The 115,088-nt window shown below is 72.2% G+C and carries 98 protein-coding genes, 4 tRNA genes, 1 rRNA gene and 1 pseudogene; 33 read left to right on the top strand and 71 right to left on the bottom strand.

Going from position 1 to position 115,088, the window contains the following annotated elements:
• Positions 1–130: 130 nt before the first annotated feature.
• From ACZ5OX_RS06535 to sigJ, 14 genes are all read right to left on the bottom strand, one after another.
• Positions 131–721, bottom strand: coding sequence for a hypothetical protein (locus ACZ5OX_RS06535; RefSeq protein WP_465629012.1), 591 nt, complete (start codon positions 719–721; stop codon positions 131–133).
• A 167-nt stretch (positions 722–888) separates the two neighbouring features.
• The gene (locus ACZ5OX_RS06540; RefSeq protein ID WP_449787963.1) at positions 889–1,941 is read right to left on the bottom strand and encodes a PstS family phosphate ABC transporter substrate-binding protein; all 1,053 of its coding nucleotides are present in this window, start codon (positions 1,939–1,941) and stop codon (positions 889–891) included.
• Positions 1,942–2,392: 451 nt separating this feature from the next.
• The gene (locus tag ACZ5OX_RS06545; protein ID WP_392881564.1) at positions 2,393–2,797 is read right to left on the bottom strand and encodes a hypothetical protein; all 405 of its coding nucleotides are present in this window, start codon (positions 2,795–2,797) and stop codon (positions 2,393–2,395) included.
• Positions 2,787–3,200, bottom strand: a complete 414-nt coding sequence (locus ACZ5OX_RS06550) for a YegP family protein (RefSeq protein WP_465629013.1) — start codon at positions 3,198–3,200, stop codon at positions 2,787–2,789. The genes ACZ5OX_RS06545 and ACZ5OX_RS06550 overlap by 11 nt, the downstream gene beginning before the upstream one ends.
• 190 nt (positions 3,201–3,390) lie before the next feature.
• Entirely contained in the window at positions 3,391–5,064 is a 1,674-nt protein-coding gene (locus tag ACZ5OX_RS06555) for a GAF domain-containing sensor histidine kinase (RefSeq protein ID WP_465629601.1), read from the bottom strand.
• Between the two features lie 258 nt (positions 5,065–5,322).
• On the bottom strand, positions 5,323–8,814 hold the full coding sequence (gene cydD, locus ACZ5OX_RS06560; RefSeq protein WP_465629014.1) for a thiol reductant ABC exporter subunit CydD: 3,492 nt from the start codon (positions 8,812–8,814) through the stop codon (positions 5,323–5,325).
• A 4-nt stretch (positions 8,815–8,818) separates the two neighbouring features.
• The gene (cydB, locus tag ACZ5OX_RS06565; RefSeq protein ID WP_465629015.1) at positions 8,819–9,844 is read right to left on the bottom strand and encodes a cytochrome d ubiquinol oxidase subunit II; all 1,026 of its coding nucleotides are present in this window, start codon (positions 9,842–9,844) and stop codon (positions 8,819–8,821) included.
• A gap of 34 nt (positions 9,845–9,878) precedes the next feature.
• Entirely contained in the window at positions 9,879–11,423 is a 1,545-nt protein-coding gene (locus ACZ5OX_RS06570) for a cytochrome ubiquinol oxidase subunit I (protein WP_465629016.1), read from the bottom strand.
• Positions 11,424–11,861: 438 nt separating this feature from the next.
• Positions 11,862–13,220 (bottom strand): oxygenase MpaB family protein, encoded by a 1,359-nt coding sequence (locus ACZ5OX_RS06575; protein ID WP_465629017.1) that lies wholly within the window; start codon positions 13,218–13,220, stop codon positions 11,862–11,864.
• A complete protein-coding gene (locus ACZ5OX_RS06580) occupies positions 13,213–13,827 on the bottom strand; it encodes a Uma2 family endonuclease (RefSeq protein WP_465629018.1) in 615 nt (204 codons plus the stop codon). The genes ACZ5OX_RS06575 and ACZ5OX_RS06580 overlap by 8 nt, the downstream gene beginning before the upstream one ends.
• A gap of 223 nt (positions 13,828–14,050) precedes the next feature.
• Entirely contained in the window at positions 14,051–14,962 is a 912-nt protein-coding gene (locus tag ACZ5OX_RS06585; RefSeq protein ID WP_465629019.1) for a hypothetical protein, read from the bottom strand.
• 181 nt (positions 14,963–15,143) lie between these two features.
• The gene (locus ACZ5OX_RS06590) at positions 15,144–16,643 is read right to left on the bottom strand and encodes a sensor histidine kinase (RefSeq protein WP_449787955.1); all 1,500 of its coding nucleotides are present in this window, start codon (positions 16,641–16,643) and stop codon (positions 15,144–15,146) included.
• Positions 16,644–16,654: 11 nt separating this feature from the next.
• Positions 16,655–17,443, bottom strand: coding sequence for a response regulator transcription factor (locus ACZ5OX_RS06595; protein ID WP_465629020.1), 789 nt, complete (start codon positions 17,441–17,443; stop codon positions 16,655–16,657).
• Positions 17,444–17,634: 191 nt separating this feature from the next.
• On the bottom strand, positions 17,635–18,609 hold the full coding sequence (sigJ, locus tag ACZ5OX_RS06600) for an RNA polymerase sigma factor SigJ (RefSeq protein WP_465629021.1): 975 nt from the start codon (positions 18,607–18,609) through the stop codon (positions 17,635–17,637).
• Between the two features lie 262 nt (positions 18,610–18,871).
• On the opposite strand from sigJ, the gene ACZ5OX_RS06605 reads away from it, so the two are divergent.
• From ACZ5OX_RS06605 to ACZ5OX_RS06615, 3 genes are all read left to right on the top strand, one after another.
• Positions 18,872–19,963, top strand: coding sequence for a nuclear transport factor 2 family protein (locus tag ACZ5OX_RS06605; protein ID WP_465629022.1), 1,092 nt, complete (start codon positions 18,872–18,874; stop codon positions 19,961–19,963).
• A gap of 84 nt (positions 19,964–20,047) precedes the next feature.
• Positions 20,048–20,164: ribosomal RNA gene (rrf, locus tag ACZ5OX_RS06610) — 5S ribosomal RNA — on the top strand.
• Between the two features lie 233 nt (positions 20,165–20,397).
• Complete coding sequence (locus ACZ5OX_RS06615; protein ID WP_030246527.1) at positions 20,398–21,111, top strand: IclR family transcriptional regulator; 714 nt, start codon at positions 20,398–20,400, stop codon at positions 21,109–21,111.
• A gap of 99 nt (positions 21,112–21,210) precedes the next feature.
• On the opposite strand, the gene aspS is transcribed toward ACZ5OX_RS06615, so the two are convergent.
• The 4 genes from aspS to ACZ5OX_RS06635 form a co-directional block, all read right to left on the bottom strand.
• Positions 21,211–22,518 (bottom strand): aspartate--tRNA(Asn) ligase, encoded by a 1,308-nt coding sequence (aspS, locus tag ACZ5OX_RS06620; protein WP_465629023.1) that lies wholly within the window; start codon positions 22,516–22,518, stop codon positions 21,211–21,213.
• A 127-nt stretch (positions 22,519–22,645) separates the two neighbouring features.
• Positions 22,646–22,945 carry a helix-turn-helix domain-containing protein gene (locus tag ACZ5OX_RS06625; protein WP_465629024.1) on the bottom strand — a complete coding sequence of 100 codons (300 nt, stop codon included), beginning with the start codon at positions 22,943–22,945 and terminating at the stop codon, positions 22,646–22,648.
• A gap of 56 nt (positions 22,946–23,001) precedes the next feature.
• A complete protein-coding gene (locus ACZ5OX_RS06630; protein ID WP_465629025.1) occupies positions 23,002–23,571 on the bottom strand; it encodes a hypothetical protein in 570 nt (189 codons plus the stop codon).
• Between the two features lie 136 nt (positions 23,572–23,707).
• Positions 23,708–24,061 carry a UBP-type zinc finger domain-containing protein gene (locus ACZ5OX_RS06635; protein ID WP_465629026.1) on the bottom strand — a complete coding sequence of 118 codons (354 nt, stop codon included), beginning with the start codon at positions 24,059–24,061 and terminating at the stop codon, positions 23,708–23,710.
• A gap of 156 nt (positions 24,062–24,217) precedes the next feature.
• Between ACZ5OX_RS06635 and ACZ5OX_RS06640 the strand changes: the two genes are divergently transcribed.
• Positions 24,218–24,802 carry a YceI family protein gene (locus tag ACZ5OX_RS06640; protein WP_465629027.1) on the top strand — a complete coding sequence of 195 codons (585 nt, stop codon included), beginning with the start codon at positions 24,218–24,220 and terminating at the stop codon, positions 24,800–24,802.
• Between the two features lie 58 nt (positions 24,803–24,860).
• Here the strand turns inward: ACZ5OX_RS06640 and ACZ5OX_RS06645 are convergent, their stop codons facing one another.
• The 4 genes and pseudogenes from ACZ5OX_RS06645 to ACZ5OX_RS06660 form a co-directional block, all read right to left on the bottom strand.
• Entirely contained in the window at positions 24,861–26,999 is a 2,139-nt protein-coding gene (locus tag ACZ5OX_RS06645) for an alkyl/aryl-sulfatase (RefSeq protein ID WP_465629028.1), read from the bottom strand.
• Between the two features lie 238 nt (positions 27,000–27,237).
• Positions 27,238–27,441, bottom strand: a complete 204-nt coding sequence (locus ACZ5OX_RS06650) for an EF-hand domain-containing protein (protein ID WP_449787945.1) — start codon at positions 27,439–27,441, stop codon at positions 27,238–27,240.
• A gap of 115 nt (positions 27,442–27,556) precedes the next feature.
• Positions 27,557–28,036, bottom strand: coding sequence for a ricin-type beta-trefoil lectin domain protein (locus ACZ5OX_RS06655; protein ID WP_465629029.1), 480 nt, complete (start codon positions 28,034–28,036; stop codon positions 27,557–27,559).
• A 191-nt stretch (positions 28,037–28,227) separates the two neighbouring features.
• Positions 28,228–28,434, bottom strand: a pseudogene (locus tag ACZ5OX_RS06660) (SAM-dependent methyltransferase); the annotation flags it as partial.
• A gap of 195 nt (positions 28,435–28,629) precedes the next feature.
• Here ACZ5OX_RS06660 and ACZ5OX_RS06665 point away from each other — a divergent pair.
• Positions 28,630–29,268, top strand: coding sequence for a nucleotidyltransferase domain-containing protein (locus ACZ5OX_RS06665; protein WP_465629030.1), 639 nt, complete (start codon positions 28,630–28,632; stop codon positions 29,266–29,268).
• A 62-nt stretch (positions 29,269–29,330) separates the two neighbouring features.
• On the opposite strand, the gene ACZ5OX_RS06670 is transcribed toward ACZ5OX_RS06665, so the two are convergent.
• Positions 29,331–29,840 (bottom strand): RICIN domain-containing protein, encoded by a 510-nt coding sequence (locus ACZ5OX_RS06670; RefSeq protein WP_465629031.1) that lies wholly within the window; start codon positions 29,838–29,840, stop codon positions 29,331–29,333.
• A 232-nt stretch (positions 29,841–30,072) separates the two neighbouring features.
• On the opposite strand from ACZ5OX_RS06670, the gene ACZ5OX_RS06675 reads away from it, so the two are divergent.
• Positions 30,073–30,618, top strand: a complete 546-nt coding sequence (locus tag ACZ5OX_RS06675; RefSeq protein ID WP_465629032.1) for a hypothetical protein — start codon at positions 30,073–30,075, stop codon at positions 30,616–30,618.
• A 51-nt stretch (positions 30,619–30,669) separates the two neighbouring features.
• Here the strand turns inward: ACZ5OX_RS06675 and ACZ5OX_RS06680 are convergent, their stop codons facing one another.
• Both ACZ5OX_RS06680 and ACZ5OX_RS06685 read right to left on the bottom strand, forming a co-directional pair.
• Positions 30,670–30,873 carry a DUF397 domain-containing protein gene (locus ACZ5OX_RS06680; RefSeq protein ID WP_465629033.1) on the bottom strand — a complete coding sequence of 68 codons (204 nt, stop codon included), beginning with the start codon at positions 30,871–30,873 and terminating at the stop codon, positions 30,670–30,672.
• A complete protein-coding gene (locus tag ACZ5OX_RS06685; protein WP_465629034.1) occupies positions 30,866–31,732 on the bottom strand; it encodes a helix-turn-helix domain-containing protein in 867 nt (288 codons plus the stop codon). The genes ACZ5OX_RS06680 and ACZ5OX_RS06685 overlap by 8 nt, the downstream gene beginning before the upstream one ends.
• Positions 31,733–31,964: 232 nt before the next feature.
• Here ACZ5OX_RS06685 and ACZ5OX_RS06690 point away from each other — a divergent pair, with 232 nt between their 5' ends.
• Both ACZ5OX_RS06690 and ACZ5OX_RS06695 read left to right on the top strand, forming a co-directional pair.
• Entirely contained in the window at positions 31,965–32,327 is a 363-nt protein-coding gene (locus tag ACZ5OX_RS06690) for an ATP-binding protein (protein ID WP_465629035.1), read from the top strand.
• Positions 32,324–32,575: a hypothetical protein gene (locus ACZ5OX_RS06695; RefSeq protein WP_465629036.1), complete on the top strand. Its 252-nt coding sequence runs from the start codon at positions 32,324–32,326 to the stop codon at positions 32,573–32,575. The genes ACZ5OX_RS06690 and ACZ5OX_RS06695 overlap by 4 nt, the downstream gene beginning before the upstream one ends.
• A gap of 99 nt (positions 32,576–32,674) precedes the next feature.
• On the opposite strand, the gene ACZ5OX_RS06700 is transcribed toward ACZ5OX_RS06695, so the two are convergent.
• The 5 genes from ACZ5OX_RS06700 to hisC form a co-directional block, all read right to left on the bottom strand.
• Complete coding sequence (locus ACZ5OX_RS06700; protein WP_465629037.1) at positions 32,675–33,334, bottom strand: DUF5666 domain-containing protein; 660 nt, start codon at positions 33,332–33,334, stop codon at positions 32,675–32,677.
• Between the two features lie 10 nt (positions 33,335–33,344).
• Complete coding sequence (locus ACZ5OX_RS06705) at positions 33,345–34,556, bottom strand: ABC transporter permease (RefSeq protein WP_465629038.1); 1,212 nt, start codon at positions 34,554–34,556, stop codon at positions 33,345–33,347.
• Entirely contained in the window at positions 34,553–35,392 is an 840-nt protein-coding gene (locus ACZ5OX_RS06710) for an ABC transporter ATP-binding protein (RefSeq protein WP_465629039.1), read from the bottom strand. Before ACZ5OX_RS06710 ends, ACZ5OX_RS06705 begins: the two co-directional genes overlap by 4 nt.
• Positions 35,393–35,401: 9 nt before the next feature.
• Complete coding sequence (locus ACZ5OX_RS06715; protein WP_465629040.1) at positions 35,402–36,796, bottom strand: efflux RND transporter periplasmic adaptor subunit; 1,395 nt, start codon at positions 36,794–36,796, stop codon at positions 35,402–35,404.
• Between the two features lie 296 nt (positions 36,797–37,092).
• Positions 37,093–38,172 carry a histidinol-phosphate transaminase gene (hisC, locus tag ACZ5OX_RS06720; RefSeq protein ID WP_465629041.1) on the bottom strand — a complete coding sequence of 360 codons (1,080 nt, stop codon included), beginning with the start codon at positions 38,170–38,172 and terminating at the stop codon, positions 37,093–37,095.
• A 343-nt stretch (positions 38,173–38,515) separates the two neighbouring features.
• Between hisC and ACZ5OX_RS06725 the strand changes: the two genes are divergently transcribed.
• From ACZ5OX_RS06725 to ACZ5OX_RS06740, 4 genes are all read left to right on the top strand, one after another.
• A complete protein-coding gene (locus tag ACZ5OX_RS06725) occupies positions 38,516–39,673 on the top strand; it encodes a LacI family DNA-binding transcriptional regulator (protein WP_188296553.1) in 1,158 nt (385 codons plus the stop codon).
• Between the two features lie 640 nt (positions 39,674–40,313).
• On the top strand, positions 40,314–41,252 hold the full coding sequence (locus ACZ5OX_RS06730; RefSeq protein ID WP_465629602.1) for a metallophosphoesterase: 939 nt from the start codon (positions 40,314–40,316) through the stop codon (positions 41,250–41,252).
• Positions 41,253–41,541: 289 nt separating this feature from the next.
• Positions 41,542–42,402 carry a hypothetical protein gene (locus ACZ5OX_RS06735; protein WP_465629042.1) on the top strand — a complete coding sequence of 287 codons (861 nt, stop codon included), beginning with the start codon at positions 41,542–41,544 and terminating at the stop codon, positions 42,400–42,402.
• Positions 42,403–42,546: 144 nt separating this feature from the next.
• The gene (locus ACZ5OX_RS06740) at positions 42,547–43,110 is read left to right on the top strand and encodes a hypothetical protein (RefSeq protein WP_465629043.1); all 564 of its coding nucleotides are present in this window, start codon (positions 42,547–42,549) and stop codon (positions 43,108–43,110) included.
• 23 nt (positions 43,111–43,133) lie between these two features.
• Here ACZ5OX_RS06740 and ACZ5OX_RS06745 read toward each other — a convergent pair whose 3' ends face one another.
• The gene (locus tag ACZ5OX_RS06745; RefSeq protein WP_465629044.1) at positions 43,134–44,063 is read right to left on the bottom strand and encodes a LysR family transcriptional regulator; all 930 of its coding nucleotides are present in this window, start codon (positions 44,061–44,063) and stop codon (positions 43,134–43,136) included.
• 130 nt (positions 44,064–44,193) lie between these two features.
• Here ACZ5OX_RS06745 and ACZ5OX_RS06750 point away from each other — a divergent pair, with 130 nt between their 5' ends.
• On the top strand, positions 44,194–44,580 hold the full coding sequence (locus tag ACZ5OX_RS06750) for a VOC family protein (protein WP_449787930.1): 387 nt from the start codon (positions 44,194–44,196) through the stop codon (positions 44,578–44,580).
• Between the two features lie 63 nt (positions 44,581–44,643).
• Here ACZ5OX_RS06750 and ACZ5OX_RS06755 read toward each other — a convergent pair whose 3' ends face one another.
• From ACZ5OX_RS06755 to ACZ5OX_RS06780, 6 genes are all read right to left on the bottom strand, one after another.
• Positions 44,644–45,081 carry an SRPBCC family protein gene (locus tag ACZ5OX_RS06755; RefSeq protein WP_465629045.1) on the bottom strand — a complete coding sequence of 146 codons (438 nt, stop codon included), beginning with the start codon at positions 45,079–45,081 and terminating at the stop codon, positions 44,644–44,646.
• 149 nt (positions 45,082–45,230) lie between these two features.
• A complete protein-coding gene (locus ACZ5OX_RS06760) occupies positions 45,231–45,653 on the bottom strand; it encodes an LppU/SCO3897 family protein (protein ID WP_449787928.1) in 423 nt (140 codons plus the stop codon).
• Positions 45,654–45,853: 200 nt separating this feature from the next.
• Complete coding sequence (gene thiC / locus ACZ5OX_RS06765) at positions 45,854–47,668, bottom strand: phosphomethylpyrimidine synthase ThiC (protein WP_465629046.1); 1,815 nt, start codon at positions 47,666–47,668, stop codon at positions 45,854–45,856.
• A gap of 310 nt (positions 47,669–47,978) precedes the next feature.
• Positions 47,979–48,179, bottom strand: a complete 201-nt coding sequence (locus ACZ5OX_RS06770; RefSeq protein ID WP_049653234.1) for a DUF5326 family protein — start codon at positions 48,177–48,179, stop codon at positions 47,979–47,981.
• Positions 48,180–48,403: 224 nt separating this feature from the next.
• Entirely contained in the window at positions 48,404–49,075 is a 672-nt protein-coding gene (gene tenA / locus ACZ5OX_RS06775) for a thiaminase II (RefSeq protein WP_465629047.1), read from the bottom strand.
• A 44-nt stretch (positions 49,076–49,119) separates the two neighbouring features.
• On the bottom strand, positions 49,120–49,437 hold the full coding sequence (locus ACZ5OX_RS06780) for a cupin domain-containing protein (protein ID WP_224279738.1): 318 nt from the start codon (positions 49,435–49,437) through the stop codon (positions 49,120–49,122).
• A gap of 120 nt (positions 49,438–49,557) precedes the next feature.
• Here ACZ5OX_RS06780 and ACZ5OX_RS06785 point away from each other — a divergent pair, with 120 nt between their 5' ends.
• Positions 49,558–49,938, top strand: coding sequence for a phage holin family protein (locus tag ACZ5OX_RS06785; RefSeq protein WP_449787924.1), 381 nt, complete (start codon positions 49,558–49,560; stop codon positions 49,936–49,938).
• An 83-nt stretch (positions 49,939–50,021) separates the two neighbouring features.
• Here the strand turns inward: ACZ5OX_RS06785 and ACZ5OX_RS06790 are convergent, their stop codons facing one another.
• Together ACZ5OX_RS06790 and ACZ5OX_RS06795 are read right to left on the bottom strand one after the other, a co-directional pair.
• On the bottom strand, positions 50,022–50,447 hold the full coding sequence (locus ACZ5OX_RS06790; protein WP_449787923.1) for an SsgA family sporulation/cell division regulator: 426 nt from the start codon (positions 50,445–50,447) through the stop codon (positions 50,022–50,024).
• Between the two features lie 196 nt (positions 50,448–50,643).
• Entirely contained in the window at positions 50,644–51,405 is a 762-nt protein-coding gene (locus ACZ5OX_RS06795) for an IclR family transcriptional regulator (RefSeq protein WP_465629048.1), read from the bottom strand.
• Positions 51,406–51,688: 283 nt separating this feature from the next.
• Here ACZ5OX_RS06795 and ACZ5OX_RS06800 point away from each other — a divergent pair, with 283 nt between their 5' ends.
• On the top strand, positions 51,689–52,267 hold the full coding sequence (locus ACZ5OX_RS06800) for an NUDIX domain-containing protein (RefSeq protein WP_465629049.1): 579 nt from the start codon (positions 51,689–51,691) through the stop codon (positions 52,265–52,267).
• Here ACZ5OX_RS06800 and ACZ5OX_RS06805 read toward each other — a convergent pair whose 3' ends face one another.
• The 4 genes from ACZ5OX_RS06805 to pdhA form a co-directional block, all read right to left on the bottom strand.
• The gene (locus ACZ5OX_RS06805) at positions 52,268–53,863 is read right to left on the bottom strand and encodes a globin domain-containing protein (protein WP_465629050.1); all 1,596 of its coding nucleotides are present in this window, start codon (positions 53,861–53,863) and stop codon (positions 52,268–52,270) included. It abuts the gene before it with no gap.
• A 231-nt stretch (positions 53,864–54,094) separates the two neighbouring features.
• Entirely contained in the window at positions 54,095–55,435 is a 1,341-nt protein-coding gene (locus ACZ5OX_RS06810; protein WP_465629603.1) for a dihydrolipoamide acetyltransferase family protein, read from the bottom strand.
• Positions 55,435–56,403, bottom strand: a complete 969-nt coding sequence (locus ACZ5OX_RS06815; RefSeq protein ID WP_392881923.1) for an alpha-ketoacid dehydrogenase subunit beta — start codon at positions 56,401–56,403, stop codon at positions 55,435–55,437. The genes ACZ5OX_RS06810 and ACZ5OX_RS06815 overlap by 1 nt, the downstream gene beginning before the upstream one ends.
• A gap of 29 nt (positions 56,404–56,432) precedes the next feature.
• Entirely contained in the window at positions 56,433–57,575 is a 1,143-nt protein-coding gene (gene pdhA / locus ACZ5OX_RS06820; RefSeq protein WP_449787919.1) for a pyruvate dehydrogenase (acetyl-transferring) E1 component subunit alpha, read from the bottom strand.
• A 164-nt stretch (positions 57,576–57,739) separates the two neighbouring features.
• Here pdhA and ACZ5OX_RS06825 point away from each other — a divergent pair, with 164 nt between their 5' ends.
• The gene (locus tag ACZ5OX_RS06825) at positions 57,740–58,186 is read left to right on the top strand and encodes an Lrp/AsnC family transcriptional regulator (RefSeq protein ID WP_449787918.1); all 447 of its coding nucleotides are present in this window, start codon (positions 57,740–57,742) and stop codon (positions 58,184–58,186) included.
• 7 nt (positions 58,187–58,193) lie between these two features.
• On the opposite strand, the gene ACZ5OX_RS06830 is transcribed toward ACZ5OX_RS06825, so the two are convergent.
• Complete coding sequence (locus tag ACZ5OX_RS06830) at positions 58,194–58,778, bottom strand: TetR/AcrR family transcriptional regulator (RefSeq protein WP_359823956.1); 585 nt, start codon at positions 58,776–58,778, stop codon at positions 58,194–58,196.
• 139 nt (positions 58,779–58,917) lie between these two features.
• Here ACZ5OX_RS06830 and ACZ5OX_RS06835 point away from each other — a divergent pair, with 139 nt between their 5' ends.
• The 6 genes from ACZ5OX_RS06835 to ACZ5OX_RS06860 all read left to right on the top strand — a co-directional run bounded on the left by ACZ5OX_RS06835 (position 58,918) and on the right by ACZ5OX_RS06860 (position 69,159).
• On the top strand, positions 58,918–60,186 hold the full coding sequence (locus tag ACZ5OX_RS06835) for a hypothetical protein (protein WP_465629051.1): 1,269 nt from the start codon (positions 58,918–58,920) through the stop codon (positions 60,184–60,186).
• 161 nt (positions 60,187–60,347) lie between these two features.
• A complete protein-coding gene (gene paaN, locus ACZ5OX_RS06840; protein WP_465629052.1) occupies positions 60,348–62,048 on the top strand; it encodes a phenylacetic acid degradation protein PaaN in 1,701 nt (566 codons plus the stop codon).
• Between the two features lie 146 nt (positions 62,049–62,194).
• Positions 62,195–63,685 carry an FAD-dependent monooxygenase gene (locus ACZ5OX_RS06845; protein ID WP_465629053.1) on the top strand — a complete coding sequence of 497 codons (1,491 nt, stop codon included), beginning with the start codon at positions 62,195–62,197 and terminating at the stop codon, positions 63,683–63,685.
• Between the two features lie 433 nt (positions 63,686–64,118).
• Positions 64,119–66,275: a S53 family peptidase gene (locus ACZ5OX_RS06850; protein ID WP_465629054.1), complete on the top strand. Its 2,157-nt coding sequence runs from the start codon at positions 64,119–64,121 to the stop codon at positions 66,273–66,275.
• A 300-nt stretch (positions 66,276–66,575) separates the two neighbouring features.
• A complete protein-coding gene (locus ACZ5OX_RS06855; protein WP_392881404.1) occupies positions 66,576–67,583 on the top strand; it encodes an XRE family transcriptional regulator in 1,008 nt (335 codons plus the stop codon).
• Positions 67,584–67,851: 268 nt separating this feature from the next.
• A complete protein-coding gene (locus tag ACZ5OX_RS06860; RefSeq protein ID WP_465629055.1) occupies positions 67,852–69,159 on the top strand; it encodes a peptidoglycan-binding protein in 1,308 nt (435 codons plus the stop codon).
• 40 nt (positions 69,160–69,199) lie between these two features.
• Here the strand turns inward: ACZ5OX_RS06860 and ACZ5OX_RS06865 are convergent, their stop codons facing one another.
• The 5 genes from ACZ5OX_RS06865 to ACZ5OX_RS06885 form a co-directional block, all read right to left on the bottom strand.
• Positions 69,200–69,946 carry a TrmH family RNA methyltransferase gene (locus tag ACZ5OX_RS06865; protein WP_465629056.1) on the bottom strand — a complete coding sequence of 249 codons (747 nt, stop codon included), beginning with the start codon at positions 69,944–69,946 and terminating at the stop codon, positions 69,200–69,202.
• A 384-nt stretch (positions 69,947–70,330) separates the two neighbouring features.
• Positions 70,331–72,520: an FUSC family protein gene (locus ACZ5OX_RS06870; RefSeq protein ID WP_465629057.1), complete on the bottom strand. Its 2,190-nt coding sequence runs from the start codon at positions 72,518–72,520 to the stop codon at positions 70,331–70,333.
• Positions 72,521–72,529: 9 nt separating this feature from the next.
• Positions 72,530–73,765, bottom strand: coding sequence for an HTTM domain-containing protein (locus tag ACZ5OX_RS06875; RefSeq protein WP_465629058.1), 1,236 nt, complete (start codon positions 73,763–73,765; stop codon positions 72,530–72,532).
• Entirely contained in the window at positions 73,762–74,424 is a 663-nt protein-coding gene (locus ACZ5OX_RS06880) for a DUF5819 family protein (RefSeq protein ID WP_465629059.1), read from the bottom strand. The genes ACZ5OX_RS06875 and ACZ5OX_RS06880 overlap by 4 nt, the downstream gene beginning before the upstream one ends.
• A 119-nt stretch (positions 74,425–74,543) precedes the next feature.
• Positions 74,544–75,746: a rhodanese-like domain-containing protein gene (locus ACZ5OX_RS06885; protein WP_465629060.1), complete on the bottom strand. Its 1,203-nt coding sequence runs from the start codon at positions 75,744–75,746 to the stop codon at positions 74,544–74,546.
• 278 nt (positions 75,747–76,024) lie between these two features.
• Here ACZ5OX_RS06885 and ACZ5OX_RS06890 point away from each other — a divergent pair, with 278 nt between their 5' ends.
• Entirely contained in the window at positions 76,025–78,769 is a 2,745-nt protein-coding gene (locus ACZ5OX_RS06890) for an ATP-binding SpoIIE family protein phosphatase (protein ID WP_465629061.1), read from the top strand.
• A gap of 77 nt (positions 78,770–78,846) precedes the next feature.
• On the opposite strand, the gene ACZ5OX_RS06895 is transcribed toward ACZ5OX_RS06890, so the two are convergent.
• Both ACZ5OX_RS06895 and ACZ5OX_RS06900 read right to left on the bottom strand, forming a co-directional pair.
• Complete coding sequence (locus tag ACZ5OX_RS06895; RefSeq protein WP_392868717.1) at positions 78,847–79,560, bottom strand: hypothetical protein; 714 nt, start codon at positions 79,558–79,560, stop codon at positions 78,847–78,849.
• Positions 79,561–79,816: 256 nt separating this feature from the next.
• Positions 79,817–81,586, bottom strand: a complete 1,770-nt coding sequence (locus ACZ5OX_RS06900) for a phosphatidylglycerol lysyltransferase domain-containing protein (RefSeq protein ID WP_465629062.1) — start codon at positions 81,584–81,586, stop codon at positions 79,817–79,819.
• 397 nt (positions 81,587–81,983) lie between these two features.
• Here ACZ5OX_RS06900 and ACZ5OX_RS06905 point away from each other — a divergent pair, with 397 nt between their 5' ends.
• Both ACZ5OX_RS06905 and ACZ5OX_RS06910 read left to right on the top strand, forming a co-directional pair.
• On the top strand, positions 81,984–82,637 hold the full coding sequence (locus ACZ5OX_RS06905; RefSeq protein WP_234348583.1) for a response regulator: 654 nt from the start codon (positions 81,984–81,986) through the stop codon (positions 82,635–82,637).
• A complete protein-coding gene (locus ACZ5OX_RS06910; RefSeq protein WP_449787905.1) occupies positions 82,634–83,779 on the top strand; it encodes a sensor histidine kinase in 1,146 nt (381 codons plus the stop codon). Before ACZ5OX_RS06905 ends, ACZ5OX_RS06910 begins: the two co-directional genes overlap by 4 nt.
• A 95-nt stretch (positions 83,780–83,874) precedes the next feature.
• Here ACZ5OX_RS06910 and ACZ5OX_RS06915 read toward each other — a convergent pair.
• A tRNA-Leu gene (locus ACZ5OX_RS06915) sits at positions 83,875–83,958 on the bottom strand.
• Between the two features lie 421 nt (positions 83,959–84,379).
• Here ACZ5OX_RS06915 and ACZ5OX_RS06920 point away from each other — a divergent pair.
• The 6 genes from ACZ5OX_RS06920 (at position 84,380) to pknB (ending at position 92,859) form a co-directional block, all read left to right on the top strand.
• Entirely contained in the window at positions 84,380–85,240 is an 861-nt protein-coding gene (locus tag ACZ5OX_RS06920) for an FhaA domain-containing protein (RefSeq protein WP_392868713.1), read from the top strand.
• A gap of 46 nt (positions 85,241–85,286) precedes the next feature.
• Positions 85,287–85,832 (top strand): FHA domain-containing protein FhaB/FipA, encoded by a 546-nt coding sequence (locus ACZ5OX_RS06925; protein ID WP_449787904.1) that lies wholly within the window; start codon positions 85,287–85,289, stop codon positions 85,830–85,832.
• A gap of 53 nt (positions 85,833–85,885) precedes the next feature.
• Positions 85,886–87,493, top strand: a complete 1,608-nt coding sequence (locus ACZ5OX_RS06930; RefSeq protein ID WP_449787903.1) for a PP2C family protein-serine/threonine phosphatase — start codon at positions 85,886–85,888, stop codon at positions 87,491–87,493.
• Between the two features lie 160 nt (positions 87,494–87,653).
• Entirely contained in the window at positions 87,654–89,030 is a 1,377-nt protein-coding gene (locus tag ACZ5OX_RS06935) for an FtsW/RodA/SpoVE family cell cycle protein (protein WP_449788099.1), read from the top strand.
• Positions 89,027–90,484 carry a peptidoglycan D,D-transpeptidase FtsI family protein gene (locus ACZ5OX_RS06940; protein WP_449787902.1) on the top strand — a complete coding sequence of 486 codons (1,458 nt, stop codon included), beginning with the start codon at positions 89,027–89,029 and terminating at the stop codon, positions 90,482–90,484. Before ACZ5OX_RS06935 ends, ACZ5OX_RS06940 begins: the two co-directional genes overlap by 4 nt.
• Positions 90,485–90,744: 260 nt before the next feature.
• The gene (gene pknB / locus ACZ5OX_RS06945; RefSeq protein WP_465629063.1) at positions 90,745–92,859 is read left to right on the top strand and encodes a Stk1 family PASTA domain-containing Ser/Thr kinase; all 2,115 of its coding nucleotides are present in this window, start codon (positions 90,745–90,747) and stop codon (positions 92,857–92,859) included.
• Positions 92,860–93,002: 143 nt separating this feature from the next.
• On the opposite strand, the gene ACZ5OX_RS06950 is transcribed toward pknB, so the two are convergent.
• The 5 genes from ACZ5OX_RS06950 to ACZ5OX_RS06970 all read right to left on the bottom strand — a co-directional run bounded on the left by ACZ5OX_RS06950 (position 93,003) and on the right by ACZ5OX_RS06970 (position 96,662).
• On the bottom strand, positions 93,003–93,851 hold the full coding sequence (locus ACZ5OX_RS06950; protein WP_465629064.1) for a class E sortase: 849 nt from the start codon (positions 93,849–93,851) through the stop codon (positions 93,003–93,005).
• 37 nt (positions 93,852–93,888) lie between these two features.
• A complete protein-coding gene (locus ACZ5OX_RS06955; RefSeq protein ID WP_465629065.1) occupies positions 93,889–94,923 on the bottom strand; it encodes a class E sortase in 1,035 nt (344 codons plus the stop codon).
• Between the two features lie 5 nt (positions 94,924–94,928).
• Positions 94,929–95,594, bottom strand: a complete 666-nt coding sequence (locus ACZ5OX_RS06960) for an aminodeoxychorismate/anthranilate synthase component II (protein ID WP_449787898.1) — start codon at positions 95,592–95,594, stop codon at positions 94,929–94,931.
• Between the two features lie 54 nt (positions 95,595–95,648).
• On the bottom strand, positions 95,649–95,828 hold the full coding sequence (locus tag ACZ5OX_RS06965; protein ID WP_392925213.1) for a hypothetical protein: 180 nt from the start codon (positions 95,826–95,828) through the stop codon (positions 95,649–95,651).
• Positions 95,829–95,897: 69 nt separating this feature from the next.
• Positions 95,898–96,662 carry a DUF881 domain-containing protein gene (locus ACZ5OX_RS06970; protein WP_465629066.1) on the bottom strand — a complete coding sequence of 255 codons (765 nt, stop codon included), beginning with the start codon at positions 96,660–96,662 and terminating at the stop codon, positions 95,898–95,900.
• A gap of 167 nt (positions 96,663–96,829) precedes the next feature.
• Here ACZ5OX_RS06970 and crgA point away from each other — a divergent pair, with 167 nt between their 5' ends.
• On the top strand, positions 96,830–97,078 hold the full coding sequence (gene crgA, locus ACZ5OX_RS06975) for a cell division protein CrgA (RefSeq protein WP_049656797.1): 249 nt from the start codon (positions 96,830–96,832) through the stop codon (positions 97,076–97,078).
• 337 nt (positions 97,079–97,415) lie between these two features.
• Here the strand turns inward: crgA and ACZ5OX_RS06980 are convergent, their stop codons facing one another.
• Positions 97,416–98,309: a rhomboid family intramembrane serine protease gene (locus ACZ5OX_RS06980; RefSeq protein WP_465629067.1), complete on the bottom strand. Its 894-nt coding sequence runs from the start codon at positions 98,307–98,309 to the stop codon at positions 97,416–97,418.
• A gap of 373 nt (positions 98,310–98,682) precedes the next feature.
• Here ACZ5OX_RS06980 and ACZ5OX_RS06985 point away from each other — a divergent pair, with 373 nt between their 5' ends.
• Complete coding sequence (locus ACZ5OX_RS06985) at positions 98,683–99,420, top strand: DUF5324 family protein (protein ID WP_465629068.1); 738 nt, start codon at positions 98,683–98,685, stop codon at positions 99,418–99,420.
• A gap of 96 nt (positions 99,421–99,516) precedes the next feature.
• On the opposite strand, the gene ACZ5OX_RS06990 is transcribed toward ACZ5OX_RS06985, so the two are convergent.
• From ACZ5OX_RS06990 to dnaA, 13 genes are all read right to left on the bottom strand, one after another.
• Positions 99,517–99,589 (bottom strand) — tRNA-Ala (locus ACZ5OX_RS06990).
• Positions 99,590–99,773: 184 nt separating this feature from the next.
• Positions 99,774–99,902 (bottom strand): DLW-39 family protein, encoded by a 129-nt coding sequence (locus tag ACZ5OX_RS06995; RefSeq protein WP_014137031.1) that lies wholly within the window; start codon positions 99,900–99,902, stop codon positions 99,774–99,776.
• 414 nt (positions 99,903–100,316) lie between these two features.
• Positions 100,317–100,390 (bottom strand) — tRNA-Ile (locus tag ACZ5OX_RS07000).
• 110 nt (positions 100,391–100,500) lie between these two features.
• Positions 100,501–100,577, bottom strand: a tRNA-Ile gene (locus ACZ5OX_RS07005).
• Positions 100,578–100,593: 16 nt separating this feature from the next.
• A complete protein-coding gene (locus ACZ5OX_RS07010) occupies positions 100,594–101,988 on the bottom strand; it encodes a class I SAM-dependent methyltransferase (protein WP_465629069.1) in 1,395 nt (464 codons plus the stop codon).
• Positions 101,989–102,249: 261 nt separating this feature from the next.
• Positions 102,250–103,059 (bottom strand): DUF3566 domain-containing protein, encoded by an 810-nt coding sequence (locus tag ACZ5OX_RS07015; protein WP_465629070.1) that lies wholly within the window; start codon positions 103,057–103,059, stop codon positions 102,250–102,252.
• 99 nt (positions 103,060–103,158) lie between these two features.
• A complete protein-coding gene (gyrA, locus tag ACZ5OX_RS07020; RefSeq protein WP_465629604.1) occupies positions 103,159–105,696 on the bottom strand; it encodes a DNA gyrase subunit A in 2,538 nt (845 codons plus the stop codon).
• Between the two features lie 131 nt (positions 105,697–105,827).
• Positions 105,828–107,843: a DNA topoisomerase (ATP-hydrolyzing) subunit B gene (gene gyrB, locus ACZ5OX_RS07025; RefSeq protein ID WP_465629071.1), complete on the bottom strand. Its 2,016-nt coding sequence runs from the start codon at positions 107,841–107,843 to the stop codon at positions 105,828–105,830.
• A 269-nt stretch (positions 107,844–108,112) separates the two neighbouring features.
• Positions 108,113–108,682 (bottom strand): DciA family protein, encoded by a 570-nt coding sequence (locus tag ACZ5OX_RS07030; RefSeq protein ID WP_392868693.1) that lies wholly within the window; start codon positions 108,680–108,682, stop codon positions 108,113–108,115.
• A gap of 175 nt (positions 108,683–108,857) precedes the next feature.
• The gene (gene recF / locus ACZ5OX_RS07035; RefSeq protein WP_392868691.1) at positions 108,858–109,991 is read right to left on the bottom strand and encodes a DNA replication/repair protein RecF; all 1,134 of its coding nucleotides are present in this window, start codon (positions 109,989–109,991) and stop codon (positions 108,858–108,860) included.
• 41 nt (positions 109,992–110,032) lie between these two features.
• Positions 110,033–110,908, bottom strand: a complete 876-nt coding sequence (gnd, locus tag ACZ5OX_RS07040; protein WP_392868689.1) for a phosphogluconate dehydrogenase (NAD(+)-dependent, decarboxylating) — start codon at positions 110,906–110,908, stop codon at positions 110,033–110,035.
• Between the two features lie 171 nt (positions 110,909–111,079).
• Complete coding sequence (dnaN, locus tag ACZ5OX_RS07045) at positions 111,080–112,210, bottom strand: DNA polymerase III subunit beta (RefSeq protein WP_392868688.1); 1,131 nt, start codon at positions 112,208–112,210, stop codon at positions 111,080–111,082.
• 945 nt (positions 112,211–113,155) lie between these two features.
• Entirely contained in the window at positions 113,156–114,991 is a 1,836-nt protein-coding gene (gene dnaA, locus ACZ5OX_RS07050) for a chromosomal replication initiator protein DnaA (RefSeq protein WP_465629072.1), read from the bottom strand.
• Positions 114,992–115,088: the final 97 nt, after the last annotated feature.

Raw genomic sequence — 115,088 nt, forward strand, 5'->3', positions numbered from 1 at the left:
TGGGGATCTGTTTAGCCAGGGTGCAAGAAACCAAACCCATCCGCCCCCGCACGGGGGGGAAAAACCCCCGGTGCGGCCGGCCCCCCCCGGCGCCCCGCCCCCGCCGGACTGCGGCGACGCGGTGCCCGGATCAGGCGGCCGGGGTGAAGGTCAGCGCCAGCGAGCCCACCTTCTGGCCGCCCGTGAAGTACGTGGTGCCGAGGGTGGTGTCCAGGTAGTTCGCGCCGGCCGGGTCCACCTGGAAGCTGTCGGACTTCAGGTTCTGGACGGCACCGTTGCGGTTAATCACGCTGCTGCGCGGGTCCAGCAGCGGCACCGGGGCGTCCGAGCCGTTCGGGACGCCGGTGAAGTAGCCCTTGGAGACCGAGAAGTCGATCTGCTTGAAGGTCACGCTCTTGCCGGTCTTGAGGTTCAGGAACAGCAGGCCGCCGCCGAACTGCACGTGGCCGTAGAAGGACGGGATGTTCGCGGCGCCGCCGGTGACCGGGAGCGTCACGGTGAGACCGGTGGCCGGGTCGGCGTTCGGGTCGGCCGGCTGCAGCGGGATGACCAGGACGCCGTTCAGCGCGGCGTTCGTCAGGAAGTCCAGGTCGGCGGTGATCACGGCCTGGCCGCCGGCGGGGGTGGGGGTGGTGTCGGCGACGGCCGCCCCGCTCGCGGCGGTCACGGCGAGGACGACGGCGGCACCGGTCGAGGCCAGGCGGGCACTGATGCGGGACATGCCGAACTCCTTGGGAGAGGGAGAGGGAGAGGGGTCGTGCGGTTCGAAGAAGCTCATGCGTGGGTGACACCGCCACAGGCGGGCACGGCCGGCCGGACGCGGGCTCGGGCGGCCGACGGCCGCAGGGACGGAGGGCCCCTGCGGCCGCCGGGATGGTGCGGGGTGGGTCAGGAGGTGGTGACGCTGCCGCAGCCGAAGTCGAGCGGCAGGAAGCCGAAGCTCTTGATGTCGGCGGTGCCGTTGGTGCAGAACCAGCCACCGTCACCGAAGATGCCGCGCAGGGTGGCGGCGCGGGTGGTGTCGACCGCGGGGGCCCAGTCGTCCTTGCGGAAGACGTTGTAGACCACGCGGCCGTACAGGGTGTCGGCGTAGTTGCTGTTGATGACCTTGTTGGTGGTGTCCACCGGGCCGCCGACGACGCCGTCGATGTTGCGGATGGTCAGCGGGCCCTGGACGTCGGCGCCGCTGCCCTTGCCGAAGTACACCTGGCCGATGTAGTGGGCGACGGAGTAGGGGACCACCGCGTTGACGTCGTTCAGCAGGGCGTCGCTGCCCTGGTTCTCCTGGACGCTGCTGTTGACGCAGGCGCCCGGGGTCAGGGCGGTGACGCCACCGTTGATGGCGGTCAGGAAGAAGGAGCGGGTGCCGGAACCGGTCTGCGGCAGGAAGGGCTTGATCGTGGCGTTCGGGAGCGACGCGTTGATCTGGTTCCACTTGGTGACGGTGCAGGTGTAGATGTCCTTCAGGTTCGCCGTGGTGAGGTTCGCCGGCGCGTTGCCACCGCTCTTGGCGGCCCAGGCCACCGCGTCCTTCGCCAGGGCGACGAAGTTGTCGGTGGTCGGGTCGGTCGCGACCGGGCCGCGCGAGGAGCGGGCGAAGTCCACGGTGGCGTTGGTGTTGGCGTTCAGCGCGTTGATGCCGGCGCCGGAGCCGTTCGGGCGGGTGATCGCGGTGGCACCGGTCTTGGTGGTGATGGTGCCGGTGGGGATCGCGTCCCAGCTGTAGACGCGCGGGGCGGTGGAGCTGGTCAGCGACGCGTTGTAGTCGGTGGCGAGCTGGTTCAGGAGCGCCTGGGTCGTGTCGGAGCCGACACCGACGAAGTCGATGGCGCGGGGGGTGACACCGGCGGCCGGGTCGGCGACGGCGGTGCCGCCGGCGACGGTCGCGACGGAGGTCGCCAGCGCGGCGACGGTGAGCAGCTTGGCAGCGGTCTTGCGCATGTTCCTCTTCCTCCGGGGGAGAGACGTACATCGCGTGAACCCGTACTCCGTCCGGGAGTTCGGGGCCGTGTGGCCGCGTCCGCTGCGGCCTCGCCGGCAGTGCCGATCCTGTCCGGCGGGGAGGTTCCGCCGGAAGAGAGGTCGACTCCGGCCGGGGAATGTCGACTCATCGGTTCGGCGAGGTTTAGTCACTGGTCAGCGCGCACGTGGCAGGGGCACCACCGGGCCTCGACACCCGGTCGACGTTCTTCTGCAGGAGGCTGCTCGGGGTGTTGCCGGAAACCTCCCCTTCACCGGAACAGCACGCGGGGAGATCCGATGCGGGGGGATCGCTTCCGGCACCGCGCCCGGCGGCCGCCCCCGGGATCGCCTCCGGGACGCTTCCGGGAACGCCTCCGGGAACGCCGACATGACGGTCCGTCGAACGACCGACCGTCATGGATCCGGACACCTACAGCGGCCGGCGGCCGTCCCGCCCGGAGCGCCGCAACTCCTGCCCCACCCACTGCAGTCCGGCCAGGAACCCGTCGATCCCCGCCTGGCACTGGTCCCGCCGCAGGTACCCGCGCGCGCTGCGGGCGACCGGAACGGCGTCGGCCGCCCCCGGCCGGGTGCTGCGCACCGGCAGGTAGGCGGCCCAGACCCACTGACGCCCTTCGGACTGGCCGACCGAACATCGAAGCGCGGCCCGTTCGATCAGCAACTCCCGTACGGAATCGGCGAGTTCCTCCTCGCTGCGATAGGTCCGCACGCCGACCCCGAGCGGCCGCCCGTTGGCGGCCCGCAACGCCCAGCCGAGGCAGCGGTCGCCCGCCGGCACGATCAGCAGCCGCGGACCGCGCCGCTCAGCGGCCATCGGTGCGTCTCGACGTCACGGCGGGCTCCGGCAGTTCGCGCGGCGGCTGCTTGGAGAGCAGCACCACGAACCTCCGGAAGGCGTTCTGGCAGGTCGCGTACCGCTCGTACGCGCGGCTGGACCGCACCTCGGGGAGAGCGCGCGAGCCCGGGACGACCCAGATCCAGCCGATGCCCTCCCGTACGTGGGTGATCCGCGCGGTGAGTCCGGTCGCCGTGGCGCGCAGGCCGTCGAAGCCCCGCTCGGCGTCGCCCGCCGTCTCGAACGCGGCCGGGGTGATCGCGACCACCCGGCCGTTGGGCGCCTTCAGTTGCCAGCGGTAGCGCCCGTCCGCCGCCCGTTCGGCGCGGAACCCCCCTCGACTTGCCCCTGCTGCGGTGTGACCGCGGCCGGCAGCGTTCACTGCCCCCTCCGTCCGGTTGCCCTCCGGATTCCCCTCCGAGCGGGAGCAAAGCTATGTGTGCACACGGAGGCCCCGAAAGCCCAGAACGTTCACAACTTGCGCTGTTGGCCGGGAAGTTCTCCCTCGTTTAACTTTCACTTGTTCCGCTCGGAAGCGGTCCGGAAATGGGGCGGAAAGCGGCCTGGAACCGTCAGAGCCGGGCCGTCCAGCGCACCATCGTCCCCTTCCGGTACGGCCCGCTCTCGTGCCACGCGTCACCGCCGAGCGCCTCGGCGCGCCGGGTGAGGTTGAGCAGGCCGCTGCGCCGCCCGCCCCTCGGGATGCCCACCCCGTCATCGGTCACCGTGAGCAGCACACCGGGCCGCCCGCCCCGGTCCAGCGACTCCGGGTCACCGCCCATCGGGCGGCCGTCCTCGTCCAGGTGGACGGTCGCGTCGATCTCCACGCCGACCCGGGAGGCGCGTGCGTGCCGGGCCGTGTTGGAGAGCATCTCGCGCAGGGCGGCCAGCAGTTGGCGTCCGGTCTTCTCCCCCACCAGGCTCTCCACCGGCCCGACGAAGCTCACCGAGGGTTTGAAGCCGAGCGCCGCCGAGGCCTGGCTGGCCTCCCGCAGCACCCGGGTGCGCAGGGTGTCCGGGGCGTCGCCGTGGTTGTCGTGCTGGAGGGCGTAGATGGTGGTGCGGACCTCCTGGATGGTGGCGTCCAGCTCGTCCACCGCCTTGCCGATGCCGACCCTCACCTCGGGGACGACCGCCCGGCGGGCGGCGCTCTCCAGCATCATCCCGGTGGCGAACAGCCGTTGGATCACCAGGTCGTGCAGGTCGCGGGCGATCCGGTCGCGGTCCTGGAAGACGGCCAGCCGCTGCTGGTCGCGCTGCCCCTCGGCGAGCCGCAGGGCCAGCGCGGCCTGCGAGGCGAAGGTCTCGGCGAGCTGCTTCTCGCTGTCGGTGAACGGCACCGCGCCGCAGGGGCGCCAGACGCAGAGCCCGCCGAGCACCCGGCCCGCGGCGACCATCGGTACGGCCATGGACGGGCCGAAGCGGCGGGCGAGCCGGATCACCACGGTCGGGTCGCTGGACATGTCGTCCAGGTAGACGCTCTCCCCCGCGAGCAGCCGGGCCGCGAAGCTCTCCCTGGGCAGCAGTTCGCCGCGGACGTACTCGGCCAGCTCGCCGGAGGCGTGCGCGACCCGCATCTGCCCGTCCTCCTCGCCGCCGTCCTCGGGGCCGGTGGGCAGCAGGATCATGCCGAGCGCGGCGCCCGCCAGCTCCCGCACCTGCTCGGCCGCGACGGTCAGCGCGGTCTCCGCCTGCTCGGCGGAGAGCAGGGCGGTGGCGACGGCGGCGGCGCCGGCGATCCAGCGTTCCCGGCGGCGGCCCTCCTCGTACAGCCGGGAGTTCTCGATGGCCACGCCGGCCGCGGCGGCGAGGGCGTGCACCACCTGCTCGTCCTCGGGGGTGAAGGCGCCGCCGCCCTTCTTCTCGGTGAGGTAGAGGTTGCCGAACACCTCCGCGCGGACCCGGATCGGCACGCCCAGGAAGGTCCTCATCTGCGGGTGTCGCGGAGGGAACCCGGAGGAGCGCGGGTCGGCGCCGAGGTCGGTCAGCCGCAGCGGCTCGGGACGGTCGATGAGCGCGCCGAGGACGCCCCGGCCGGTGGGCAGTTCGCCGATCTCGGTGGCGGTCTCGTCGTCGACCCCGACGTGGATGAAGTCGGCCAGGCCGGTGCCGCCGGGGGCGATCACTCCGAGCGCCGCGTACCGGGCGTCGACCAGTTCGGCCGCCCCCATGGCGATCCGGTGCAGGGTGGCGTGCAGGTCCAGCCCGGCCCCGATGGAGACCACCGCCTCCAGCAGCCGCTGCATCCGGTCGGTGACCGCGGCGGCCGACTGCAGGCGCTCGGCGACCTCGGTGACCAGGGTGTCCAGCCCGAGCGAGGCGATCTCGGGCACCCGATGGGGCGTCGGCTCGGCAGTGGCCTCGGGAAGGTCCGGCGTGGGGTCCATGGAGAAAGCCTAGTTTGTACGCTTTTCAGCCGAAGGACGGCGTGAGGGCCGGGCGGACGAGCGGTGCGACGGCCGGGCGGACGGGCTGGCCGTCGGGCGGCGCGACGACCGGCCCGACTAACGGTACGAGGGGACGGCCTCCAGCAGCCCGTCCGCCTCCCGCTCCCGCCGCCACATCGCGTGCAGCCGCCCGTGCGGGTCGGCGACCAGCTCCGACCAGCGGCCCCGCTCGGCCACCCGTCCCCCGTCCAGCACCAGTACCTCGTCCACCGTGGCGTCGTCCAGCCCGGCCAGCCGGTGGGTGATCAGCACCGTGGTGCGGCCCGCGGTGGCGGCCAGCAGGTCGGCGGTGAGCGCGTCGGCGGTGGGCAGGTCGAGGTGCTCGGCCGGCTCGTCCAGGACCAGTACGGGGAAGTCCGCGAGCAGCGCGCGGGCGAGCGCCAGCCGCTGGCGCTGGCCGCCGGAGAGCCGGGCGCCGTGTTCGCCGACCATGGTGTCCAGGCCGTCGGGCAGGCTCTCGGTCCACTCCAGCAGCCGGGCGGCGGCCAGCGCGGCGCGCAGTTCCTCCTCCCGCGCCTGCGGCCGGGCGAGCCGCAGGTTCTCCCGCAGCGAGCTGTCGAAGACGTGGGCGTCCTGGGCGCAGAGCCCGATCACCCGGCGGACGGACTCGCCCGCCAGCGCTCGGGCGTCCACGGCCCGGGGGCCGCCGTCGGCGAACCGCACCGTCCCCGCGCTCGGCTCCAGGAAGCGCAGCAGCGCCTGGGCGAGGGTGGTCTTGCCGGAGCCGGACGGGCCGACCACGGCGATCCGCCGCCCGGCCGTGAGGTCGAGGTCGACCCCGGTGAGCGCGTCCACCGACTGCCCGGGGTGCCGGACGGTCAGTCCGCGCACCGCGACGGGCAGCGGCTGCTCGGGCAGCGCCGCCGGCTCGGCGGGCTCGGTGACCGGGGGTTCCGCGGAGAGCACCTCGTCCAGCCGGGCCCGGGCGGCGCGGCTGCGCTGGCGGGCCTGGACGGCGAGCGGCATCCCGGTGACGGCCTCGAAGGCGGCCAGCGGGGTCAGCACCACCACCGCCAGGCAGACCGGCGCCAGCGCCCCGTCGCGCACCCCCTGGACGCCGACGGCGGCCGCGGCGGCCACGGTCAGCCCGGTGAGCAGGGCGATCAGTCCGGTGCCGAGCGCCGTGGTGGCGGCCGAGCGGGCGGCCAGCCGGGTCAGCGCGGCGTCGGCGGTGCGGACGGCGGCCAGCCGGCCCGGCAGCGCGTCGGCCACGGTCAGCTCGGCGGTGCCGGTGAAGGCGTCCACCACGGTGGTGGCCAGCCGTCCGCGCGCCGGGGCCTGGCGCCGCTCGGCGCCGGCCGACCAGCGGGCGGCCAGCGCGGGCACCAGCACGCCCGCGAGCAGCAGTCCGAGGCCGAGCACCAGCCCGGCGGCGGGCAGGAAGGCGGCCATCGCCACCGTCGAGGCCAGGGCGACCACCCCGGCCACCGCGGCCGGCAGCCGCCAGCGCAGGTAGTGGTCCTGGATCGCGTCCACGTCGGCGACCAGTCGGGAGAGCAGGTCGCCGCGCCGGAAGGCGGGCAGCCCGGCCGGGGCGAGCGCGCTCAGCCGCCGGTAGACGGCGGCCCGCAGGGTGCCGAGGGTGCGCAGCACCGCGTCGTGCGAGACCAGCCGCTCGGCGTAGCGGAAGACGCTGCGGCCGATGCCGAAGGCCCGGACGGAGGTGACGGCCATCATCAGGTAGAGCACCGGCGGCATCTCGGAGGCCCGGGAGATCAGATAGCCGGAGGTGGCCATCAGCGCGACGGCGCAGCCGAGGGCGAGCGCGCCGAGCAGGATCGAGAGTGCCAGTCGGGGGGTGCTGCCGCCCTCTGCCCCGGGCTCCTCCGCGGCGGCGGGGGCGGGGGTCGGGCGGCCGCTGTGGGCGAGCGGGGTGACCGGCTCCGCGGGTGCGGACGGGGGCCCCGCCAGCCGTACCCGCCGGTCCGCGACGGCGAGCAGCGCCGGTCGGTGCGCGACCACCAGCACGGTGCGCGCCGGGTCGGCGGCGAGCGCCCGGACGGCGTCCACCACGGCCTCCTCGGAGGCGCCGTCCAGGTTGGCGGTCGGCTCGTCCAGCAGCACCAGCGGCCGGTCGTCGGCGAGCAGCACCCGGGCGAGGGCGAGGCGCTGGCGCTGTCCGGCGGAGAGCCCGGCACCGTCCTCGCCCAGGACGGCCGCCAGGTCGGTCACGAAGTCGAGCGCGTGCGCGGCCCGCAGCGCCGTCCACAGCTGCTCGTCGGTGGCGTCGGGCCGGTAGAGCCGCAGGTTCTCGGCGACCGTGCCGGCGAACAGGTGCGGGTGCTGCGGCACCCAGGCGATCTGCCGCCGCCAGCTCTCCGGCTCCAGTTCGGCCAGGTCGTACGGACGGCCGTCGGCGGCGGTGATCCGGACGGTGCCGGCGGTGGGGGCGGTGAGGCCGAGCAGCACGGCCAGCAGGGTGGACTTGCCGGCGCCGCTGGGGCCTGTGAGCGCCGTGCTGGAGCCCGGGCGCAGGGTCAGTGCGGCGCCGTCCAGGGCGGGCTCGGTGCGCCCGGGGTGCCGGACGACCAGGCCGTCGGCGGCGATCACGGCGCCGGCGAGGTCCGGCGCCGGGGTGGTGCCGGCGGCGGGCAGCGGGGTCTCCAGCACCCGGAACAGCTCGTCGGCGGCGGTCAGCCCCTCGACGCTGGAGTGGTAGAGCGCGCCGACCTGGCGGATCGGGAAGTACACCTCGGGGGCGAGCACCAGGATCAGCAGCCCGGTTTCCAGCGCGAGCGTGCCGTCCACCAGCCGGAACCCGACGGTGACGGCGACCAGCGCGACGGACAGGGTGGAGAGCAGCTCCAGGGTGAAGGAGGAGACGAAGGCGATCCGCAGGGTGCGCAGGGTGGCCCGGCGGTAGTCGGCGGTGATCCGGGCGATGGTGGCGGCCTGGGTGCGGGCCCGGTTGAACACCTTGAGGGTGGGCAGTCCGGCGACCACGTCGAGGAAGTGGTGGGACAGCCGGGACAGGGTGTTCCACTGCCGGTCCATCCGGGACTGGGTGGCCATCCCGATCAGCACCATGAACAGCGGGATCAGCGGCAGCGTCCCGGCGATGATCGCGGCCGAGGTGAAGTCGGCGCCGACGATCCGCAGCAGCACGATCACCGGGACGACCACGGCCAGCGCCAGCTGCGGCAGGTAGCGGGCGAAGTAGTCGTCCAGCGCGTCGATGCCGCGGGTGGCGAGGGTGGTGAGTTCGCCGGTGCGCCGGCCCGCCAGGTAGGACGGGCCGAGCGCGGTGGCGTGGTCGAGCAGCCGGCGCCGCAGGGTGGACTTCACCCGGGCGACGCTCCGGTGCGCGGTGAGTTCGGTGAGCCAGCCGACCAGCCCGCGCCCGACCGCCGTCAGGACGAGCAGCAGCAGCGGCGTGGTCAGCTCGCCGAGCGTGGCCCCGCGCTGGAAGGCGCGGACGACGATCTCGGCGATCAGACTCGCCTGGGCGACCACCAGGGCCGCGCCGACCGCGCCGAGCAGCACGGATCCGGCGAGGAAGGCCCTGGTGGTGCGGGCGTACCCGAGGAGTCGGGGGTCGACGGGCTTCACGGCGTCAGCCCTGGTCGAGCTGGGCGGCCGCGTCGTGCCCGGGGATGTGCTGGACGCCGATCCGCTTGCGGAACACCCAGTACGTCCAGCCCTGGTAGAGCAGCACCAGCGGGGTGAAGATCGCCGCGACGACGGTCATCACCTTCAGCGTGTACGCCGAGGACGACGCGTTGCTGACGGTCAGGCTCCACTCCGGGTTCAGGGTGGAGGGCATGACGTCCGGGAAGAGCGCCAGGAAGAGCATCGCGACCGCGGCCACGACGGTCACCCCGGAGAGCGAGAACGCCCAGCCCTCGCGCCGCAGTTGGTTGGCCGCGAGGGCACCGACCAGGGCGACCACCGCGACGATCATCGCGGCGAGGCTGCGGCCGTTGCCGTGGTCGGCCTGGGTCCAGATCAGGAAGACCAGCGCCAGCACCGCGGTGGCCAGCCCGGACAGCAGCGCGGCCTTGCGGGCCCGCTCCCGGATCTCGCCGACCGTCTTGAGCACCGCGAACACCGAGCCGTGGAAGGTGAACAGGGCGAGCGTCACCAGGCCGCCGAGCAGCGCGTACGGGTTCAGCAGGTCCCAGAGGGTGCCGGCGAAGTTCTTCTGCGCGTCGATGTCCACGCCGCGCACGATGTTGGCGAAGGCCACGCCCCAGAGGAAGGCCGGGAGGAGGGAGGTCCAGAAGAGGGCCTCCTCCCAGTTCCGCTGCCAGCGGGCGCCGTCGTGCTTGTGCCGGTACTCGAAGGCCACGCCGCGGATGATCAGGCAGACCAGGATGACCAGCAGCGGGATGTAGAAGCCGCTGAAGAGCGTCGCGTACCAGTCTGGGAAGGCCGCGAAGGTGGCGCCGCCGGCGGTCAGCAACCAGACCTCGTTGCCGTCCCAGACCGGGCCGATGGTGTTGATCAGCACCCGCCGCTCGGCGGTGTTGCGGGCCAGCGGCTTGAGCAGTACGCCGATCCCGAAGTCGAAGCCCTCCAGGAAGAAGTAGCCGATCCACAGGACCGCGATCAGCACGAACCAGACGTCGTGGAGTTGCATGTCAGATCCTCAGTTCCCCGGTGGTCCCGGCGCCTCAGTAGGCGAAGGCGAGCGGCTTGTCGGCGTCCTCGTCCGAGGACGGCCCGCGCAGCGACGGGTCCTTGGTGGGCGGCTGTTCGGTCACCACCGGGCCGGCCTTGGCGTACTTGACCAGGAGCTTGACCTCGACGACGGCGAGGATCGCGTACAGCGTGGTGAAGGTGGCCAGCGCCCCGATCTGGGTGCCGATGCCGACGGTGGGGGAGACCGCGCTGGCCGTGGTCATCAGGCCGAAGACGGCCCAGGGCTGGCGGCCCATCTCGGTGAAGATCCAGCCGAAGCTGTTGGCGATCAGCGGGAAGCCCATGGTCAGGATGCCGATCCGCCAGCTCCACTTGGTCAGCGTCGGCCCCAGCTCGCGCCTGGGGGTGAGCATCAGCCGGGGCACCTCGGTCTCGCCGGTGCGGAAGTCGGGGTGCAGGAAGAGCTTCTTCCGGGTGGTCCACAGGCCGATCAGGCCGGCCAGGAAGGAGGTCATCCCGAAGCCGATCATGAGGCGGAAGCCCCAGTACGTGACGAAGATGCTCGGGATGTAGTCCCTGGGGTTGCCGCCGTGCTGGGCGGCCTCGGCCGCGGCGGTGTCATTGATGCCGGGGACGGTGGAGCTGAAGTCGTTGTGGGCGAGGAAGGACAGTACCCCGGGGACCTCCAGGGCGACCGAGTTGTGGCCCTTGCTGACGTCGCCGACCGCGAAGACCGAGAACGGCGCCGGCGACTGGGTCTCCCACAGCGCCTCGGCGGCGGCCATCTTCATCGGCTGCTGCTCGAACATGACCTTGCCCAGGGTGTCGCCGCTGAGCGCGGTGCCGAGGCCGAAGACCACCGCGAGCACCAGGCCGAGCCGCAGCGAGGTGCGCATCGCGGCGGTCCGCTTCGGGTCGGCGGTCTCGGGCTTGCGCTTGGCCTTCCAGAGGTGGAAGGAGGCGATGCCGACGACGAAGGCCGCGCCGGTGAGGAAGGCGGCGGTCAGGGTGTGGAAGACGACCACGAGGGTGGTGTTCTGGAACAGCACGCGGACGACGTCGGTGAGCTGGGCCTTGCCGGTGACCGGGTCGATCGCGTAGCCGACCGGGTGCTGCATCCAGGAGTTGGCGGCCAGGATGAAGTAGCCCGAGAGCACGGTGCCCAGCGACACCATCCACATGCAGGCGCAGTGGATCTTCCTGGGCAGCTTGTCCCAGCCGAAGATCCACAGGCCGATGAAGGTGGACTCGAAGAAGAAGGCGATCAGCGCCTCCATCGCGAGCGGGGCGCCGAAGACGTCACCGACGAAGCGGGAGTAGTCGGACCAGTTCATGCCGAACTGGAATTCCTGGACGATGCCGGTGACCACGCCCATCGCGATGTTGATGAGGAAGAGCTTTCCCCAGAACTTGGTCGCGTGGAAGTACTTCTCCTTGTTCGTCCGGACCCAGGCGGTCTCCAGACCGGCCACGATCGCGGCCAGGCTGATCGTGAGCGGGACGAAGAGGAAGTGGTAGACGGTGGTGATGCCGAATTGCCATCGCGCGATGGTCTCGTGAGCGATTGCCAGTTCCACGTCGCCCTCTCTCCCAACCTGCCCGAGTGATGACGGGCATCTTCCGGACAAACTTCATCCATAGCCGTAGACCGTTGCGCAACCACGCAAGCTTGTCTGCTTGTGAACGTGAACACGTTCACAAGGCCCAGTATCCATCATCCTTACGGAGGAACTGCAGGTGGGGTGGGGTTGACAGCCGGTTGACGGCCCCGTGCGGTGCGTCACGGCCCGCGGTGCGGTCCGCACAGTCTGCGGACCGACCGCGGGCCGGGGCAACGAACGACCGGGCGGATGGCCGGAAGTTGTTGGCCGAACCGGCGCTTGACAGGCTCCCGAGCCGGTCGCGCCGGCTCGATCTGCGTGCTAGGCGCGCGCGCCGGCCGCACCGCTCTCCGTTCCAGCGCTCTACGCCCCGGCGATTGACGCCCTACGCCCTGGCGCTTGACGCCCTACGCCCTACGCCCGGCCGAGGAGCTCGGTGCCCGGGACGGAGTCGGCGCGGGCGGTGAAGAAGCCGGTGAAACCGGCCAGGAACTCCTCGCGGGTGATCCGCCCGTCCCCGTCGGTGTCCAGTTGGCGGAAACCGTGCGACAGCTCCGCCGGGTGCACCCGCGGCCCGCCGAACACCGCGCGGTACTCGTCGAGCTCCAGGAAGCCGCTGCCGTCGGTGTCGGCCGCCGCGAACACCGCCCGCAGCGCGGGCAGCAGCCCGCGCTCCAGGTAGGCCTCGTCCCGGTCGCATCCGGCCAGGGTGGCCGCCACGAACTCCTCCCGGCTGACCCTCCCGTCCCCGTCGGCGTCCATCACCGCGCGCAGCTGCTCCCACCAGCTGTCGAAGGCCTCGTACACCCGGGCCTCGCCGGCCTCGTCCAGTTCCAGCTGCCAGCACACGTTGTGCGCCATCGCCCGCAGGTCGTGCACGGTGATCGAGCCGTCGCCGGTCTGGTCCAGCACCTCGCGGAAGAAGCGGTCCAGCCGGGGCCCGCGGCCGTCCCGGTGCGGGCGGCGGCGCTTCGGCCGGGACGGCTCCGGGGAGCGGTAGCGCAACCGGTCCGGGAGGCGGGGGACGACGGCGCCGGCGCCGCGGTGCAGCACGGCGGACAGCAGCGCGGCCCGCCGGGTGCGGACCAGCCCGAGCCGCTCCCGCACCGCCGGCGGCAGGTCCGCCACCGTCAGCTCGCGGATCACCGCGGCGACCACCAGCCGCACCGCCCGCCACCCCGCGTCGCCGAGGAACCGGAGCCGGCGCGGCCGCGGCGCCTCGCGCAGCAGATCGCCCAGCAGGTAGCGGGCCGCCTCGGTGAACTCCAGCCGCTCCCGGGCGTACCGGGCGAAGTAGGCCGGCAACTCCCCCGCGGTGCCGGGGATCTCGTCCTCGGGCAAGCCGAAGGCGGCGACCGCCCCGCGGAACTCCGCGTACGCCAGCTCCATCTCCCGCGCGTCGTACGGGTCCCCGCCCAGCCGTCGCATCGCGACCACGCACTCGAAGAGCGTCAGCAGCACCCACGCCCTGGTCGCCGCGTCCCCGGCGTCGTACGGCCGCCCGTCCGGCCCCGTCCCCCGGATCCGCTTGTGCGCCCGCTCCAGCCGCGCGATCTCCCGGCGCAGCGTCTCCTCGTCCTGGTAGAACAGCCGCCGCCCGCTGCCCAGCGTGTGCTCCACCCGCCGCCACGGGTGCGCCCGGTACGTCGAGTGCTCCGCCATCCCCGCCGACACCACCGGGTCCGCCGCCTGCAGCACCAGCAGCCGCCAGGCGACCAGCGCGATCCGCCACTCCGACAGGTCCCGCCGGAACGAGGCGCCGCGGTCAGCCACGGTGCTCTCCGGTGATGTCGGGGCCGATCACGAAGCCCTTGGCGGGGCCCTCCGGGATCACGGCCTCCTTGCCGTGGGCGACCCGGGTCGAGCAGGCGTAGTCACGGTTCTCGGGATCGGGATCGGTGAGAACGATCACCGCGCCGCCCTCGTCCTGGTCGTCGATGATCACGTACACCGGGATGCCGGCGGCGGCGTAGGCACGGCGCTTCAGGACGTGGTCACGACGCCGGTTCTCGGCGCCGGGGGAGACGGTCTCGGCGACCAGTGGGATTCCCGAGGCGAGCAGGCCCAGGCCCTCGGGGTGCTCTATCTCGTCGATGTCGTCGGGCGCCACGAAGACGTGGGGAATGAGCACCTTGAGACCGGCGATGACGTTCCCGTCCTGCGCCGGCCCGTAGCCGCTACCGCTCAGGTAGTCGTGCAGGGCCCGCCCTAGCCGCCTGTTGACAGTGAAATGGCGAGTTCCGCCAGTGGGTGACACCGCGAGGTTCTCCTCAATGATCTCCACGCGATAGCCCTCGGGCACATCTGCGGACTTCCCCACCTCCCACAGCACCTGATCCAGGTTCACGGCGACGGTCCTCTCGGCGACGAGCGCGCTCATTGAGACACCCCATTTCCCGTCCAGTGATCAGCCCGCGCGAGTCCGCACAAGCAATGGCTGGACGGTCGCACACGGCCGAGGGGGCCGACCGGGTGAACGGGGCAGGTTCACTCGATCGGGGAGTTCGGGGGCCGGGAACGGCGGAACCGCAGGACGGGCCGGGGCCTGTCCTGCGGTTCCGGGGTGGTCGCGCCCTCCTCCCGAGTGGGCGCGAACGGGTGGGTCAGGAGGTGGTTCGGGTGGCCGGCTTGCGGCGGGAGACGTAGAGGGCGGCGGCGCCGAGGCTGAGGGCGAGGCCGGAGCCGAGGGCGAGGTAGGTGGTGGCCGGGCCGGAGCCGGTGTCGGCGAGTTCGGTGGCCGAGCCGGTGGTGGCCCGGGTGGTCGAAGTCGCCGAAGTGGCCGAGGAGGTCGACGTCTTCGACGTGGTGGACCTGCCACTGGTCGGGACGCTCGTCGTCGGGACGGTTTCCACCACCGGGGTCACCACTCCGGGCTGTTCAGCAGCCTTAACGGCCTGCTCGGCCTCCCGCTCGGCCCGCTCGGCCTCCCGCCGGGCATAGTCCTGCGCCTGCGCGTAGGCGTTCGCCTTGTTGGCGATCTCGTAGGCCTTCTTCGCCGCCGTCAGGCTCTCCTCCGCCTGGATGACCTTGGCGTACTCGGTGGCCACGGCGTCGTTCAGTGCCTTCTCGGCGTCGGTCACGGCGGCCTCGGCCTTGGTGTTGGCAGCACGTGCCTCGTTGGCTGCCTTGATCGCTGCCAGCATCCGCTCCCGCGCCCTGTCCAGTTCCTCCGGCTTGGCGGACCCGTACGCCAGCGAAGCCGCCTCGGCCTCCTTGTCGGCGGCGGCCGCCACCTCGGCCGTCTTCTCCGCCGTGGCCTTGGCCCGCTGCACCCGCATGAGGTACGGCTGCGGGTTGTTCTTGAAGGTCTGGTAGTTGGCCGTCGCGGAGGCCACCATGCCATGGGCCGTCTGAACGGCCTCGAAGGCGTCGTGCTCGGCCTTCTCCAGCGCGGCGAGCGAGTCGCTGTCGTTCTGGGCCGACTCCGCGAAGGCCGGCGCCGCGGACAGCACGGCTGCGGGCGAGATCACGGCGGCGACGAGGGCGGCCGAAACCAGCGTGCGACGGAGGTTCAATCTGACCCCTTTCGGGACGAATCAGGAAAACAAAGTTCGTTTCACCGAGGGTTCTTGCCCATTCGGCGGCAGCTGATCATAGGCGCGCAAACCCTTCGCATTCATCCGGTTTTCGGAATCGGTGCAGGAATTGATGAATCGACAAAGCCCCGCAAGAAAGCCACGGGTGCGGGAAATCCGGTCAGCGCTGGCGGGGGAGTTCGACGCGGAAGGTGGCGCCCTCCCCCGGGGCGGTGTGCAGGGTGAGGGTGCCGCCGTGGGCGCGGGTGAGGGCGGTGGCGATGGCGAGGCCGAGGCCGGCGCCGCCGCCGTTGTCGCGGCTGCGGGAGGGGTCGACCCGGAAGAAGCGGTCGAAGACCCGCTGGGCCTGCTCCTCGGTGAGGCCAGGCCCGGAGTCCGCGACCTCCAGCAGGCAGATGCCGCCGGGGCCCGCGCCCACCCCGATCCGGACCGGGGTGCCGGCCGGGGTGTGCTTGACCGCGTTGCCGACCAGGTTGGTGACCACCTGCCGCAGCCGCGCCTCGTCACCGATGACGGGCGCGGCGCCGGGTGCGCCGGTGCCGGCCGGGCCGGTGAGCGCGACCGGGCGGCTGGGGTCGAGGGCGGTGAGGTCGTGCAGCGCGTCGGCGGCGAGGGTGCGCAGGTCCATCGGGGCGAGGTCGAGCGGGCGCTCCTCGTCCAGCCGGGCGAGCACCAGCAGGTCCTCGACCAGGGCGCCCATCCGGTCGGCCTCGCTCTCGATCCGGGTCATGGTCCGCTTGACGTCGGCCTCGGTGGGCAGCGCGCCCATCCGGTAGAGCTCGGCGAAGCCGCGGATCCCGGCCAGCGGGGTGCGCAGCTCGTGCGAGGCGTCCGCGACGAAGCGCCGCATCCGGGCCTCGGATTCGGCGCGGGCCGCGAAGGCCGCCTCGATCTGGGTGAGCATCCCGTTGAGCGCGATCGCCAGCCGGCCGACCTCGGTGCCCGGGGAGAGCTCCGGCATCCGGTGCGACAGCTCGCCGGCCGCGATCCGTTCGGCGCCCTCCTCGATCCGGCGCAGCGGCCGCAGTCCGGCCCGCACCGCGAAGAAGCCGAGCGCGGCGATCAGCACCAGGACGCCGCCGCCGATGGCCAGGAAGGAGGTGTTCAGCTTGTCGAGGGTGGCGTCGATGTCCTCGCGGGAGACGGCCACCATGACGTGGGTCGGGGTGACCGCCGGCGCGGCGTACGCGCTGGGGGCGGCGGCCTGCCCGCGGGGCGGCTGGAGCGGCAGCACCAGCACCCGCCAGCGGTGGTGGCCGCGCTGGTCGGGCAGGTCGAAGGGGACGTCGGGGGCGGTCCTGGCCGGGTCCAGCCCGGCCAGCTGGGGCGCCGGGTCGCTGTCCGAGACGGGCTGGCGCATCAGCGCCTGGACCTTGCCGTCCGAGGAGAGGTACTGCACCAGGTACTGGCTGGGCAGGCTGACCCGCCGGCCGGCGACGGCGGGCTTTCCGGCGGCCGGCGCGGTCAGCTGGCCCGGTGGCTTGCGGGAGAGCGGCGGCCCGTACCGCTGGAGCTGCTCGTCCAGCTGCTGCACCAGCTGGCTCCGTACGGTGCCGAGCACGAAGGTGTCGCTGACCACGAGCCCGGTGGTGACCAGCGCGAGCGCCAGCACCAGCAGCCGGGCGCGCAGCGACAGCCGGGAGGAGAACCGGGCGAGCACGGGCGGGCCGGTCAGCCCTGCGGGGGGCGGCGCAGGGCGTAGCCGATGCCGCGCACGGTGTGGATCAGCTTGGGGCCGTGCGTGGGGCCGGAGTCGAGCTTGCGGCGCAGGTAGGAGATGTACGACTCGACGATGGAGAGGTCCCCGCCGAAGTCGTAGGCCCAGACGTGGTCGAGGATCTGCGACTTGGAGACCACCCGGCCGACGTTGGCCATCAGGTAGTGCAGCAGCTTGAACTCGGTCGGGGAGAGCGAGACGGGGGTGCCGCCCCGGGTGACCTCGTGGGCGATCGGGTCGAGGCTGAGGTCGGCGACGACCAGCCGGCCGTCCTCGGCGGGCCCGCCGGCCCGGCGCAGGATGGCGCGGATCCGGGCGATCAGCTCCTCCAGGCTGAACGGCTTGGTGACGTAGTCGTCCGCACCGGCGGCCAGGCCCTGCACCTTGTCGCCGACGCCGTCCTTGGCGGTGAGGAAGAGCACCGGCAGGTGGTCGCCGGGGTGCCCGTGGGCCGGTCCGGCTATCTGTCCGCGGCTGGTGCGCTCGCGCAGCTTCTCGACGACGGTGAAGCCGTCGAGGTCGGGGAGCATCACGTCGAGGACGACCAGGTCGGGGCGCTCGGCGGCGACCAGTTCCAGCGCCTCGGTGCCGCTGGCGGCGGAGGCGACGCGGAAGCCGGAGAAGCGCAGCGAGGCGGAGAGCAGTTCGCGGATGTTGGGCTCGTCGTCCACGACGAGCAGGAACGCTTCGCCCTGGCCCCCGGCCACCGTGGAGCCGCCTGGTGTGGTGACAGTGCCTTGCACGGGGCTTTCGCCTCCCGGTCGGACGATGACGTTCAGCATGAGGCTAGCCCCCGGAGGCTATGCGGCATGGATGAATGTTGGATTAACACCTTATCGGTCGGTTTTTGGGCGAGAGGCGCGCAGGGGTGGGCTCGGTGGTGTGCGTACGGGCGTGAACACGCCCAGCAGGCGCGTGCCGGGCATGACGCGCCTCACTTCTGCGCCCCGCTCCCGCTCGGCCGCAGCCCGCTCCCGCTCGAACGCCCCTCCGTCCAGGGCCGGAGCTTCTCCGGGTTGCGCACCGCCCAGATGTGGGTGATCAGCCCGTCGGCGATCCGGAACGCGAACACCGTGACGGTGACGCCGTCCACCTGGGCGACCAGGCCGGGCCCGCCGTTGACGGTGCACTCCAGCAGCGTGATCCCGGGCGCGAAGCGGTCGGAGTCCAGGTGGGCGGCGGCGATCCGTTCCCGCCCGGTCAGCGGGTGCGGCAGCGCGCCGACCAGACCGCCGCCGTCGGCGATCACGGTGGCCTCCGGGTCCAGGACGCCCATCAGCGACCTGAGGTCCTTCGCCTCCCAGGCCCGCTTGAACTCCCGGACGACGCCGGCCTGCGCGCCCGTCGGCGCCGCCGGGGCCCGCCCGGCCCGGATCCGGCGGCGGGCGGAGGTGGCCAGCTGACGGCAGGCCGCCGGGGTGCGGCCGACGATCGCGGCCACCTCGGCGAAGGGGTAGCGGAAGACGTCGTGGAGGACGAAGGCGACGCGCTCGGCCGGGGTCATGGCCTCCAGGACCACCAGGAACGCCATGCTCACCGACTCGTCCAGGGTGATCCGGTCCGCCGGATCCGTCCCCGGGCCGCCGGCGGGATCCGTCCACTCCCGGCTGTCCGGCAGCGGCTCGGGGATCCACTCGCCCACGTAGCGCTCCCGCCGCACCCGGGCCGAGCCGAGCAGGTTGAGGCAGATCCGGCTGGCCACCGTGGTCAGCCAGCCGCCGGGCGAGACGATCGCCTCCCGCTCGCGCCTGGGCAGCGCGTACCAGCGGGCGTAGGCCTCCTGCACCACGTCCTCGGCGTCGGCCAGCGAACCGAGCATCCGGTACGCCAGGTTGGTCAGCCGGCGCTGCTCGCCCAGGATCGCGCCCGGGCCCGGCTCGGTCGTGGTGCCGCCCTCTGCTTCCCGCACCGTGTCCCACCCCTTCGCCTCGTTCGACTCGTTCGACTCGACGGTTCCCCGCTCCCCTTGTGACAGGGCGGGGGCCCGGAATGTGACGCCTCCCCCACGCCCTTTCCCCGCCACCTCACGATCCGAGCGGCTGTCCTGTCGTACCCGTCGCACCGGTCGTACGGACGCACCGGTCATACGCACGCACCGGTCATACGCACGCACCGGTCATACGCACGCACCGGTCGTACGCACGCGCCGGTCACACGGAACGGAGAACCCGATGAACGACTTCCAGGCGATCGCCGACCGCGTCGAGATCACGGCCCTGCAGGCCGAGTTCACCGACGCGGTGATGATGCGCGACCGCGCCCGCCTCGCCGCGCTGTTCACCCCGGACGGCGTGCTGCGGATGCCCGACGTCCCCGTCGAGCTGACCGGCCCGGAGCAGATCCGCGTCGGCGGCGAGAAGCTCCAGGAGCAGTGGGACTTCTTCATCCAGAACACCCACCCGGGCGCGATCCGGATCGACGGCGACACCGCGACCGGCCGCGCCCACATGCATGAGATCGCCCGCCTGAAGAACGGCTTCCAGGGGCTCAACTACGCCGTCTACCACGACCGTTACCGGCGTACGGCGGACGGCTGGCGGTTCACCGAGCGGGTCTACGAGACCCGGTGCCTGGACCGCAGCCCGCTGACCGGCTCGGCGCCGGGCTCGACCGGTTCGGCGCCCGGCTCGACCCGTCCGTCCGCGCCCACCGACCCGACGTACACCGACCCGGCGCCCGCCGACCACCTGGAACGGGCGGCCGCCGCGCTGGCGGCGAACGGCTTCACCGTCGAGCTGCTGGACGACGCCGCCGCCGCGCGCACCCGGGTCGCGGAGCTGATCCCGGCCGGCGCCGCCGTCTTCACCGGGGCCAGTGAGACCCTCCGGCTCTCCGGCATCGAGGAGGACGTCAACGGCGGCGACCGCTACCGGGCCGTGAAGCCCCGCGCGCTGGCCATGGACCGGGCCACCGAGGGCGACGACATCCGCCGGACGGTCGCCACTCCCGATGTCGCGCTCGGCAGCGTCGCCGCCGTCACCGAGACCGGTGCCCTGGTCGTCGCCTCGGCCACCGGCAGCCAGCTGCCCGGCTACGCCGGTGGCGCCGGGCGGGCGATCTGGGTCGTCGGGGCCCAGAAGGTCGTCCCGGACCTCCCCGCCGCCCTGCGCCGCCTGGAGCACCACGTCCTCCCGCTGGAGTCCGACCGCGCCCGCGCCGCGTACGGCGGGCCGAGCGCCGTGAACCAGCTCCTGGTGCTCAACGCCCCGGCCCGGCTCACCCCGGGGACCGTGATCCTGCTGCGCGAGGCCATCGGCTTCTGAGGGGCGGAATCCCTCCGTTTCCCCCTGCTATGATTTGCGTCGAGGCGAAGGCAGTGCTTTCGAGCAATTGCCCGGCCCGATCATTTCGGTGGTCATAGCGTGAGGGAAACGCCCGGTCACATTCCGAACCCGGAAGCTAAGCCTTACAGCGCCGATGGTACTGCAGGGGGGACCCTGTGGGAGAGTAGGACGCCGCCGAATTCTTCTTACGGCCCCTGCCGTGTCCGACAGAGACACGGCAGGGGCTTTTTTCATTTCCCGGCATTTCCTCCGCCATTTCGCTTTCCCGCTGCCCCTCGCGCCGCGGCGCACGCTCCGGCGCATCCGGCATGTGAGACGTCGGGTCCCGGAAGAGCCGCTTTGCGGGGATCTGAGAGGATGGCGAACATCGAAACAGACTTGCGTCTCGCCAACTGAGACTGCAATATCATGGTATGGACAACACTAGCGGCGTCGGCGTTCTCGACAAGGCCGCTCTGGTGCTCAGCGCACTGGAGTCGGGCCCCGCCACGCTGGCGGGGCTGGTCGCCGCCACCGGTCTGGCGCGCCCCACCGCCCACAGACTCGCCGTCGCACTCGAACACCACCGCCTGGTCACCCGTGACATGCAGGGCCGGTTCATCCTCGGCCCCCGCCTGTCCGAACTCTCCGCCGCCGCCGGCGAGGACCGACTGCTCGCCACCGCGGGCCCCGTCCTCACCCACCTGCGCGACGTCACCGGAGAAAGCGCGCAGCTCTACCGCCGCCAAGGCGAGATGCGCATCTGCGTCGCCGCGGCCGAACGACTCTCCGGCCTGCGCGACACCGTCCCCGTCGGCAGCACCCTGCCGATGAAGGCCGGCTCCGCCGCCCAGGTCCTCCTCGCCTGGGAAGAACCCGAGCGCCTCCACCGAGGCCTCCAGGGCGCCCGCTTCACCGCCACCGCACTCAGCGGCGTCCGCCGCCGCGGCTGGGCCCAGTCCATCGGGGAACGCGAGCCGGGCGTCGCGTCCGTCTCCGCCCCCGTCCGTGGGCCCTCCAACCGCGTGGTGGCCGCCGTCTCCGTCTCCGGCCCCATCGAGCGACTGACCCGCCACCCGGGCCGGCTGCACGCCCAGGCCATCATCGAAGCCGCCAACCGGCTCACCGAGGCCCTCCGCCGCAGCTGACGGAACCCGGCTTGACGGAGCACGACGGAAAAGGGCCGCGTCCGAGGATCCGATCTCCTCGCACGCGGCCCTTTCCGTCTTCCCGGCCGTCCGTTCCTCCTACGGTTCGAGGCGGTGCGGGCCCCGGAAGAGGAAAGTCGCCTCGCGGATCGACGGCAGGCCGAGGGCGAGCATCAGCAGCCGGCCGAGTCCGAGCCCGAAACCGCCGTGCGGCGGAGTGCCGTAGCGGAAGCAGTCGAGGTACCCGGAGAGCGGCGCGGTGTCCATGCCCTTCTCCCCGGCCTGGGCGACGAGGCGGTCGTACCGGTGCTCGCGCTGGGCGCCGGTGGTGATCTCCACGCCCTTCCACAGCAGGTCGAAGGACTCCGTGACGGTCGGGTCGTCCTCCGGCCGCAGGTGGTAGAACGGCCGCACGGCGGCCGGGAAGCGGGTGACGAAGACGAACTCGTGCCCGGTCTCCTCGGCGATCAGGGCGCACAGCCTGCGCTCGCCGTCGGGGTCGAGGTCGTCCTTGACGCCCTCCGGGTCCCAGCCGGTGGCGCGGAGCCGGGCCAGCGCGTCGGCCATCGTGATCCGGGGGAACGGCAGTTCGGGAACCGTCACCGGGGTGCCGAAATGCTCGGCGATCGCCGAGCCGTGCCGCTCGGCCACGGCGGCGAGGACGCGGTGCAGCATCCGCTCCTCGAAGGCCATCACGTCCTCGACCCCGTCGATCCAGGCGATCTCGGCGTCGACCCCGGTGAACTCGGTGGCGTGCCGCGAGGTGAACGACGGCTCGGCGCGGAACACCGGCCCGATCTCGAAGACCTTGTCGATGCCGCCCGCGATGGCCATCTGCTTGTAGAACTGCGGGGACTGGGCCAGGTAGGCGGTCCGGCCGAAGTAGCCCACCTCGAACACCTCGGCGCCCGACTCGGAGGCCGTCCCCATCAGCTTCGGCGTGTGCAGCTCGGTGAACCCCTCCTCGCCCGCCACCTCGCGCATCGCGCGCTCGACGGTGGTCTGGACGTCGAAGACCAGGTGCTGGGAGGGGCGCCGGATGTCGAGGAACCGCCAGTCCAGGCGCTGGTCGATGCCGGTCTTCTCGTCGATCGGCAGCTTCGGCTCGGCCGGCGAGACGATCTCCACCCGGGACGGAACGATCTCCAGCCCGCCCAGCTTCACCTGCGGGTTGGCGACCACCTTCCCGGTGATCTTCACGGCGGACTCGACCGTCACGCCCTCGAAGGCCGCCTCGACGGCGTCGCCCTCCCCACCACGGAGGTGGGTGACCTGCACGAGCCCGGTGTGGTCCCGGACCAGCACGAACTGGATGCGCCGCTGGAGCCGGAGCGTGTTGACCCACCCGTAGACGGTGACCGTCTCCTCGAGGTGCTCGGGCAGCTCGGCGACAAGGGTGCGCGTCATGACAGGGAACTCCCTGGGTTTGCGGGCGCGTTGGTCGCGCCACGTCGACGGGCGGTAAACGGCCGCCCTGGGCGAGATCACCGTAGGGGATCAAGCCCGTACGAGTCGCCCCGTTTTCCCCCGTGTGTCAGAGACCCCACCTGCTCCGCGTGCCGTCCGGCGCCGTGCAGCCGACGAACTGGCCCTCCGGCCCGGCCTCCACGGTGAACCACTCCCGGCGGGGCCGGTTCCCGACAGTGGGCGACACCTTGCTGCTCTCGATCTCGCTCAGCTTGCCGGGAGACATGACGGCCCTGCGGGCTACGGCCTTCGCTTCCTTACCGGAAGCCTGCCGAAGTTCCCGCAGCGCCGCCCCGAGCTGGGTTCTGTTCACTCGCCGGCGGCCCCTTGCGAGGCGCAAGGGGCCGCCGGAACGAAGGCGGTCCACAAATCGGGCCGCTCCCTGAGGGCCGATGGAAGACGAGAGCCCCGCCCTCGGCCGGGTCAAACGGAACAGCTGACGCCGAGCCGGTCGGCGGCCTGCTGGGCGTTCTGCCAGTGTGAAACGGCGCCGCCGAGGTCGGAATTCGCTGCCGCAACCGCCAGAATCACGCTGTCCAGATCGGCCACATTGGCGGAGCCGAGGTCCGCAGAGGCCTTGTAAACGCTCTGCGAGCCAGCCGCCTGCTCATTGATGACCGCATCCACATTCGACTTGTCACTTCCCGGGCGAGGTATCGCCTGGAGGTCGCCCACGAGCTTCTGCTGGTCCCCCGCAAGAGAGTTGACCGCGTCTACGAGGTTGTTGAAATCGCCCTGCGGGACCAACCCCGTTTGGGCGTCCTGAGCCACCACTGCGATCACTTCCTGCGTACTTCTCAGGTCCTTGTTGACGTCTCTGGCGTCCACGTTGCACACACTTGTAGCTTTTGACGTCCATTCACCGATCGAAGGCGGTTTCGGCCACAGCGTGAAATAGAGGGTCAGGGCCGCCGCGATCGCCGCCACGATTCCGGCCAGCCATCCTATCTTCCCTGACAGGCCGCTCTTCTTGGTCGCTTGGTTCTCGCTCATCCTGCACCATCACACAGAGGAGTAGCACCCCTGAAAAGGCGCTCGCGAAAACGGATGGCACGTGCCCTCGAGTCCCATTTCCTTCTCAGTGAAATCGAGAGCACCGCGGGTGCCTTCCGAACGCGGACACGGGGCGTCAGTGGAGCTGGGACTGCCAGTCGGCGGGGACCTTGCCGGCGGGGCCCGGGGCGGGTTGGCTGGTGGGGTGGGCGGTCGGGGGTGCCAGGGACGGGCCTTCGTAGTAGGCGCCGGTGTCGAGGTTCCAGAACCAGTCCTCGCCGGGTTCGAAGCTGACCAGGAAGGGGTGGCCGGCCTGGCGGGCGTGCTTGGTCGCGTGCTGGGCGGGGGAGGAGTCGCAGCAGCCGATGTGGCCGCAGGCCGCACAGCGGCGCAGGTGGAACCACCAGCCGCCGCCGGCCAGGCACTCCGCGCAGCCGTCACCGCTGGGCACCGCGGTGGGGTCGATTCCGGGGATCGGGTCGCCGGTCATGCCTGCCTCCTCGGCTGGGCGGTCCGTCCCCACCAGCGTGGCCCCGCCGTGGTGGTGCTGCCAGTCCGGCGTGGTCCTACGCTGGCTGAGGGGGCTCGGGGCACCACCGGCATCACCGGCAGCCGGCACCGACCGGCACCACCTCACGGAGTCGCCATGGCCACCACGAAATGGTTCTTCGAGCCCAGCCACACCGGCGCGGAGTTCCGCGCCCGGCACATGATGGTCACCTACGTGCGTGGCCAGCTGAAGAACGTGCAGGGCTTCCTGGAGGTCGATCCGGACGCCCCGGAGAAGGCCCGGGTCGAGGCGACCATCGACGCGACCCAGGTGTACACGGGCGCGCCCGAGCGGGACGCGCACCTGCGCAGCGCCGACTTCTTCGACGTCGAGCACCACCCGACCTGGACGTTCGTCGGGTCGAAGGTCCACCAGGTGAGCGCGAGCTGCTTCGAGGTCACGGGGGAGCTCACCATCCGCGGTGTGACCCGCCCGGTCACCTTCGACGTGACGTACCTCGGGCAGTGGGACACCCCGTGGTGGGAGGACGGGCGCGACCTGGGCCCGCGGCGGCGCGCCGGCTTCACCGCGACCACCCGGGTCAACCGGCAGGACTTCGGCGTGAGTTGGAACGACGTGGTGGACCGGGGCGGTGTGGTGGTCGGCGACATGGTCGACGTCGAGGTCGACGTCGAGGCGGTCCTGGAGTCCGCCTCCGACGTCGCCGGCCGAGCCGTCTGAACGGGCCCCGGCCGGCGGCTCCCCGGGGGAGCGGGGAGCCGCCGGCGGGTGCGGGCCGCTACGGGGTGACGATCGGGAACTGCGGGTCGGGGAGGGTCAGCGTGCCGAAGACCCGGTCCGCCGCCTCCTGGGCGTGGTCGCCCTCCAGCAGGATCACCTTGTCCGCGACCGCCTGGTCGAAGTTGTGCTTGAACCCGGGGCGCTCGGCCAGCTCGTTGAGGCTCTCGCGGGTCAGCCTGATGACGGCGTCCGGCACGTCGACGAGCCGGTCGCCGCCGTCGACGAACACCAGCACGCCGTTGCGGAGCGTCGTGGTGCACCTGACCCCGGTCTCGACGCCGGTCTCGTCGGTGAAGACCCAGTCGAGCGTGATCGGCACGCGGTACTGCTCGGCGGCCGTCGGCCCGTCCACGCTGCGGGCGAGGGCGGAGAAGTACTGCTCCAGGGTGGTGCTGCGGATGAGGTCCGCCGAGGACTGGCTGACGATCAGCGGCTGCGGGCCGTTGACCACCTCCTGGGCGCCGACCAGGTAGGCGTTGCGCCAGGTGCCGTTCTCGGCGCCGTAGCCGAGCTGGGTGAGCACCCTGGCCTGGAGTTCCTTGGCCTGCCGGAGCGCCTCGGCGGAGATCCCGCTGTCCTCCGCCGCCGCGCCGAAGACCACGTGGTTCAGGAGCTCGGCCGCCCAGCGGAAGCCCTCCGGGGTGTCCTTGCCGTACGCCTCGGACGCCTTGGCCACCACCGCCTCCGCGCCGCCCATCGCCGCCACGTAGTCCGCGCCCGCCTGGACCGGCGGCAGCTGCCACAGGTGGGCGGGGTTGCCGTCGTACCAGCCCATGTACCGCTGGTAGACCGCCTTGAGGTTGTGACTCACCGAGCCGTAGTAGCCCCGGTTGTACCAGTGGTCCCCCAGGCCCGGCGGGAGCGTCTTCAGCTCCTCGGCGATCTCGATCCCGGTCTGGCCGGCGTTGATGAGACGCAACGTCTGGTCGTTGAGGTAGCCGTACATGTCGCGCTGCTTGTTGAGGAATTCGAGGATGCGCAGGTTGGTCGGCTGACCGGTCTTCTCGTCCTCCTCGCTCCACATCGGCCAGTGGTGCGAGGCGAACAGGACGTCGGTGTCCTTGCCGAAGGTCTGGATCGCCTCGGTGAGGTACTTCGACCAGGCGTGCGCGTCCCGCACCTGCGCGCCGCGCAGGCTGAGGATGTTGTGCATGGTGTGGGTGGCGTTCTCGGCGATGCACAGGGTCCGGGCGGCGGGGAGGTAGATGTTCATCTCCGCGGGGGCCTCGGTGCCCGGGGTGAGCTGGAACAGCATCTGGACGCCGGCCAGCTTGAACTCGTACAGCCCCGGCCGCCAGGGGATGACGTACGAGCTCTGCCAGTTCGCCTTCGGCACCGGCTGGTGCTCCGGCCCGCCGATGTAGACGGTCGGGGGGACGAGGGTCACCTCGCCGGTGGAGATCGTCAGGCCGAGGCCCGCACCGACCTGGCCCGAGGGGCTCTTGTCCAGCTGGGCCGCGTACATGTACTGGGCGCGCCGGGCCATCGCCGGGCCCGCGTAGATGTTCTCGCTGACGGCGTGTTCGAGGAAACCTTCCGGCGCGACGACGGGGACCCCCGGCTCCAGCGGGTCGCCCTGCTCGGCGAACAGGCCGCGGGAGCCGCCGAAGTGGTCGACGTGGCAGTGGGTGTAGAGGACGCCCTTGACGGGCCGCTGCTCCTTGGTGAGCTCGGTCTTGTCCCGGAACAGCTGGAGCGCGGCCTGCGCGGTCTCGTAGCAGGCCAGCGGGTCGATGACGATCAGGCCCTCGCCGTTCTCGATGATCGTCATGTTGGACAGGTCGTAGCCGCGCACCTGGTAGATCCGGTACTCGGGACAGCTGGTGACCTGGAACAGCCCGGCGAAGGCGGTCAGTTCGCCCTGCCGGTGCAGACTGCCGTTGACCGTCGGCATCTCGGAGCGCAGCTCCGGGTCGAGGAAGGCGTACGCGGTGAAGTCCCAGACCACCTTCTCCGGGTCCTTGCGGGACACGATGACCGGGACGTCCGGCGGGGCGATGAGGGACCTGCCGGCGTCGGCGAAGTCCCGGCCGTGCTGATCGTCGGCGGCCCCGGCCGCCTCGGCGGCCTTCCGGTTGGCCTCGGCGACGGCGGGGGTGGGCTCGATCGGTTCGGTGGGCTCGGTCTGGACGGACACGGCTGATCGCCTCCACGTCTCGGTGAGGGAGTGGTGCCACGAGGGTGATGACGCCATGCACACGCGCCGTCACTCACAAGGGGCCCGATCGAGCCAATAATCGGACTGGCGCGGCCGAATTCCGGTACCCCATCCACGCACCGGCGGCCCCTTGCGGAGAGCAGGGGGCCGCCGAAATGCGCGAGAAGTCGGGCCGGTCGACTTCCCACGGAGCGAGGCGACCGGCCGACAAGTCTGATTACCTGACGAACTCGGCGTATTCCTTGAAGCTGATCTGGCCGTCGCTGTTGTCGTCCGCCCACTTGAAGATCGCCTCGGCGTTGGCGTCGCTCACCTTGGGGTCCTGCTGGACGTGGGCCTTGAGCTCGGCGGCGCTGATGAATCCGTCGCCGTCGGTGTCGATCTGGTCGAATGCGGCCTTCTTCTCGGCTTCGCTGGTCATGATCTTCCTTTCAGGGGAGGTGGTTTCGCGCCCGGACCACCCCGTAACGGCGTCCACTGCTACGGGGTGACGCTCGGGAGCGGCGGGTCGGGAGGGTCGGGAGGGTCGGCGGGTATCAGGCGAGCGCCAGGCTGATCTGCTCGTTGAAGACCACCCAGTGCTGGCCCGGGTCCTTGGCGTCGCACGGCTTGGTGGAGATGTTCGGGGTGCCCCAGGCGTTGGCCAGGCAGTAGGCCGGGGCGAAGGTCAGCGAGATCTGCTGGCCGTTGACCGTCCAGTACTGCCCCTGGTCGTTGGGGTTGCAGGCCTTCGTGGAGACGTCCGGGGCGTTCCAGGTGTTGGCGAAACAGTAGGCCGGCGCCTTGGCGAGGGAGATCTGCTCGCCCGAGAGCTTCCAGTGCTGGCCGTTGTCGTTGGCGTCGCACGGCTTCGTGGAGACGTTCGGGGTGCCCCAGGCGTTGGCGAGGCAGTAGTGCCCGGGGGTGCGCGGGGCGCGGTGGGTGGTGTCGGCGGCCCCGGCCCCGCCGGCCGGCAGGAAGGAGGCCGTCAGGGCCAGCGTGGCGACGGCGAGCGTCTTGCGGAGCGCGATAACCATGAGGCAGATTCCGTTCTCGCTGGCGGCCATGCGGTTCGCGCACGGCCATGTGGGTTCTTTCCCTGCTCGGGCCCGAGCGCAAGGAAAGTGATAGCAGCGATCGAGGACGAACCACTGCTGACGTGCACCGTGTTCATCCGAACGAGTAACCCGGCGCGCCGGCGCTGACGGGACGATCGGCTGCGGCTGACCTACACGGCCTTGACGGTGACGATCAGAGTGCCGATGTGCCCCTCGGCCGGGGCGTCGAGAACCGCAGCTTCCGCCGACTCGAATCCACTTCGCAGGAGCAGGCTGACCCACCTACGAGGTGTGGAGGAGTAGCGGTACGTATAGAGCGCCCTCCCGGCGAAACCACCCTTGTACATGCCCTGTGGCCCGTAGGCACCGGGAATGGACAAGGCATCGTCCGATCTTTCGGCGGCCCCTTGCGGAGAGCAAGGGGCCGCCGGAACGCACCACGCCGGCGTCCACGCATGGCGGCGCGGGAAGTCGGCCCGGCCGACCTCCCGCGCGGGGAGCCTTCGGAGCGGCCCCGAGCCGTGGCAGCCGGGCCGGCGCGCTTCGGCTGGTGCGGCACGTAGGTTGGCATGGTGACCGACTCATTGCCGCCCGGCGGCGTCGTACTCGATGCGAACGAACTGGCAGCCCTGTGGGCGAGCCCGTGGCGGCCGGAACAGGTCGCGGAGCGGTTGGCCGGCGTGAGCACCACCTGGTGCGTCGCGGCGGGGTGGGCGCTCGACCTGTTCCTCGGGCGACAGTCGCGGTCACACGGCGACCTGGAGATCGCGGTGCCCACGGCGGGATTCCCGGAGGTCCGGAGCCGCTTCCCGGAGTACGTGTTCGACGCGGCCGGCTCGGGACGGGTCTGGCCGGCGGCCGGTGCGGAGGCCCTGGCGGCCACCCACCAGACCTGGCTGCGGGACCCGGACAGCGGCCGGTTCCTGCTCGACGTCTTCCGCGAGCCGCACGACGGCGGGACCTGGGTCTGCCGACGGGACGAACGGTTGCGGCTGCCGTACGAGGACATCATCGAGCGGACGCCCGACGGGATTCCTTACCTGGCACCGGAGTTGGTGCTGCTGTTCAAGGCGAAGGCGACACGGCCCAAGGACCGGGCGGACTTCGACACCGTGCTGCCGCTGCTGAGCCGGGCGAGGCGGGAAGCCCTCGGAGGGTGGCTGGAGCAGATCCACCCCGGGCATCCGTGGCTGGTGGAGCTGGCGGGGTAGCGGACACCTCGAACGACTTCGCCCCGTCGAGCGGTTGCTCGACGGGGCGAAGTGCTGCGGGCCTAGAAGTAGATGAGGGTCCAGAGCTGGTTGAGTGAGGGTTTGCCGTACGTCTGGACGAGCTTGACGTTCTTGCCGACACCTTCCGCCGTCAGGACCTCGTTCAGGTTCTTCCTGCTCGCGATCGTGGTGTGTTCCTGGCCGGTGTCCACGACCCACTGCTGCGACAGCTTCCCCGGCTCGCAGGCTTCCAGCCGGACGTCCTGCTCGGTCCCCTTGTCCGTGATGCAGTTCTTGCTGTTGTCTCCCTCGATCGTGTAGATCCCAGTCCCTTCGGCGGTTTCATCGACCTTCGTGAAGTACCAGCCGTCCATGGAGTTGGCCCCCGGCTTCTGAGTCACGACTGCCCAGGTACTGGTGTAGGCGAGGTTGGTGTCGTCCGCCTCGTTCTGGGATCGCGCCCAGAAGCCCACCGTGTCTGCGGCGGCCGCCACGGACGAGGTGCCGACCACGGCACCCGAGAGCATTACTGCCCCCATCGCGGCTACGGCGATCTTCCTGGTGATGCTCACTCGTTCTCTCCTTGACATTTCCCGCACCCACGGCCATGGGCGCCGACGGGAACGTAGCAGCACAAGGTTCGTACAGAGTCTTTCCGGACATGAGATCGTCGACGAACAACTCGGATGACCTAGCCGGTTGATTCAATCGGGTCATTACCGGGCGAGAACATGCGATCGCAGCCCACCACGGGAACCATTCGATGGCATGAGGTCGCACAACTGAACACCCAGGGAGAAAGCAGTGGCCATGACCAGGAGAGTTTCCGTCGCAGCCGCAGGAGCGGCCCTGATTTCGGCCGTCATGGCCGCCACTGCGGTACCGGCCGCAGCCGACTGCGAGGATCCGCCGACTGCCGCCCGGGCGAGATTCTTCGCCAACGTCCGGAACGAGGGGGACGGGACATATCTCTACCACCCCATTGGCAACTACGTCCAAACCTTGGACTCGATTTCGACCGCCCACCCGTTGGATGTGACCTGGGACTTCCAATACGTCGGAGAAACGGATGGAGGGACCGGGATCTATGAAATCAGGTCACGTGGAACCATGTCGTGCATCACGAACAACGGTCTCGGCAGCCGCGCCATCCTGGCACCTTGCGACAAGGCCGACCTAGCTCAGCAATGGGCGGTGACAACGGCCCAGGAGCACACCGCGATCGTGAACATGAAGTTCAAGAACACCGCACTGCGATCGAATGGGACCGGCAACGATGTCACGCTCGTCTCGACCGTCGGCCCGCCCACCAGCACTCAGCTGTGGATCTTCAGCTACGTGGGACAGTGAGCCTCACGCTTTGGCCTGTCGCGCAGGAGCGACAGGCCAAAGCACGGGCTGCTAGGCGGCGGCGGTGGTCAGATGGTCGAAGTCGCCGGCCTTCGCGCCCTGGAGGAAGGCGGCGAACGTGGGGGCAGTCGTGCGGACGATGACGTCGCCCTCGTCGGACTCGCGGAGTTCGATCGCGGCGTCAAGCGCACGGACCTCAACGCAGTCGGCGTTCGAACCGGAGTAACTTGACTTCTGCCAGGTAGAGTTAGGCATATTTACTTTCCATGTCTTTCTTGATGGATCGAATGAACTCTCGGGATTCCTCCTCCGAGAGAGCAGCCGAACCGATCTGGGCGAGCAGTGACCGAAATCTGGCCGTGTGGGCTGGTGCGTCGAAGAGCAGGTTGCCTACACCCGAGTCCGCCTGGACTGCATCGAGCTCCCGAACTGGTCCTTCGGCATACGTGAAGTTCTCGTTGGGAAGCGGGAGCGTATCGGCGTCGAACAGTACGACTCGAATCGAGATGTTGGGCCGTTCGGAGGCTTCGACAAGGGCGCCGAGCTGCTCCGCTTGGGCCCTGGCCCCGCTGAACTGCATGCGCAACGCTGCCTCATGGATGTATGCGGTGAACGGGGTCGATTCGACTTGGACGATGTGCTGACGCCGCAAGCGAAAGGCCGTCCTCAAGTCGACCTCGTGACCCGGAAGATGCGGATAGGAGCGAGCAAAGATGGCAGAGGCGTAGTCGTTTGTCTGAAGCAACCCATGGATGAAGGCCATCGTGTAGGCCGAGAGCCGTCGTGCGTGACCTTCGATCTCGGCGATCTCAAGGAAGTCCTGCGAGAGGCGCCCGCGGTACTCCTCCCACCAACCGCCCTTGTCACGGTCCGTGATGATGTCCGCCAGCGCATCGATCAAGGGCTCGTTCACGCACATGCACAACGCGGCGATCGTCCGCAGGCGTTCGACGCTGATGCCGGTCTTCCCGCTCTCCATCTGGGTCACGTGGGCGGGGTTGATACCAAGAGCGCGAGCGAGTTGGCTGCCGCCGAGACCGGCCTGCTCCCGCATCCTGCGCAGCTCGGCGCCCAACCGCAGCTGACGGAGGGTCGGGTTCGATCGTAGGGCCATGGGATCAGTCTGCCTCAGAGCGGTAGCCACGTCCGGGTGAACTTCTTGCGGATCGCCACAAGTTTGTGGCGATCCGCGCTATCGTCATTCCCAGATCGATCCGACGGATCGTCAGCATCCCATGGTTTCCGGGCAGTAGGCGCCTGCCGCCCTCCCGCCGAAGAGCAACCGCATCCCGGCCTGGCTCACGGCTCCCCTCTCCTCCCCACACCACAGCCTCGCGGAGGTTCCCGTGTGCACCCGTAACACCCCCTCGATCACCCTCACCCGGCAGGCCCTGCGGGACGTCCTGACCCGCGCCGCCTGGGACTCCGAGACCATCATCGCCGCCGAGTTGGCCCTCGACGAGCTGATCGTCAACGCCTGGCGGCACGCCGACACCGCCTCGCCCGTCGTCTACTTCTCCCTCCTCGGCCACACCCTCCGGGTCTGCGTCGCGGACGAGAGCTCCATGCTCCCCGACGAGCAGTCCCGCAACCTCCTCGCCGAGTCCGGCCGGGGCCTCCAGCTCGTCGCCGGGCTCACCCACCGCTGGGGCGTCGACCCCCAGAAGCGCGGCAAATCGGTCTGGTACGAGCTGGACTCGGCCGCGTGACCCGCGAGCCGATCGCGCCGGACGACCCCCGGATGCGGGACTTCACCCCCTCCCACATCACCGCCCTCCTCGGCGAACTCCACCGGCGCGGTCTCCCGTACGGGCTCCTCTGGGGCTCCGCCTCGGCCGGCGAGACCATCCTCGACGGCCGCCTCCTCGTCGATTTCGGCAACGCGCCCGTCTCCACCCTCCTCAACCTCCTCCACCTGCTCCGGGACCTGGACCGGGAGGCGGCGTGGGAGCGGTGACCTTCCTCCGACCGCGCTGACGTCGACCGCGCTGGGCACATGCGGAGGCCCTCGCCCGGGGAAGGGGCGAGGGCCTCGCGGTCGTCCGTCGGCTCCGGGTCAGCCGCCGGACGGGTTCCTGGGCGCGCCACCGCCACCGCCACCGAAGCCACCGCCACCGAAGCCGCCACCGCCGAAGCCGCCCGCGCCGGCAGACCCTTCGACGAGCTGGCTGGCGGTGTAGCCACCGTTGGCGTCGGGGGTGCCGACGACGGTCACGCTCTGGCCGGGCTGGAGGTCGGCGACCTTGCCCTCCTTGTTGAGCTGGACCTTCGTCGCGTCGCCGGTGGTGACCTTGATGGTGTTGCCGTTGGTGTCCGTCAGGTAGACGGTGTTGCCGTCCACCGCCTTGACCGTGCCCCGGGCGAAACCGCCCTGACCCTGGCCCTGTCCGCCCTGCCCCTGGCCCCTACGGCCGGAGCCGCTCTGCCCGTAACCGCCGGCAGCAGCCTGAGCCGCAGCCGGCCGGGAGGCGGAGGACTTCCCACCCCCCGAGGAGGACCCCTGGTTCTGCTGGAACCAGACCCCGCCCGCGAACGCGCCGGTGGCGATCACGCCACCCGCCAGCACCAGGCTGAGCCAGGGCAGCTTCCTCCTCGGCGGCGCGGCCAGTTCGGCGCTCACGTCCCGCGCGTCCGGCGGGGTGGCCAGCAGGGCGACCTGCTCGGCCGGCGTACCGGCCTCGGTCGTGGCGACCGTGGCGATCTCTTTGCTGCTCATGGATGGATTCCTACTCGTGCCGGAGGGCGTCGATCGGCCGCAGCGAGGCGGCCCGGTTGGCGGGGTAGCTGCCGAAGAACAGCCCGATGGCGACGGCGATGGCGAAGGCGCCCAGCACCGACTCGGGGATCACCACCGGCTTGATGCCGACGATGCTGAAGTGCGAGCCGGCGATCCCGGCCGCCACCCCCAGCCCCGCGCCGATCACCGACAGCAGGGTCGACTCGGTGAGGAACTGCCCGAGGATCACCGCGCGCGGCGCGCCGAGCGCCTTGCGGATGCCGATCTCGCGCGTCCGCTCGGTGACCGTCACCAGCATGATGTTGGTGATCCCGATCCCGCCGACCAGCAGCGAGATCGCCGCCACCGCGCCGAGCAGCACGGTGAAGGTCTTCGTCGTGCTCTCCCTCGCCGTGAGCAGCGAGGCCTGGCTGGTGATCCGGAAGTCCGCCTTGGCCGGGTCGGCGATCGCGTGCGTCCCGAGCAGGACCCGGGTGATCTCCGACTGGGCCGCCGTGGTGCTGTCCGCGGACGAGGCCTGGACCAGGATCTGGTTGACGGAGCCGAAGCCGGTGAAGGCGTTCTGCACCGTCGGAAGCGGGGCGATCACCACGTCGTCCGGGTCGGTGAAGCCGCTGCCGCCCTTGGCCTGGAGCACGCCGACCACGGTGAACGGGGTGCCGCCCAGGACCACCGACTTGCCGACCGGGTCCTCGGTGTCGAACAGCTGCTTGGCCGTCGTCGCGCCGAGCACCGCGACCTTGCGCGAGGCGAGGACGTCGTCGTCGGTGAAGTACTCGCCGTGCGCGACCTTCTGGTTGGCGGTCTCGAAGTACGACGGGTAGGTGCCGACGACCGAGCCCGGGTTGTACGAGATGTTCCCGTAGAGCGCCGTCGCGCTGGTGATGACCACCGGGGCGACGGACCTGATCGCCCCGCTGGAGGAGTCGCTCGCCAGCGCCTTGGCGTCGGCGACCGTGAGCTTCTTGACCGAGGAGGTGGCCCGGGAGCCGCCGTTCGCCGAACCGGAGCTGACCGTCAGCGCGTTGGTGCCGAGCGAGGTGATCGACTCCTTCACCGCCACCGACGAGCCGTTGCCGACGGCCAGCAGCAGGATCACCGAGGCCACGCCGATCAGCACCCCGAGCATGGTGAGCGCCGAGCGCACCTTGTTGGCCGCCAGGCCGCCGACCGCGAAGCGGAGCGTCTGCCAGAGGATCACGCCGACACCCCCGCCCCGTACGACGCCCCTGCCTCGTACGACATCCCCGCCTCGTCGAGGAAGGGCGGCGGGCCCTCCACGGGCGCCTGCCGGAGGTCGCTCACGATCTGCCCGTCCACCAGCCGCAGCACCCGCTTGGCGTGCCGCGCGACCTCGTCCTCGTGGGTGATCAGCACGACCGTGCGGCCGGTGGCGTTGAGCCCGTCGATCAGGGCCAGCACCTCCTCCGTCGAACGGCTGTCGAGGTTGCCGGTCGGCTCGTCGGCGAGCAGCATCGCGGGCGCCGTCACCAGCGCCCGCGCCACCGCGACGCGCTGCTGCTGGCCGCCGGACAGCTCGTTGGGCTTGTGGCCGGCCCGCTCGGCGAGCCCGACCAGGGAGAGCGCGGCCATCGCCCGGCGGCGCCGTTCGGCGGTGCGGACGCCCGCGTAGGCGAGCGGCAGCTCGACCTGGGCGAGGGCGGTGGTGCGGGGCACCAGGTTGAAGGACTGGAAGACGAAGCCGATCTTGCGGTTGCGCACCAGCGCGAGCTGGTGTTCGTCCAGGTGGCCGACGTCGGTGCCGTCCAGCAGGTACTGGCCGGAGGTCGGGACGTCCAGGCAGCCGAGGATGTTCATCAGGGTGGACTTGCCGGAGCCGGAGCTGCCCATCACGGCGACGTAGTCGCCCTGCTCGATGTCCAGGCTGACGCCCTGCGGTTCGCCGCTCCGCGGGTCGGACGGGCCGCGCAGCGCGTGCACGGTGGCGTCGCCGTGCCCGTACGCCTTGGCGAGTCGGCGGAGCCGGATCACCGGGACGGGGTGCGCCGGGACGCGCTTGTCGATGACGTGACGCATGACCTGGTCTCAGCCCCTGCCGCCGCGGCCGGTGCCGCCACCGGCCCCACCGGCCCCGCTCGCCCCGCCGCTGCCGCCCGGGAAGACCTGGCCGCCGCTGCCGCCGCGGTTGCCGCCGATCCCCGGGAAGGAGGCGTTCGGGAAGCCGTTCCCGCCGCTGGTGGTGGGGAGTTCGACCTTGTCGCCCTCCTTCAGCCCGGAGACCACCTGCACCGTGCTGTCGCCCTCGACCCCGACGGTGACGGTGATCCGCTCGGAGGCACCGTCCGGCCGCACCAGGGTCGCGGTGCGCGACGCGCCGGTGCCCGAGAGCGCGGAGGTGGGCAGCGAGAGCGCGTTGTCGGCCTCGCCGGTGATCACCTGGACGGTGGCGCTGAGGCCGGTGCGCAGCGTGCTGGTGTCGCCGGAGAGCTGGAGCGTGGCCGCGTACTGGACGGCGGCGGAGCCCGCCGCACCGCCGGAGCCGCTGCTGCTGGGCAGCGAACTGACCGACAGGACGGTCGCGTTGAGCTTGGTGTCGGACTGGGCGTTCAGAGTGACGGTGGCCGCCTCGCCCTTCTTCAGCTTGAGCGAGTCCAGCTCGGAGAAGTTGGCGGTGACCTGCATCCCGGTCGGGTTGGTGAGCACGATGAAGCCGCTCGGGGCGGCCGTCGAACTCGCGCCCGTCCCCGTGGACTTGCCGGAGGAGGAGGTCCCGGAGCCGGAGCCGGTGGCCCCGACGGTGTCGCCGACCTTGCCGGAGATCGAGGCGACGGTGCCGTCCACCGAGGCGGTCAGGGTGGTCCCGGCCAGCGCCGCCCGGGCGTTGGCGAGGTTGGTCTGGGCGGTGGTGACCTGCTGCTGGGCCTGGGCCACGGCCGCGTCGTCGACCTTGGTGGTGGTGATGGTGGTGGTCTGCGGGGCGGGCGTACTGCTCCCGCCCGCCCCGCGGCCGCCACCACCGCCGCCGGCACCGGCGCCGGGAGAGGCGTCGGAGGTGGCACCCGGCAGCGGCTCGGTGGTCGTGGTGGTGACACCCGCCTGAGCCTTGGCGAGGTTGGCCTGGGCCGTGGTGAGGGACGCCTGGGCGGCGTCCACCTGCTGCTGGGCCGCCGTGGTGTCGACGGTGGCGAGCACCTGCCCCTTCTTCACGGCGTCCCCCACCGCCACCTTCAGCGCGGTGAGCCGGCCGCCGGTGGTGAAGTCCTGGGCGGCGTCGGTCGGTGAGACCAGGGTGCCGGTTCCGGACACGGTGGCCAGGACGGTGCCCTTGGACACCGTCGCGGTACGGGCCGCGGGCTTGGCGGAGGCCGGGCCTGAGCTGCCGCTGACCGTGGCGTACACCAGGGCGGCCCCGCCCAGCAGGGCCACGCCGAGCGCGGAGTTGACGAGGACGGCGCCTCGCCGCCGTGGGAGCACCTTCATGCCGGACAGCTTCCCGGTGCGCTCTTGCGCTGCCCTGGGCACCGACTGGGAGAAGACTGACCGACCGGATCCGGGCATTCCGGACAGATGCCCCGGCCTCCGTCGGCGCCTTGGCCGCTCCCTGGCCAGCCGTTGGCCGAACTCCCAGCGGGCTCCCAGCGACCCACAGCCTTCCGGGAGGAGACTCGGCGGACGTCGAGGGCCGAGGGGGCCTGTCGAGCACCCGGGCGGAACGCCGCAGGGGCGCACCGGAGAACCGGCGCGCCCCTGCGATCAACAGCAGGACGTCAGAAACGTCAGAGCGACTTGCGGAAGGCCTCCGCCACCGACAGGAAGATCGAGTTGCCCTCGGCCTCGCCGATCGACACCCGCACGCCCTCCGGGAACGGCCGCACGACCACGCCGGCCTCGGCGCACGCGGCGGCGAACTCGAACGAGCGCTCACCGAGCCAGAGCCAGACGAAGTTGGCCTGCGAGTCCGGGATCTCCCAGCCCTGGGCGCGCAGCCCGGCCACCACCCGGGTGCGCTCCGCGACCAGCGCCTCCACCCGCTCCAGCAGCGCCTCCTCGGCGCGCAGCGAGGCGACGGCGGCGTTCTGGGCGAGCTGGCTCACGCCGAACGGGGTGGCGACCTTGCGCAGCGCGGCGGCCACCGGCTCGTGCGCGATCGCGAAGCCGACCCGCAGGCCCGCCAGGCCGTACGCCTTGGAGAAGGTGCGCAGCACGCAGACGTTCGGGCGGTCCCGGTAGAGGTCGATGCCGTTGGGCACCTCGGGGTCGCGGATGAACTCGATGTAGGCCTCGTCCACCACGACCAGGACGTCGCTCGGGACGGCGTCCAGGAAGGTCTCCAGCTCGGCGCGGTGGATCACGTTGCCGGTGGGGTTGTTGGGGTTGCAGACGAAGACCAGCCGGGTGTTCGGGGTGATCGCGGCGAGCATCGCGTCCAGGTCGTGGTCGCCGTTCGCCTTGAGCGGCACCGGGACGGGGGTGGCACCGGAGACGGTGGCGACGATCGGGTACGCCTCGAAGGAGCGCCAGGCGAAGACCACCTCGTCGCCCGGGCCGGCCGTGACGAGCACCAGCGACTGGGCGATGCCGACCGAGCCGGTGCCGGTGGCGATGTGCTCGGCGGGCACGCCGAAGCGCTCGGCCAGCACCGAGGTCAGCTCGGTGACGCCCATGTCGGGGTAGCGGTTGAACGAACCGGCCGCCTGGACGGCCGTCTCCAGCACGCCGGGCAGCGGCTCGTAGGGGTTCTCGTTCGAGGACAGCTTGTAGGCGTCGGCGCCGGCCGGCTTGCCGGGCTTGTAGGTGGGGATGCCGTCGAGGGTCGGCCGCAGCCGCGGGCCCTGCGCTGACGTACCACTGCTCACGGTCGTACTCCGTTTCCAGTTGCGGAACTCTCCGGTGCGCTCGCCCGCCACGGACGGGTTCGCCTCCGTGCCCGGGACCTCGTGTCGCACGCGGACCACCCCGGTCGGGTGTCTTGCACGATACCGATCGCCCCTCACCCGTAGGAGTGAGATGCCCGGTCGGGTTACAGGCGCAGATCAGCCATTCTGCCGCGTTCCTTGGGCACATGTCAGAGGTAAGAGGACCGGTTCCAGGTGGGTATCGAAGGGGCGCACCCCGGCTCACTCTTGGAGAAACGTATCTCCGAGGGCTCCCGATGCGCCGGTCACAGACCCTTGTCAGGAGCCATACGATCGGTCCGCCATGACAGCAGCAGCCAACCAGAGCGGTCGGCGTCCCACCACCTCGCGGCGTCTGGAGCGGGCCGGCATCCGGGATGTGGCAGCAGCCGCCGGAGTGTCGATCACCACTGTCTCCGACGCGCTGAACGGAAAGGGCCGCCTGCCCGACGAGACCCGCAGCCGGGTGCGCGAGGTCGCCGAGCGCCTCGGCTACCGCCCCTCCGCGGCCGCCCGCACCCTGCGCACCGGCCGGTCCGGCCTGATCGGGCTGACCGTCACGACCTACGGCGAGGAGCCGTTCACCTTCACCGAGTTCGCGTACTTCGCCGAGATGGCCAGGGCCGCCACCAGCGCCGCCCTGGGCCGCGGTTACGCGCTGGTGGTGCTGCCCGCCTCCTCCCGCCACGACGTCTGGGGCAACATCGCCCTGGACGGCACCGTGGTGATCGACCCGCCCGACCAGGACCCCCTGGTGAGCGAGCTGTACCGGTCCGGCGTCCCGGTGGTCAGCGACGGCAAACCCGGCAACTGCCCGGTCACCGCCTGGGTCGACAACGACCACGAGGCCGCCGTGCTCGGCATCCTCGACCACCTCTCCGAAGCCGGCGCCCGCCGGATCGGCCTGCTCACCGGCACCAGCACCGACACCTACACCCGGCTGTCCACCGAGGCCTACCTCGGCTGGTGCGCCAAGGTCGGGCAGGAGCCGGTGTACGAGACCTACCCGGCGCACGACCCGGCCGCCGGCGCCGTCGCCGCCGACCGGCTGCTCGCCCGCCCCGACCGACCGGACGCGGTCTACGGACTGTTCGACCCCAACGGCACCGACCTGCTGGCCGCCGCCCGCCGCTACGGCCTGCGGGTGCCGGACGACCTGCTGCTGGTCTGCTGCAGCGAGAGCGACGTCTACGCGACCACCGAACCGCCGATCACCACGCTCTCGCTCAAGCCGCGCAAGATCGGCACCACCGTGGTCAACCTGCTCATCGACGCGATCGAGGGCGTGGACTCCGGGACGGGCGTCGACATCGCCAGGCTCTTCCCACCGCGGTTCCGCACCGCCGGCACCGGGCCGCCGCCGGGCACCCTGATGCCGACCGAGCTGATCGTCCGCGCGTCCTCCCAGCGCCGGAGTCCGCGCACCACCGTCAGCCCGCCCCGCCCCCCGGGCGAGGTTTAGACCACCGCGCAGCAGCAGCCCCGACGCCGGAGCACGGTACCCGGCCGGGGCCGACGAGACCGTACCGAGCCGGGACAAAACGGACCCTGCGGGTCCGCCCGGCTGACGCTCCGGAGGATTGGATACCCACCAGGTGACGACGCCGGGAGAGTGGTCTTCCTATGATGGGCGAATGACACCCGAGGACCGCTTCCCCGGGCCCGAGCACCCCCACCCGGGCCCCCGCCACCAGCCGGACCTCGACGTGCTGCCGTACGGCACCTATTACGAACCCGACCCCGCCCCCGGCTACCAGGCCGCCCCCTACGAGGGGGAGGGCTACGACGGGGAGACCTACAGCGGCTACGGCGGAGCCCGCTACCTGGAGCAGCACTGGCCCGCCGACGGCCAGGGGCATACCGTGCACGCCCAGGGGATCGGCATGGACCACAACCCGAACTTCTCGCACCCGGGCAGCGGGTACGAGGGGCGGGAACAGGGCGGCTACGAAGGCCAGGAGCAGAGCGGCTACGACAGCCAGGACCAGAGCGGCTACGAAGGCCAGGAGCAGAGCGGGTACGACGGCCAGGACCAGAGCGGCTACGAAGGCCAGGAGCAGAGCGGGTACGACGGCCGCGAGCAGAGCGGCTACGAGCCCACCCTGCCCGACCAGCCCTCCCCGGCGCTCCAGCTCGCCGGCCGCGACGACCCGCCGACCATCGAACTCGGCCCGCCGCTGCCCGACCCCGCCGCACCGACCTACCCGTACCCGGCCCCCGGCCCCGGTGAGCCGCCCGGCCCGGTCTACGTCGTCGGCGACGTGCACGGCTACCTGGAGGAGCTGCGCGCCGAACTGCGCCACCAGGGCCTGATCGACGACGACGGCCACTGGTCCGCCGGCCGCGCCCGGATCTGGTTCCTCGGCGACTTCACCGACCGCGGCCCCGACGGCATCGGCGTCATCGACCTGGTCATGCAGCTCGCCGCCGAGGCCGCCGCGGCCGGCGGCTACTGCCGCGCCCTGATGGGCAACCACGAACTGCTCTTCCTGGGCGCCGCCAAGTACGGCGACGAGCCCGTCCAGTCCACCGCCGGCACCGCCTCCTTCCTCGCCGCCTGGCGGCTCAACGGCGGCCAGCAGAACGACCTGGACCGGCTGGAGGCGCACCACATCAGCTGGCTCTCCCGGCTGCCCGCGATCGCGCTGGAGGACGGCCACCTGCTGCTGCACTCCGACACCACCGCGTACCTGGAGTACGGCGAGTCCATCCCCGACGTCAACGACGCCGTGCACGGCCTGCTCGCCGACGGCAGCGTGGACGACTGGTGGGACTGCTTCCGCCGTTTCACCAAGCGCTTCGCCTTCCGCGGCGACGCCGGGCCGATGGCCGTCCACGAGCTGCTGGACACCTACGGCGGCACCCGGATCGTGCACGGGCACAGCCCGATCCCGTACCTCACCGGCGCGGTGCACAACGACGACGGCCAGCCGCCGCACATCCCCGGGCCGTACGTGTACGCGGACGACCTCGCGGTGGCGATGGACGGCGGCGTCACCATGGAGGGGCGGCTGCTGGTCGCCCGGCTGCCGATCGGCTGAGCGGCGGCGCGTGGGCCGGGCGGCCGCCGAACCGGACACGTCCACCGACCGGTCGTCAACCCACCGTCGCCGCAGAACAGTTGTTCCCGGCGCTCGGGCCGTCGCACGCGCGCGTCCCGGGGCGCGAAATTCCGGAAACCGACTGTCAGCCCAGGCGCGCCCGCCCCTACCATGAGGCACACCACACCCGGCCGCCCGTCCGGCGGCCCGCCTCCGCGCCCGTTCCGGCGCCCTGAGGGCCGCGCGCCCCCGGGGCGCGGCGAACGGGGTCCGCACGAACGGGGTCCCCATGTCCAACCCCCCGCCACTGCTCGCCGAGGACCGCGCGGAGTACGAGCGCCTCCTCACGGAAGCCCTGCGCGACCGCACCGTCCTCACCGCCCTGCGCGCGCCCGGCGCGCTCACCACCGACCAGCTGCGCATCAGCGCCCTGCGCGACGCCGACCGGATCAACGCCGCGGCCGCCACCGAGTACACCCACTACACCCGGCTGCGCGAGAGCCTGCACAGCGCGCCCCCGCCGACGCCCGGCAGCGACAGCGCGGCACCCGGGCTGCTCAGCCAACTGCGCTCCGGGGGCGGCGCCGGACTGTTCCCCGCCCTCACCGTGCTCACCCCGATCCTGGCCTGGGCCGCCGCCCTGTTCCTACTGCTGATCGGCTACCTGCTGCGCGCCACCAGCCCGAACCTCGCGCTCGCCCACTCCCTGGTCACGGCCGGCTGGGTGGCGCTCGCCGCCGGCGTCGCCGCGATGGCCATCGGCATCGTCGGGCTGCTGCTCACCGCCCTGCGCGAGGGCGCCGCGACCGCCCCGGCCGGCACCGACCCGGAACTCGCCGCCGAACTCGGCGACGCCCACCGCGAGTGGCGCACCGCGCTGCGCGAACGCGGACTCGTCCCGTACCTGCTCGACGCGCTGCCGCCGGTGCCCGGCTCGGCGGCCCGGACCGCGGCGGGCACCGGGCCCGACTTCAGCAGCCCCGACTTCAGCAGGCCCGGCTACACCTCCCCCGGGTTCACCAGCCCCGGCCCCGAGGGGCTGACCGACCCCCACGGCCGTACGCCCCGCCCTGCCGCCTTCACCCCGCCCGACTTCACCGGGCCCGGGTACACGCCGCCCGACTTCACCGGGCCCGACGAGGTCGGCTGAGCCTTCTCCCGCAAGGGGGGCGTCCCGCTCCCCCGCCCGGGGGAGCGGGTTCAGCCCGGGTGAGGACGCCCCCGCCGGCGGATTCCGGGAACGTCGAAGCCGGTGGCGGACGGACGGCGTCCGCCCGGGGCGGGAGGCGGAACCATGGGCGCACGGACGATCGGGGCACGACTGCACGGCACACCCGCCCCGGGCGTGCCCCGCTGGGCGGTCCGCACCGGGTACGCGATCACCCTGGCCGTCCTGCCCTCCTGCCTCTGGCGGATCGGCGGCTTCATCCTCGGGCTGCCGCTGTTCGAACCCGGCCCGACGCCCCCGGAGCAGGACCCGACCTCCTTCGACGGCGGCTGGGCGTACATCCTCGCGCTCAGCGTGGTCAGCGAGGCGCTGGCCCTCCTCTGCTTCGGCCTGGTCGCCCGCTGGGGCGAGGTGTGGCCGCGCTGGATCCCCGTCCTCGGCGGCAGGCCGGTCCCGGTGCTCGCCGCCGTGCTCCCGGCCGGGCTGGGCTCGGCGGCGCTGATGGTCTTCCCGTACTCGATGGTGATGTTCGCGTTCGGCCTGACCCTCCGGGGCGACCGGGCCTCGGGGCTGATCACCCACGGCTGGCAGACCGTCGCGTTCTGGGCCGGCTACCTGCCGCTGGCCGCCTGGGGCCCGCTGCTCGCCGTGCTCACCGTGCACTACTACCGTCGCCGCAGGGTGAGTTGAGCCGCTTCCCCGGGAGCTTCCGGTCAGTCCGTCGCCGCCACCACGCACAGCGGCGCCGCCTCGGCGGTCGCCTCCGGGACCACGTCCGCCGCCGCCCTGACGAAGGCGCGGACCCGGGCGGTGGTGTTGCTCTCCAGCCAGACCGGGCCGCGCTCGATCGGCGGCGCGTCGTGGATCGGCACGTACGCGACGTCCGGGCGCGGGTAGTAGCGGCGGGAGTGCTCGCCGACCGGGAGGACGCCGCGGCCCAGCGCCACCAGGCTCAGCAGCTCGGAGAAGGTCGCGCCGGACGGCCCCTTGGGCACCGGACGGCCGGACGGGGTGCGCTCGGGCGTGCGGTCGCGCTTGAAGGCCGCCGAGGTGACGGCCGGGTACTGCACCACCGGGTGGTCGCCCAGCACTTCGAGCGACACCGACCGCTCCGCGGCCAGCGGATGCCCGGCGGCCACCGCGAGGACCCGCCGCTCGGTCAGCAGCACCGGGCCGCGGGCCATGCCGTCGAACGGGTAGGAGGCGATCAGGACGTCGACCGAGCCGTCCTCCAGACTCGAACGGGAGTTGGCGAGCTGCACCTCGCGCACGTCCACCCGGCACTCCGGGTGCCGCTCGCCGAACAGCGCGACCGCCCTGAGCAGCACCGGCGCCGTCCACTCGCCGAGGAACGCCACCCGGAGCTCCCCGGTGACGCCCCGGCCGGCGTCCTCCGCCCGGCGCAGCGCCGCCTCCATCGCCGCCACCACCGGGACCAGGTCGTCGGCCAACTGCCGCCCCACCGCGGTGAGTCGGACCGAACGGCTGGTGCGGTCGAACAGCTTGCCGCCGATCCTGCGCTCCAGCTTCCGCACCACCTGGCTGACCCGCCCGGTGGTCAGGTGCAGCCGCTCGGCCGTCCGGCCGAAGTGCAGCTCCTCGGCGAGCGCGAGGAAGACCTCGACCTCCAGCCGTTCCAGCATCCCGACCCCGCCCCTCGATCGTTGAATCCGGCTCAACGATCGTACGGCGATCCGGCATTGTTCACGCGTGCGGCCCGGAGGATCGTGGAACCCGTCCCCAGCAGTCGCACCCGAGCGGAGCCGGTCACCCATGCGCGTCGTAGCCTTCGACCACCTCGTCCTGAACGTCGCCGACGTCGAGCGTTCGCTGGCCTTCTACTCCGGCCTCCTCGGCCTGGCCCCCGTGCGGGTCGACGAGTGGCGGGCCGGACAGGTGTCGTTCCCGTCCGTCCGGATCACCCCCGAGACGATCATCGACCTGGTCCACGGCCCCCGGCACGCGTCCAACGTCGACCACATCTGCCTCACCGTCGAGCCCCTCGACTGGCAGGAGGTCATCGACGCGGGCACCTTCGACGTCCTCGAAGGCCCGGTACCCCGCTTCGGCGCCCGCGGCACCGCCACCTCGGTCTACGTCCGGGACCCGGACGGCAACACGGTCGAGCTCCGCTGGTACCCGCAGGACGCCACCGCCTGAACGGGTGCCGTCCCGGACCCACGGGGGTGGACCGGGACGGCACCGAAACGCCCTGCCCGCCGGTCAGTTCCGGCCGGCGAGGTGCTCGACCAGCCGGTCGAAGCTGGAGTTGAGCCCGGCCTCGGCCTCCGGGCCGCGGAACATCTCCGGCACCTCGGTCTGGTGCAGCACCACCTGGGTGCGGCCCCCGCCGAGCTCGGTGAAGGTGAGCGTGGAGCGCATGCCCGAGCCCTCCTCCACCATCGTGAAGGACTCGCCGGCCCGGAACTCGGCGATCTCCGCCTTCACCGGGTACTGCTCGCCGGTCTCGTCGACCACCATGGTGCTGTCGTAGCGACCGCCCACCCTGGCCTCGACGGTCACGCTCTCCAGCGGCACGTGGGTACCGACCGGACCCCAGAAGCAGACGAACCGCTCCGGCTCGAAGTACGCCTCGAACGCGTCCGCCGGGGTGCCGGGCAGCTCGCGGGTGATGGTCAGCTCGCCCAGGTTCTCGGTCATCTCGGTGTCTCCTGCGTGTCGGGTGATCGCTTGCACAGGGGTAGACCGGGACGGCGGCGAGAACTCATCGCTCCCCGCGAAACTTTTTCGACGGCCCGCTCCCGAGAGGCCCGCCCGGGGCGACCCCGGGCGGGCCTCTCGGCGTCAGGTCACTTCTTCGGGGTCAGGCAGAGCACGAACTTCTCGCTGTCCATCTGCTGGGCGAGCGCGTCGAAGTCGCCGCCGCAGGCGTTCACGTCGAAGGTGTCGTCGACGACCTTCGACACCGTGTGGGTGGCCTTGCTGTCACCGCAGCCGACCGTGTCGACCTTCGGGTGGTTCTCGCTCCCGGTGACCTGCACGCAGTCGCCGACCTTGGCGCGCACCGGCCCGTCGGCCGCGTCGAGGACGGCGACCTTGACGATCGCCACGATGACGATCACCACGAGCGTGCCGAGCACGGAGAGCACCTTCTTGCGCTTGCTCTTCGTGGGCGCGGGCGCCGGCGCCTGCGCGGCCTCGGCGTACGGGGACGGAGCCGCGGCAACCGCCTCGGGGGACGACGGGGCCTGGGGGGTCTGCGGGGTGGTCATGAAATCCTCTGATGTGCGCAACGTAGCTGGTGGGGACGCCGCACACTATCGGCGCCCGACCTGCGCGTTTCCGGCATTCACGGTGATACCAACCCGCGCGTGACCCAAGTGAGATGCAAAGACTCGGCAATGCGCCGAGGCGTCGACCAACACCTGAGCGCCGCCCCGGTTCGATCGGGGCGGCGCTCAGATGGGGTACGTCAGTCAGCGAGCGGGAGGTAGACCCGGTTGCCCTGGGCGGCGAACTCGGCCGACTTCTCGGCCATTCCGGCCAGGGCCTCGGCGTCGAACTCGGTGTTCACGGCGGTGGATCCGGCGCCGTGCTCGTCGCGGATCTTCTGGGAGATCTTCATCGAGCAGAACTTCGGACCGCACATCGAGCAGAAGTGGGCGGTCTTGGCGGGCTCGGCGGGGAGGGTCTCGTCGTGGAACTCGCGGGCGGTCTCCGGGTCGAGGGCCAGGTTGAACTGGTCCTCCCAGCGGAACTCGAAGCGGGCGTCGGAGAGGGCGTCGTCCCAGGCCTGGGCTCCGGGGTGGCCCTTGGCGAGGTCGGCGGCGTGGGCGGCGATCTTGTAGGTGATCACGCCGGTCTTGACGTCGTCGCGGTTGGGCAGGCCCAGGTGCTCCTTGGGAGTCACGTAGCAGAGCATCGCGGTGCCCCACCAGGCGATCATCGCGGCGCCGATGCCCGAGGTGATGTGGTCGTAGCCGGGCGCGACGTCCGTGGTGAGGGGGCCGAGGGTGTAGAACGGCGCCTCGTCGCAGATCTCCTTCTGGAGATCCATGTTCTCCCTGATCTTGTTCATCGGGACGTGCCCCGGGCCCTCGATCATCACCTGGACGTCCCGCTCGCGGGCGATCCGGCCGAGTTCGCCGAGGGTCTGCAGCTCGGCGAACTGCGCCTCGTCGTTGGCGTCCGCGATCGAGCCGGGCCGCAGACCGTCACCCAGGGAGAAGGTGACGTCGTAGGAGGCGAGGATGTCGCAGAGCTCCTCGAAGTTGGTGTAGAGGAAGTTCTCCTGGTGGTGGGCCAGGCACCAGGCCGCCATGATCGAGCCGCCGCGGGAGACGATGCCGGTCTTGCGGCGGGCGGTGAGCGGGACGTAGCGCAGCAGCACGCCGGCGTGGACGGTCATGTAGTCGACGCCCTGCTCGCACTGCTCGACGATGGTGTCCCGGTAGACCTCCCAGCTCAGCTCCTCGGCCTTGCCGTCCACCTTCTCCAGCGCCTGGTAGAGCGGCACGGTGCCGATCGGCACCGGCGAGTTGCGCAGGATCCACTCACGGGTGGTGTGGATGTTGCGGCCGGTGGAGAGGTCCATGACGGTGTCGGCGCCCCAGCGGGTGGCCCAGGTCATCTTCTCCACCTCCTCCTCGATCGAGGAGGTGACGGCCGAGTTGCCGATGTTGGCGTTGATCTTCACCAGGAAGTTGGTGCCGATGATCGCCGGCTCCACCTCCGGGTGGTTCACGTTGACCGGGATGACGGCCCGGCCGCGGGCCACCTCGGCGCGCACGAACTCGGGCGCCAGGCCCTCGCGCAGCGCCGTGAACTCCATCTCCGGCGTCACCACGCCCCGCTTGGCGTAGGCGAGTTGGGTGACGGCGGCGCCACCGCGGGCGCGCAGCGGGCGGCGCGGCCGGCCGGGGAAGACGGCGTCCAGGTTGCGCAGGTTCCCGCCGCGCGGCGAGGTGTGCTTGATCCCGTCGTCCTCGGGGCGCGGCTCGCGGCCGTCGTACTCCTCGACGTCGCCGCGCTGGCGGATCCAGGCGTCCCGCAGCGCGGGCAGGCCGCGCCGCACGTCGGGCTCGTAGGACGGGTCGGTGTACGGACCGGAGGTGTCGTACAGCGGGACGGACTTGCCGTTGGTGAGCCGCACCTCGCGGTACGGGACGCGCAGGTCGGGGCGCGATCCCTCGCGGTACGCCTTGCGCCAGGCCGGAGTCGGGTAGCCGGTGCGCTCGCTGCTGGGGGCGCCCTGGGCAGACTGCGGCTGTGCTTCGAACGTGGTCATCTGACCTCTACTCCCTACGCCGGCATTACCCGGTCAGGTTCCTGCGGTCGACGCAGCCGTCGGTCCGTCCGTCGACGTCCCGGTCAGCGTCCTCTCAGCCCGGTGCTCCGAGCTCCCGCGTCGCAGGCGGTGTTGCCTGCACACGACGCCCAACACCGTAGCGAGCCGATCGCCGCAGGTCCAGAGCGCAACGGCCGGGCCGGCCGGCCTCCCCGGGGGATCGGACCCCCGCGAGGTGCGGGAACGGCCGAGGCCCGGCCCCCCGTCTCGCGGGGGGCCGGGCCTCAGGGCGGCGGTACGGGGCGAACGGTCAGCTCTTGGCGGCCTTCTTCACCAGGACCACCACGGCGGCCGCGATGCCGACCACCACCAGCAGCTTGATCACGATCGAGAGCAGTGCGCCGACGACGCCGAACACGAAGGCGACGATGTTCCAGGCCAGCACCAGGACCAGCACCGGGATGACGATGTTGCGCACCCAGGAGGGCAGCGACTTCCAGAGCTCAGCCATGTCGGTTCCTCTTCTCCCCTCGGGTCGGCCGCCGTCCGGTGCCGCATCCCGCTTGCTTTCGTACTTCGATCGTACGGTGGCGCGAGTGCCGGAACGAGGCCCGACGGCCCGGAGAGAACCCCGAGATCACCCCGAGCCCGGACCCCCGGGTGACCCCCGAGAATCCGCCCGGCCCGCGGCCCGAACCACCCCGGACGGCCGGGACGACGGGGCTCCCGTGCAGTTCAGACCGGCCAGCGCTCACCGCGCCAGGCGGCGTCCCAGAACATCCACTCGTAGCGCGAGGTGGTGACGAAGTGCTCGACCACCTTGCGGCGTTCGGCCACGGACAGCTCCTCGCCCAGCCGGTCGGTGAGCGCCAGCACCCGGCGGACCACCGCCTGGAAGGCCTCGTCCCCGTAGGTGGCGATCCACTTGGCGTACAGCGGGTCGGGCGAGCCCTGGGCGAGCAGCGTCTCGCCGACCCGGGCGTAGATCCAGTAGCAGGGCAGCACCGCGCCGACCGCCTCGGCGAAGGAGCCGCCGTAGACGGTGGCCAGCAGGTAGCTGGTGTACGCCCGGGTGGTGGGCAGCACCGGCTCGGCGGCGGCCTGCTCGGCGCTGCCGCCGAAGGCGGTGAGGAACTCGGCGTGCATGCCCTGCTCGGCGGCCAGCGCGCCGACCGCGTCGTCGGCGAAGGCCCGGACGTCCTCCTCGCCGGGTGCCTTGGCGGCGCAGACGGCGAGGGCGCGGGCGTAGTCGCGCAGGTAGTGCGAGTCCTGGACGACGAAGTGGCGGAAGGCCTCGCGCGGCAGGGTGCCGTCGGTGAGCCCGGCCAGGAAGGGGTGGGCGAGGATCTCGGCGTACACCGGCTCGATGGCCGCCCAGAGTTCTTCGGTCAGCGTCTTGGTGCTCATGACGCGACCCTAACCGCCGGGGTTCTCGGCGAGCGCCGGAGCTCTCAGTCCTCGGGCGGGGAGAAGACCACCAGGACCCGCAGTTCCTCGGTGATGTGGTGGAACCGGTGCGGGGTGCCGGCCGGCACGTACACCACGGTGCCCCGCCCGACCGTCGCGGTCTCGGCGCCGACGGTCAGCTCGGCCCGGCCGCTGATCACCTGGTAGATCTCGTCCTGGTCGTGCGCGGTCTGGGTGTCGGTGTCGCCGGGGGCGAGCGCGTACAGCCCGGCGGACATCCGGGGTTCGCGCAGGAACCGCAGGTAGGCACCGTCGTTGGCCGCCCGTTCGGCGTCCAGTTCGTCCAGCCGGAAGAGCTTCACCGCCGCCGTCCTCCCTCGTCCTCGGAGCCGTCCGTCCACCTCGCGGACCAGGGGCATTCAACACCACCCCGCCGTCCGGTGGTTCCGCCGGGACCGTGGTTCCTGTCAGGCTTGGGCGGCATGAAGGGTTTCGTCATCAAGACACTGATCAACGCGGCGGCCATCTGGGTCGCCGCCTGGATCGTCAGCGGCATCCGACTCGCCCAGGGGGACGCCGACTGGCAGCACAAGACGCTGACGGTGCTCGGCGTCGCCGTCGTCTTCGGCGTGGTGAACTGGCTGATCAAGCCGGTGGTCAAGCTGTTCTCGTTCCCGCTGTTCATCCTCACGCTGGGCCTGATCACCTTCGTGATCAACGCCCTGATGCTGATGCTCACCTCCTGGGCCTCCGGGAAGCTGAACCTGGACTTCCACGTGGTCAACTTCGGTGCCGCGCTGGTGGGTTCACTGATCATCAGCCTGGTCGCGTGGGGTCTGCACCTGGCCCTGGACGACGACTGACCGGTGTCGTGAGGACGACAGGAAGGGGCCCGCACCCGGGTGTTCCACCGGGTACGGGCCCCTTCGACGTTCCCGTGCAGCGTTCAACCCGCGTTCTCACGCCCTCTGAGCAGGTCCGCGAGCTGGGCGTCGATGTCCCGCCCGGAGAACTCCTGCCCCATCGGCACCAGCCGGTCGGTGCGCGCCAGGAAGGCGATCAGCGGCGCGGACGGGGCCCGCAGCAGGGCGTCGCCGTCGGGGGAGCGCAGCACGATGGAGACCTCCGAGAGCTCCTCGCCGACCGGGCGGACGTGCACGTCACCCTCGCCGGCCGGTCCGCTGATCCCGTCGAGCAGCAGCTCCCTCGCGAAGTACCAGGTGACCGGGGCGTCGCCGGGCAGGTGAAAGGTGAGCCGGACGGCGTACGGGTCGTCGGCCTCGTACGCCAGGTCCACCGGGAGACGGAAGGAGAGCTCGTGCGAGACCACGAGGTTCATCACCAGGTGACCCTGGACTGTGCTGTGCTGCATGGCGCCAGTACCTCTCGTTCTGCCCGCGCCGTCGGTCCCTGGTCCGATGGCGGCCGGACATCCTTTCGACGGTTTTTGTGACGGTTTATGCAACCAATCCACGTTCGATCATCATCGTCCCCGTTTGGGGATGTAGTGGACAAGGTGTGCTTTTTCAAATGGTGAACGAGCCGCAGCAGGTCCAGACCAAGTGGCGTCAGAAGATGAATGTCGGGCTCATCGCCCCCACCCCGCAGCGAAGTTGACGGGCCGCCGGTCCCAACCGGTCGGCCTGTTCGACCGGCAGCGACAGGGCCATGGTGGCGACCACCGGGCCGATGGTGATCGGGACCGCCGCGCAGACCGTGCCGAGCGCGTACTCCTGCCGCTCCAGCACGGGCATGGTCGGCCGCAGCGAGGCGAGCCGGCGCAGCACGGCGCTCTCGCCGGTGAGGGTGGACGGGGTGAGCCCGGCCGGCGGGTGGCGGGCGAGGTGGTCACGGCGCGCCTCCTCGGGCAGCTGGCCGAGCAGGCACTGGCCGATGGCGTGGGCGTGGGCGGTGGCCCGGAAGTCGGCCCAGGGCTCGACGGCGGGGCGGTTCGGGTCCTCGACCACGTCCACCACCTGGACCTCGCCGTCCCGGTAGAGCGCGAAGTAGACGGCGGCGCCGAGTTCGTCCCGCAAGCACTGCATCCGGGCCCGGAGGTCGGGATCGCCGGACCGGGCGCGGGGGCCGGCGATGCCGTCGAGCGCTTTTTCGCCGTGGAAAAAGCGCCCCTCGGAGCGCCGCAGGTAGCCCTCGTGGGCCAGGGTGCGCAGCAGGTGGTAGGCGGTACCGAGAGGAAGCTCGGCGGCGCGGGCCAGCTGCTTGGCGGTGGCGCCCTGCCGGAAGTCCCCGACGGCCTCCAGCAGCCGCAGCGCCCGCCGGACGGAACCGATCAGGGTGGGTCCGCGCTCCGCCGCCGGCCGCTGTGGCACGGCCCCCCGCGTGATCTCGAACTGTTGTGCGATCCGATCCATGTCACCCGACCCCCAGCAGCCCGAGTCCCTCGTGCAGGTCCGTGCCCAGAGCGGGCAGGCGGAACGAAACCTCCCATTTGCCCGATGGCTGCTCATTGCAGCACAGCGGACCCCCGAACGGATGCACCTGCCCGGATCGGCGTTTCGACCCGATCCCGGCGTGTTTCGACCCGTTCCCCTGGTTTCGCCCGCTCCCCGGCGCGGGAGACTCACGCACAACGCGCCAGCCCCGGAGGTCGCCATGGGCCCCGAGAAGCACACCCCGCCACCGAAGCACACCCCGCCGCCGAAGCACACCCCGTCGCCGCGCCCGGTCGTGAAGCGCACCGCGCGGGCGATCCTGCTGGAACTGGATCCGGACGATCCGTACGGCCCGGCCTCGATCGTGCTGATCCGGCGGGTCCGGCCGGGCGCGCCGCACCCGTACTGGATCACCCCCGGCGGCGGGGTCGAGCGCGAGGACCGCACGGTGGTCGAGGCGCTGCACCGCGAGGTGGACGAGGAGCTCGGCGGCAAGGTCGTGGACGTGGTGCCCGCCTTCGTCGACACCATCAGCCACACCGACCATGACGACGGCACCCCGCCGCACCCGCACGGGGTCAAGGTGCAGCACTTCTTCGTCTGCCGGCTCGCCTCGATGGACCTCAGCCGGCGGCACGGGCCCGAGGTGACCGACCCCAACGGCGAGTACGAGGTGGTCCGGCTGCCGTTCACGCGCGAGGGGGTCACCTCGGTCAACCTGGTCCCGCCCCGGCTGCGGGCGTACCTGGCGGCCAACATCGAGGGCATCCGCGCGCTCCTCGCCCCCGACCTCGGGTGATCAGCCGACGGCCGGCTCGCCGACCGGGTCGTGCCGGATCCGCCCGGCCGGCACCCCGGCGCGCAACAGCACGCCCACGCCCCGGCGCACCATCGCGGGCGGCCCGCTGAGCACCGCCTCGCGGCCGCCCCACGGGCCGAACCGGCCCACCACCTCGGGCAGTTCACCGGTCAGCAGGCCCCCGGTCGCGCCGAGGGCGACACCGGACAGCACCGGACGGACTGTCAGCCACGGGTGCCGAAGGGCCAGTTCGCGCAGCCCTTCCAGCTCGTAGAGCTCCTCGGCCCGGCGGGCCCCGTAGAACACCTCGACCCGGCGGCCGGACGCGCCGTACACGACGGCCTCCTCGACCAGGGCGCGGATCGGCGCGATGCCGGTACCGCCGCCCAGGCAGAGCAGGTCGGGGCCGGCGGCGTGGTCGACGGTCATCGAGCCGGCCGCCGGGCCCAGCCGCAGCACGTCCCCCGGCACGGCCCGGTGGACCAGCGCGTTGCTCACCCAGCCTGCCTGGACGGCCTTGACGTGGAAGGTGAGCAGCCCGTCCGGGCGGGGCGCCCCGGCGAAGGAGTAGTGCCGCCAGACCCGCGGCCACCAGGGCGTCTCCAGGGCGGCGTACTGCCCGGCCCGGAACGGGTACACCTGGTCCGGGCGGACGGTGATCGCCGCGACGTCCCGGGTCCGGCGCTCGTGCCGGACGATCTCGCCCTGCCACCAGGGCGGTGAGGTGCGGGCGTCCTCCTCGGCGGCCTCGATCATGACCGAGGAGATCATCCGGCAGGCGCGGAGCCAGGCCGACTCGGCCTCGGCGTCCCAGCAGCCGGCCGCGTACCGGGCCAGCGTCCGCACCAGGCACTCCTCCACCGCGGCGCAGTGGCCGGCCGGTGGGCCGTACCGGCGGTGGCCGCGGCCGAGTTCGGCCAGCGTGGCGCGCAGGGCCGCCGGCCGGTCCAGCTCGCGCACGACGGCCAGCAGGGTGCGGAACAGCCGGTCGCGGTGGACGTCCATGGCGGCGGGGAAGAGCGCGCGGAGCTCGGGGTGGCGCAGGAAGAGCAGCGCGTAGAAGTGCGCGGTGGCCCGGTCCGCGACCGGCTGCAGAGCGGCGACGCCGGCCCGGACCAGCTCGACCTCCCGGGCGGTGAGCGGCGCCTGCTCGGCGGCCCGACCCGGCCCGGCGGTCGGCAGCGCGGCGGACGGGGGCGTCGCCGGGAGCTGCCCGACCGGGGTCGGCACGCCCCAGGCCTCGCTCCACCGGTCGCCCGGGCCGGCCCAGTTGCGGCCGGGCGTGTCCGCGAACGGCGGGCGGAAGGCGTGGCCGGGGAGAGGAACGGGAGCGGGGGCGGGAGCGGGCGCGGGGGCGGGAGCGGGCGAGTGGACCGGGACGGTCGGCGGCTGGGTCGGCCGGGCCGGGATCACCGGACGGACCGGCTCCAGCAGCGACACCGGGCGCACCGACGCCACCGGAGGCACCGACACCACCGGAGGCAGCACCGCCGTCGGCTCGTCCGCCTCGGGTGCGGCCGTCGACAGGCCCGGGACGGAGGCGACCCCCGCCGAGCCGTGCCCGGCGCGGACCAGGACTGTCCCGCGGGACTTCACCGCTACGTTTCGAGTACCCAAGTGAATCGTTTCGCCTCCGGCCGGCTGCGCCACCACCTGGCTTGTCCCTGTTGGCGCCAGGGCAGCGTGGCACGGCCGGACCGCCCGTCCGACGAATCACACGAAGCCCTGACAGCCGGGCCCGGAACGCGCTACTCTCCCCGGCCGCGGTCGCCCTGGGCGCCTCTCCGCGCACCCAGGGCGACCAGGCCCGGCGGTCGACGGCCTGGCTCAGAGCTGCCGCAGCAGCATCCCCGGCTGCTCCACGCAGTCCGCGACGAACCGCAGGAAACCGCCGGCCGTCCCGCCGTCGCAGACCCGGTGGTCGAAGGTGAAGGACAGCTGGGTCACCTCGCGCACCGCCAACTCCCCCTGGTGGACCCAGGGTTTGGCGACGATCCGGCCGACCCCGAGCATCGCCGCCTCCGGGTGGTTGAGGATCGGGGTGGATCCGTCCACGCCGAACACGCCGTAGTTGTTCAACGTGAAGGTGCCGCCGGTCAGTTCGGCCGGGGTGAGCGCACCGCTGCGCGCCGTCTCGGTCAACCGGCCCAACTCCTCGCCGAGTTGCTCGGTGCTACGGCTCTGCGCGTCCCGCACCACCGGGACGACCAGCCCGCGCTCGCCCTGCGCGGCGAAGCCCAGGTGCACCGCCGCATGCCGGACGATTCCCGAACCGTCCTCGGTCACCGAGGAGTTGAGCTCGGGGAAGCGGGCCAGCGCGACCGTACAGATCCGCGCCAGCAGCGCCAGCACGCTCACCTTCGGCCCCGGCGTCGCGTTCAACTGCCGCCGCAGGGCCATGAGTTCGGTGGCGTCCGCATCCACCCAGCAGGTCGCCGCCGGGATCTCCCGGTGGCTGCGGCTCAGCTTCTCGGCCACCGCCTTGCGCAGCCCTCGCAGCGGGACGACACCGTCCTGCGCGGCGGGCCCGGCGGGCGCCGGAGCCGCCACCTTGGCCGCGACCGCCCGTTCGACGTCCGCACGCATGATCAGCCCGTCCGGCCCGCTCCCGGTGAGCGAGGACAGGTCGACCCCCTGCTCCCGGGCCAGCCGCCGCACCAGCGGCGAGATCACCGGCACCACCACCGGAGCCCGCACCGTCGGAGCCTGCACGGCCACGGCACCGCCAACCGCACCGGCCACCGCCGCAGCCGAGGCCGAGACCGGCTCCGCAGCCGCAGCCGGGGCCGAAGCCGGCACCCCGACCCGGCGACGCCGCCCGCCCCGGCCCGGCTCGGCGACCCCGAACCCGACCAGCGGCCGCTCCACCTCGGCGGTCACGACGCCCGGCTCGGCCGGAGCCTGCCCGGCGCTCCCCTCCGCCGGCGCCACCGCGACCGTCACCAGCGGAGCGCCGACGGCGATCTCCTCGCCCTCCTCGCCGTACCGCGCGGTGACCACCCCGCCGTACGGGCACGGCACCTCCACCACGGCCTTGGCGGTCTCCACCTCCACCACCGGCTGGTCGACCGCGATCACCTCGCCGACCTCGACCATCCAGCGCACCACCTCCGCCCCGGTGAGTCCCTCACCGAGGTCGGGCAGCCGGAACTCCCGCACGACGGGCATCATCCTCGGTCCTCCCACTGGAGCCGGGCGACCGCGTCCAGGATCCGGTCCACCCCGGGCAGGTGGTGGTGCTCCAGCATCGGCGGCGGGTACGGGACGTCGAAGCCGGTGACCCGCAGCACGGGCGCGGCCAGGTGGTGGAAGCAGCGCTCGGTGACCCGGGCCGCGATCTCCGCGCCGGTGCCGCCGAAACCGCTCGCCTCGTGCACCACCACGGCCCGGCCGAGCGAGCGCACCACCCGGCAGACCGTCTCGTCGTCGAACGGCACCAGGGTGCGCAGGTCCAGCACCGCGAGGTCCCAGCCCTCGGCCCGCGCCGCCTCCGCCGCCTGCAGGCAGACCGGCAGCGAGGGGCCGTAGGTGATCAGCACGGCGGAGGTGCCGGTGCGCCGCAGCACCGCCCGGCCGATCGGCTCGACCGGCGCCGCCGGGTCGAAGTCGGCCTTGCCCCAGTAGAGCCGCTTGGGCTCCAGGAAGACCACCGGGTCGTCGGAGGCGATCGAGGCGCGCAGCAGCCCGTACGCGTCGGCCACCGTCCCCGGGGTGACCACGTGCAGGCCGGGGGTGCTGGTGTAGTACGCCTCGGAGGCGTCGCTGTGGTGCTCGACGCCGCCGATGCCGCCGCCGTACGGGATGCGGACGGTGATCGGCAGCGGGAGCCGGCCCGCCGTGCGGTTGCGCATCTTGGCGACGTGCGAGAACAACTGCTCCAGTGCCGGGTAGGCGAAGGCGTCGAACTGCATCTCGACCACCGGGCGCAGCCCGTACATCGCCATGCCGATCGCGGTGCCGAGGATGCCCGCCTCGGCCAGCGGGGTGTCCAGGCAGCGCTCCGGGCCGAACTCGGCGGTGAGCCCGTCGGTGATCCGGAAGACACCGCCGAGCGCGCCGACGTCCTCGCCCAGCACGTGCACCGACGGGTCCTCGCGCATCGCGTCCCGCAGCGCGGAGTTGAGCGCCTGCGCCATGGAGGCGGTGTTCGACAGAACTGCGGGGCTCACCGGTCCGCCACCTCCGCCTCGGCGGCCAGCTCGGCGGCCAACTGGGCGGCCTGCTCCCGCAGTTGCGGGGTCGGCTCGGCGAAGACGTGGGCGAACAGCGACATCGGGTCCAGGTCCGGGTCGGCGTGGAACTCGGCCCGCATCCGGGCGGCCAGCGCCTCCGCCTCCTCGGCCGCGTCCCGCACCAGCCCGTCGTCCAGCACGCCGAGTCCGCGCAGCGCCCGCTCCATCAGCAGGATCGGGTCGTGCTCGCGCCAGGCGGCCACCTCGGGTTCGGTGCGGTAGCGGGTGGCGTCGTCGGCGTTGGTGTGGGCGTCGATCCGGTAGGTCAGCGCCTCGACCAGGGTCGGGCCCTCGCCCGCCCGGGCCCGCTCGACCGCCTCGGTCAGCACCGAGTGCACGGCGGGCGCGTCGTTGCCGTCCACCAGCCGGCCCGGCATGCCGTAGCCGACGGCCTTGTGGGCCAGGCTCGGGGCGGCGGACTGGGCACTGAGCGGGACGGAGATCGCGTAGCCGTTGTTCTGCACCAGGAAGACCACCGGGGCGCTCAGCACGGCCGCGAAGTTCAGCGCCTCGTGGAAGTCGCCCTCGCTGGTGCCGCCGTCGCCGAGCATCGCCAGCGCGACCACCGGCTCGCCGCGCAGCCGGGCGGCGTGCGCCAGCCCGACGGCGTGCGGGGCCTGGGTGGCGAGCGGGGTGCAGAGCGGGGCGGTGCGGCTGGCCCGCGGGTCGTAGCCGGTGTGGGCGCTGCCGCGCAGCAGGGTCAGCGCCTCCAGCGGGTCGACGCCCCGGGAGACCACCGCGAGGGTGTCGCGGTAGCTGGGGAAGAGCCAGTCGTGCTCGTCGAGCACCAGCGCGGCGGCGACCTGGCAGGCCTCCTGGCCGGTGGACGCCGGGTAGACGGCGAGTCTGCCCTGCTTGGTCAGGGTGGTGGCCTGCTGGTTGTACCGGCGGCCGACGACCAGGCGGCGGTACAGCTCGCGCAGCAGGGCCGGATCGTACTTCTCCAGCGCGGGGGTGCCGAACGTCCGGACCGGGGAGGGGTCCGGGAGGAGGGGTGCCGGATCGGTGCGCGGGGCGGTGGCCCCGGGCATCCAACCGGGCACGCCCGTGTGGTGTCTGTGGTCGAGAACGGTCATCTCGGGGCACCTCCAGGGGTGGCGGGGGCTCCCTACCGATTGTTCGGTCGTCTGTTCATCTTGACCAGAAGCGTGACAAGGTGGTGGACATTCGGCCCGTTCGGCGGTCGACTGGTGGCAGTGCGTCCAATCGGTGGGGGTGGGGGGTCATGTCGGCTGAACAGATGTCCAGACTCGACCGGGTCGACCGGTCGATCCTGCGGCTGCTGCAGCAGGACGGTCGCGCCTCCATCCGCTCGGTGGCCGAGCGGGTGCACGTGTCCCGGGCGAACGCGTACGCCCGGATCTCCAGGATGGTCGAGGACGGTGTCATCCGCGGCTTCACTGCCAGGGTGGACCACGAACGGGCGGGCCAGACCGCGTCCGCGTACGTCACCCTGAAAATCGTCCAGAACTCCTGGCGGACGGTGCGCGAGCAGCTGCTGGCGCTGCCCGGGGTGGCGCACATCGCGCTGGTCGGCGGGGACTTCGACGTCCTGCTGCTGGTGCACACCGCCGACAACCAGGCGCTGCGGGAGCTGGTGCTGGGCAGCATCCAGTCCATCCCCCAGGTGCTCGGCACCCGGACGATGCTGGTCTTCGAGGAGACGGACCAGGTGCCGCCGCTCTAGAGCCGGCTCAGCGCGCCCGCAGCCCGTCGAAGGCCAGGTGGACGACCGCGTCCGCGACCCCGTCGGCGGCCTTGAGCCCCGGCCGGTACCACTCCACGATCGAGTTGATCATCCCGAACAGCAGCCGGGTGGCCAGCCGCGGCTCCACGTCCGCGCGCAGCGCGCCGTCCGCGACCGCCGCCCGCAGCAGCTCGGCGACCTGGTGGTCGAAGTCCCGCCGGCGCTCCAGCGCCCACTGCTCGGTGGCCGTGTTGCCGCGCACCCGCAGCAGCAGCGTCACGTACGGCAGCTCGTCCAGCAGCACCTCGGCGGTACGCCGCACCACGTGCTCCAGCCGCTCCACCGCCGGGCCCTCGACCGCGGCCGGCTCGGCCAGGATCCCGAACAGCCCGTCCAGCGCCCGCCCGACCGCCAGCCGCAGCAACTCCTCCTTGCCGCGCACGTGGTGGTAGATGGAGGACTTGGAGATCCCGGCCGCCCGGGACAGGTCCTCCATGGAGGTGCCGTCGTAGCCGCGCTCGTTGAAGACGTCGACGGTCACCGCGAGCAGTGACTCCACGGTGTAGGCGGTGCGCGTGGTGTGATCGGCCATCCTCCGAGTATCCCCGGCCGTACGCGGCGGTACGCGATCGGGTCCGACTGGTCCGGACCAACCAGGGGTGCCGGACGGGGGCAGGCCCTAGACTCTCCGGACGATCCGTCCACGTCCAGAGCACTGGGGTCCACGGCTGATGAACGCAATACCGGCAGTCGCCTCCGACGTGCCAGAGCAGCGCAGCGAGGATCCCGAGGGGACCTCACGCACCTGGCAGGAGCGCGGCCGCGCCCTGGTGGTCCGGTTCGGACCGGCCGTGTGGTGCTACGCCGTGCTGAAGCTGGTGGGCTTCACCGTCTTCATGAAGCTGCTCGCCTTCGCCGGGGAGTACGCCAAGAAGCCGGCCCGGTTCGGAGGCGGCGCCAACCCCTGGGACGTGGTGGCCAGCTGGGACGGCTGGTGGTACCAGCAGGTGGCCCAGTACGGCTACCACCCGGCACTCGTCCCGATCCCGAACGGCCCGGTCGGCTTCAGCATCGAGCAGAACTCGGCCGCCTTCTTCCCGCTCTACCCGGGCCTGATGCGGCTGACCTCGGACGTCACCGGCCTCGGCCTGTACGGCGCCGGGATGCTGGTCTCGGTGGTGGCCTCGCTGTTCGCCGCGGCCGGCATCTACGCCGTGGTGGAGAAGCTGACCGGCGACGTGCGCTCGGGCGTGATCGCGGCCGGCATCTGGGCGATCGCCCCGGGTTCCGGCGCCGAGTGGGCCGTCTACTCGGACTCCCTCTTCGTCGCGCTGGCCGCCTGGGCCTGCTACTGCGTGATGACCAAGCAGTGGATCGCGGCCGGGGTGGTCACCCTGGTCGCCGGGCTCAACCGGCCGACCTCGGCGGCGCTGATAGGCGCCGTCGGCCTGGCCGCGCTGGTCGAGCTGTACCGCCGGGAGAGCGGTGTCCTGCGCCCGCTGGCCGCGATGCTGATGGCCCCGCTCGGCCTGCTCGGCTACGTCGGCTGGGTGGGCTGGCGGACGGGCGAGTGGGGCGGCTACTTCCGGCTCCAGCACGACGCCTGGCTGCACTACTTCGACTGGGGCCAGGGCACCTGGCACGCGATCCGCGGGGTCCTGCTGGGCCGCAGCGACTACCCCTTCGCCTTCCCGCTGCCGGACCTGTTCGCCACCCTGATCGTGCTCAGCCTGCCGATGCTGATCGTGCTGCTGGTCCGGCTGCGCCCGCCGCTGGTGCTGACCGCCTACACGGTGGCGACGATCGTCTCGGTGCTCGGCAGCCTCGGCATCTTCGGCAACGTCTCCCGCTACCTGCTGCCCGCGTTCCCGCTGTTCATCGCGCTGGCGGTGGGGATGCGCAAGCTGAGCCTGCCGGTGCTGGCCACCGTCCTGGGCACCGGCGCCATCGCCTCCGGCTGGTACGCCGGGTACGTGATCTTCGAACTGGGCGTGCCGTAACCCCGGACCACCCGAGCCCGCGGGGGCGCGTCCGACCCGGACGCGCCCCCGTTCCGTCTCCCCGGATTCCCCTCGCCACACCCTCTTGAGCCGACCGATCGTTCGGTTACCCTGTGACGTGTCCCGTCCTGCTTTTCGAGGCCCTCCCAGGAGCGCACAAGATGTCCGCAGCGGTCACCCACCCCCTCGTCAGCGAGCTGGTCGAGCGCCACCAGGCCACCCTGGACGCCGCGCTCGCCGCCGCCGCCAAGCGCGACTACTGGTCGCCCTACCCCGAGTTCCCGAAGGCGTACGGCGAGAGCGGCCCGGCGGACGGCAAGGCCGCCTTCGACGCCCTGCTCGGCAAGCCCTTCACCCTCGACGGCCACCCCACCGACGGCGACCAGGTCGGCGGCGAGGCCTCCCCGTACGGCGTCGAGCTCGGCATCACCTACCCGCACGCCGGCCCGGACGCGCTGATCGCCGCGCTCACCGCCGCCCGCCCCGGCTGGGCCGCCGCCACCCCGCTGGAGCGCGCCGCCGTCTGCCTGGAGATCCTGCACCGGATCAACGCCCGCTCCCACGAGTTCGCCCAGGCCGTCATGCACACCACCGGCCAGGCCTACGGCATGGCCTTCCAGGCCGGCGGCCCGCACGCCCAGGACCGCGGGCTGGAGGCCGTCACCTACGCGTACGCCGAGCAGACCCGGCTGCCCCGGCAGGCCGGCTGGACCAAGCCGCAGGGCAAGCGCGACCCGCTGGTGATGACCAAGGACTTCACCGTCGTCCCGCGCGGCCTCGCGCTGCTGATCGGCTGCAACACCTTCCCCACCTGGAACGGCTACCCGGGCCTGTTCGCCTCGCTGGCCACCGGCAACCCGGTGCTGGTCAAGCCGCACCCGCGGGCCGTGCTGCCGCTCGCGCTGACCGTACGGATCGCCCGCGAGGTGCTCGCCGAGGCCGGCTTCGACCCCAACCTGGTCTGCCTGGCCGCCGAGCACGAGGGCGGCACCGTCGCCGCGACCCTCGCGGTCCGCCCCGAGATCAAGCTGATCGACTACACCGGCTCCACCGCCTTCGGCGACTGGCTCGAGGAGCACGCCAAGCAGGCGCAGGTGTACACCGAGAAGGCCGGCGTCAACACGGTGGTGATCGACTCCACCGACGACTACAAGGGCATGCTGGGCAACCTCGCCTTCGCGCTGTCCCTCTACAGCGGCCAGATGTGCACCACCCCGCAGAACGTGCTGATCCCGCGCGGCGGCATCGCCACCGACCAGGGCGACAAGTCCTACGACCAGGTGGTCGACGACCTGGCCGGCGCCATCGAGGGCCTGCTCTCCGACGACACCCGCGCCGCGGCGATCCTCGGCGCCGTGGTCAACCCCGGGGTGCTCCAGCGCTCGGCCGCCGCCGCAGGCGGCGAGTACGGCGAACTCGCCCTCGCCCCGCGCGCGGTGACCTCGCCGGACTTCCCCGGCGCGACCGTCCGCACCCCCGCGCTGGTCAGGCTGGACGCCGACAAGCCGGACGACCGCGCGCTCTTCCGCAGCGAGTGCTTCGGCCCGGTCTCCTTCGCCGTCGCCGTCGAATCCACCCCCGCCGCGGTCGAGTTGCTGCGCACCACGGTCCGCGAGAAGGGCGCCATGACGGCCTCCGGCTACACCACCTCGCCCGAGGTGGAGGCGCTGCTGGTCGAGGCCGCCCTGGACTCCGGCGTCTCGCTCTCGCTCAACCTGACCGGCGGGGTCTACCCCAACCAGACCGCCGCCTTCTCCGACCTGCACGGCACCGGCGCCAACCCGGCCGCCAACTCGGCCTACTGCGACGGCGCGTTCGTCGCCAACCGGTTCCGCACGGTGGAGATCCGCCGGCACTCCTGAGCCCCGTGGCGGCATCTCCCGGGCCCCGACGGTCACCCACCGCCGGGGCCCGGCGGTTCACAGCCCCGACGGCGCCCGCGATGATGGAGGCTGGGAGAACGCCGGGAACGGCGTACGACCGCCCTCCGAACAACGGGAGCTGATACATGGCCGTGAAGCCGACGAGCGAAACCGACGTCCTGATCGTCGGCGCCGGACCGACCGGACTGCTGCTGGCCGGCGATCTCGCCGCCGCCGGAGTCGGCGTCACCGTACTGGAGAAGCGGGCCGCCGAGTCCAACCTCACCCGGGCCTTCGCCGTGCACGCCCGCAGCCTGGAGCTGCTGGACGCCCGGGGCCTGGCGGAGGAACTGATCGCCACCGGCCGGCCGCTCTCCGAGCTGCGGATGTTCGACCGCTTCGGGATCGACCTCGGTTCGCTGCCCACCCGCTTCCCGTTCGTCCTGATCACCCCGCAGTACAACGTCGAACGGCTGCTGCTGGAACGCGCGGAGCAGGCCGGCGCCACCGTGCTGCGCGGCGCCGAGGTCACCGGGCTGCGCCAGGACGCCGAGGGCGTGACCCTGGAGACCCGCGACGGGCAGAGCCACCGCGCCGCCTACGCGGTCGCCACCGACGGCGTCCACTCCACCGTCCGCGACCTGCTGGGCATCCCGTTCCCCGGGGAGTCGGTGGTCGACTCGGTGGTACTGGCCGACGTCCGGCTGGACCGCGAGCCCGCCCAGGCGATCACCGTCGGCGCCAACCAGGCCGGCTTCGCCTTCATCGCCCCGTTCGGCGACGGCTGGTTCCGGGTCATCGCCTGGGACCGCGAGGAGCGGTACCCGGACGGCACCACCCCCTCGGCCGAGCAGCTCACCGCCCTCGTCCGGGCCATCCTCGGCGAGGACTACGGCCTGCACGAGGTGCGCTGGAGCTCCACCTTCCACAGCGACGAACGGCAGGCCCCCAACTACCGCTCCGGCCGGGTCTTCCTGGCCGGCGACGCCGCGCACTGCCACTCCCCGGCCGGCGGCCAGGGCATGAACACCGGCCTCCAGGACGCCGCCAACCTCTCCTGGAAGCTCGCCGCGGCGGTCCGGGGCCACGCCACCGACGCCCTGCTGGACACGTACCAGACCGAGCGGCACCCGGTCGGCAAGACGGTGCTGCGCACCTCCGGCGCGCTGATCCGGCTGGCGCTCGCCGAGTCCGCCCCCACCCGCGCCCTGCGCGGGGCGCTCACCGCGCTGGGCGGCCACCTCGACCCGGTCACCGAGCGCGGCGCCAGGCTGGTCTCCGGCATCGGCATCTCCTACCCCGCGCCCAAGGACAGCCACCCGCAGGTCGGCAAGCGCGTCCCGGACCTGCGGCTGACCGCGCTGAGCAAGCCCGCCGAGGGCGCCCCGGCCGGCCCCGACCGGCTCTACGAGGCGCTGCGCGCCGGGAAGTTCGTCCTGGTCAGCAATGACGAGCTGGCCGCCGCCGAACCCTGGGTCGACCGGATGGTCTCCGCCGCCCCCGCCGACCCGCACGGCAAGCTGCGCGACACCGTCCTGCTGATCCGCCCGGACGGCTACGTCGCCTGGGCCGCCGTCGACCCGGGCCAGGGCGAACTGCGCACCGCCCTCACCGACTGGCTCGGCACCCCGGCCTGACCGTCCCCGGGGCGGGCGCCCGGTCCACCGCGCGCCCGCCCGCCGAGGGCCCCTCGCCGCAACTCCGGCCCGCCGAGGCGCCTCGCCCCAACTCCGGCCCGCCGCAGGCCCGTCGGCCGAGCCTTCCCGCCGGTCAGCGGCCGCCGGCCCCGCGGGTCCTGCCGCGCGTCAGTCAGCGCTCTCCCCCGGTGCGGTCCGATTCCACGCCCGCTCCCAGCAGCCCGAACCGGTCTGGACCGGCTCCGGAATCACCGTCATTCACTGTATGGAACCGCCGAGTTCCCCACCTTCCACAGTTGACTGTTTTTTAGCAACGAATTGCTCGACCATGAGCCACTTCGCACACGGGTTCTGTCATGTTCGAGCCAGCGTTCTCGACCCCCTGAACGCCTGGTCCCTTGCCGGCCCCCACAGCCGGCCAGAGGAGGATCCGTTGCGCCCCCGCTCCCTTGCCCTCGCCGCGGCGATAGCCGTGCTGCCGCTGACCGCCGTCTCGCTCGGTGTCTCCACCGCGCAGGCCGCCACTCCCAACGCCACCCCGCGCGTCGCCCTGCCGAACACCGTGAACCCGGCGGTGGCCCACTCGGAGAAGAAGGGCGACGTCCCGGCCGCGCAGCAGATCGCGGTGTCCGTCAGCCTGAAGCTGCGCGACGCCGACGCCCTGGACCGCTTCCTCACCGCCGTCGCCACCCCTGGCACCCCGGAGTACGGCCACTACCTGACGCCGGAGCAGTTCACCGCGCGGTTCGGCCCGACCCAGGCCGCCGTCGACCAGGTCAGGACGTACCTGGCCCAGCAGGGCCTGACCGTCACCGACGTGAGCGCCAACCGCCAGGTCGTCAACGCCCACGGCACCGCCGCCCAGGTCTCCCAGGCCTTCGGCACCCACGAGAGCTCGTACCTGGACCCGCAGCTCCAGCGCGCCTTCTTCGCCAACGACGCCGCCGCCTCGATCCCCTCCGACCTCGCCGCCGTGGTCCAGGGCGTCAGCGGCCTGGACAACCACGCGGTGCGCAAGAACCGCCTGGCCACGCCGAAGGCCGTCACCCCGAACACCGCGAGCGCCACCCCGAGCGGCATGGCCCCGGCCCAGTACACCGGTGCGTACAACCTCAACAAGACCGGCGCGGACGGCACCGGCACCACGGTCGCGCTGTGGGAGTTCGACGGCTACCAGTCCTCGAACCTGACCACCTACGACTCCCAGTACGGCCTGTCCGGCCCGGCCGTCTCCACCGTCTCGGTGGACGGCGCCAACTACGACTCCGCCCCCGGCCAGGGCCAGGGCGAGGTCGAGCTGGACAGCGAGATCGTCCGCGGCGCGGCGCCCAAGGCCACCCAGCTGGTCTACGAGGCGCCCAACAGCGACCAGGGCGAGATCGACATGGCCAACAAGATCGTGGCCGACAACAGGGTCTCGGTGATCTCGATCTCCTGGGGCTCCTGCGAGCCGGACACCACCGCCTCCTCGATGACGGCGGTCGACAACGCCTTCAAGCAGGCCGCCGCCCAGGGCATCTCGATCTTCTCCGCCTCCGGCGACGACGGCTCCCGTGACTGCACCCGCTCCACCAGCGGCTCCTCCGTCAAGGCGGTCGACTTCCCGGCCTCCAGCCCGCACCAGACCGGCGTCGGCGGCACCAACCTCAAGGTGTCCAGCGGCAACGCCTACTCCTCGGAGAGCGCCTGGAGCACCGCCGGCGGCGGCGTCTCCACCGTGTTCGCCAAGCCGAGCTGGCAGACCGGCACCGGCGTCAGCGGCACCATGCGCACCGTCCCTGACGTCTCCTCCAACGCCGACCCGGCCAGCGGCTTCGCGATCTACACGGCCGGCGCCTGGCAGGTCTACGGCGGCACCAGCGCGGCCGCGCCGCTCTGGTCCGGCTACGCGGCCCAGTTCAACCAGAAGGCCAAGGCCGTCGGGCAGCCGGTCCTCGGCGAGGCGAGCCCGCGGCTGTACTCGGTCGCGAACAGCAGCGGCTACGGCAGCACCTTCCACGACGTGACCACCGGCGCCAACCAGGACTTCTCCGCGAAGGCCGGCTACGACCAGGTCACCGGCTGGGGCTCCCCGGTCGCCGACGCGCTGACCACCGCCCTGCTCGGCGGCGGCACCACCCCGCCGTCCGGCGGCTGCACCGCCGCCCAGCTGATCACCAACGGCGGCTTCGAGACCGGCACCGCCTCCCCGTGGACCACCTCCAGCGGCGTGGTCGACAACAGTTCCTCCCAGGCCGCCCACTCGGGCAGCTGGAAGGCCTGGATGAACGGCTACGGCTCGGCCCACACCGACACCATGTCGCAGACCGTCTCGATCCCGGCCGGCTGCACCTCCGCCAAGCTGACCTTCTGGCTGCACATCGACACCGCGGAGACCGGCACCACCGCGTACGACAAGCTGACCGTCCAGGCCAACAGCACCACGCTGGCGACCTACTCCAACGCGAACGCCGCCGCCGGTTACGTCCAGCGCACCCTGGACCTGACCTCCTTCGCCGGCCAGACCGTGACCGTCAAGTTCACCGGCACCGAGGACTCCTCGCTGCAGACCAGCTTCGTGATCGACGACGTCGCACTGAACGTCAGCTGATCACCCGCAGGTAGCACCACCGAACCCCCGCCGGGGCGGCCGCCGTCATGGCCCGCCCCGGCGGTGTCCGTCCCGGCCCGCCGCAAGGGTGCGCGGGCCCGGATCGGCGGCCCGTGTTTCCGGACTGTTTCAAGATCGCTAATCCTTCGGTCCACCTGCCGTGACCACTGTCATACGCACGACTGATGACGTAGCCTCTCGACCGTGCATAGGGTTCCCCAAAGCTCGGTGAAGCCGCTGGCGGCGCGCCCCGGCGCCGGCCCGGTCCCACCGAACTCACCTGGTGGGGAGGGTCACCGCATGGCCGCACAGCAACCTCAGGACGCCGCGCGGCTGCGGCTGGTCGGATCGCACACGGAGCGTCCAGGACCACCCCCCGCCGCCGCCCCCGTCCCGGCGCCCGGCCGGCTCACCCCGGTCGGCGGCTTCGCGGACACCCTGCACCTGGCCATCGAGGCCAGCGGCCTCAGCCTGGACCGCATCCGCGCCGCCCTCGCCGGGCGCGGCGTCCGGGTCAGCGTCACGACCCTCAGCTACTGGCGGCGCGGCCGCAGCCAGCCCGAACGGGCCAGCTCGCTGCGCGCCGTCCACCTGCTGGAGGAGCTGCTCGGCCTGCCGCACAGCGCGCTCTCCTCGCTGCTCGGGCCGCCGCGCCCGCGCGGCCGCTGGGCCGCCGCGGCCAACACCTGCCACCTCGGGCTGGAGGACGTCTGGCCGGGCGAACAGCAGATCGCCGACATCTTCGCCGAGCTGAACGCCCCGCCGGCCGGCGAGCTGGAGCGGCTGAGCATCCACGACTCCTACTACGTGGACGCCGAGCGACGCGGCAACCTGCTGCGGATGCGCCAGGTGGTGCGCGCCACGGTCGGCGGCGTCGGCCGCTGCCTGGTGGTGCACATGGCCGACGAGGAGGCCGCCGGCTGCCCGGAGATCACCTCGGTGCGGCACGGCCGGCTGGGCCGGGTGCGCCGCCGCCCGGAGGCCGGACTGATCGTCGCCGAGCTGATGCTGGACCGCCCGCTCGGCCTCGGCGACAGCACGGTCTTCGAGTACGAGGTGGAGATCCCGCCCGGCGGCCCGACCACGGAGTACAGCCGTCGCTTCGCCACCCCGGTGCGCGAGTACGTGCTCCAGGTGCACTTCGACCCGGCCGCCGTCCCGGCGCACTGCGAGCGCTACGACCGCGAACCCGGCGCCGACGTCGACCACCGCCGCGAGCAGCTCTGGATCGGCGCCTCGGCGAGCGCCCACGTCCTCGCCCCGGACCAGCAGCCGGGCCACATCGGCATCCGCTGGGAGTGGGCGTAGCCCTCCCCGCGCCCAAAGCCCGAAGTCCCCAAGCCCCGTCGGACCGTCAGGATCCGGCGGGGCTCCGCTTGTCACGGGCGAGGCCGGCCCCGAACGCCCCGCCACGCCCGGGAGTCGCACCAGTCTCACCCGTTCGGCTCAACCCACCGTGACGCATCCCGCCCGCTTTGGGACTTTGGTCCCGGTAACACGCGGAATCGGCCAGGGAAGGCCACTCCTGTCCCGCCGTCAGGCGGTGACCGGACAGACCGCAGGAAAGAGGCGGAGCATGACCCTGACCGACCTGTCCCCGCTCATGGAGTTCGACGACGTCGAACCGGCGGAGGACTGCATATGCGGGGGCTGCAACGCCCGCAGACGCGCCCGGCTGCACGCCGCGCCGGTCCACGAGGACGGACACGCCGCCGCCCGCAGCGTCCGCCGCCGGGCCGCCGTGCTGATGGCCGCCATGGGCACCGCGATCGGCGGCGGGACGGCCGCCGCCACCGCGGCGCCCGCCCCCACGCCCGGCGACAGCAGCGCCACCCGCTCGCAGAACCCCCAGGGCGAGATCAGCGGCCTCTACGGCCAGGCGCCAGGGGCCCGTTCCCTCGCCGCCCCGCGCGCCGCCGCGACGCCGCTCACCCGGGCCCAGATCATCCAGCGCGCCCAGAGCTGGGTCGACCAGGGCGTGCCGTACAGCATGAGCCGCTACTGGTCGGACGGCTACCGCCAGGACTGCTCCGGCTTCGTCTCGATGGCCTGGGGCCTGAACAGCAGCCAGACCACCTGGACGCTGCCCGGCTTCGCCGAGCGGATCGGCAAGAACGACCTCCAGCCCGGCGACATCCTCCTCTACAACAACCCGGCCAGCCCCCAGGCCGGGTCGCACGTGACGATCTTCGGCGGCTGGACCGACTCCTCCCGCACCAAGTACGTCGCCTACGAGCAGACCGGGCCCTCCACCAAGAAGCGCTCCACCCCGTACGCGTACTGGAACAACTCCGGCGCGTACGTCCCGTACCGCTACACCGGCCTGTCCGCCGGCGGCAACGGCAACGGCGGCGGCACCTCCTCCACCGCCTTCCCCGGCGCGGACAGGTTCGGCCCCGGCGCCGACAACGCGTACGTCACCAGGCTCGGCCAGATGCTGGTGCAGCGCGGCGGCGCCGCGTTCTACTCCACGGGCCCCGGCCCCCGCTGGACGGACAGCGACCGCCGCGCCGTCCAGGCCTTCCAGCAGGCCCAGGGCTGGCGCGGCGGCGAGGCCGACGGCATCCCCGGCAAGGACACCTGGGACTACCTGGTCAACGGCAAGGGCCGCGACATCAACGGCGGCACCCCGCCGCCGCCCACCACCGAGGGCTTCCCCGGCGCCCAGTACTTCGGCCCCGGCCAGAACAACGACCACGTCCGGCGCCTCGGCGAACAACTCGTCCGCAAGGGCTTCGGCGGCTCGTACAGCGTCGGCCCCGGCCCGCGCTGGACGGACAGCGACCGCCGCGCCGTCCAGGCCTTCCAGCAGGCCCAGGGCTGGCGCGGCGGCGAGGCCGACGGCTACCCGGGCCCCGACACCTGGCGCCGGCTCTTCTCCTGACACCCCGCCGAGGCGCGGTGCCCACCCGGGGCGCCGCGCCTCAGCGCTTCCCCGACATCCAGTGGAAGAGGCCCATCGCGACACTGGTCGCCAGGTTGAAGCTGGACACCCCCGGCTGCATCGGCACCGCCACCAACCGGTCCGCGCGCGCCTTGAGTTCGTCCGACACACCGTGCCGCTCCGTACCGAAGGCCAGCAGCGCGTCGTCCGGGAAGGGCAGGTCCCGGATGTCCTCGCCCTCCGGATCCAGCACGAACAACGGCCCGTCCGGCAGCTCCGGCAGGCTCAACCGCTCGACCGCGGTCGCGAAGTGCAGCCCCGCACTCCCGCGCAGCACGCTCGGATGCCACGGGTCCAGGTCCCCGGTGGTCACCACCCCGGTGGCGCCGAACCCGGCCGCCAGCCGGATCACCGCCCCGACGTTCCCCAGGTTGCGCGGGTTCTCCAGCAGCACCACCGGCGCCTTCCGCGGCCGCCGCCCCAGCACCTCCCGGTTCGCCTCCGCACCGGGCCGCACCGCCAGCGCCGCCACCCCCGTCGGATGCAACCGCGGCACCAGCCCCCGCAGCACCGGCTCCGGCACCTCCACCGCGAGCCCCTCCAACGCCGGAGCGACATCCGGCGCCAACTCACCCGCCAACGCCGCCAGGGCCTTTCGGTCGACGGTCAGCACCCACCGCACCTCGCCGCCGAACCGCAGCGCGTGCTTCAGCGCGTGGAACCCGTCCAGCAGCACCGCCCCCGGCTCCCGCTCGGCCGCCCGCCACCCACGCACCAGCTCGTCCATGCCGTTCACTCTCCCACCTGCTCCCCGGGCCGCCCCAACGGCCCGCCCGCACCGCGGGCCAACCCGTCCAACCCGAGATCGACGACACCACTCACCCACCCCAGCGAGGGAAACATCCCCACCCGCAGCAACCACCCACCCCACCCCCAGCGAGGAAACCGTCCCCACCCCCAGCACCCACCCCCAACCCCTCCCACCCCGCCCCCAGCGAGGGGAAACATCCCCACCCACAGCAACCACCCACCCACCCCTCCCCACCCCAGCGAGAGGGACGCGCTGCGGGAGGGGGCGGCGGAGGGGGTGGGTGCGGAGAGGGGCGTGGCGGGTGATTTTCAGACTGCCAACGGTCTCAACACCCCACCGCCAGGGTTGGCAGTCTGAAAATCATCCAGCCCCCGGAGCGCCCACCCCCGGAGCCGCCCCCGGCCCCCCACCCTCCCGAAAGCCCCCCTCCCGAGAGCCCCCCTCCCCAGCCGACCCCCGCAGAGCCCGCTCCAGATCCCGAAGCGCCTGCCCCACCAACCGAGTCCCCGCCCTCACCACATCCCGCTGCACCCCCGCCGGAGCCACCGCCAACCCCTCCTCCAGCCACACCTGCGCATCCCGCACCGCCCGGAACTCCACCGGCTGCCCCGTCAGCATCGCCGCCGCCGCGAGCGCCGTCGCCAGCCGCAGCTCCTCCGCGTACGCCGCCGTCCCCGGGACGGGCTCCGCGTCCGCCGCCGGCAGGTGGGCCTCCAGCAGCACCGCCGCCCGCCCGAGGGCCCCCACCGCCGCCCGGGCCCGGTCGATCTGGCGCCGGCTCACCCCCTCCAGTCCGGACTCGTGCCGCCCCGGCTCGGCGTCGGCCCGCTGCATCGCCTGGTACAGCTCCGAGCGCGCCTCCCGCGAGTCCAGCAGCGCGCTCCGCACCGCCCGCCCGCGCGGCGCCGCCGGCTTCTCGTAGCAGGCGATCACCGCCCCCGCGTACCGTCCGGCCGCCGCCAGCCACTCGGCGAGCCGTTCGCCCAGCCGGGCGGTCTGCCAGGTCGGGAACAGCGCGTACGTGACGAGCGCGATCGATCCGCCGAGCAGGGTGAGCCCGACCCGTTCGACCGCCGTCACCAGCGGGTTGCCCTCCTGCAGCCCGAGCAGGAACACCACGTACGTGGAGATGCCGACGGTGGTGAGCGCGTACCCGGTCCGGAACGCCAGGTACGACCCGCCGATGCAGACCACCGCCAGCGCGGCCAGCACCCACTCCCCGGGGTGGGTGAGTTGCACCACCAGCGTCGAGACCGCGACCCCGACCACCGTCCCGGCCAGCCGGGCGACGCCCCGGCTGTAGGTCTGGGCGAAGTCCGGCCGCATCACCATCGCGGCGGTCATCGGCGCCCAGTACCCGTGGTGGAACCCGATGAGCCGGGCCAGCAGGTAGGCGACGGTGACGACCCCGGCGAGCCGGACGGCGTGCTGGAAGATCGCCGAACGCGGGTGCAGCTGCCGCCGTACGGCCCGCGCCGCGACCGGCAGCATCCGGGCGATGGTCGGCTTGTGCAGAGCTCCCCCGGCCCCGACCACGGGGGTGGTGATGGTGTCCTCGTCGTTGCGGTCCAGGGTGTCCGCGGCCTTGCGCAGCAGCCCGCCGAGCCGCCGGGCGGAGCGCCGGGGTGCCCCCTGGAGCCGCGGTCCCTCGTCGCCCGGGCCGACCAGGGTGAGCGAGGGCGCGGAGCGGGGCAGCCGGACCGGGTCGCCGGTGCGGATCGCCCGGGCGAGGGCGTCCATGACCTCGGCGGCGGCCGCCAGCACCTCCCGGGCCCGGTCCCGCCCCGGCCCCTCCTCGGGGGCTCCCACCTTGGGGTCGGCGAGGGCGGCGAGCGTGGGCCGGATGCGCTCGGCGATGCCGCGCAGGCCGCGCAGCTCGGGCGGCCGGTGGCGGTCCTGCCAGGGGGTGAGGGCGGCCGCGTGGCGGGCCGTCATGAACGGCTCCGGGTCCACGTGCGCGGTCGGGTCCTGCCGCAACCTCCTCGCGTAGTCGGCGAGTTCGGCGTAGGTGTCGGCGAGGGCCTCGCGCTGGGCGGTCCAGCTGCCGATCGGCCAGACGGTGATGACGGTAGCCTGGACGACCCCGCCGAGGGCGGCGACCAGCCCGTGGCCGAGCGCGGTGCCCACGCTGACCGGGAGCTGCACGACGATCAGCATCACCGAGACGGTGTTGGTGGCGACCACCCCGGCGGTGGGCCCGATCGCCCAGGCCAGCCCGGCGCCGAAGGCCCACACGGCGAGCAGCACCGGGAACAGCCCGGGGACGCCGGCGGCCAGGTAGCCGAGGAAGGTGCTGATGCCGAGTCCGGCCCCGGCCGCGACGGCGAGGCTGGCCCGGGGCCGGAAGCTGCGCTGGAAGGTGGCCGAGCCGGCGATGAACGCGCCCATCGCGGCCGAGGTGGCGAGCGCGACCCCGCCGAGCGCGAGGGTCGGGAAGAGCACCAGTGCCACCGCGACCGCCCCGCGCAGCGCCCGCTTGGGGTCGGTCAGCGCCCGGTCCAGGGTGAGCCCGGTCCGCGCGGTGTCACGAAGTGCGGCGAACCAGGACATAGCGACATCCTAGGCGGGAGACCTCCGCCGGATTCGACTCAGCCGCGCCGCCACCCACAGCAGCGCCCCGGTCGGCAGGAACACCGCGTCCGCCGCGATCATCGCGAGCGAGAAGACCGGCAGCCCGAGCACCACCGCGATCCCCGCGTGCTCCAGCATCATGACGGCCAGCAGGACGTTCTTGACCCGCCGGTTGACCAGCGTGAACGGGAACGCCACCTGGAGGATCACGGTGCCGTAGGAGATCAGGAAGACCGGCAGGAGCGCCGAGCCGACCAGCGCGGACAGCCCCGGCCAGGGGGTGAAGTAGTCCAGGTGCAGCGGGTAGTACAGCGCGGTGCCGTCCTGCCAGCGCGAGCCCTGCACCTTGTACCAGCCGGCCGTGGCGTAGATCAGCACCACCTCGACGGCGATCACCAGCATCGCGCAGTTGTGCACCATGTTCGCCAGCGCGTCGAACACCGCCCGCGGTTCGCCGTCCGGCCGCAGCCGGCCGAGCGTCCACCACAGCCCGGCCACCGCCCAGAGCCCCCAGAACAGCGGCGACCAGCCGAGGTACGGGAAGGCCCGGTCGGTCCAGGTCAGACTGTCGCCCGCGAAGCCGCCGAACTGACAGGCCGCCAGGGCGGCCCCGAGCACCGCCCAGAGCACCACCCCGGTCCGCCCGGGCCCGGGCCCGCGGGCGTCCAGCGACCAGACCTCGGCGCAGCGGGTGAAGACCAGGTAGACCGCCATCAGGTGGACGACGTTGTCGCCGCCGTCGCCGAGGAAGACGTCCCGGTTCTGCAGGGACAGCACGGTGACCAGGAACAGCACCGTGCTCGCCCTGGTCCGCCAGCCCAGCAGCACGGCCAGCGCCGCCAGCACCGCCAGGTGGTAGACCAGCTCGGACCAGAGCCGTCCGCCGAACCAGGGCAGCACGGTGAACGCCCCGTTGTCGGTCAGCAGCCGCTCGGCCAGCTCCATCGACCAGGGGGAGCGGTCGCCGTACAGCACCCGGCGGTGGGGCCACTCGCGCAGCAGGTGGGCCAGCCAGACCAGTCCGAAGCCGATCCGCACCACCGCGGCCTGGTGCCGGCCGAGCGGCCGCCCGGTGAAGGCCGCCATCGCCCGCCCCAGCGGCGCCCGCGGCCCACGTGCCTCCGGCACCGCCCCGGCCTGCCGCGGCACACCGGCGGCCGGCCCCGCCCCGCCGGACGTCGCGGCCCCGTCCGCCCGGTCGGCCCGCACCGTCGCCTCGTTCATCCGAGCAGCCCCCGGTAGTCCTCGTCCGACACCGACCACCACGGCAGCTCCCGCACCCGGGGCGCCGGCGGCGCGGGCTCGCCGCTCCAGGACGGCGGCGGGACGGTGGTCGCGGTCGACCGGAACCGGATCTCCACGATCCGCCCGCCGTCCGTCTCCCGGCCGATCCGCTGCAGGGCGATCCGTTTGAGGTACTGCTCGGCGAGCCGGCCGCGCGGGGAGGCCGGGGTCTCGTCCTGCGGGTTGTGGGTGCCGTCGTAGAAGTCCCAGGCCCGGCGCAGCAGGTTCTGCTCGACGTGGCTGGGCGCCGGGTTGCCCCGTATCGCGGCGACGTCCTGCGCGGTCAGCCCGATCCAGTCCCCGGTACGGGTGGCCCCGTCGGCCCCGACGGTGCGGACCCGGGCGTCCACGCCCACGTTCTGCTGGAGGGGGTTGGGCGCGAACAGCTTCCAGTTCTGCTCGAACTCCGGGTACACCACGCCGTCGACCTCGTCCCGGTACTGCCGGGACACCGAGTTGGCGGGCGCGACGTGCAGGAACACCGCGGCGAGGAACAGCCCGGTGCCGCCGGCCAGCACCACCCCGGCGAAGCCGAGGACCAGCTGCGCGGGCCCGGACCAGGCCCGCCCGGCAGCCGGCCGGTGCGTCGTCTCGGTCATGGCCTCCCCGCCCGGTCGGCGGGCGCCGCCGGCCCGGTGCCGGCGCGCTCGCGCGCCCATCCTGCCGCACGGCGCGGGCGCACGGCGCGGGCGGCGGGCGCCGGGCCGCCGGGGAGCCGTCAGAGGACGAAGGCCTCCTGGCCGGTGCTGCTCACCATGGGACGGCCCGCGCTCTGCCAGGCGTACATCCCGCCGTCCACGTTCACCGCGTCCCGGCCCTGCTGCACCAGGTACTGGACGACCTGCGCGGAGCGGCCGCCGACCCGGCACAGCACGTACAGCTTCTCGTCCGGCAGCTCGCCGAGGCGGGCGATCACCTCGCCGATCGGGATGTGCAGCGCGCCGTCCACGTGGCCGGCGTCCCACTCGTCCTGCTCGCGCACGTCCAGCAGGGCGGCGTCGGCGGGCACGGCGGCGGCGTCGGAGGAGGGGATCTGCGGGAACATCGTGTGGCTCTCCTGGGGTTCGGTGGGGTGCGTGCCATTGTCGCCCACCGGCGCCGCACCGTGGCGGCCGGAGGCCGGGCCGCCGAGCAGCCGTTCCAGCTCGGCCTGCCGTTCGGCGGCCTTGGCCAGCAACTCCTCGGCGAGCTGCTCCAGCAGCCGGTCCGGGTCCTGCGGGGCGAGGGCGAGCAGTTCGCCCATCGGGGTCTGCTCCAGCCGGACCTGCTCGGCGGCGGTCTCGGCGATCTTGGCGGTCAGCCAGTCCAGCCGGCGGCGCAGCCAGTCCGCGCGGTCGGGGGCGTCGACGGCGGGCGCGGCCTCCGGCGCGGTGGACCACTCGGCGGCCAGGGCGCCCAGCGCGGTCGCGTCCCCGTACGCGTAGGCCTCGTTGACCCGGGCCAGGAAGGCGGCCCGGCGCTGCTGCTCGTCCGGATCGGTGGTCAGGTCGGGGTGGGCGCGGCGGACCAGCTCGCGGTAGATCCGCTGGGCCTCCTTGCCGGGCCGCACCCGCTCGGGCGCGGCGGGCGGCGGCGGGGCCGCCTCGCCCTCCTGGCCCGACTGCTCCCGCACCGAGTCGAACAGCGCGTCCAGGTCGGGCAGTTCCTCGACCTGCCGACGCGCCTCGGCGGCCCGGCGCAGGTCCTCCGGCCGGCCGGTGCGGGCCGCCACGGCCTCGGCGACCAGCGCGTCCAGCTCGTCCAGCCGGGCATAGAGCGGGCCGAGCAGCTGGTGGTGGATCAGCGCGAAGTTGTCGATCTCGACCCGCAGCGTCTGCACGTCCACGTCCATGCTGAGCCAGGCCAGCTCGGCGGCGGCGACCCGCTCCTCGAGTGCCTGCTGCTCCGGGTCCGTCCAGCGGGCGGGGCTCTGCGCGCTCACTTCTCGCCTCTGTCTCGTCCGGGCGGATGCGTCCTGCGGACCACTCGTACGGGCGGTCCGGCCTGCCACCCTACCGTCGTGTTCGCGGGCCTCGTCCGGATGAACCGGAGGTGCGGACCGGCGCGCGGCACGCGACACGCAACCGATCCTGAGGAATCTCCCCGTTTCGGTGTCGAGCCCGGCCCGGTCCGTGCTTCGCTGGTATCCGCACAGCGTGCCTTCCTCCGGAGATACGGCCGCCCCCGGGCGCGGCGGCCAGGCGGGAGCAGAGCGAATCCATGGTGGCCGAGTCCAACTCCACACCGCGGCCGGCGGGCGACGGAACCGCGCCGGGCGACCACCCGACGGGTGTGGCCGCCCTGGTCAGGCTGGCCCCCGTCCTGGTCGACCGGTCCGGCCGGATCACGCAGTGGGGGAGGGCCGCCGAGGAGCTGTTCGGCCATCGTGCCGACGTCGCCCACGACCGCCCGGCCTTCGGCCTGCTGCCCGCCCTGGAGTCCCGGGTGCGCGAACGCTGCTCCGTACGCCGCCACTGCGACACCTTCGGCACCCTCGCCGAACGGACCGCCGACGGCCGCCCCTGGACCGGCCGGCTGACCGTCACCGACCGCGAGGAACACCAGCGCGACGTGCTCTGGTGGGCCTACCCGCTGCCCGGCCCGGCCGGCGGACTGCTGGCGCTGGCCGCCGACGCCCGCCCGCTGCGCTCCACCGGACCGCGGCTGGCGCTCGGCGAGCGGCTGCTCCCCTTCACCGCCGCACCCGGCGCCCGGGGCGGCTTCCACTCCCTGGCCGCGGCGCTCACCCCGGCGGGCCGGCCGGTGCCGGAGCACCTGGCCCGACTGCTGCCCGCCGCCCACCGCACGGCGCTGCTGACCGCGCTGGAGCGGGGCGGGCTGCCCGCCCTGCGGCTGGACCCGGCCACCGTGCTGCCGGTCCTGCCCGCCGACGCGCAGACCGGTACGGCGCACGCGGCCGCCGGTCTCGGTCGCCGCTACCCGACGCCGCAGCAGCGCGCCGCCCGGGTCGGACCGCCGCCGCAGCCCGAGCAGGGCGCCCCCGGCCGCCGGCCGACCGGCCCGCTGCCCGTCCAGCGCGAGGCCGCCGAACGCCCCGCCGTCCAGTCCGCCGTCCGGCCGGTGCCCGCCGTCGCCGGCGCGGCGGGCGGCGGCCCGACCGTCCCTCCCCCCGCCACCGGCCGGGAGGTGCCACCGCCCACCGCAGGAGCCGTCGCCATCGAGTACACCGCCGTCGAGCCGTCCACCACCGACGGCCGCCCGCCCGCCACCGTCCCGGTCCCCGCCCCCGCCGTTGGCGAGGGCCCGCCCGGCGGCCGACTAGGCCCCTTCCTCACCAACGGGCAGGCCGGCGAGCAGCTGGCCCTGCTGAACGAGGTCGGTGGCAAGGTCGGCACCACCCTGGACCTCGGCTTCACCGCCCACGAGCTGTGCCAGGTGCTGGTCCCCCGGGTCGCCGACTTCGCCTGCGTGGACCTGGTGGACGGGCTGATCTCGGATTCCGAACTGCCGGCCGCCCGCCCGGACGACGACACCATGCTGCGCCGGGTCGCCCTGGTCTACAACGAGACCGGCGGCGCCTGGGACCACGTGCTCTCCGAGGGTTCGCTGGTCAGCATGCCCCGCCGCACCCCGCCCGGGATGGCCCTGCAGCTGAACCAGCCGGTGCTGGTCCCGGTGGTCAGCCCGGACGTCGCGGTCGACTACGCGATCGCCCTCGGCGGCGCCCGGCTGGCGCCGGTGGTGACCGGCCGGTCGATGCTGGTCGTCCCGCTCTCCGCCCGCGGCACCGTGTTGGGCATCCTCAAGCTGCTCCGGCTGCCGGACCGCGCCCCCTTCGACGAGAGCGACGCCGCGACCCTCAAGGAACTGGCCGTCCGCGCCGCGCTGTCACTGGACAACGCCCGGCTGCACCGCGCCGAGGCCCGGGTCGCCACCACCCTGCAGCGCTCCATGATCCCGACCCGCCCGCCGCAGATCCCCGGCGTGCAGGTCGCCCACCGCTACCTGCCCGGCGACCCCAAGGCCGAGGTCGGCGGCGACTGGTTCGACGCGATCCAGCTGCCCGGCAGCCGGGTCGCCCTGGTGGTCGGCGACGTGATGGGCCACGGCCTGCACTCGGCGGCCGCGATGGGCCGCTTCCGCACCGCCATGCAGACCCTCGCCGCCCTGGACCTCCCACCCGGCCAGCTGCTGCGCCACCTGGACAACCTGGCCCACAAACTCGGCGACGACCACCTCGCGACCTGCCTGTACGCGGTCTACGACCCCATCAACCGGACCTGCGAACTGGCCAGCGCGGGCCACGTCCCACCCGTCCTGGTGCACCCGGACGGCACCGGCGAACTACTGGAGATCCCGGCCGGCGCACCGATCGGCGTCGGCGGGGTGCCGTTCGTCGCCAAGACCATCGACGTCTCGGACGGCTCGATGCTGGTGCTCTGCACCGACGGCCTGGTCGAGGTGCGGGGCGGGGACATAGGAGCCGGCCTGGCCGCGCTCTGCGGCAACCTGATCGACCCGCAGCAGAGCCCCGAGCAGGCCTGCGACGAGGTGCTGCGACGGCTGCACTCGGACGACCGCAAGGACGACGTCGCCCTGCTGGTGGCCCGCTTCGACGGGGTCGCCCCGTCCGAGGTGGCCACCTGGGACCTCACCGTGGACCACCGCGAGGTCGGCCGGGCCCGCTCGCTGGTCCGCGAACAGCTGGCCGGCTGGCACCTGGAGGCACTCAGCGACACCACCGAACTGCTGGTCAGCGAGCTGGTGACGAACGCCGTACGGGTCGCCCGGGACACCGTGAAGCTCCAGCTGATCCGGGTGGACAAGCTGCTGGTCGAGGTCAGCGACGACAACCACAACCTGCCCTCGCTGGAACCGGCCGAGCAGCTCGGCGAGACCGGCCGCGGCCTCACCCTGGTCACCAAGCTCGCCGAACGCTGGGGCACCGCCCGCAAGGCGGTGGGCAAGGTCGTCTGGTTCGAACTCCCGCTCCCCCACGCCTAGGAGCGGGGGCCCGTCCGGAACGCCGAACGGCCGCGTACGGGACCCGTACGCGGCCGGCGAAGCGCGATCAACGCCCGTCAGGGGATGACGGCCCCCGCCGAGCGGCGCCGCCGGGCCTCCACCGCGACCTCCCGGGAGGCGGCCGCGGCCACCGAGGTGGCGGCGCCGACCCCGGCCAGCACCCTCGGCCAGAAGTCCCCGAAGACCTCGACCGAGACGGCGATCAGCAGCGCGGTGATCACCGCGACCACGTGCTCCAGCCCCGCCAGGTTGGGCAGCACGACGGCCTCGCCGATCATCACCGCGACCACCAGGCCGGCGGTGCACCAGGCCCGGCTGCGGAACGCGACGCAGATCGCCAGTGCCACCACCGCGGCCGAGGGCCCGGTGTCCCGCACGTAGGCGACCCACTTCGGGAAGCCGAACAGGTGGTGCGGGCCGATCGCCACGCCGACCCGGGCGAACAGCGTGCCCGCCAGGGTGCAGGTGTAGGCGACCACCAGCGTCATCCGCCGGCCGAGCACGATCTCGGCGATCGCGAAGACCACGAACACCTGGGCCAGCGCCCCCCAGACCGGAAGGTCCAGCGCCGGCACGTACAGGGAGAGCGGGGTCCGCAGCAGCGAGACCTCCAGCGGCAGCGCCGCCCGCACCACCCCGATGTTGTTGACGAAACGCTCGCCGCCCGGCAGGTGCTGGACGATGCTGAACAGCAGGATCAGAAACGTCGCCACCGTGGCCAGCGGGGCGGCGGCGAACTTCCTTCGCACCACCGCGTCCCGGACCGTCACGAACAACGTTCCCCACTCGGCGACAGCGGCCGATCTGACGATTGCCAGCGGCCCCTTTCGCACGCCCCCCGCGTGGGTCCTGTGAATCACAACCGTTTCTCCGCATCCCCGGACTCTCGACTACTCCAACATTAGAAGCCCGCTGACAAAGCCACATCGGCACGGATGGGGAGCCGCGTCATCCTCTGGGGGGAGGCAATACCCCCATCGGCCCCCCATTTCGACCGACCGGTTCCCTCCGCCCCCCGACGGAGGGCTACCCCTTCCCGTCCCGGGCCGTCACCGGGACCCGGGGCGCCACCACGGCGGCCCGGGCGTGCCGGCGGCGGAACAGGGCGGGCAGGCTCGGCGCGACGATGAATCCCTCGGCGCGCGCGCTCGCGATGCCGATCCGGGGAATTTCGCTGCTCTTCTCGAAGAGCAGGTAGCGCGGTTCCCAGATCGGCCGGTACTTGGCATTGGCGCGGTACAGCGACTCGATCTGCCACCAGCGCGAGAAGAATCCCAGGGTCGAACGCCACAGCCGCAGCACCGGACCGGCGCCGAGGCGGGAACCGCGCTCGAAAACGGAGCGGAACATCGCGAAGTTCAACGACACCCGCTTCAGCCCGACCTCGTCGGCCCGCTGCAGCAGCTCGATGACCATGAACTCCATCAGGCCGTTCTCGGTGTCCCGGGCCCGGCGCATCAGGTCCAGCGAGAGCCCGTCCGGGCCCCACGGCACGAAGCTCAGCAGCGCCTTGAGCTCGCCGTCCCCGTCGTGGCACTCCAGCATCACGCAGCGGCCGTCGCCCGGGTCGCCGAGCCGGCCGAGCGCCATCGAGAAGCCGCGCTCGGTCGCCCCGTCGCGCCACTCGTCGGCCTTCGCCACCAGCTCGGCCATCTCCGCATCGGAGATGGACTCGTGGCGGCGGATCCGCACCGTGTACCCGGCCCGCTTGACCCGGTTGTACGCCTGCCGGACCACCCGCATCGCGCGGCCGTCCAGCGAGAACTCGTCCAGCTCGACGATCGCCTCGTCGCCCAGCTCCAGCGCGTCCAGTCCGTGCCGGGCGTAGATCACCCCGGCCTCCTCGGAGGCGCCCATCACGGCCGGCGCCCAGGCGTGCTCGCGGGCCTCGGACAGCCAGGCGTCGATCGCGCCCGGCCAGGCCTCCGGGTCGCCGATCGGGTCGCCCGAGGCGAGCGAGACGCCGCCGATCACCCGGTAGGTGACGGCCGCCTTGCCGCTGGGGGAGAAGATCACCGCCTTGTCCCGGCGCAGCGCGAAGTAGCCGAGCGAGTCCCGCTCGCCCTGCTTGTCCAGCAGGCCGCGCAGCCTGGCCTCGTCCTCGGCGGTGAGCAGCTCCTTGCCGCGCGGGCTGCGGAAGGCCACGTACAGCACCAGCAGGAAGAGCACCGCGCCCATCGCGTTGATCGCGGCGTTCACCCAGGTCGGTGCGGCGATCACCGAGCGCAGGTGCTCGGACGGGGTGATCGTGATCATCCGGCCGACCGAGTACCGGAACAGGTCCCAGAAGCCGGCGCCGGAGAGCTCGTTGGTCAGCCAGACCAGCAGCGCGCCCACGCCGCCGCCGAACGCCAGGCCGCCGACGAAGGTGGCCGCCGCCGTCTTCGGATTGGAGCTGTCGCCCTTGGAGGTGAACTCCCTGCGCCCGATCAGCAGCGCCAGCACGAACAGGCAGGTCAGGACGGTGGAGATGTAGTTGAGCGGGTGGGTGTCGAAGCGCTCGGACGGCACCAGCATGGCTGCCAGGTACAGCAGCGCGAACATCCCGCCGAGCGCCGTGTTGAAGATCCACGCGGCACGCTTGCGCCGCCGCATCGCGATCGCGAGGAACACCGACAGCACCGCGCTGCCCAGGCCGGCGGTCATCAGGTACGGGGTGAAGTACTCACCCTCGTTGTGCTCGTAGACCTGGTCGCGGAAGGGCACCAGCAGCACCGTCGCCACGTTCAGCAGCGCGATGAGCCGCAGGTACCAGACGGAGGCCGCGGCGGCCCTCGGGCGCCAGCGGTCGAGCACGTCTCCGGTACGGGGCCCATGGGACGTGGCGGACGGCTCCGACTTCACAGTGGACGACACAGCTCAATTCCAAACGATCAGATGGTGGGGCGCATCCGCGAACGGCCCGGCGCCGGGCGCCCGCTCGGGCCCGACGGACTGACCGGTGACCTCCCCCGGCCGACCGCCCGATTGGAGAAGCGGCCGGAAAAGAGTCAGCCAACTCCATGGTTCACCACCGAAGCTGAAAATTGCGTGAACCGGGTAGCGGATTCCCACCCCCGCCGAACGGCGGGGGTGCACACCCCCCGGACGTTCGGCACCCCGCCTCCGTAGCCCCTACGCTCGAGACGACCCACGCGGACCGCCCCGACCCGGCCGCCCGAACCGAGGAGGCACCATCACCACCACCCGCGTGCTGATCGTCGACGACGAGATCCTGGTCCGCTCCGGCCTGGGCCTGATCGTCGGCTCCGCCGCCGACCTGGAGGTGGTCGGCGACTGCTCCGGCGGGCAGGCCGAGGAGCACGTCCAACGGCTGCGCCCGCACGTGGTGCTGCTCGACATCCGGATGCCCGACCTCGACGGCATCTCGGTGCTGCGCCGGCTGCGCGCCCTGCCCGACCCGCCGGCCGTGGCGATGCTCACCACCTTCGACACCGACGAGTACATCGGCACCGCGCTGCGGGCCGGCGCGGCCGGCTTCCTGCTCAAGGACACCGCCCCCGACCAGCTGGTGCACGCCGTCCGGGTGCTCGCGGCCGGCGGCAACATCCTCTCCCCGACCGTCACCCGCACCGTGATCGGCGGCTACGTGGACGGCGGCGGCCCGGACGCCGAGGCCACCGCGCTCGCCCGCACCCTCACCGGCCGGGAACTCGACGTGCTCTCGCTGCTCGGTGAGGGCCTGTCCAACGCCGAGATCGCCGACCGGCTCTTCCTCGGCACCGGCACGGTCAAGGACCACATCAGCGCGATCCTCGGCAAGCTCGGCGCCGCCAACCGGGTCCAGGCCGCCGTACTGGCCCACCGGGCCGGCCTGGTCCGGCCCAAGCCCGGCGACGGGGCATGACGGCCGCCGACCACCTGCCGTCCAGACGGCTGCCGGCCTGGTGCACCGCGCCCTGGCTGATGCTGCTGCTGCCCGTCCTGTACTCCCTGCTGGACGCCGCGCTGGTGGCCCGGGAGGCCGCCTGGTGGCAGGTGGCGCTGTCCACGCTGGCCGCCGTCGCGCTGTTCCTCCGCCGCCGCTTCCCGGTGACGGCACTGCTGCTCACCATGCCGGGCAGCTGGGTGGACGAGATCTGGCTGGCCCCGATAACGGCCGTCTACTCGGTGGCCGCCGAACGCCCCCGCCCCCGGATCGTGATCCCCTGCGGCATCCTGTTCGCCCTGGTCGAGTTCTTCCACTGGCCGCTGCCCGCGAACCTGATCGACCTCAGCCGGGCCACCGCGCTGGACGCCATCCAGGCCGTGATGCTGGCGGCCGGCCCGGCCGCCACCGGTCTGCTCGCCCGCACCCGGCGGGAGCTGGCCGTCCGCCTGGACGAGCTGACCCGCGGCCAGGAGCGGGAGAGCCGGCTGCTGGCCGAGCGGGTGCTGATCAGCGAGCGCGGCAGGCTGGCCCGGGAGATGCACGACGTGGTCTCGCACCAGGTCAGCCTGATCAGCATCCAGGCCGGCGCGCTCCAGGTGAGCAGCCCCGACCCGGCCGCCGTGACCGCCGCCAGGACCATCCGAGAGCTGTCGGTACGGACCCTGGACGAGCTGCGCCAGATGGTCGGGGTGCTGCGCGGCACCGGCGGACTGCCGGACGCCCCGCTCGCCCCGCAGCCCCGGCTGGCCGACCTGCCCCGGCTGATCGAGGAGAGCGGCCTGGCCGCCGACACCGAGCTGGTCCCCGGCGACCGCCCGTGGCCGGAGGCGGTGGAGCGGGCCGCCTACCGCACCGTCCAGGAGGCGCTCACCAACATCACCAAGTACGCCCCGGACGCGGAGGTGCACGTGCGGGTCCGGGCGAAGGGCCGCCGGCTGCGGGTCGAGGTCCGCAACGAGGCCCCGCCGGTGCACCCGGCCGAGACCCTGCCGGGCGGCGGCCACGGCCTGGTCGGCCTGCGCGAGCGCGCCCAGCTGCTGGGCGGCACCCTCACCGCCGGGCCGACCGCGGACGGCGGCTTCGAGGTCCGCGCCGAGCTCCCGGCCGGTCACGGCTGATCCGGCCCGCCCCCGAAGCCGGTGCGGCCGGGCCCGGCCCGTTCGGCCGAAAACGAGAAAGCCCCGCAGATCCGTAGATCTGCGGGGCTTCGCTGTGCGCGAGGGGGGAGTTGAACCCCCACGCCCTTTCGGGCACTGGAACCTGAATCCAGCGCGTCTGCCTATTCCGCCACCCGCGCATGGGTGTCGTCTTCGTTGCCGACCGATCTTCCGAACCGCTCGGTACCATCGGTACTTCGCGCTTCCTTGGACCGGCCTCCCTTCCGGGCGGCCCTTCCGACGTGGAAAACATTAGCACGACCTGGGGGACTACTCCGAATCCGTTGTCCGGGGAGGCCTACGGCATCCGAACCGATGCCGACGAACACCCGCACGACTGCCGTAAGGGTGCTCCGACGGGGACGTCTGGCGTGCCGTACCCGAAATGCGTCACCCTGTGTGTCCGAGCCCACCCCCGGGCACCACACGGTCCGGGAACCGTACGGAAGGGCCCGGCGTGGATACGATCAGTACGGAAGTACCGCAAGTAGGAGGCGCGACCGGGTCCCGGGCGGGATCCGGCCGGCAGGCAGGCGAACGAACCCTGGAAGGGGGTGCCCCATGGGAGTGCTGAAGAAGTTCGAGCAGCGGCTCGAGGGTCTCGTCAACGGCACCTTCGCCAAGGTGTTCAAGTCCGAGGTCCAGCCCGTGGAGATCGCCGGCGCGCTGCAGCGCGAGTGCGACAACAACGCGAGCATCTGGAACCGCGACCGCACCGTCGTGCCGAACGACTTCATCGTCGAGCTGAGCCCGCACGACCACGAGCGGCTGAGCCCCTACTCCGGGCAGCTCGGCACCGAGCTGGCCGGCATGGTCCGCGAGTACGCGGAGGCCCAGCGGTACACCTTCATGGGCCCGCTCCAGGTGAACCTGGAGAAGGCCGACGACCTGGACACCGGGCTGTACCGGGTGCGCAGCCGCACCCTCGCCGCCGAGGAGCCCCCGCAGCAGCAGTACGCGCCGCCGCAGCCCGGGTACGACCGCCCGCCGGCCGCTCCGGCCCCCGGCGCACCGTGGCAGCAGCCCGGCGCCGGCCAGTACAACGCGCCCCCGCCGCCGGCCGCGCCCCCCGCGATGCCCCCGGGTCCGCCCGCGGGCGGCAACGTCCGGGCCTTCCCGGGCGCCGGCCACGGCGGCACCGCGGTGCGCCGCTGGATCGAGGTCAACGGCTCCCGGCACCAGATCACCGGCTCGGCCTGCGTGCTCGGCCGGTCGACCGAGGCGGACGTGCGGATCGACGACCCCGGGGTCTCCCGCAAGCACGCCGAGATCCGCCCCGGCACCCCTTCGATGGTGCTCGACCTGGGGTCCACCAACGGCATCGTGGTGGACGGACAGCACACCCAGCGCGCTACGCTCCGCGACGGCTCGCGAATCGTCGTGGGCTCCACCACCATCGTCTACCGGCAGGTCGAAGGGTAGTGTCCGAATTGTTCGCGCGCCTCGCTCACCGACTGGCGGGACGGTCATGTCAGAACTGACCCTCACGGTCATGCGGCTGGGCTTCCTGGCAGTGCTGTGGCTGTTCGTCATCGTCGCGATCCAGGTGATCCGCAGCGACCTGTTCGGCACCAAGGTGAACCCGCGGTCCTCCCGTCGCGGCGCGGGCGCCACGACCGGTGGCGGCGCCGCCACCGCGACCGCCGCGCGGGCCGCGGCGCCGACGCAGGCCGGCCCGGCGGCGGGCCAGACCCAGGGCGGCGGCGGGCGCCGCCGCGGCGGCCCGACCCAGCTCGTCGTGGTCCAGGGCTCGCTGGCCGGCACCACGGTGGCGCTGCAGGGCCAGACCATCACGCTCGGCCGCGCGCACGACTCCACCATCGTGCTGGACGACGACTACGCGTCCTCCCGGCATGCCAGGATCTATCCGGATCAGACTGGGCAGTGGACGGTCGAGGATCTAGGCTCCACCAACGGCACCTATCTGGACCGGCAGCGCCTGACCGCGCCGACTCCGCTCCAGCCGGGCATGCCGATCCGTATCGGCAGGACCGTCATCGAACTGCGGAAGTAGTAGCGCATGAGGGACAGCATCCCGTCCATGACCCAGAGGGGGGCAAAGGTCGCATGACCCTGGTGCTGCGCTTCGCCGCCGGCTCCCACAAGGGACTGATCCGGGAGGGGAACGAGGACTCCGGCTACGCCGGGCCGCGGCTGCTGGCCGTGGCCGACGGCATGGGCGGCGCCGCGGCCGGCGAGGTCGCTTCCTCCGAGGTGCTCGGCTCGATCGTCCGGCTGGACGAGGACGTGCCGGGCGCGGACCTGCTGACCCTGCTGGGCGACGCCGTCCAGGGCGCCAACGACCGGCTCCGGCAGATGGTCGAGGAGGACCCGCAGCTGGAGGGCATGGGCTGCACCCTGACCGCCATGCTGTGGACGGGCCAGCGGATGGGCCTGGTGCACGTCGGCGACTCCCGCGCCTACCTGCTGCGCGACGGCGCCCTGGTGCAGATCACCCAGGACCACACCTGGGTGCAGCGCCTGGTCGACGAGGGCCGGATCACGCCCGAGGAGGCCGAGACCCACCCGCAGCGCTCCCTGCTGATGCGCGCGCTGGACGGCCGCGGCCAGGTCGAGCCCGACCTGTCGATCCGCGAGGTCCGGGCCGGCGACCGCTACCTGATCTGCTCCGACGGCCTCTCCGGCCCGGTCAGCCACCAGACCCTCCAGGACACCCTCGGCAGCTACTACGCGCCCGAGCAGACCGTGCAGGAGCTGATCCAGCTCGCGCTGCGCGGCGGCGGTCCCGACAACATCACCTGCATCGTGGCTGACGTCATCGACGTCGGCGCCACGGACACCATGAGCGGCCAGTTCAACGACGTCCCGGTGGTGGTCGGCGCGGTCGCCGACGCCCCGCCGTCCTCGGCCGCCGCCGACCGCTCGATCGCGGACACCCCGGCCGGCCGCGCCGCCGGCCTCGGCCGCGGCCCGCAGGGCGCCTTCGGCCCGGCCGAGGGCTACGAGGAGGGCTACGGCGCGCAGGGCGGCTTCGGCCCCGCCGAGGGGTACGAGGGCGAGTACGGCTACGGCTCCGGCGAGCCCTCCGTGTACGGCACCGAGGACTTCGACGAGGGGCGGCCCAGGAAGCGCAAGCGCAAGGGCCTGACGATCTCGCTGGCCGCCCTGGTCGCGCTCGGACTGCTCGGCGGCGCCGGCTGGTTCGGCTACCAGTGGACCCAGGACCAGTACTACGTGGGCACCCAGGAGGACCACGTCGCGATCTACCAGGGCATCAACCAGAACCTGGCCGGTCTGAGCCTGTCCTCGGTGCACTCCTCGTACAGCAAGATCCAGCTGAAGTGGCTGCCCGAGGACCAGCAGGCCCACGTGAAGAAGACCATCTCGGTCGGCAGCATGAAGGACGCCCAGTCGACGGTCAACGAGCTCGACGGCTGGGTCCAGCTCTGCCAGCGGGCCGCACGGGCGAACACCCCGGCCACGCCGCCGGCCACCCAGGCGGTGTACCTGGCCACGACGCCCACCCCGACCGAGAAGAACCGCGGCCCGGCCGCGGCTCCGACCGCGTCACCCTCGACCACCCCGACGCCGACCACCCCGGTGGCCCCCACCCCGGCACCGAACGCAACCCCTCCGGCCGGCGCCGCGCAGGGCGACCAGGCCCCGCTGAGCGAAGAGGAACTCAGCCGGGCCAACTCCTGCCCGAAGCAGTGACGTCCGTGATCCGACATAGGACCGCCCCGAGCGGTCTTGCCGGCCGTCAGGGAGCGGTCACCACGTGAGCAGCTACGACCTGAGCGAAGAGTCCACCCGGGCCGGCCGGCGCCGGGCGACGGCCGAACGCGCCGTCCCCCGCCGGCGCGGCAACACCACGATCTCCCCGCAGGAGACGCCCAACCGACGCAACACCGAGCTGGCCATGCTGGTCTTCGCGGTGCTGCTGCCGGTCCTCGCGTACGCCAACGTCGGCCTCGCGATGGACGGCAAGCTGCCCGCCGGCATGCTCGGCTACGGGTTCGGCATGGGCGCCCTGGCGGTGGTCGCCCACCTGCTGGTGCGCCGCTTCGCGCCGTACGCGGACCCGCTGATGCTGCCGATCGCCACCCTGCTCAACGGGCTCGGGGTGGTGATGATCTGGCGGCTGGACAAGGCGGGCAAGCTGCTCAAGGGCAACTACCCGGCGGCCGAGAACCAGCTGATGTGGTCGGCCCTCGGGATCGCCGGCTTCATCGGGGTGATGGTGCTGCTGAAGGACCACCGGGTGCTCCAGCGCTACACCTACATCTCGATGGTGGTGGCCCTCGTCCTGCTCGCCGCGCCGGCCTTCTTCCCGGCCAGGGCTGAGGACTTCGGCGCGAAGATCTGGATCCGGATGGGCAGCTTCTCCATCCAGCCCGGCGAGTTCGCCAAGATCGTCCTGACCGTGTTCTTCGCCGGCTACCTGATGGTCAAGCGGGACGCCCTCGCGCTGGCCAGCCGCCGGTTCATGGGCCTGTACCTGCCGCGCGGCCGCGACCTCGGCCCGATCATCGTGATCTGGCTGCTCAGCCTGCTGATCCTGATCTTCGAGAACGACCTGGGCACGTCCTTCCTGTTCTTCGGCCTGTTCGTGGTGATGCTCTACGTCGCCACCGAGCGGACCAGCTGGATCCTGTTCGGCCTGCTGATGTCGGTCGGCGGCGCGGTCGCGGTCGCCTCGACCGCCAGCCACGTGAAGGTCCGCATCGACGCCTGGCTCGACCCGATGGCCGCCTTCGGCCCGAACCCTCCGAAGGGCTCCACCGAGCAGATCGGCCAGTCGCTGATGGCGCTCGGCTCCGGCGGGGTCACGGGCTCCGGCCTGGGCCAGGGCCGGTCCTGGCTGATCGCCTTCGCCGCCAAGAGCGACTTCATCCTGGGCTCGTTCGGCGAGGAGCTCGGGCTGACCGGCCTGATGGCGATCTTCCTGCTGTACGCGCTGCTGATCCAGCGCGGCCTGCGCACCGCGCTCGCCGCCCGCGACCCGTTCGGCAAGCTGTTCGCCGTCGGCCTCTCCTCGGCGATGGCGATCCAGGTGTTCGTCGTGGCCGGCGGTGTCACCGGGCTGATCCCGCTCACCGGTATGACCATGCCGTTCCTCGCCCAGGGCGGTTCGTCCGTGGTCGCCAACTGGGCGCTGGTCGCGATCCTGCTGAAGATCAGCGACAGCGCCCGCCGCCCCGGGGCCGAACCGGCCCCGGCCCCCGAGGGCCAGGGAGGACCCGCCCGATGAACAAGCCGATCCGCCGGGTCTCGATCTTCTGCCTCGTGCTGATCCTGGCCCTGATGGTGCGCACCAACTGGGTGCAGGGCGTCCAGGCCGAGGCCTGGGCCACCAACAAGAACAACAAGCGCCAGCTGTACGACCGGTACGCCCACCCGCGCGGCAACATCATCGTCAGCGGCCAGCCGGTCACGAAGTCGGACTTCGTCAACGGCCTGCGCTACAAGTACAAGCGCTCCTGGGTCGACGGCCCGATGTACGCCCCGGTGACCGGCTACTCCTCCCAGGCCTACGGCTCCAACCAGTTGGAGAACCTGGAGGACGGCATCCTCTCCGGCACCGACGACCGGCTGTTCTTCCGCAACACCCTGGACATGCTGACCGGCGAGCAGAAGCGCGGCGGCGACGTCGTCACCACCATCAACGCCAAGGTCCAGAAGGCGGCCTTCGACGCGATGGGCAACAAGAAGGGCGCGGTGGTCGCCGTCGACCCGAAGACCGGCGCGATCCTGGCGCTGGTCTCCACCCCGTCCTACGACCCCGGCACCTTCGCCGGTGGCGAGGCCGCCGACACCAAGGCCTGGACGGACCTCAACGCGGACCCGAACAAGCCGATGCTCAACCGGGCGCTGAAGGAGACCTATCCGCCCGGCTCGACCTTCAAGCTGGTCACCGCCACCGCCGCGTTCGAGAACGGCCGCTACCAGAGCATCGACGACGCGACGGAGACGCCCGAGCCGTACATCCTGCCCGGCACGAACACCCAGCTGAAGAACGAGAGCCCGAACGAGCGCTGCGAGAACGCCACCATCAAGTCCGGGATGGACCAGTCCTGCAACACGGTCTTCGCCAAGATGGGCGCCGACCTGGGCAAGGAGCGGATGCGGGCGCAGGCCGAGAAGTTCGGCTTCAACAGCACGATCGACACCCCGATCCGCTCCGAGAAGAGCGTCTTCCCGGACAGCCCGAGCCCGGACGGCACCGCCCAGGACTCGATCGGCCAGCACGACACCCGCGCCACCCCGCTGCAGATGGCCATGGTCTCCGCCGCCATCGCCAACAACGGCAGCCTGATGCAGCCGTACCTGGTCGACCAGGAGCGCTCGGCCTCGCTGACCACCGTCTCCAAGCACACCGAGAAGCAGTTCTCCCAGCCGATGAGCCCGGCCACCGCGCAGAAGATGCAGGACCTGATGGTCTCGGTGGTCGAGAACGGCACCGGCACCAACGCCAAGATCCCCGGCCTCCAGGTCGGCGGCAAGACCGGCACCGCGCAGCACGGCGAGGACAACGCCGGGCTGCCGTACGCCTGGTTCACTTCCTGGGCCAAGACCCCGGACGGCCAGTCGGTCGCGGTCGCGGTGGTGGTCGAGGACGGCTCCCAGAACCGCGACGGCATCAGCGGTGGCCGGCTCGCGGCCCCCATCGCCAAGGCGGTGATGCAGGCCGCACTCGGCAAGTAGGAGCGCGGATCAGGGGTGAGGGAAAAGTCACGATCGGCAGCCCCGTCCGGATACCGGTCTGATATCGGCCGACGGCTGACTCCGGTCCGATGCGGTACGACCGGTAGCGTATCCGCCAGCAGCGGGTGTGCCCGTTGCCGCCCGCGAGGCACCGCACGGCCCGGCCGGAGAACCGGTCGCGCACGGCGCGGCGTCACCCAGAGCGTGCGGGGACACCTACGTCACAACCTCACCGGCGGGTGAGGGAGAGGGTCGGATCTATGGAAGAGCCTCGTCGCCTCGGCGGCAGGTACGAGCTCGGCGGCGTCCTCGGACGCGGCGGCATGGCCGAGGTCTACCTCGCCCATGACACCCGGCTCGGCCGCTCCGTCGCAGTGAAGACGCTCCGGGCCGACATGGCCCGGGATCCGTCGTTCCAGGCCCGCTTCCGCCGCGAGGCACAGTCGGCGGCGTCCCTGAACCACCCCGCGATCGTCGCCGTGTACGACACCGGCGAGGACTACATCGACGGCATCTCCATTCCGTACATCGTGATGGAGTACGTCGAGGGGTCGACGCTGCGCGAGCTGCTGCACTCCGGCCGCCGGCTGCTGCCCGAGCGCGCGCTGGAGATGACCATCGGCATCCTCCAGGCCCTCGAGTACTCGCACCGGGCCGGCATCGTGCACCGCGACATCAAGCCGGCCAACGTGATGCTGACCCGGCAGGGCAACGTCAAGGTCATGGACTTCGGCATCGCCCGTGCGATGGGCGACGCCGGGATGACCATGACGCAGACCTCGGCCGTCATCGGCACCGCCCAGTACCTCTCCCCCGAGCAGGCCAAGGGCGAGCAGGTCGACGCCCGCTCCGACCTGTACTCCACCGGCTGCCTGCTCTACGAGCTGCTGACCGTCCGCCCGCCGTTCGTCGGCGACTCGCCGGTCGCGGTGGCCTACCAGCACGTCCGGGAGGAGCCGCAGCCGCCGTCCGTCTTCGACCCCGAGGTGCGCCCCGAGGTCGACGCGATCGTGCTGAAGGCGCTCGCCAAGGACCGCGACTACCGCTACCAGACCGCCGACGAGATGCGCGACGACATCGAGCGCTTCCTCGACGGCCTGCCGGTGGCCGCCGCCCAGCAGGCCGGGTACGGCATGGGCCCGGCCGGCTACGGCTACGACCAGAACGGCTACCCGCAGCAGCACGACCCGTACGGCCAGACCAACGTGCTGCCGCAGCAGCCCGGCGGCCCGACCACCGTCCTGCCGCAGGCCTCCGGGCAGCCCGGCTACGGGCAGCAGGGCGGCTACCAGGACGACGGCTACGGCCAGACCTACGCCGGCGCCCCGGGCGGAGCGGGCGACGGCTACGACGACGGCTACGGCCGCGGCGGCCGCCGGGGCGAGGAACCGCCGAAGAAGAGCAACACCTCCTGGATCGTGCTGGCGGTCGCCGCCGTACTGGTCCTGGTCGGCACCTTCTTCGTCGCTCAGGCGATGTTCTCCGACAAGGACAAGGAGGCCGCGAAGGTCACCGCCCCGAACCTGGTCGGCAAGACGCTGGCCGAGGCCAAGGCGGCCGCCGCCGGCGTCGGTCCCAAGCTGGTGGTGACCGAGGGCGAGAAGGTCGCCTGCCCGGACGCCAACATCAAGAAGGACCAGGTCTGCACCCAGAACCCGCCGGGGGGCGGGCAGGTCGTCGAGACCGCCACCATCACGGTGCAGATCTCCTCGGGCCCGGCCAAGGCGCCGGTGCCCGCGGTGGTCGGCAAGCCCAAGGACCAGGCCACCAAGGCGCTCGCCGACGCGGGCTTCGCCAACGTCACCACCGAGTACAAGGACGACGACACCGCCGCGCAGGACACCGTCACCGCCCAGGACCCGGCGGCCAACGCCGCCGTCGACCCGAGCACCCCGATCAAGCTGACCGTGTCGCAGGGCAAGACCAAGGTGAACGTCCCGAACGTGGTCGGCTCCCAGAAGGAGGACGCCACGGCGACCCTCCAGGGCCTCGGCTTCCAGGTGGACGCCTCGAAGACCACGCCGGCCCCCGACCCCTCCAAGGTCAACACCGTCGCCGCGCAGTCGGTCCCGGCCAACAACAAGGCCCCGGCCAACACCAAGATCACGCTGACCATCTACAAGGCGCAGGACAAGCCGCAGGTCCCGCCGCTGGCGAACGTCAAGCTGAGCGACGCCGCGAACCAGTTGAAGGCGCTCGGTCTGACCTACACGGTGGTCAACGGCCAGCCGGACCCGAACGCGACGGTGCAGGCGAGCAACCCGCCGGCCGGCACCCCGGTCGACCCGAACACCCAGATCCAGCTGTACATCAAGGCGGCCGAGCCGCCCAAAGGGGGAGACCCCACCACCACACCCCCCAAAGGGGACCACTAAGCCTCCGATATTCCCCTGGTTCGGCTGAACCGGGGGCCGGAGCCCGGGTGACTCCCCAGCACGCCCGAGGGCCCGCCGCAGTTCGTCGCGGCGGGCCCTCGGGCGTTTTCCCTTCCCTGGCCCCAGGAGGCCCGGGAAGGCGCTCAGGAGTGCCGCAGCTCCGGCGGCGGGGTGCGCTTGGCGTCCATGTCGTCCACCCGCACCAGGCTCCCCCAGACGGCCATCCGGTAGCGCGAGGTGTACACCGGGGTGCAGGTGGTCAGGGTGATGTAGCGGCCGGGGCCGGCGTAGCCGGAGCGGGGCGGGACGGGCGCCACGATGCCGGTGTCGTACTTGGTCGTCTCCGGCAGGGTGTTGTCGATCTTGTAGACGTACCACTTGTCCCGGGTCTCGACCACGACCGCGTCGCCCTTGTGGACGGCGTCCAGGTCGTGGAACTTGGCGCCGTGGCCGTCCCGGTGGGCGGCCAGCGCGAAGTTGCCCTGCTCGTCCCACGGCATCGCGGCCTTGTACGGCTGCTCGTAGACGCCCGCCACGCCCTCGTCCAGGACCTCGGTGGAGGTGCCCATCCGGATCAGCACCTGGAAGCCCCTGCCCATCGCCGGGACGTGCAGGAAGCCGACGTCGTCCCCGACCGCGAACTGCCTCGGCGCGGCGCCGGGGGCGCCCGGGGCGACGGACCCACCGGGCGCGGCGGACCCACCGGGGGCCGGGGTGGCACCGGGCCCGGCCGAGGGGCCGGCGGCCGGTCCTGCGGCCCAGTCGCTGCGCAGCCGGTCGCCGGCCGCCGAGGCCGCGCGGTCCGCCTGCACGTTGGTCCACCACAGCGAGTAGGCCACGAACAGGCCGAGCACCAGGCCCAGGGTGATCAGCAGCTCGCCGAAGACCCCGAGCGCGGCCAGCGCCCGGCTCCGCCCCCGCCCGGCCCGCGGCTCTGGCGGGGGAAAGGCCTCCTGCGCCGGTTCGGCCGACAGCTCGGTCTCGTCCTGCATCTGCGGTGCTCCCCCTCCGGGCCGGGCGGCCGGGCGGCTACCCGCCCGTGATGGCGGCCGGCTTGCCCTGGGCACGCGGCCGTTCGTCGATCATCTTGCCAAAGACGATGAGACGGAACTTGGAGGTGAACTCCGGGGTACAGGTCGTCAGCGTGATGTAGCGGCCGGGACCGGCGTACCCGGCGCCGTTCGGCACCGGCTTGATCACGCTCACGTTGTTGGGGGAGGTCTCCGGGATGCCCCCGGTGACCTCGTAGGTGTAGTAGCCGGCGGAGGTCTCCACCACGATCTTGTCGCCCTTGCCGAGCTGGTTGATGTACCGGAACGGCTCGCCGTGGGTGTTGCGGTGGGCGGCCAGCGCGAAGTTGCCCGTCTTGTCGCCCGGCATGCCGGTGTTGGCGTAGTGCCCGACCAGGCCCTTGTCGAGCACCGCCGACTTGGAGGTGCCCTCGGCGATCGGGAACTTCAGCCCCAGCTTGGGCAGGTAGATGATGGCGAAGCCCTTGCCGGGCTCGAACACCTCGGGCTTGTTCGGGTCCGGGGCCGGCTGCCCCGGCTGGGCGGGCGCGGCGGGCGCCGCGTCGAACTGCTGCTCCAGCTGGTTGCGGGCCCCGTCGGCGGCCTCGTCGGCCTGCACGTTGGTCCACCAGAGCTGGTACGCGACGAAGAGCAGCATCACCAGGCCGAGCGTGATGCACAGCTCGCCGATGCCCCGGGCGGCCACCACCAGCACGGACTCCTTGGGGCGCGCCCGCCCGGCGGCGCGGCCGCCCGCCCGGCGCCGACCGCTGCCGGAGCGCAGCGAGGTGCGGCCCTGGGCGGCGCGGCGGCGCTCGGCCCGGCCGCCGGTGGGGACCGGTTCGGCGGCCGGTGCGCCGAGGTCCGCGGGCAGCCGCAGCTGGAGGGTCTGGTCGGGCAGCCACGGGTACTCGGGCCCGTCCACGAGGGGCTCCTGGGCCTGCTCGTACACGCCCCAGGCGTCCTCGGGCGCGGTCTGCACCGGGAACTGCTGCACGGTGCCGTACGGGTCCGCCTCCGGCTGGAAACGTCCCTCCGGACGCAGCGCGGTCACGCCGGTCAGCCCCGGCCGATCACCGGGGCGAGCCCGGCCGACCGGTCGACCGCCTGCGGGAAGCCGCACTCCGCGAGCCAGTTGGCGAGCATCCGGTGACCGCCCTCGGTGAGCACCGACTCGGGGTGGAACTGCACGCCCTCGACCGGCAGTTCACGGTGCCTCAGGCCCATGATCACACCGCTGTCGGTGCGCGCGGTGACCACCAGCTCGGCCGGCACGGTGTCCGGTTCGACCGCGAGCGAGTGGTAGCGGGTCGCGGTCAGCGGCGAGGGCAGGCCCTCGAACACCCCGCCGTCCTCGTGCTCGACCGGCGAGGTCTTGCCGTGCAGCAGCTCGGGCGCCCGGTCGACCACCGCGCCGTACGCCGCCGCGATCGACTGGAGGCCCAGGCAGACGCCGAACACCGGCAGCCCGATCCGCGCGCAGTGGTGGACCATCTCGATGCAGACCCCGGCCTCCTCGGGGGCACCGGGCCCGGGGGAGAGCAGCACGCCGTCGAAGCCCTCCTCGCCGGAGCGGCGGACGGCGTGCTCGACGGTCACCTCGTCGTTGCGCACCACCTCGCAGGTGGCACCGAGCTGGTACAGGTACTGGACCAGGTTGAAGACGAAGCTGTCGTAGTTGTCCACCACCAGGATGCGGGGCGGAGTGGTCGGCCGGGTCGTCATGCGCGCGTGGTCTCCGTGGGGTGCGGTGCTGGAAGGGGTGCCGGGCCCGCCGGCTCAGCCGGTCGCGGCGCCGTCGCCGCCGTCCACCGTGACGTCGCCGAAGGGGAGCAGCGGTTCCGCCCACGGGAAGACGTAGGTGAAGAGGAGATAGACGATCCCCAGGACGAGGAGCAGCGAGACGACGGCTCGGACCAGGGTGTTTCCCGGAAGGTGACGCCAGATCCAGCCGTACATGGTGCTCCCTCGACGCAGCGGACTGGGTTAAAGAGTAGACCCGCGGTGCACGGCCGCGGGGCCGGTCCGCTACTGCTGTCCGCCCGCCGACCGCAGCTCGGTGGTGCCGGAGTAGCCGGGCAGGGTCAGCTCGCCGCTCTCCTGGACCTTCCAGCCCAGCCCGTACGCCTGGACGTACTGGAGGTAGTTGCGGATCGTCGGGTCGGCGTCGACGGCCGAACGCAGGGCGTCGGTCTTCCCGACCGCCTTGACCACGTACGGCGGGGAGTAGACCCGGCCCTGGAGCAGCAGCGTGTTGCCGACGCAGCGGACGGCGCTGGTGGAGATCAGCCGCTGGTCCATCACCTGGACGCCCTCGGCGCCGCCGCGCCACAGCGCGTTGACCACGGCCTGGATGTCCTGCTGGTGGATGACCAGGTCGTTGACGCCGGGCTCGGGCACCCCGGGGATGCGCGCGGTGGCGTTCGGCGGGGCGTCGTTGAGGGTGACGGTCAGGCCGCCGCCCTGGAGCGGCTCCAGGGCGGCGCCGGCGCGCAGGCCGTCCAGCTGCGCGGCGTCGGCCGGGTCGTGGCCCTGCTGCTCGGTGAGCTGCTGGGCGCGGGTCTGGAGGTCGGCGAGCTGGGACTGCGCCTGCTGGTTCTGCCCGCTGCGCTGGCGGATCACGTCGCCGAGGCTGAGCAGCGAGTTGTCGGTCCGCAGGTCGGTGCCGCGGGCGGTCTGCGCGCTGATGTAGAAGAGCAGGCCGGCGAGCGCGAAGACGGCGCAGGTCAGGGCACGACCGACAATTCGGGTGCCGGAGCGGCGGGTACGGGCCGGTTCAGGGGGAATCGACAAATTAGTCACCGTACCCTTATCTCCTCAACACCCGCCGAGCCACTACGCTAACGGACGCCGGTGGCATGCGGCGGAGCGGTCCCCGGGCCGTCCTCCGCAGCAGACCCGGCCGATTCCCCCCGTTGCACCCCGCGCGGTCTCACAGCGCATCGACAGGAGAGCTCCTCGTGCCGAAGTCTCGACTCCGCAAGAAGTCCGACTACACCCCGCCGACCACGGCCGCGGTGAAGATCAGTTCGGGCCGCGGTTGGGTCGCGCCGCTGATGCTGGCACTGTTCCTGATCGGCCTGGTGTGGATCGTCACCTACTACGTGACCAGCGGCACCTACCCGGTCGAGAGCTGGCGCAACTGGAACATCCTGGTCGGCTTCGGCTTCATCGCCGCCGGGTTCGGCGTCTCCACCCAGTGGAAGTGACGGCCCGACCGTCCTGAGGCTCGATCCCGAGCCACTCCCCGCCGTTCCGGATCGTTCGTCCCGGGACGGCGGTCAGGCGTGCCCGCAGCCGGGCGGGAATCCGGTCGGTTGTTCCCACCATCGGACTGGCGTGCTTATCCACATGGTTATCCACACTGGGGAAAAGTCCCCCCAGCCTGTGGATAACTTTCCCCGACAGAGCCGTCCACAGCTGTGCACAACTCCTCGGAAACGGGAGAACCGCACAGCAGGACACGCGTAGAACAGCAGTCCACAGCCGGGTGGTCGCACAGCCTGTGCACAACCCCGCACCCGCTGTGGACAAACGCTCGAAGGGTCACGCCCCGTACAGGGCCATCCCGGCCAGCAGCATCCCCGCCTCGACCGCCAGCGCGCCCACCACCGTCAGGGCCTGGACCAGGCCGCGGCGCTCGCGCGGGGCGTACATCAGGCCGGCCGCGGTCAGCGAGCCGAGCAGCAGGCCGCCGATGTGCGCCCGCCAGTCGATGCCCGGGCGGGAGAAGGTGACGATCAGGTTGAAGACCAGGAACGCCATCGCCGGGCCGAGCGGGCCCTTGTCCCGCAACTGCATCACGATCGTGGCGCCGATCAGCCCGAAGACCGCCCCGGAGGCGCCCAGCGAGCTCATCTCGTGGCCGGCCACCAGGAAGGCGAAGGTGCTGCCGCCCAGGCCGGCGACCAGGTAGAGGGCCAGGAAGCGCAGCCGGCCGAGCGCCTGCTCCAGCGCCGGGCCGAGCCAGAACAGCACCAGCATGTTCATCCCGACGTGCCACCACTCCAGGTGCAGGAAGGTGGCGGTCAGCAGCCGGTACCACTGGTGCGGGCCGTCGGCGATGCCGGCCGGGCCGCCGAGGGTGTCCGCCCCCGCGCTGATCAGCAACCAGATCTGGCCGAGCCGCGGGGTGAGCACGTAGGCCGCCAGCACCCAGACCACGACGTTGATCCCGATCAGCACCCGGGTGACCAGCCCGCCGTCGGCGGCCAGGGCCCCACCGAACCGGGTGGTCGCCCGCCGCGCCCCGGCGTGGCCGTTGCCGACGCACTCCGGGCACTGGAAGCCCACCGAGGCGGTCACCATGCAGTGCGGGCAGATCGGCCGCTCGCAGCGGGAGCAGGAGACCCCGGTGGGGGTCTGCGGGTGCCGGTAGCAGCCGGGCAGTCCGGCCTCCGGGGACCGATCGGCCGTCGGCCGCGGCTCGTCCGGGAGCATCAGCGGGGTCCCCTTCCCGTACACGACCTCAAAGCCGCCAGCCTACTGCCGCACCCCCCGTTCCCGGACCGGACTCCCCAGTCCTCCCCACCGGCCCGCCCCGCAGGGGCCCCACGCACGGCCCACCCGACACGCCCGACCCCGCACCCGGCCCCCACCCCACCTCTCCACCGGCCCGCCCCACAGGAACCCCACGCACGGCCCACCCGACACGCCCAACCCCGCACCCGGCCCCCACCCCACCTCCCCACCAACCCGCCCCCGCAAGGGACCCACGCACGGCCCACCCGACATGCCTCCGGGCAAATCAGGATGCATGATCAGCATTCAGGTGGATATGCGCATATAGGACGCCACCCAGGAGGAGAGACTCGTGAGCTTTTCGGATTCGGCCCGAGAGACGGCCACCAGGACCCGGGACACCGCCGCACACTTCGCGGACGGCGCCAAGCAGCGCCTCGGCCCCGCCTTGGACGCCTTCGGTCCGAAGGCCGCACTGGCCGCCCACAACCTCCGCGGCCAGTACGACAGGCACCTGGCCCCGCAGTTCCGCCACGCCTTCGCCAGCCTCCCGCCGGAGGCCCAGCAGAACGCCCTGAAGGCCCTCCACCGGGCCCAGGAGGCCGCCCTGGCGGCCCGGCTGTCCGCCGCCCGGGCCGCGGACCAGACCCGCGCCACCGTCGCCCCCAGGGTCACCCACGCGGTCGAGGAGGCCCGCGCCACGGTCGTCCCGGTCGCCCAGGAGGCCCAGGCCCGCGGCGCCGCCGCGTTGACCGCCCTCCACGGCCACGTCAGCTCGGCCGAGATCAGCAAGCTGGCCGCCCGGAACGCCAGGAAGGAGCGCTGCAACCGCCTGGCCGCCGGCCTCGCCGTGGCCGGCCTGCTGGCGATCGGCGGCGGCGTCGTCGCCTGGCAGTGGTGGCGCCGGCACGGCAACCCGGAGTGGCTGGTCGAGCCCCCGGCCGCGCAGGAACCCCGGCCGGCCGGCGCACACGCCACCTCCGGCCCGGTGAACGGCTCCGGCCCGGAGGCCACCTCCGAACCGACGGACGGGGCCCCGGCCGCCGGGAGCGACGGCCCCTCCGCCGAGGACGACCCCGGGCCGCGCTGAGCGGACGGGAAGGACCGGACGGGTAAGACCGGAAAACGCCGATCGGCCGTCGACCAGGATCCTGGTCGACGGCCGATCGGCTATCGCTGTGAACTGTGGAGCATAGGAGACTCGAACTCCTGACATCTGCCTTGCAAAGGCAGCGCTCTACCAACTGAGCTAATGCCCCTCGACGGCACCGCGCGTGCCAACGGGCACTAGCGTACCGGGTTCCGGCGCGATTCCCAGCGCCGTCCCCCGGGAACCGTGCCGTTCCCTGGGGTCGGCCGGTCCGGTTCTTCGACCGGGCCGGCCGGCCCGGGAGGCGCTGAGGGGCGCCTCCGGAATTCGTCGGTCGTCAGATCGCCGGTTGCTCAGCGACCGGCCGGGACCGGGTCGGTGGCCTCGGTCCACAGGTCCTGCTCGGCGCGGTCCGCCTGGACCTGACGGTAGACAAAGAAGCCGCCGAGGGCGACCAGGGCGACCAGGAGAAGCTTCTTCACCGCGGGACCTCGTCCTTCTTGCGTTGGTGGACTCAAGAGCCGGATCCGGCCGGACTGACCGGGCCGACGAGTCCAGTTGTGTTTCGAGCGCGAACGGGGCGGCCGGGTGCCAGACTGCCCTTGCGGCCGATGATACACACCGGTGTCCCAATCGTGACCAGCCACCGGCGCGGCCAACCCGGCGGTCCGGTCCCAGGATTGACGCCGCACCTCCTGTCGGGCGGTCCGACCGGCCCCGGAGCGGCCCGGCGCCCCAGGTCAGGTCCGTCCCGCCGCCGGGTCCGCGGGGCTCTCCGGCGCGACCGCCGCCGCCACCACCACCGCCACGGCCGTGCCGTTCGCCGGAGCCAGCCCGGCCCGCGGCGGAAAACGCCGAAGGGCCCGGAGTGGATCACTCCGGGCCCTTCGGGGAGGTGGGCCTAACAGGACTTGAACCTGTGGCCTCTTCCTTATCAGGGAAGCGCTCTAACCGTCTGAGCTATAGGCCCTCGCCGAACAGAGATCGTACCGGATTCCGGCCGACCCGTCGCTCCGCCCGATCTCGACGAGATCGGGAAGATCGAAGGGCCCGGAGTGGATCACTCCGGGCCCTTCGCGGTGGTGGGCCTAACAGGACTTGAACCTGTGGCCTCTTCCTTATCAGGGAAGCGCTCTAACCGTCTGAGCTATAGGCCCTTGCCGCACTGAAAGATTAGCGGACCGACGGCCGATCTCCCAAATCCGGGTCGGCCGGGGCTGCGGCGGCACCCCCCACGACCAGCTGCGGCACGCCGGAGGAGGGGCGCAGCAGCCACTCCTCGCGAGTCGGCGGCAGGCCCGCCGAGCCCTCCTCGGTGCTGCGGACGGCGAGCACCTGGTTGATCCCGATCCGGTTCTGCTCGAAGGCGAGCGCGGAGGCCGCCATGTAGAGCCGCCAGACCCGGGCCCGGCCGCGGCCGACCAGCCCGACCGCCTCCGTCCAGTGCGCCTCCAAGTTGGCCACCCATTCGCGCAGGGTCAGCGCGTAGTGCTCGCGCAGCGACTCGACGTCCCGGACTTCGAAGCCGGCCTCCTCCAGCCGGGCCACGGTGGAACCGACGGGGGAGAGCTCGCCGTCGGGGAAGACGTAGCGGTTGATGAAGGGGCTGGTGCGGTGCGGCTCACCGGGGTGGTCGGGGCGGCGGGCGATCTGGTGGTTGAGCAGCCGGCCGCCTGGCACCAGCAGCCGGTACAGGCCCTCGGCGTAGACCCGGTACTGCTCGGAGCCGACGTGCTCGGCCATCCCGACGCTGGAGATCGCGTCGAAGGGCCCGTCGGCGATCTCCCGGTAGTCCTGGAGCCGGACCTCGACCCGGTCGGACAGCCCGGCCTCCTCGACCCGGGCGCGGGCCAGCGCGACCTGTTCCCGGGAGATGGAGACCCCGACCGCGGTGACCCCGTAGTGCTTCGCCGCGTGCAGCAGCAGCGAGCCCCAGCCGCAGCCGACGTCCAGCAGGCGCATCCCGGGGCGCAGGCCGAGCTTGCGGCAGATCAGGTCGAGCTTGGCCTCCTGGGCGGCCTCCAGGCTCTTCGCCTCGGGCGTCCAGTAGGCGCACGAGTAGACCATCGAGGAGCCCAGCACGATCCGGTAGAAGTCGTTGCCGACGTCGTAGTGGTGGCTGATGGCCGCGCGGTCCCGGCTGCGGCTGTGCAGCCGCCCCTGGGCCTTGCGGACCTCCTCGCGGGGCGGCTCGGGCTCCGGGCCGACCGCCCCGGCCCGCAGCGCGGCGACGAGCACCCGGCGGCCCCTGGCGCCGAGCACGTCGCGCGGCCCGAGGGCCAGGGTGCGGATCTCCGGACGCTCGGCGAAGCGGGCGACGGCGGAGAGCGTCTCGTACAGGTCGGTGCCGGGGGCGACTTCGAGGTCCCCCGCGACGTAGGCGCGGGCCAGGCCCAGCTCGTCCGGCTGCCAGATCAGCCGGCGCAGCGCCCGGCGGTTGCGCAGGACCACGGTGGGCGCGCCCGGCGGCCCCGCGACGCTGCCGTCCCAGACCTGGACCCGCAGTGGTACCGGGACCCCCAACAGCCCTTCCAGGGCCTCGACCAGTTGACCTGCGAGCTTCGCCACCGCGCGCCTCCGTCCAGTCGTCCTTCGGAACCTCAGCTGACCCGGTCGTGCGGACCGGGGGGCGGCCTGCGGCACTCCCAGGCGCGGGACGGGTGGCAGCAGCTAATCCCACCGCGGCCGCCCGGTTTCCGGGCGGCGCGCCGCGGGCGGCCGGCTGTCACCCGAAATGCCGACGGGCCCCACCCGGCGACAACAGCCGGTGGGGCCCGTACATTCCGTCCTCGGACGGGAAACTGAGCGAACGTCAGATTTCGGCCAGGATCAGTCCTCTTCGGCCAGGGTGAGCTCGACGCCGCCGGTGAAGCCGGCCGCCGCGTTGTAGATGAAGGCGGAGAGCGTGGACAGGGCGGTCAGCAGGACGACGTCGACCACGGAGATCAGCGTGGTGAAGGTCATCACCTTGCCGAAGCCGACGTAGTCCATCAGGTTGAGGCCGCCGTTGCTGTCCGAGCCGGTGACGTCCTTGAGGGTCTTGGTCAGCGAGTCGAAGACGCCGAGCGAGTCCAGCGTCATCCACAGCACGGCCGAGGCCACGATGAGGATGATGCCGACGGCCAGCGACAGCAGGAAGCTGACCTTCATCACGGACCACGGGTCGACCTTGGTCACCCGCAGCCGGGCCTTGCGGGTCCGGCCGAGACCGGGGCCGCCTGCCGCCGCGGCGGCGGGTGCGGGTGCGGGCCGACGCGCCGCTCCGCCGGCGGGGGCGCCGCCCACCGGGGTTCCGCCGGCCGGGGTGTTGCCCCCGGTCCGGGTGCCCCGGGGCGGGGTCGGCTGCCCCTTGGCGTACGTGGTCGGCTGCGAGAAGCCGCCCGAGCCGGAGGCCGGGCTGCTCGACGACGTGGGCATCTGCCCGCCGTAGGTCGCACCGCTCTGGCCCGCTCCGCCGGCCGGTGGCATCAGCGAGGTGGACGCGGCCGGGTGCTCGTTCGGCGGCTGCGGCACACCGTACGAACCCCCGCCCTGCGCGCCCGGACGGCCGCCGGAGGTTCCTCCCGCAGCACCCGTGGCTCCACTCACCTGGTCCTCCCGCACTTCCACCAGGACGGCGGCGCCGCCCTGCTTCGTCACTCGTCATCCAGCGCCCGGCGGGATTGCCCGGAACTGGTCGGCGTCCGGTGCCGCCGCGTCCATCCATTCGGACGCGGCGGCACCGGTCTGCGGTTCGGATCAGGCCTCGACGTCTCCGCCGACCGCCGTCTCCGCACCCTCGGCCGTGTCGGTGGACTCGGTAACCGCCACCTCGTCCTCCGCCGTCTCCTCGTCCTCGGCCTCCGCGTTGCGGGCCATGCCCACGACCGCGTCGCGCTTTCCGAGGTTGATCAGTTGGACGCCCATGGTGTCACGTCCGGTTTCACGAACCTCGGAAACCCTCGTGCGGATCACTCCGCCCGAGAGGGTGATCGCCATGATCTCGTCGGATTCGTCGACCACGAGCGCGCCGACCAGCGAGCCCCGGCCCTCGACGATCTTCGCCGCCTTGGTGCCGTAGCCGCCGCGCCCCTGGACACGGTACTCGTCCACACCGGTGCGCTTGGCGTAGCCGCCGTCGGTGGCGGTGAAGACGTAGGTGCCCGGTCGGACGACGTTCATCGAGAGCAGCTCGTCGTCCTCGCGGAAGGCCATGCCCTTGACGCCGGAGGTGGCGCGGCCGGTGGGGCGCAGGGCGTCGTCGGTCGCGGTGAAGCGGATCGACTGGGCCTTCTTGGAGACCAGCAGCAGGTCGTCCTCGGCGGAGACCAGCTCGGCGCCGATCAGCTCGTCGTCCCTGCCGTCCTCGTCCTGGCGCAGGTTGATCGCGATCAGGCCGCCGGAGCGCGGGGAGTCGTAGTCCTTGAGCGGGGACTTCTTCACCAGGCCGGCCCGGGTGGCGAGGACCAGGTACGGCTTGTCCTCGTAGGTGCGGACGGCCATCACCTGGGCGATGTGCTCCTCCGGCTGGAAGGCCAGCAGGTTGGCGACGTGCTGGCCGCGGGCGTCACGCCCGGCGTCCGGCAGCTCGTAGCCCTTGGCCCGGTAGACCCGGCCCTTGTTGGTGAAGAACAGGATCCAGTTGTGGGTCGTCGTCACGAAGAAGTGGTCGACGATGTCGTCCTGCTTCAGCTGGGCACCGCGCACGCCCTTGCCGCCGCGCTTCTGCGAGCGGTAGAGGTCGGAGCGGGTCCGCTTGACGTAGCCGCCACGGGTGATGGTGACGACGATGTCCTCCTCGGCGATGAGGTCCTCGATGGAGAGGTCGCCGTCGGAGGGGATGAGGGTGGAGCGCCGCTCGTCGCCGTACTTCTCGACGATCGCGGCGAGCTCCTCGGAGATGATCTCCCGCTGGCGGGTCGGCGCGGCCAGGATCGCGTTGTACTCGTCGATCTTGCGCTGGAGCTCGTCGTGCTCGTCCATGATCCGCTGGCTCTCCAGCGCGGCCAGGCGACGCAGCTGCATCTCCAGGATCGCGTTGGCCTGGAGCTCGTCGATGTCGAGCAGGCCCATCAGGCCGGTGCGGGCGGCGTCGGCGCTGGCCGAGGCCCGGATCAGCGCGATGACCTCGTCGATCACGTCCAGGGCCTTGAGCAGGGCGCGCAGGATGTGGGCGCGCTCCTCGGCCTTGCGCAGGCGGAAGGTGGTGCGCCGGACGATGACCTCGACCTGGTGGTTGACCCAGTGCCGGATGAAGGCGTCCAGCGACAGGGTGCGCGGCACGCCGTCGACCAGGGCCAGCATGTTGGCGCCGAAGTTGGTCTGCAGCTCGGTGTGCTTGTACAGGTTGTTCAGCACGACCTTGGCCACGGCGTCGCGCTTGAGCACGACCACCAGGCGGGTGCCGGTGCGCGACGAGGACTCGTCGCGGACGTCGGCGATGCCGGCGATCTTGCCGTCCTTCACCAGGTCGGCGATCTTCAGCGCGAGGTTGTCCGGGTTGACCTGGTACGGCAGCTCGGTGATCACCAGGCACTGGCGGCCCTGGATCTCCTCGACCTCGACCACGGCGCGCATGGTGACCGAGCCGCGGCCGGTGCGGTAGTAGTCGTCGATCCCGCGGCGGCCGACGATCAGCGCACCGGTCGGGAAGTCCGGGCCCTTGATCCGCTCGACCAGGGCGTCCAGCAGCTCCTCGGCGGAGGCCTCCGGGTTCTCCAGGTACCAGAGCGCGCCGGAGGCGACCTCGCGGAGGTTGTGCGGCGGGATGTTGGTGGCCATGCCGACCGCGATGCCGGTGGCACCGTTGACCAGCAGGTTGGGGAAGCGCGCGGGCAGGACGGTGGGCTCCTGCGAGCGGCCGTCGTAGTTCGGCGCGAAGTCGACGGTCTCCTCGTCGATGTCGCGCATCATCTCCATGGCCAGCGGCATCATCTTGCACTCGGTGTAGCGCATGGCCGCCGCCGGGTCGTTGCCCGGGGAGCCGAAGTTGCCGTTGCCGTCCACCAGCGGCATCCGCATCGACCACGGCTGGGCCAGGCGGACCACGGTGTCGTAGATCGAGGTGTCACCGTGCGGGTGGTAGTTGCCCATGACGTCGCCGACGACGCGGGCGCACTTGTAGTAGCCCTTCTCGGGGCGGTACCCGCCGTCGTACATCGCGTAGAGCACGCGGCGGTGCACCGGCTTGAGGCCGTCGCGGACCTCGGGCAGCGCACGGCTGACGATCACGCTCATCGCGTAGTCGAGGTACGAGCGCTGCATCTCGGTCTCGAGCTCGACCGGCTCGATCCGCATCGTCGCCTGGGCGGTGGCCTCGGCGGTGTCGGGGGTCTCGGGCTGGTCGCCTTCGGGACGGTTGTCGTCGACCACTGGTGGTCAGTTTCCTTTCACGCGGACTGGAACGTGCGGGGCCTGGGGTGCAGGCGTCACACGTCCAGGAAGCGGACGTCCTTGGCGTTGCGCTGGATGAAGGAGCGGCGGGCCTCGACGTCCTCGCCCATCAGCACGGAGAACAGCTCGTCGGCACGGGCGGCGTCCTCGAGGGTGACCTGGAGCAGCAGGCGGTGCTCGGCGTCCATGGTGGTGACCCGGAGCTCCTCGGCGTTCATCTCGCCGAGACCCTTGAAGCGCTGGATCGCGTCGTCCTTGGGCAGCCGGCGCCCGGCCTCCACCCCGGCGGCGACCAAGGCGTCGCGCTCGCGGTCGGAGTAGGCGTACTCGAAGTCGTCCTTGCCCCACTTGATCTTGTACAGCGGGGGCATGGCGAGGTAGACGTACCCGGACTCGACCAGCGGCCGCATGAAGCGGAACAGCAGGGTGAGCAGCAGGGTGCGGATGTGCTGTCCGTCGACGTCGGCGTCGGCCATCAGGACGATCTTGTGGTACCGCAGCTTGGACTCGTCGTAGTCCTCCTGGATGCCGCAGCCGAAGGCCGAGATGAGGGCCTGGACCTCGGTGTTCTGGAGGACCTTGTCGATCCGGGCCTTCTCGACGTTCAGGATCTTGCCGCGGATCGGCAGGATGGCCTGGGTGCGCGGGTCGCGGCCCTGCTTGGCCGAGCCGCCCGCGGAGTCACCCTCGACGATGAAGATCTCGCACTCGGACGGGTCCTTGGACTGGCAGTCGGAGAGCTTGCCCGGCAGCGAGGCGGACTCCAGCAGGCCCTTGCGGCGGGTGAGGTCGCGGGCCTTGCGGGCGGCGACGCGCGCGGTGGCGGCCTGGATGGACTTGCGGATGATGTCCGCGGCCTCGTTGGGGTTGCGGTCCAGCCAGTCGTTGAGCTGCTCGTGGACGACCTTCTGGACGAAGGTCTTGGCCTCGGTGTTGCCGAGCTTGTCCTTGGTCTGGCCCTCGAACTGCGGCTCGCCGAGCTTGACCGAGATGATCGCGGTCAGGCCCTCGCGGATGTCCTCGCCGGAGAGGTTGTCGTCCTTCTCCCGGAGCAGCTTCTTGTCCCGCGCGTAGCGGTTGACCAGGCCGGTCAGCGCGGCGCGGAAGCCCTCCTCGTGGGTGCCGCCGCCGTGGGTGTGGATGGTGTTGGCGAAGCTGTAGACCCCCTCGGTGTAGGAGGAGTTCCACTGCATCGCGACCTCCACCGAGATCGCCTTGTCCTTGTCCTCCGCCTCGAAGTCGATCACCGAGGGGTGGATGACCTCGCCCTTGCGGGAGTTGAGGTGGGCGACGAAGTCGGCGATGCCGCCGTCGTACTTGTACGTGACGGAGAGCGGCTTGCCCTCCTCGTCCACGTGCTCGGGGCGCTCGTCGGTCAGCGAGATGGACAAGCCCTTGTTGAGGAAGGCCATCTCCTGGAAGCGGCGGGAGAGCGTCTCGAAGGAGTAGACGGTGGTCTCGAAGATGTCGCCGTCGGCCCAGAAGGTCACCGTGGTGCCGGTGCGGTCGGTCTCCGCGCCCTTGACCAGGGCGGCGGTCGGCGCGCCCATCTTGTAGTCCTGGGTCCAGATGTGGCCGTCCTTGTGGATCTCCACGGAGAGCCGGGTGGACAGCGCGTTCACCACCGAGACGCCGACACCGTGCAGACCGCCGGAGACGGCGTAGCCGCCACCGCCGAACTTGCCGCCCGCGTGCAGGACGGTGAGCACGACCTCGACGGCGGGCTTGTCCTGGCCGGGGACGATGTCCACGGGGATGCCTCGGCCGTTGTCGACGACGCGGATCGCGCCGTCGGCCATGATCGTGACGTCGATGGTGTCGGCGTACCCGGCCATCGCCTCGTCGACGGAGTTGTCCACGACCTCCTGCACCAGGTGGTGCAGGCCGCGCTCGCCCGTCGAACCGATGTACATGCCGGGGCGCTTGCGGACGGCGTCGAGGCCTTCCAGCACCTGGATGTTGCTACCGGTGTAGGAAGACTGGTCGGACTGGTCTGGGGTCTGGCTGGGGTTGCCGGAATCGGCCACGAAGCGCCCTCTCTGGCACAGCACGGGCCGCATGCCCACCCCGTGCGGGCGGGCGTGCGACCACAGCGTTTCGACTCGGTTGCCACTAGCAACAGTGTTTGGCTCTCAGTCTACCGGTACGACTGACAGAGATGGGCGTTTGGCAGCCCTTGAGGGCAGATATGCCGCCCTGAATCCCCTCTGCACATGTCCCGATACTCGACCGGGGGGCCCAGGGCGCCTGGAAGGGCTGTCAGGGGTTCCGGAAGATCGCCATCCGTTCCGGGACCCCGGGCGGCCGTCCGACTTCCCGGTCAGCCCCAGGTGTCGCCCGGCCCCTTGCTCCCCGGCGCGCGCAGCCGGCCGTAACCGCGGACGGGCGCCGCCGGGCCGAGCACCTTGATGGTCCGGACCGTCCCGTGCCCCAGCTCGTGGTTCAGGCGGGCCACCAACTGCCGTGCCAGCCAGCGCAGTTGAGTGGCCCAGGCGGTGGAGTCGCACTGCACGGTGAGCACCGCGGCGGCCTCGTCGTAGGAGGAGGGGTGGCAGTGCGCGGCGATGTCCGGGCCCACGATCTGCGGCCAGCGGCCCATCACCCCGCCGACGGCGGCCGAGGACTCCCAGCCGCGCTCGGTCAGCAGCCGGTTGAGCGCCGCGCCGAGCGGGACCGGGTCACGGCCGTCCGAGCGGGCGCCGCTGCGCAGGCCGTGCCGCTTCGCCTCGCGCTTCTCCCGGACCTGGTCGCCGCGCTGGCGGGCCTGGGCGCGGGCCGCCCGCAGCGCGGAGCGGGCGAGGTCGGCACCGGTCGGCGCGGGGGCGCCGGACTCGGCGGCACCGGGCTCAGGGGCACCGGGCCTGGGGGAGCGCTCCGCCGGCTCGCTCACGGCGATCTCCTTTCCCCAGCCTGTGGACAACGGTCGCGGTCGCGCGCCATTGAGCCGTCCAGCCTACGGGAGCGACCGGGCCCGGCGGGCCGGGGCCGGGGTGCACCGAGGTGCGGTGACGGTGGTGCGGTGGTGCGGGTACGGTGCCGGCGGGGCGGTGCCGGCAGGGGCGCGGTCAGGCGTCGATCCGGCGCACCGCGCCGTCGGAGACCGCGAACCGGGCGCCGGCCAGCGCCTTGGGCACGTCCTCGGCGACCGCCGCGGTCACCAGCACCTGCTCGCCGTCGGCCACCAGCTCGGCCAGCCGGTCCCGGCGGGCGGCGTCCAGCTCGGCGAACACGTCGTCCAGGATCAGCACCGGCTCGCCGCCGTCGGCACGCAGCAGCTCGTACGAGGCCAGCCGCAGCGCCAGCGCGAAGGACCAGGACTCGCCGTGGCTGGCGTAGCCCTTGGCGGGCAGCGGGCCGAGCTTGAGCACCAGCTCGTCGCGGTGCGGGCCGACCAGGGTCACCCCGCGCTCGACCTCCTGCTTGCGGACCGCCCGCAGCGCGTCCAGCAGCTGCTCCTCGGCCTGCTCGCGGCTGCTCGGCAACTCCCCCTCGAAGGAGCTGCGGTACTCCAGGGCGGTCTCGCCGCCGCCGGGGGCCAGCTGCCCGTACGCGGCCGCCACCAGCGGCTGGAGGGCGGCCACCAGCTGGATCCGGAAGGCCGTCAACTCGGCTCCGGCACGGGCCAGATGGCCGTCCCAGACCTCCAGGGTGGACAGGTCGGCGCCCTTGCCGCCGCCGGCCCGGCGGGCCATCGCGGCGGTCTTCAACAGGGCGTTGCGCTGCTTGAGCACCCGCTCGTAGTCCTGCCGGACCCCGGCCAGCCGGGGGGCCCGGGCGGTCAGCAGCTCGTCCAGGAAGCGCCGCCGCTCCCCCGGGTCGCCCTTGACCAGGCTGAGGTCCTCGGGGGCGAACAGCACGGTGCGCAGCAGGCCCAGCACGTCCCGCGGGCGGACGTTGTCGGAGCGGTTGATCCGGGCCCGGTTGGCCTTGCCCGGGGTGAGCTCCAGCTCGATCAGGGTGGAGCGGCCGCGGTCCACCACCGAGGTGCGGACCACCGCGCGTTCCGCGCCCAGCCGGATCAGCGGGGCGTCGGTGGCGACCCGGTGGCTGCCCAGGGTGGCGACGTAGCCGATCGCCTCGACCAGGTTGGTCTTGCCCTGGCCGTTGGGCCCGACGAAGGCCGTCACGCCCGGGTCGAGGGGAACCTCGGCCCGGGCGTACGACCGGAAGTCGGCGAGCGACAGATGCGCGACGTGCATGGCTGTGGACTGCGCCCGCCTTCTTGGGGAGGACCTGCTGGTTACTTGGACTCGACCGCGTGGCCGCCGAACTGGTTGCGCAGCGCGGCGATCATCTTCATCTGCGGCGAGTCCTCCTGGCGGGAGGCGAAGCGGGCGAACAGCGAGGCGGTGATCGCCGGCAGCGGCACGGCGTGGTCGATCGCGGCCTCGACGGTCCAGCGGCCCTCGCCGGAGTCGGCGGCCCAGCCGCGCAGCTTGTCGAGGTGCTCGTCCTCGTCCAGGGCGCGGACGGCCAGGTCCAGCAGCCAGGAGCGGATGACGGTGCCCTCCTGCCAGCTGCGGAAGATCTCGCGCACGTCGGTGACCTCGGGGGCGGCCTCCAGCAGCTCCCAGCCCTCGGCGAAGGCCTGCATCATCGCGTACTCGATGCCGTTGTGGACCATCTTGGCGAAGTGGCCGGCGCCCACCGCGCCCGCGTGCACCGAGCCGAAGTCGCCCTCGGGCTTCAGGGCGTCGAAGACCGGCTGGACCTTGGCGACGTGCTCGGCGTCGCCGCCGTACATCAGCGCGTAGCCGTTCTCCAGGCCCCAGACGCCGCCGGAGACGCCGCAGTCCACGAAACCGATGCCCTTGGCGGCCAGCGCCTCGGCGTGCTTGACGTCGTCGGTCCAGCGGGAGTTGCCGCCGTCGACCACCACGTCGCCGGGGGAGAGCAGCTCGGCGAGCTCGTCGACGGTCGCCTGGGTGGCGGCGCCCGCCGGCACCATGACCCAGACCACGCGCGGGCCCTGGAGCTTGGTGACGAGCTCCTGGAGGCTCTCGACGTCGGAGATGTCCGGGTTGCGGTCGTAGCCGATGACGGTGTGGCCGGCGCGGCGGATCCGCTCGCGCATGTTGCCGCCCATCTTGCCGAGACCGATGAGGCCGAGCTCCATGACCAAGTCCTTACCTGTGGTGACGTGCCTGCCGGCGGCGCCGTTGCCGCACTCCTTGAGCCTACGCGCTGGAGCGGACCCGGCCGTCTGGGGTCGGGCCGGGCGGGGGAGACGTCCACAGGCTGTGCACAGCGGGTGTGCACAGCCTGTGGACGGTCGGACGTGGCGGGATCAGCCGGAGAGGCGGACCGGCATGATCAGGTACTGGTAGGCCTTGTCCTCCTCGGCGTCCACCGAGACCTTGCCGCTGAGCAGCGCGGGCTTGGTCGGGGTGGTGAAGCTGAGCTGGGCGAAGGGGGAGTCGATGGCCTTGAGGCCCTCCTCCAGGTAGCCCGGGTTGAAGGCGATCGAGATGGCGTCGCCCTCCAGGGAGGCCTCGATCCGCTCGGTGGCCTGGGCGTCGTCGCCCGAGCCGGCCTCCAGCGTCAGCACGCCCTCCTCGAAGTTCAGGCGGACCGGGGTGTTGCGCTCGGCGACCAGCGAGACGCGCTTGAGCGCCTCCAGGAAGGGCTGGGTCTGGATCGCGGCGACCGCGTTGAACTCGGTCGGGAACAGGCTGCGGAACTTGGGGAACTCGCCCTCCAGCAGCCGGGTGGTGGTCCGGCGGCCGGCACCCTCGAAGCCGATCAGGCCCTCGCCCGCGCCGCCCGACGAGAGCGCGATGGAGACGTTGTCGCCGCTGCCCAGGGACTTGGCGATGTCCTGGAGCGTCTTGGCCGGGACCAGCGCGACGGCGGAGATGTCCGACTGCTCGGGCTTCCACAGCAGCTCGCGGACGGCGAAGCGGTAGCGGTCGGTGGCGGCCAGGGTGATCCGGTCGCCCTCGATCTCGACCCGGACACCTGTGAGCACCGGGAGGGTGTCGTCCCGGCCGGCGGCGACCGCGGCCTGGCTGACGGCGGAGGCGAAGACGTCGCCGGAGACGGTGCCGGTGGCGGTCGGCATCTGGGGGAGCGCGGGGTACTCGTCCACCGGGAGGGTGGGGAGGGTGAAGCGGGAGCTGCCGCAGACCACGCTGACCCGCTGGCCGTCGGTGGAGATCTCCACCGGGCGGTTGGGGAGGTTGCGGGAGATGTCGTTCAGCAGCCGGCCGGAGACCAGGACGGTGCCGGCCTCCTCGACGTCCGCCTCCAGCTCGACCCGGGCCGACACCTCGTAGTCGAAGCCGGACAGCGCCAGACTGCCCTCCTGCGCGGTCAGCAGCAGGCCGGCCAGCACAGGCACCGGCGGCCGTGCCGGGAGGCTGCGGGCAGCCCAGGCCACCGCCTCCGCGAGGACGTCACGCTCCACCCGGAACTTCACCGGTAACCGCCTCCTGGATCGAGCGCTCCCGCTCGCACTCTGGTTCGTCTGATCTTGATCGTCGGTTCGGCTGTCCGCCGAGCTCGGTCGCTCCGCTTCCAGTCGCAAGGACAGTCTGACGTACTCCGCCGACAGACGGGGCAGACGGGCGGAAGCTTCCCGAACGGTTGTCGGAGGCCGGTTGTCCACAGATTCGGGGCCCACCCACTTTGAAAGCAAGTCCGGGGTCTAAATGTGTAGTGGTAGTAGTAGGGCCTGTGGAAACCGTGGATAACCCCGTTTCCGCAGGTCAGGGCCCGAATTTTGTCCACAGTGACTGTGGACGGCGGCTGTGGACGGGCAGGCCGCGCTGTGGACAGCCGAGCGTTACCCACAGGCCACGCTCGGTATCCACAGGTTATCCCCAGGGCTGTCCCCAGATCCGGGCCCGGTTATCCACGGGCGCCGGTCAACTTTTCGTGACGCCTTTCACACCAGGGTATGAACGCCAGTCCACGGTTGTCGAACTGTGGACGCCGCTGTGGACAACCTGGGGATAACCGGCCCGCCCCTGGGGACAACCGGTGGATAACCCGGACGGCCCACTGGCGGTCGGTCAACTGTCCACACCCTGTGGATAACCGTTGTGCACAAGTCCACAGGCACCTGACCTGCGCGGAAGAGCGTAGCGGTGACGGGCCTGTGGACGAATTCTGGATAACTCCGCACCCTCCACCCTGTGGACGGTGGAGAAGGGGCCGGTCCTGTGGACAACGGCCTTGCGCGCCCTCGGTTTTCGAATCACCGGTCAGTTGTTCGGCGCGGGCTGTGGACTGGCGGATCGTCCGTCGACCGCATCCCTGCCCCGTCGGGGCGCGGCGCACACCTGTGGACACGCGAAAGGGGCGTCAGGATTCGCTCCTGACGCCCCGGGGCCCGTCTCGTGGCGGCGCTGCGCCGCGCCGGCTAGCTCTTGATGCGGTTGGTGAGTTCGGTGACCTGGTTGTAGATCGAGCGCCGCTCGGCCATCAGCGAGCGGATCTTGCGGTCCGCGTGCATCACCGTGGTGTGGTCGCGGCCGCCGAACTGCGCGCCGATCTTCGGCAGCGAGAGGTCGGTGAGCTCGCGGCAGAGGTACATCGCGATCTGCCGGGCCGTCACCAGCACCCGGCTGCGCGAGGATCCGCAGAGGTCGTCCACGCTCAGGCCGAAGTACGCGGCCGTCTGCTGCATGATGACCTGTGCGGTGATCTCCGGTCCCGCGTCCTCGTCCCCGCCCGGGATCAGGTCCTTGAGGACGATCCCGGCCAGCTCCAGGTCCACCGGGGCCCGGTTGAGGTTGGCGAAGGCCGTCACCCGGATCAGCGCGCCCTCGAGCTCCCGGATGTTCCGGGTGATCCGGGACGCGATGAACTCCAACACGTCGGCGGGAGCGTTGAGTTGTTCCTGGATCGCCTTCTTGCGCAGGATCGCGATCCGGGTCTCCAGCTCCGGCGGGGTGACGTCGGTGATCAGACCCCACTCGAAGCGGTTGCGCAGCCGGTCCTCCAGCGTGGTCAGCAGCTTGGGCGGCCGGTCCGAGGAGAGGACGATCTGCTTGTTCGCGTTGTGCAGGGTGTTGAAGGTGTGGAAGAACTCCTCCTGCGTGGACTCCTTGCTCGCGAGGAACTGGACGTCGTCCACGAGCAGGATGTCCATGTCCCGGTAGCGGCGGCGGAAGGTGTCCGCCTTGCCGTCCCGGATCGAGTTGATGAACTCGTTGGTGAACTCCTCCGAGGACACGTAGCGCACCCGGGTGCCCGGGAAGAGGCTGCGCGAGTAGTGCCCGATGGCGTGCAGCAGGTGGGTCTTGCCCAGCCCGGACTCGCCGTAGATGAAGAGCGGGTTGTACGCCTTGGCCGGGGCCTCGGCGACGGCCACCGCCGCCGCGTGCGCGAAGCGGTTGCTGGCGCCGATGACGAAGGTGTCGAACAGGTACTTGGGGTTCAGCCGGGCGGCCGGCTCGTCCTTGCGGGAGCCGCCGGCCGGGGGAGCGCCGGGCGGGGCGGGCACGCCGGGGACGCCGGGCCGCTCGGCGGAGCGTTCCGGGGCGGACTTCTCCGCCGGGCGTCCGCCGGCGGGGCGGGAGCCGCTGGCCCGGCGTCCTGCGCCGGTGCGCGGCTGCTCGTTCGGGCCGGGGCCGTAGGCGCCGCCGAAGAGGTCGCCCTGGGTGGTGGCGGGGGGGCCGGGGACGGGCCGCGGCGGCCGGGGCGCGTGCTCCTCCGGGTCGCGGTAGGCCGGCGGCTGCTCCTGGTAGCCCTGCCAGCCCGGTCCGCCGCCGGGGCCGCCGTACGGGGCCTGGCGCTGCTCGTAGCCGCCGGTGTCGTAGCGGGGGCGCTCGTAGTCCTGCTCGTACGGCTGCGCCTTCTCGTAGGGCTGGCCGTGCTCGTACGGCTGCTGGTAGCCCTGGCCGCCGTAGTCGGAGTCGTCCTCCTCGGCCGGGCCGGGGTAGGGCTCGGCGGGGGCCTGGGGTGCGGGCGCGGGGGTGGTGGGCACCGCGTTGGCGTCGACCATCACGGCGATCCGGACCGGGCGGCTGAGCTCGCGGCTGAGGGCCTCGGTCAGCTGCGGCAGCAGCCGGCCCTCCAGCACCTGCTTGGCCCGCTCGTTCGGGGTCGCCAGCAGGGCGGTGTCGTGCATCATCCACATCGGTTGGGTGCGCTGCACCCACTGCTTGTCCATCTCCGCGACATCGGGGTCGCTGACCAGCCGCTCGACGACCCTGGCCCAGACCGGGACGAGGTCGCTGTTGACATCAGCCACTGGTGCACGCTTTCCAAGAACAAACCAGACAAGTTCTGCAACGGTAGTCAGCGAACAGGGTGGGATCAAGTCGTTGTCCACAGGCTGTGGGTAAGAC

This window comes from Kitasatospora sp. NPDC032121, assembly GCF_055580145.1.

Bases quoted from the DNA above. Each gene is read 5' to 3' on its own strand.
- cydB (WP_465629015.1), bottom strand. From the start codon at position 9,844: ATGCAACTCCACGACGTCTGGTTCGTGCTGATCGCGGTCCTGTGGATC.
- thiC (WP_465629046.1), bottom strand. From the start codon at position 47,668: ATGACCACGTTCGAAGCACAGCCGCAGTCTGCCCAGGGCGCCCCCAGC.
- ACZ5OX_RS06890 (WP_465629061.1), top strand. From the start codon at position 76,025: ATGGTGGCCGAGTCCAACTCCACACCGCGGCCGGCGGGCGACGGAACC.
- ACZ5OX_RS06925 (WP_449787904.1), top strand. From the start codon at position 85,287: ATGTCAGAACTGACCCTCACGGTCATGCGGCTGGGCTTCCTGGCAGTG.
- ACZ5OX_RS06855 (WP_392881404.1), top strand. From the start codon at position 66,576: ATGGCCGCACAGCAACCTCAGGACGCCGCGCGGCTGCGGCTGGTCGGA.
- ACZ5OX_RS06605 (WP_465629022.1), top strand. From the start codon at position 18,872: ATGAACGACTTCCAGGCGATCGCCGACCGCGTCGAGATCACGGCCCTG.
- ACZ5OX_RS06960 (WP_449787898.1), bottom strand. From the start codon at position 95,594: ATGACGACCCGGCCGACCACTCCGCCCCGCATCCTGGTGGTGGACAAC.
- ACZ5OX_RS06950 (WP_465629064.1), bottom strand. From the start codon at position 93,851: ATGCAGGACGAGACCGAGCTGTCGGCCGAACCGGCGCAGGAGGCCTTT.
- ACZ5OX_RS06825 (WP_449787918.1), top strand. From the start codon at position 57,740: ATGTCCAGACTCGACCGGGTCGACCGGTCGATCCTGCGGCTGCTGCAG.
- ACZ5OX_RS06715 (WP_465629040.1), bottom strand. From the start codon at position 36,796: ATGAAGGTGCTCCCACGGCGGCGAGGCGCCGTCCTCGTCAACTCCGCG.
- ACZ5OX_RS06655 (WP_465629029.1), bottom strand. From the start codon at position 28,036: ATGGTTATCGCGCTCCGCAAGACGCTCGCCGTCGCCACGCTGGCCCTG.
- ACZ5OX_RS06760 (WP_449787928.1), bottom strand. From the start codon at position 45,653: ATGACCACCCCGCAGACCCCCCAGGCCCCGTCGTCCCCCGAGGCGGTT.
- ACZ5OX_RS06770 (WP_049653234.1), bottom strand. From the start codon at position 48,179: ATGGCTGAGCTCTGGAAGTCGCTGCCCTCCTGGGTGCGCAACATCGTC.
- ACZ5OX_RS06630 (WP_465629025.1), bottom strand. From the start codon at position 23,571: ATGAGCGAGAACCAAGCGACCAAGAAGAGCGGCCTGTCAGGGAAGATA.
- ACZ5OX_RS06930 (WP_449787903.1), top strand. From the start codon at position 85,886: ATGACCCTGGTGCTGCGCTTCGCCGCCGGCTCCCACAAGGGACTGATC.
- ACZ5OX_RS06580 (WP_465629018.1), bottom strand. From the start codon at position 13,827: ATGAGCGCGCTCGTCGCCGAGAGGACCGTCGCCGTGAACCTGGATCAG.
- aspS (WP_465629023.1), bottom strand. From the start codon at position 22,518: ATGACGCGCACCCTTGTCGCCGAGCTGCCCGAGCACCTCGAGGAGACG.
- ACZ5OX_RS06685 (WP_465629034.1), bottom strand. From the start codon at position 31,732: ATGGCCCTACGATCGAACCCGACCCTCCGTCAGCTGCGGTTGGGCGCC.
- ACZ5OX_RS06790 (WP_449787923.1), bottom strand. From the start codon at position 50,447: ATGCAGCACAGCACAGTCCAGGGTCACCTGGTGATGAACCTCGTGGTC.
- ACZ5OX_RS06545 (WP_392881564.1), bottom strand. From the start codon at position 2,797: ATGGCCGCTGAGCGGCGCGGTCCGCGGCTGCTGATCGTGCCGGCGGGC.
- ACZ5OX_RS06740 (WP_465629043.1), top strand. From the start codon at position 42,547: ATGGGCGCACGGACGATCGGGGCACGACTGCACGGCACACCCGCCCCG.
- ACZ5OX_RS06940 (WP_449787902.1), top strand. From the start codon at position 89,027: ATGAACAAGCCGATCCGCCGGGTCTCGATCTTCTGCCTCGTGCTGATC.
- pknB (WP_465629063.1), top strand. From the start codon at position 90,745: ATGGAAGAGCCTCGTCGCCTCGGCGGCAGGTACGAGCTCGGCGGCGTC.
- ACZ5OX_RS06965 (WP_392925213.1), bottom strand. From the start codon at position 95,828: ATGTACGGCTGGATCTGGCGTCACCTTCCGGGAAACACCCTGGTCCGA.
- ACZ5OX_RS06910 (WP_449787905.1), top strand. From the start codon at position 82,634: ATGACGGCCGCCGACCACCTGCCGTCCAGACGGCTGCCGGCCTGGTGC.
- ACZ5OX_RS06870 (WP_465629057.1), bottom strand. From the start codon at position 72,520: ATGTCCTGGTTCGCCGCACTTCGTGACACCGCGCGGACCGGGCTCACC.
- gnd (WP_392868689.1), bottom strand. From the start codon at position 110,908: ATGGAGCTCGGCCTCATCGGTCTCGGCAAGATGGGCGGCAACATGCGC.
- ACZ5OX_RS06880 (WP_465629059.1), bottom strand. From the start codon at position 74,424: ATGACCGAGACGACGCACCGGCCGGCTGCCGGGCGGGCCTGGTCCGGG.
- ACZ5OX_RS06725 (WP_188296553.1), top strand. From the start codon at position 38,516: ATGACAGCAGCAGCCAACCAGAGCGGTCGGCGTCCCACCACCTCGCGG.
- ACZ5OX_RS06540 (WP_449787963.1), bottom strand. From the start codon at position 1,941: ATGCGCAAGACCGCTGCCAAGCTGCTCACCGTCGCCGCGCTGGCGACC.
- ACZ5OX_RS06860 (WP_465629055.1), top strand. From the start codon at position 67,852: ATGACCCTGACCGACCTGTCCCCGCTCATGGAGTTCGACGACGTCGAA.
- ACZ5OX_RS06920 (WP_392868713.1), top strand. From the start codon at position 84,380: ATGGGAGTGCTGAAGAAGTTCGAGCAGCGGCTCGAGGGTCTCGTCAAC.
- ACZ5OX_RS06755 (WP_465629045.1), bottom strand. From the start codon at position 45,081: ATGACCGAGAACCTGGGCGAGCTGACCATCACCCGCGAGCTGCCCGGC.
- ACZ5OX_RS06835 (WP_465629051.1), top strand. From the start codon at position 58,918: ATGAACGCAATACCGGCAGTCGCCTCCGACGTGCCAGAGCAGCGCAGC.
- ACZ5OX_RS06800 (WP_465629049.1), top strand. From the start codon at position 51,689: ATGGGCCCCGAGAAGCACACCCCGCCACCGAAGCACACCCCGCCGCCG.
- ACZ5OX_RS06785 (WP_449787924.1), top strand. From the start codon at position 49,558: ATGAAGGGTTTCGTCATCAAGACACTGATCAACGCGGCGGCCATCTGG.
- ACZ5OX_RS06750 (WP_449787930.1), top strand. From the start codon at position 44,194: ATGCGCGTCGTAGCCTTCGACCACCTCGTCCTGAACGTCGCCGACGTC.
- tenA (WP_465629047.1), bottom strand. From the start codon at position 49,075: ATGAGCACCAAGACGCTGACCGAAGAACTCTGGGCGGCCATCGAGCCG.
- ACZ5OX_RS06865 (WP_465629056.1), bottom strand. From the start codon at position 69,946: ATGGACGAGCTGGTGCGTGGGTGGCGGGCGGCCGAGCGGGAGCCGGGG.
- ACZ5OX_RS06615 (WP_030246527.1), top strand. From the start codon at position 20,398: ATGGACAACACTAGCGGCGTCGGCGTTCTCGACAAGGCCGCTCTGGTG.
- ACZ5OX_RS06710 (WP_465629039.1), bottom strand. From the start codon at position 35,392: ATGCGTCACGTCATCGACAAGCGCGTCCCGGCGCACCCCGTCCCGGTG.
- recF (WP_392868691.1), bottom strand. From the start codon at position 109,991: ATGCACGTCGCGCATCTGTCGCTCGCCGACTTCCGGTCGTACGCCCGG.
- ACZ5OX_RS06680 (WP_465629033.1), bottom strand. From the start codon at position 30,873: ATGCCTAACTCTACCTGGCAGAAGTCAAGTTACTCCGGTTCGAACGCC.
- ACZ5OX_RS06650 (WP_449787945.1), bottom strand. From the start codon at position 27,441: ATGACCAGCGAAGCCGAGAAGAAGGCCGCATTCGACCAGATCGACACC.
- ACZ5OX_RS06875 (WP_465629058.1), bottom strand. From the start codon at position 73,765: ATGAACGAGGCGACGGTGCGGGCCGACCGGGCGGACGGGGCCGCGACG.
- paaN (WP_465629052.1), top strand. From the start codon at position 60,348: ATGTCCGCAGCGGTCACCCACCCCCTCGTCAGCGAGCTGGTCGAGCGC.
- ACZ5OX_RS06830 (WP_359823956.1), bottom strand. From the start codon at position 58,778: ATGGCCGATCACACCACGCGCACCGCCTACACCGTGGAGTCACTGCTC.
- ACZ5OX_RS06745 (WP_465629044.1), bottom strand. From the start codon at position 44,063: ATGCTGGAACGGCTGGAGGTCGAGGTCTTCCTCGCGCTCGCCGAGGAG.
- ACZ5OX_RS06735 (WP_465629042.1), top strand. From the start codon at position 41,542: ATGTCCAACCCCCCGCCACTGCTCGCCGAGGACCGCGCGGAGTACGAG.
- ACZ5OX_RS06815 (WP_392881923.1), bottom strand. From the start codon at position 56,403: ATGGCGCAGGCGCTCAACTCCGCGCTGCGGGACGCGATGCGCGAGGAC.
- ACZ5OX_RS06555 (WP_465629601.1), bottom strand. From the start codon at position 5,064: ATGCAGCGGCTGCTGGAGGCGGTGGTCTCCATCGGGGCCGGGCTGGAC.
- ACZ5OX_RS06635 (WP_465629026.1), bottom strand. From the start codon at position 24,061: ATGACCGGCGACCCGATCCCCGGAATCGACCCCACCGCGGTGCCCAGC.
- ACZ5OX_RS06845 (WP_465629053.1), top strand. From the start codon at position 62,195: ATGGCCGTGAAGCCGACGAGCGAAACCGACGTCCTGATCGTCGGCGCC.
- ACZ5OX_RS06535 (WP_465629012.1), bottom strand. From the start codon at position 721: ATGTCCCGCATCAGTGCCCGCCTGGCCTCGACCGGTGCCGCCGTCGTC.
- ACZ5OX_RS06640 (WP_465629027.1), top strand. From the start codon at position 24,218: ATGGCCACCACGAAATGGTTCTTCGAGCCCAGCCACACCGGCGCGGAG.
- ACZ5OX_RS06700 (WP_465629037.1), bottom strand. From the start codon at position 33,334: ATGAGCAGCAAAGAGATCGCCACGGTCGCCACGACCGAGGCCGGTACG.
- gyrA (WP_465629604.1), bottom strand. From the start codon at position 105,696: ATGCGGATCGAGCCGGTCGAGCTCGAGACCGAGATGCAGCGCTCGTAC.
- ACZ5OX_RS06810 (WP_465629603.1), bottom strand. From the start codon at position 55,435: ATGCCCGTCGTGCGGGAGTTCCGGCTGCCCGACCTCGGTGAGGGACTC.
- pdhA (WP_449787919.1), bottom strand. From the start codon at position 57,575: ATGACCGTTCTCGACCACAGACACCACACGGGCGTGCCCGGTTGGATG.
- ACZ5OX_RS06980 (WP_465629067.1), bottom strand. From the start codon at position 98,309: ATGCTCCCGGACGAGCCGCGGCCGACGGCCGATCGGTCCCCGGAGGCC.